This is a genomic window from Janthinobacterium sp. KBS0711 (assembly GCF_000988085.1).
Taxonomy (GTDB): Bacteria; Pseudomonadota; Gammaproteobacteria; order Burkholderiales; family Burkholderiaceae_D; genus Janthinobacterium; species Janthinobacterium lividum_E.
Genome location: NZ_LBCO01000007.1, coordinates 139,659 through 253,219, shown reverse-complemented (window position 1 = coordinate 253,219; position 113,561 = coordinate 139,659). Strand labels below are relative to the sequence as shown.

Annotated in this window: 114 protein-coding genes (2 of these 114 cut by a window edge); 66 read left to right on the top strand and 48 right to left on the bottom strand. The window is 61.9% G+C overall.

What is annotated here, in order from left to right; genetic code table 11:
* Positions 1–153 carry the 3' end of a LytR/AlgR family response regulator transcription factor gene (locus VM94_RS04975; protein ID WP_046682448.1) on the top strand. It extends 537 nt beyond the left edge of the window, so only the last 153 of its 690 coding nucleotides appear in the window; its start codon lies off the left edge, out of view; its stop codon occupies positions 151–153.
* A gap of 4 nt (positions 154–157) precedes the next feature.
* On the opposite strand, the gene VM94_RS04970 is transcribed toward VM94_RS04975, so the two are convergent.
* Together VM94_RS04970 and VM94_RS04965 are read right to left on the bottom strand one after the other, a co-directional pair.
* On the bottom strand, positions 158–1,030 hold the full coding sequence (locus tag VM94_RS04970; RefSeq protein WP_046682447.1) for a zinc-dependent peptidase: 873 nt from the start codon (positions 1,028–1,030) through the stop codon (positions 158–160).
* Between the two features lie 265 nt (positions 1,031–1,295).
* Positions 1,296–1,796, bottom strand: coding sequence for a winged helix-turn-helix domain-containing protein (locus VM94_RS04965; RefSeq protein WP_223278908.1), 501 nt, complete (start codon positions 1,794–1,796; stop codon positions 1,296–1,298).
* Positions 1,797–2,069: 273 nt separating this feature from the next.
* On the opposite strand from VM94_RS04965, the gene VM94_RS28465 reads away from it, so the two are divergent.
* The 13 genes from VM94_RS28465 (at position 2,070) to VM94_RS04900 (ending at position 15,330) form a co-directional block, all read left to right on the top strand.
* Positions 2,070–2,243, top strand: a complete 174-nt coding sequence (locus tag VM94_RS28465; protein WP_160309274.1) for a hypothetical protein — start codon at positions 2,070–2,072, stop codon at positions 2,241–2,243.
* 20 nt (positions 2,244–2,263) lie between these two features.
* A complete protein-coding gene (locus tag VM94_RS04960; RefSeq protein WP_046682446.1) occupies positions 2,264–2,500 on the top strand; it encodes a hypothetical protein in 237 nt (78 codons plus the stop codon).
* A 399-nt stretch (positions 2,501–2,899) separates the two neighbouring features.
* On the top strand, positions 2,900–3,901 hold the full coding sequence (locus tag VM94_RS04955) for an ABC transporter substrate-binding protein (protein WP_046682445.1): 1,002 nt from the start codon (positions 2,900–2,902) through the stop codon (positions 3,899–3,901).
* Between the two features lie 27 nt (positions 3,902–3,928).
* Positions 3,929–4,738 carry an ABC transporter permease gene (locus VM94_RS04950; protein ID WP_370385376.1) on the top strand — a complete coding sequence of 270 codons (810 nt, stop codon included), beginning with the start codon at positions 3,929–3,931 and terminating at the stop codon, positions 4,736–4,738.
* Between the two features lie 11 nt (positions 4,739–4,749).
* A complete protein-coding gene (locus tag VM94_RS04945; RefSeq protein WP_034786306.1) occupies positions 4,750–5,541 on the top strand; it encodes an ABC transporter ATP-binding protein in 792 nt (263 codons plus the stop codon).
* A 101-nt stretch (positions 5,542–5,642) separates the two neighbouring features.
* A complete protein-coding gene (locus VM94_RS04940) occupies positions 5,643–7,541 on the top strand; it encodes a sensor histidine kinase (protein ID WP_046682444.1) in 1,899 nt (632 codons plus the stop codon).
* Complete coding sequence (locus VM94_RS04935; RefSeq protein ID WP_046682443.1) at positions 7,528–8,874, top strand: sigma-54-dependent transcriptional regulator; 1,347 nt, start codon at positions 7,528–7,530, stop codon at positions 8,872–8,874. The genes VM94_RS04940 and VM94_RS04935 overlap by 14 nt, the downstream gene beginning before the upstream one ends.
* 116 nt (positions 8,875–8,990) lie before the next feature.
* Complete coding sequence (locus VM94_RS04930) at positions 8,991–9,464, top strand: hypothetical protein (protein WP_046682442.1); 474 nt, start codon at positions 8,991–8,993, stop codon at positions 9,462–9,464.
* Positions 9,465–9,491: 27 nt separating this feature from the next.
* Positions 9,492–10,004, top strand: a complete 513-nt coding sequence (locus VM94_RS04925; protein ID WP_052755521.1) for a hypothetical protein — start codon at positions 9,492–9,494, stop codon at positions 10,002–10,004.
* 114 nt (positions 10,005–10,118) lie between these two features.
* Positions 10,119–10,439 (top strand): hypothetical protein, encoded by a 321-nt coding sequence (locus VM94_RS04920; protein ID WP_138828868.1) that lies wholly within the window; start codon positions 10,119–10,121, stop codon positions 10,437–10,439.
* Positions 10,440–10,529: 90 nt separating this feature from the next.
* Positions 10,530–11,189, top strand: coding sequence for a hypothetical protein (locus VM94_RS04915; RefSeq protein WP_046682440.1), 660 nt, complete (start codon positions 10,530–10,532; stop codon positions 11,187–11,189).
* 92 nt (positions 11,190–11,281) lie between these two features.
* Complete coding sequence (locus VM94_RS04905; RefSeq protein ID WP_052755520.1) at positions 11,282–13,600, top strand: T6SS effector phospholipase Tle3 domain-containing protein; 2,319 nt, start codon at positions 11,282–11,284, stop codon at positions 13,598–13,600.
* Positions 13,597–15,330 (top strand): type VI lipase adapter Tla3 domain-containing protein, encoded by a 1,734-nt coding sequence (locus VM94_RS04900; protein ID WP_082127561.1) that lies wholly within the window; start codon positions 13,597–13,599, stop codon positions 15,328–15,330. The genes VM94_RS04905 and VM94_RS04900 overlap by 4 nt, the downstream gene beginning before the upstream one ends.
* Here the strand turns inward: VM94_RS04900 and pbpC are convergent, their stop codons facing one another.
* Both pbpC and VM94_RS04890 read right to left on the bottom strand, forming a co-directional pair.
* The gene (pbpC, locus tag VM94_RS04895) at positions 15,331–17,427 is read right to left on the bottom strand and encodes a penicillin-binding protein 1C (protein WP_046682436.1); all 2,097 of its coding nucleotides are present in this window, start codon (positions 17,425–17,427) and stop codon (positions 15,331–15,333) included.
* A gap of 17 nt (positions 17,428–17,444) precedes the next feature.
* Positions 17,445–23,186: an alpha-2-macroglobulin family protein gene (locus VM94_RS04890; protein ID WP_235432828.1), complete on the bottom strand. Its 5,742-nt coding sequence runs from the start codon at positions 23,184–23,186 to the stop codon at positions 17,445–17,447.
* A 471-nt stretch (positions 23,187–23,657) separates the two neighbouring features.
* Between VM94_RS04890 and VM94_RS04885 the strand changes: the two genes are divergently transcribed.
* Positions 23,658–24,686, top strand: coding sequence for an OmpA family protein (locus VM94_RS04885; RefSeq protein WP_046682435.1), 1,029 nt, complete (start codon positions 23,658–23,660; stop codon positions 24,684–24,686).
* 71 nt (positions 24,687–24,757) lie between these two features.
* Entirely contained in the window at positions 24,758–25,705 is a 948-nt protein-coding gene (locus VM94_RS04880; protein WP_046682434.1) for a YihY/virulence factor BrkB family protein, read from the top strand.
* A 57-nt stretch (positions 25,706–25,762) separates the two neighbouring features.
* On the opposite strand, the gene VM94_RS04875 is transcribed toward VM94_RS04880, so the two are convergent.
* From VM94_RS04875 to VM94_RS04865, 3 genes are all read right to left on the bottom strand, one after another.
* Complete coding sequence (locus tag VM94_RS04875; RefSeq protein ID WP_409929563.1) at positions 25,763–26,959, bottom strand: AI-2E family transporter; 1,197 nt, start codon at positions 26,957–26,959, stop codon at positions 25,763–25,765.
* 71 nt (positions 26,960–27,030) lie between these two features.
* Positions 27,031–27,342, bottom strand: coding sequence for a BON domain-containing protein (locus tag VM94_RS04870; RefSeq protein ID WP_046682432.1), 312 nt, complete (start codon positions 27,340–27,342; stop codon positions 27,031–27,033).
* An 82-nt stretch (positions 27,343–27,424) separates the two neighbouring features.
* Positions 27,425–27,979 (bottom strand): hypothetical protein, encoded by a 555-nt coding sequence (locus tag VM94_RS04865; RefSeq protein WP_046682431.1) that lies wholly within the window; start codon positions 27,977–27,979, stop codon positions 27,425–27,427.
* Positions 27,980–28,248: 269 nt separating this feature from the next.
* Here VM94_RS04865 and VM94_RS04860 point away from each other — a divergent pair, with 269 nt between their 5' ends.
* Genes VM94_RS04860 through VM94_RS04850 form a run of 3 tightly spaced genes read left to right on the top strand, consistent with a single transcriptional unit; the run spans position 28,249 to position 29,254 of the window.
* Positions 28,249–28,695, top strand: a complete 447-nt coding sequence (locus VM94_RS04860) for a glycine zipper 2TM domain-containing protein (protein ID WP_046682430.1) — start codon at positions 28,249–28,251, stop codon at positions 28,693–28,695.
* 59 nt (positions 28,696–28,754) lie between these two features.
* Positions 28,755–28,907, top strand: coding sequence for a DUF3309 family protein (locus tag VM94_RS27695; protein WP_010396415.1), 153 nt, complete (start codon positions 28,755–28,757; stop codon positions 28,905–28,907).
* A gap of 44 nt (positions 28,908–28,951) precedes the next feature.
* A complete protein-coding gene (locus tag VM94_RS04850) occupies positions 28,952–29,254 on the top strand; it encodes a hypothetical protein (protein WP_046682429.1) in 303 nt (100 codons plus the stop codon).
* 171 nt (positions 29,255–29,425) lie between these two features.
* On the opposite strand, the gene VM94_RS04845 is transcribed toward VM94_RS04850, so the two are convergent.
* From VM94_RS04845 to VM94_RS04815, 7 genes are all read right to left on the bottom strand, one after another.
* Complete coding sequence (locus VM94_RS04845) at positions 29,426–30,580, bottom strand: patatin-like phospholipase family protein (RefSeq protein ID WP_046682428.1); 1,155 nt, start codon at positions 30,578–30,580, stop codon at positions 29,426–29,428.
* Between the two features lie 136 nt (positions 30,581–30,716).
* Positions 30,717–31,055: a hypothetical protein gene (locus tag VM94_RS04840; protein WP_035826249.1), complete on the bottom strand. Its 339-nt coding sequence runs from the start codon at positions 31,053–31,055 to the stop codon at positions 30,717–30,719.
* A 20-nt stretch (positions 31,056–31,075) separates the two neighbouring features.
* Positions 31,076–31,462 (bottom strand): phage holin family protein, encoded by a 387-nt coding sequence (locus VM94_RS04835; RefSeq protein WP_046682427.1) that lies wholly within the window; start codon positions 31,460–31,462, stop codon positions 31,076–31,078.
* 18 nt (positions 31,463–31,480) lie between these two features.
* On the bottom strand, positions 31,481–31,783 hold the full coding sequence (locus VM94_RS04830) for a DUF883 family protein (protein ID WP_034758939.1): 303 nt from the start codon (positions 31,781–31,783) through the stop codon (positions 31,481–31,483).
* A 58-nt stretch (positions 31,784–31,841) separates the two neighbouring features.
* Positions 31,842–32,378, bottom strand: coding sequence for a ferritin-like domain-containing protein (locus VM94_RS04825; protein ID WP_046682426.1), 537 nt, complete (start codon positions 32,376–32,378; stop codon positions 31,842–31,844).
* Positions 32,379–32,462: 84 nt separating this feature from the next.
* Positions 32,463–33,362: an OmpA family protein gene (locus tag VM94_RS04820; protein ID WP_046682425.1), complete on the bottom strand. Its 900-nt coding sequence runs from the start codon at positions 33,360–33,362 to the stop codon at positions 32,463–32,465.
* A 25-nt stretch (positions 33,363–33,387) separates the two neighbouring features.
* Positions 33,388–33,792, bottom strand: a complete 405-nt coding sequence (locus VM94_RS04815; protein ID WP_046682424.1) for a DUF4398 domain-containing protein — start codon at positions 33,790–33,792, stop codon at positions 33,388–33,390.
* Between the two features lie 257 nt (positions 33,793–34,049).
* Between VM94_RS04815 and VM94_RS04810 the strand changes: the two genes are divergently transcribed.
* Together VM94_RS04810 and VM94_RS04805 are read left to right on the top strand one after the other, a co-directional pair.
* Positions 34,050–36,086, top strand: a complete 2,037-nt coding sequence (locus VM94_RS04810; RefSeq protein ID WP_046682423.1) for an AsmA family protein — start codon at positions 34,050–34,052, stop codon at positions 36,084–36,086.
* 169 nt (positions 36,087–36,255) lie between these two features.
* Positions 36,256–36,474: a glycine zipper 2TM domain-containing protein gene (locus VM94_RS04805; RefSeq protein ID WP_010396384.1), complete on the top strand. Its 219-nt coding sequence runs from the start codon at positions 36,256–36,258 to the stop codon at positions 36,472–36,474.
* Between the two features lie 103 nt (positions 36,475–36,577).
* Here VM94_RS04805 and VM94_RS04800 read toward each other — a convergent pair whose 3' ends face one another.
* Positions 36,578–37,354 carry a Crp/Fnr family transcriptional regulator gene (locus VM94_RS04800; RefSeq protein ID WP_082127560.1) on the bottom strand — a complete coding sequence of 259 codons (777 nt, stop codon included), beginning with the start codon at positions 37,352–37,354 and terminating at the stop codon, positions 36,578–36,580.
* A gap of 176 nt (positions 37,355–37,530) precedes the next feature.
* On the opposite strand from VM94_RS04800, the gene VM94_RS04795 reads away from it, so the two are divergent.
* The 4 genes from VM94_RS04795 (at position 37,531) to VM94_RS04785 (ending at position 39,814) form a co-directional block, all read left to right on the top strand.
* Complete coding sequence (locus VM94_RS04795; RefSeq protein ID WP_046682422.1) at positions 37,531–38,190, top strand: glycine zipper 2TM domain-containing protein; 660 nt, start codon at positions 37,531–37,533, stop codon at positions 38,188–38,190.
* Positions 38,191–38,355: 165 nt separating this feature from the next.
* The gene (locus VM94_RS04790; protein WP_046682421.1) at positions 38,356–38,622 is read left to right on the top strand and encodes a hypothetical protein; all 267 of its coding nucleotides are present in this window, start codon (positions 38,356–38,358) and stop codon (positions 38,620–38,622) included.
* A gap of 195 nt (positions 38,623–38,817) precedes the next feature.
* Entirely contained in the window at positions 38,818–38,964 is a 147-nt protein-coding gene (locus VM94_RS28105; protein WP_010396376.1) for a lmo0937 family membrane protein, read from the top strand.
* A 214-nt stretch (positions 38,965–39,178) separates the two neighbouring features.
* Positions 39,179–39,814 (top strand): OmpA family protein, encoded by a 636-nt coding sequence (locus tag VM94_RS04785; RefSeq protein WP_046682530.1) that lies wholly within the window; start codon positions 39,179–39,181, stop codon positions 39,812–39,814.
* Positions 39,815–39,883: 69 nt separating this feature from the next.
* Here the strand turns inward: VM94_RS04785 and VM94_RS04780 are convergent, their stop codons facing one another.
* Positions 39,884–42,730 (bottom strand): M16 family metallopeptidase, encoded by a 2,847-nt coding sequence (locus VM94_RS04780; protein ID WP_046682420.1) that lies wholly within the window; start codon positions 42,728–42,730, stop codon positions 39,884–39,886.
* 294 nt (positions 42,731–43,024) lie between these two features.
* Between VM94_RS04780 and VM94_RS04775 the strand changes: the two genes are divergently transcribed.
* The 3 genes from VM94_RS04775 to VM94_RS04765 all read left to right on the top strand — a co-directional run bounded on the left by VM94_RS04775 (position 43,025) and on the right by VM94_RS04765 (position 45,571).
* Entirely contained in the window at positions 43,025–43,294 is a 270-nt protein-coding gene (locus tag VM94_RS04775) for a hypothetical protein (protein ID WP_046682419.1), read from the top strand.
* An 83-nt stretch (positions 43,295–43,377) separates the two neighbouring features.
* A complete protein-coding gene (locus VM94_RS04770) occupies positions 43,378–44,925 on the top strand; it encodes a TerC family protein (protein WP_046682418.1) in 1,548 nt (515 codons plus the stop codon).
* Between the two features lie 67 nt (positions 44,926–44,992).
* Positions 44,993–45,571: a DUF3617 domain-containing protein gene (locus tag VM94_RS04765; protein WP_046682417.1), complete on the top strand. Its 579-nt coding sequence runs from the start codon at positions 44,993–44,995 to the stop codon at positions 45,569–45,571.
* Here VM94_RS04765 and VM94_RS04760 read toward each other — a convergent pair.
* Positions 45,559–46,668: a porin gene (locus VM94_RS04760; protein WP_046682416.1), complete on the bottom strand. Its 1,110-nt coding sequence runs from the start codon at positions 46,666–46,668 to the stop codon at positions 45,559–45,561. The two genes, VM94_RS04765 and VM94_RS04760, sit on opposite strands and share 13 nt — an antisense overlap.
* 318 nt (positions 46,669–46,986) lie before the next feature.
* Here VM94_RS04760 and VM94_RS04755 point away from each other — a divergent pair, with 318 nt between their 5' ends.
* Positions 46,987–49,098, top strand: a complete 2,112-nt coding sequence (locus tag VM94_RS04755) for a site-specific recombinase (RefSeq protein WP_046682529.1) — start codon at positions 46,987–46,989, stop codon at positions 49,096–49,098.
* A gap of 11 nt (positions 49,099–49,109) precedes the next feature.
* Entirely contained in the window at positions 49,110–50,486 is a 1,377-nt protein-coding gene (gene cls / locus VM94_RS04750; protein ID WP_409929562.1) for a cardiolipin synthase, read from the top strand.
* A gap of 106 nt (positions 50,487–50,592) precedes the next feature.
* On the opposite strand, the gene VM94_RS04745 is transcribed toward cls, so the two are convergent.
* Genes VM94_RS04745 through VM94_RS04735 form a run of 3 tightly spaced genes read right to left on the bottom strand, consistent with a single transcriptional unit; the run spans position 50,593 to position 53,089 of the window.
* Complete coding sequence (locus VM94_RS04745) at positions 50,593–51,411, bottom strand: metallophosphoesterase family protein (protein ID WP_046682414.1); 819 nt, start codon at positions 51,409–51,411, stop codon at positions 50,593–50,595.
* 4 nt (positions 51,412–51,415) lie between these two features.
* The gene (locus VM94_RS04740) at positions 51,416–52,324 is read right to left on the bottom strand and encodes a diacylglycerol/lipid kinase family protein (protein WP_138828869.1); all 909 of its coding nucleotides are present in this window, start codon (positions 52,322–52,324) and stop codon (positions 51,416–51,418) included.
* Between the two features lie 12 nt (positions 52,325–52,336).
* Positions 52,337–53,089, bottom strand: a complete 753-nt coding sequence (locus VM94_RS04735; protein ID WP_313902970.1) for a phosphatase PAP2 family protein — start codon at positions 53,087–53,089, stop codon at positions 52,337–52,339.
* Positions 53,090–53,235: 146 nt separating this feature from the next.
* Between VM94_RS04735 and VM94_RS04730 the strand changes: the two genes are divergently transcribed.
* Positions 53,236–53,460 (top strand): hypothetical protein, encoded by a 225-nt coding sequence (locus tag VM94_RS04730; RefSeq protein WP_010396348.1) that lies wholly within the window; start codon positions 53,236–53,238, stop codon positions 53,458–53,460.
* Between the two features lie 107 nt (positions 53,461–53,567).
* Here VM94_RS04730 and VM94_RS04725 read toward each other — a convergent pair whose 3' ends face one another.
* From VM94_RS04725 to VM94_RS04710, 4 genes are all read right to left on the bottom strand, one after another.
* Positions 53,568–54,668, bottom strand: a complete 1,101-nt coding sequence (locus tag VM94_RS04725) for an AI-2E family transporter (protein ID WP_046682412.1) — start codon at positions 54,666–54,668, stop codon at positions 53,568–53,570.
* Positions 54,669–54,884: 216 nt separating this feature from the next.
* Complete coding sequence (locus tag VM94_RS04720; protein WP_046682411.1) at positions 54,885–56,075, bottom strand: DUF1501 domain-containing protein; 1,191 nt, start codon at positions 56,073–56,075, stop codon at positions 54,885–54,887.
* 21 nt (positions 56,076–56,096) lie between these two features.
* On the bottom strand, positions 56,097–57,644 hold the full coding sequence (locus VM94_RS04715; RefSeq protein WP_046682410.1) for a DUF1800 domain-containing protein: 1,548 nt from the start codon (positions 57,642–57,644) through the stop codon (positions 56,097–56,099).
* Positions 57,645–57,740: 96 nt separating this feature from the next.
* Positions 57,741–58,646: a LysR family transcriptional regulator gene (locus VM94_RS04710; RefSeq protein ID WP_046682409.1), complete on the bottom strand. Its 906-nt coding sequence runs from the start codon at positions 58,644–58,646 to the stop codon at positions 57,741–57,743.
* A gap of 173 nt (positions 58,647–58,819) precedes the next feature.
* On the opposite strand from VM94_RS04710, the gene VM94_RS04705 reads away from it, so the two are divergent.
* A complete protein-coding gene (locus tag VM94_RS04705) occupies positions 58,820–59,836 on the top strand; it encodes a zinc-binding alcohol dehydrogenase family protein (RefSeq protein WP_046682408.1) in 1,017 nt (338 codons plus the stop codon).
* Here VM94_RS04705 and VM94_RS04700 read toward each other — a convergent pair whose 3' ends face one another.
* Both VM94_RS04700 and VM94_RS04695 read right to left on the bottom strand, forming a co-directional pair.
* Positions 59,837–61,105 carry a glycerate kinase type-2 family protein gene (locus VM94_RS04700; RefSeq protein WP_046682407.1) on the bottom strand — a complete coding sequence of 423 codons (1,269 nt, stop codon included), beginning with the start codon at positions 61,103–61,105 and terminating at the stop codon, positions 59,837–59,839.
* Between the two features lie 23 nt (positions 61,106–61,128).
* A complete protein-coding gene (locus tag VM94_RS04695) occupies positions 61,129–62,460 on the bottom strand; it encodes an MFS transporter (protein WP_046682406.1) in 1,332 nt (443 codons plus the stop codon).
* A gap of 139 nt (positions 62,461–62,599) precedes the next feature.
* On the opposite strand from VM94_RS04695, the gene VM94_RS04690 reads away from it, so the two are divergent.
* Positions 62,600–63,814, top strand: a complete 1,215-nt coding sequence (locus VM94_RS04690) for a sugar diacid recognition domain-containing protein (RefSeq protein WP_046682405.1) — start codon at positions 62,600–62,602, stop codon at positions 63,812–63,814.
* Positions 63,811–64,164 carry a YnfA family protein gene (locus tag VM94_RS04685; RefSeq protein WP_046682404.1) on the top strand — a complete coding sequence of 118 codons (354 nt, stop codon included), beginning with the start codon at positions 63,811–63,813 and terminating at the stop codon, positions 64,162–64,164. Before VM94_RS04690 ends, VM94_RS04685 begins: the two co-directional genes overlap by 4 nt.
* On the opposite strand, the gene VM94_RS04680 is transcribed toward VM94_RS04685, so the two are convergent.
* The gene (locus tag VM94_RS04680; RefSeq protein ID WP_046682403.1) at positions 64,165–64,566 is read right to left on the bottom strand and encodes a tellurite resistance TerB family protein; all 402 of its coding nucleotides are present in this window, start codon (positions 64,564–64,566) and stop codon (positions 64,165–64,167) included.
* Between the two features lie 64 nt (positions 64,567–64,630).
* Positions 64,631–65,593, bottom strand: a complete 963-nt coding sequence (locus VM94_RS04675; RefSeq protein WP_046682402.1) for a TerC family protein — start codon at positions 65,591–65,593, stop codon at positions 64,631–64,633.
* A gap of 159 nt (positions 65,594–65,752) precedes the next feature.
* Between VM94_RS04675 and nhaR the strand changes: the two genes are divergently transcribed.
* Positions 65,753–66,652: a transcriptional activator NhaR gene (gene nhaR / locus VM94_RS04670; RefSeq protein ID WP_046682401.1), complete on the top strand. Its 900-nt coding sequence runs from the start codon at positions 65,753–65,755 to the stop codon at positions 66,650–66,652.
* A gap of 3 nt (positions 66,653–66,655) precedes the next feature.
* On the opposite strand, the gene VM94_RS04665 is transcribed toward nhaR, so the two are convergent.
* Positions 66,656–67,669, bottom strand: coding sequence for a zinc-binding alcohol dehydrogenase family protein (locus tag VM94_RS04665; protein WP_046682400.1), 1,014 nt, complete (start codon positions 67,667–67,669; stop codon positions 66,656–66,658).
* A 98-nt stretch (positions 67,670–67,767) separates the two neighbouring features.
* Between VM94_RS04665 and VM94_RS04660 the strand changes: the two genes are divergently transcribed.
* Entirely contained in the window at positions 67,768–68,694 is a 927-nt protein-coding gene (locus VM94_RS04660; protein WP_313902969.1) for a LysR family transcriptional regulator, read from the top strand.
* Between the two features lie 77 nt (positions 68,695–68,771).
* Positions 68,772–70,106: a chloride channel protein gene (locus VM94_RS04655; RefSeq protein WP_046682399.1), complete on the top strand. Its 1,335-nt coding sequence runs from the start codon at positions 68,772–68,774 to the stop codon at positions 70,104–70,106.
* Here the strand turns inward: VM94_RS04655 and VM94_RS04650 are convergent.
* The 5 genes from VM94_RS04650 to VM94_RS04630 form a co-directional block, all read right to left on the bottom strand.
* The gene (locus tag VM94_RS04650; protein WP_235432825.1) at positions 70,096–70,545 is read right to left on the bottom strand and encodes a MarR family winged helix-turn-helix transcriptional regulator; all 450 of its coding nucleotides are present in this window, start codon (positions 70,543–70,545) and stop codon (positions 70,096–70,098) included. The genes VM94_RS04655 and VM94_RS04650 overlap by 11 nt on opposite strands.
* A gap of 124 nt (positions 70,546–70,669) precedes the next feature.
* Positions 70,670–71,800, bottom strand: a complete 1,131-nt coding sequence (locus VM94_RS04645; protein ID WP_046682398.1) for a toxin-antitoxin system YwqK family antitoxin — start codon at positions 71,798–71,800, stop codon at positions 70,670–70,672.
* A 144-nt stretch (positions 71,801–71,944) separates the two neighbouring features.
* Positions 71,945–73,780: a lipid A export permease/ATP-binding protein MsbA gene (gene msbA, locus VM94_RS04640; protein WP_046682397.1), complete on the bottom strand. Its 1,836-nt coding sequence runs from the start codon at positions 73,778–73,780 to the stop codon at positions 71,945–71,947.
* Between the two features lie 108 nt (positions 73,781–73,888).
* Positions 73,889–74,272, bottom strand: coding sequence for a hypothetical protein (locus VM94_RS04635; RefSeq protein WP_046682396.1), 384 nt, complete (start codon positions 74,270–74,272; stop codon positions 73,889–73,891).
* Positions 74,273–74,317: 45 nt separating this feature from the next.
* Entirely contained in the window at positions 74,318–75,280 is a 963-nt protein-coding gene (locus VM94_RS04630; RefSeq protein WP_160309272.1) for a Dyp-type peroxidase, read from the bottom strand.
* A 155-nt stretch (positions 75,281–75,435) separates the two neighbouring features.
* Between VM94_RS04630 and VM94_RS04625 the strand changes: the two genes are divergently transcribed.
* The gene (locus tag VM94_RS04625; protein ID WP_046682395.1) at positions 75,436–76,860 is read left to right on the top strand and encodes an aminotransferase-like domain-containing protein; all 1,425 of its coding nucleotides are present in this window, start codon (positions 75,436–75,438) and stop codon (positions 76,858–76,860) included.
* A 130-nt stretch (positions 76,861–76,990) separates the two neighbouring features.
* Here VM94_RS04625 and moaA read toward each other — a convergent pair whose 3' ends face one another.
* Entirely contained in the window at positions 76,991–78,073 is a 1,083-nt protein-coding gene (moaA, locus tag VM94_RS04620; RefSeq protein ID WP_046682394.1) for a GTP 3',8-cyclase MoaA, read from the bottom strand.
* 104 nt (positions 78,074–78,177) lie between these two features.
* On the bottom strand, positions 78,178–78,462 hold the full coding sequence (locus VM94_RS04615; protein WP_046682393.1) for a transcriptional regulator: 285 nt from the start codon (positions 78,460–78,462) through the stop codon (positions 78,178–78,180).
* Between the two features lie 167 nt (positions 78,463–78,629).
* Between VM94_RS04615 and VM94_RS04610 the strand changes: the two genes are divergently transcribed.
* Genes VM94_RS04610 through VM94_RS04585 form a run of 6 tightly spaced genes read left to right on the top strand, consistent with a single transcriptional unit; the run spans position 78,630 to position 86,125 of the window.
* On the top strand, positions 78,630–80,942 hold the full coding sequence (locus tag VM94_RS04610) for an FdhF/YdeP family oxidoreductase (protein WP_046682392.1): 2,313 nt from the start codon (positions 78,630–78,632) through the stop codon (positions 80,940–80,942).
* 13 nt (positions 80,943–80,955) lie between these two features.
* A complete protein-coding gene (locus tag VM94_RS04605; RefSeq protein WP_046682391.1) occupies positions 80,956–82,335 on the top strand; it encodes a cytochrome ubiquinol oxidase subunit I in 1,380 nt (459 codons plus the stop codon).
* A gap of 30 nt (positions 82,336–82,365) precedes the next feature.
* Positions 82,366–83,346: a cytochrome d ubiquinol oxidase subunit II gene (locus VM94_RS04600; RefSeq protein ID WP_046682390.1), complete on the top strand. Its 981-nt coding sequence runs from the start codon at positions 82,366–82,368 to the stop codon at positions 83,344–83,346.
* 12 nt (positions 83,347–83,358) lie between these two features.
* Complete coding sequence (locus VM94_RS04595; RefSeq protein ID WP_046682389.1) at positions 83,359–84,279, top strand: bestrophin family protein; 921 nt, start codon at positions 83,359–83,361, stop codon at positions 84,277–84,279.
* Between the two features lie 12 nt (positions 84,280–84,291).
* A complete protein-coding gene (gene fdhD, locus VM94_RS04590; protein ID WP_046682388.1) occupies positions 84,292–85,149 on the top strand; it encodes a formate dehydrogenase accessory sulfurtransferase FdhD in 858 nt (285 codons plus the stop codon).
* 7 nt (positions 85,150–85,156) lie between these two features.
* Complete coding sequence (locus VM94_RS04585; protein WP_046682524.1) at positions 85,157–86,125, top strand: ribonuclease Z; 969 nt, start codon at positions 85,157–85,159, stop codon at positions 86,123–86,125.
* Positions 86,126–86,249: 124 nt separating this feature from the next.
* On the opposite strand, the gene VM94_RS04580 is transcribed toward VM94_RS04585, so the two are convergent.
* The gene (locus VM94_RS04580) at positions 86,250–86,906 is read right to left on the bottom strand and encodes a tetratricopeptide repeat protein (RefSeq protein ID WP_046682387.1); all 657 of its coding nucleotides are present in this window, start codon (positions 86,904–86,906) and stop codon (positions 86,250–86,252) included.
* A 165-nt stretch (positions 86,907–87,071) separates the two neighbouring features.
* Here VM94_RS04580 and VM94_RS04575 point away from each other — a divergent pair, with 165 nt between their 5' ends.
* Together VM94_RS04575 and VM94_RS04570 are read left to right on the top strand one after the other, a co-directional pair.
* A complete protein-coding gene (locus VM94_RS04575) occupies positions 87,072–87,731 on the top strand; it encodes an XAC2610-related protein (protein WP_046682386.1) in 660 nt (219 codons plus the stop codon).
* A 33-nt stretch (positions 87,732–87,764) separates the two neighbouring features.
* Positions 87,765–88,235: a GNAT family N-acetyltransferase gene (locus VM94_RS04570; RefSeq protein WP_046682385.1), complete on the top strand. Its 471-nt coding sequence runs from the start codon at positions 87,765–87,767 to the stop codon at positions 88,233–88,235.
* Here VM94_RS04570 and VM94_RS04565 read toward each other — a convergent pair.
* Positions 88,232–88,792 carry a TetR/AcrR family transcriptional regulator gene (locus VM94_RS04565; RefSeq protein ID WP_235432824.1) on the bottom strand — a complete coding sequence of 187 codons (561 nt, stop codon included), beginning with the start codon at positions 88,790–88,792 and terminating at the stop codon, positions 88,232–88,234. The two genes, VM94_RS04570 and VM94_RS04565, sit on opposite strands and share 4 nt — an antisense overlap.
* A 213-nt stretch (positions 88,793–89,005) precedes the next feature.
* Between VM94_RS04565 and VM94_RS04560 the strand changes: the two genes are divergently transcribed.
* Entirely contained in the window at positions 89,006–90,241 is a 1,236-nt protein-coding gene (locus VM94_RS04560) for an MFS transporter (RefSeq protein ID WP_046682383.1), read from the top strand.
* Positions 90,242–90,251: 10 nt separating this feature from the next.
* Here the strand turns inward: VM94_RS04560 and VM94_RS04555 are convergent, their stop codons facing one another.
* The 4 genes from VM94_RS04555 to VM94_RS04540 all read right to left on the bottom strand — a co-directional run bounded on the left by VM94_RS04555 (position 90,252) and on the right by VM94_RS04540 (position 92,015).
* Positions 90,252–90,746 carry a prolyl-tRNA synthetase associated domain-containing protein gene (locus VM94_RS04555; RefSeq protein ID WP_046682382.1) on the bottom strand — a complete coding sequence of 165 codons (495 nt, stop codon included), beginning with the start codon at positions 90,744–90,746 and terminating at the stop codon, positions 90,252–90,254.
* A 65-nt stretch (positions 90,747–90,811) separates the two neighbouring features.
* Entirely contained in the window at positions 90,812–91,015 is a 204-nt protein-coding gene (locus VM94_RS04550) for a DUF3079 domain-containing protein (protein WP_034759072.1), read from the bottom strand.
* Between the two features lie 91 nt (positions 91,016–91,106).
* Positions 91,107–91,481, bottom strand: coding sequence for a hypothetical protein (locus VM94_RS04545; RefSeq protein WP_235432823.1), 375 nt, complete (start codon positions 91,479–91,481; stop codon positions 91,107–91,109).
* A gap of 126 nt (positions 91,482–91,607) precedes the next feature.
* Complete coding sequence (locus tag VM94_RS04540; protein ID WP_046682380.1) at positions 91,608–92,015, bottom strand: GNAT family N-acetyltransferase; 408 nt, start codon at positions 92,013–92,015, stop codon at positions 91,608–91,610.
* A 284-nt stretch (positions 92,016–92,299) separates the two neighbouring features.
* Between VM94_RS04540 and VM94_RS04535 the strand changes: the two genes are divergently transcribed.
* Both VM94_RS04535 and VM94_RS04530 read left to right on the top strand, forming a co-directional pair.
* On the top strand, positions 92,300–93,046 hold the full coding sequence (locus VM94_RS04535) for a hypothetical protein (RefSeq protein WP_138828871.1): 747 nt from the start codon (positions 92,300–92,302) through the stop codon (positions 93,044–93,046).
* A 17-nt stretch (positions 93,047–93,063) separates the two neighbouring features.
* Entirely contained in the window at positions 93,064–93,474 is a 411-nt protein-coding gene (locus VM94_RS04530) for a hypothetical protein (protein WP_138828872.1), read from the top strand.
* A 194-nt stretch (positions 93,475–93,668) separates the two neighbouring features.
* On the opposite strand, the gene VM94_RS04525 is transcribed toward VM94_RS04530, so the two are convergent.
* On the bottom strand, positions 93,669–93,941 hold the full coding sequence (locus VM94_RS04525) for a DUF4242 domain-containing protein (RefSeq protein WP_046682377.1): 273 nt from the start codon (positions 93,939–93,941) through the stop codon (positions 93,669–93,671).
* 1,280 nt (positions 93,942–95,221) lie between these two features.
* Between VM94_RS04525 and VM94_RS27690 the strand changes: the two genes are divergently transcribed.
* A complete protein-coding gene (locus VM94_RS27690; protein ID WP_082127556.1) occupies positions 95,222–95,527 on the top strand; it encodes a hypothetical protein in 306 nt (101 codons plus the stop codon).
* Between the two features lie 316 nt (positions 95,528–95,843).
* Here the strand turns inward: VM94_RS27690 and VM94_RS04520 are convergent, their stop codons facing one another.
* The 5 genes from VM94_RS04520 to VM94_RS04500 all read right to left on the bottom strand — a co-directional run bounded on the left by VM94_RS04520 (position 95,844) and on the right by VM94_RS04500 (position 100,372).
* Complete coding sequence (locus VM94_RS04520; protein ID WP_046682376.1) at positions 95,844–96,482, bottom strand: SOS response-associated peptidase; 639 nt, start codon at positions 96,480–96,482, stop codon at positions 95,844–95,846.
* Positions 96,483–96,492: 10 nt separating this feature from the next.
* Positions 96,493–96,951: a hypothetical protein gene (locus VM94_RS04515; RefSeq protein WP_138828873.1), complete on the bottom strand. Its 459-nt coding sequence runs from the start codon at positions 96,949–96,951 to the stop codon at positions 96,493–96,495.
* 384 nt (positions 96,952–97,335) lie between these two features.
* Positions 97,336–97,551, bottom strand: coding sequence for a hypothetical protein (locus VM94_RS04510; protein ID WP_046682374.1), 216 nt, complete (start codon positions 97,549–97,551; stop codon positions 97,336–97,338).
* Positions 97,548–98,606 (bottom strand): phage portal protein, encoded by a 1,059-nt coding sequence (locus tag VM94_RS04505; protein WP_046682373.1) that lies wholly within the window; start codon positions 98,604–98,606, stop codon positions 97,548–97,550. The genes VM94_RS04510 and VM94_RS04505 overlap by 4 nt, the downstream gene beginning before the upstream one ends.
* Before the next feature lie 14 nt (positions 98,607–98,620).
* On the bottom strand, positions 98,621–100,372 hold the full coding sequence (locus VM94_RS04500; RefSeq protein ID WP_235432839.1) for a terminase ATPase subunit family protein: 1,752 nt from the start codon (positions 100,370–100,372) through the stop codon (positions 98,621–98,623).
* Between the two features lie 196 nt (positions 100,373–100,568).
* On the opposite strand from VM94_RS04500, the gene VM94_RS04495 reads away from it, so the two are divergent.
* The 16 genes from VM94_RS04495 to VM94_RS04420 form a co-directional block, all read left to right on the top strand.
* The gene (locus VM94_RS04495) at positions 100,569–101,357 is read left to right on the top strand and encodes a GPO family capsid scaffolding protein (protein WP_046682372.1); all 789 of its coding nucleotides are present in this window, start codon (positions 100,569–100,571) and stop codon (positions 101,355–101,357) included.
* 49 nt (positions 101,358–101,406) lie between these two features.
* A complete protein-coding gene (locus VM94_RS04490; protein ID WP_046682371.1) occupies positions 101,407–102,426 on the top strand; it encodes a phage major capsid protein, P2 family in 1,020 nt (339 codons plus the stop codon).
* On the top strand, positions 102,426–103,142 hold the full coding sequence (gene gpM / locus VM94_RS04485; protein WP_046682370.1) for a phage terminase small subunit: 717 nt from the start codon (positions 102,426–102,428) through the stop codon (positions 103,140–103,142). The genes VM94_RS04490 and gpM overlap by 1 nt, the downstream gene beginning before the upstream one ends.
* Positions 103,143–103,237: 95 nt before the next feature.
* Positions 103,238–103,741, top strand: a complete 504-nt coding sequence (locus VM94_RS04480) for a head completion/stabilization protein (protein ID WP_046682369.1) — start codon at positions 103,238–103,240, stop codon at positions 103,739–103,741.
* The gene (locus VM94_RS04475) at positions 103,741–103,956 is read left to right on the top strand and encodes a tail protein X (protein ID WP_046682368.1); all 216 of its coding nucleotides are present in this window, start codon (positions 103,741–103,743) and stop codon (positions 103,954–103,956) included. Before VM94_RS04480 ends, VM94_RS04475 begins: the two co-directional genes overlap by 1 nt.
* Positions 103,957–104,020: 64 nt before the next feature.
* Positions 104,021–104,392 carry a hypothetical protein gene (locus tag VM94_RS04470; RefSeq protein ID WP_035820867.1) on the top strand — a complete coding sequence of 124 codons (372 nt, stop codon included), beginning with the start codon at positions 104,021–104,023 and terminating at the stop codon, positions 104,390–104,392.
* Positions 104,392–104,952: a glycoside hydrolase family 108 protein gene (locus tag VM94_RS04465; RefSeq protein ID WP_046682367.1), complete on the top strand. Its 561-nt coding sequence runs from the start codon at positions 104,392–104,394 to the stop codon at positions 104,950–104,952. The genes VM94_RS04470 and VM94_RS04465 overlap by 1 nt, the downstream gene beginning before the upstream one ends.
* Positions 104,949–105,461 (top strand): lysis system i-spanin subunit Rz, encoded by a 513-nt coding sequence (locus VM94_RS04460; RefSeq protein ID WP_046682366.1) that lies wholly within the window; start codon positions 104,949–104,951, stop codon positions 105,459–105,461. Before VM94_RS04465 ends, VM94_RS04460 begins: the two co-directional genes overlap by 4 nt.
* A complete protein-coding gene (locus VM94_RS04455) occupies positions 105,445–105,933 on the top strand; it encodes a phage tail protein (RefSeq protein WP_046682365.1) in 489 nt (162 codons plus the stop codon). The genes VM94_RS04460 and VM94_RS04455 overlap by 17 nt, the downstream gene beginning before the upstream one ends.
* On the top strand, positions 105,930–106,397 hold the full coding sequence (locus VM94_RS04450) for a phage virion morphogenesis protein (RefSeq protein ID WP_046682364.1): 468 nt from the start codon (positions 105,930–105,932) through the stop codon (positions 106,395–106,397). The genes VM94_RS04455 and VM94_RS04450 overlap by 4 nt, the downstream gene beginning before the upstream one ends.
* A 111-nt stretch (positions 106,398–106,508) precedes the next feature.
* Positions 106,509–110,669 carry an RHS repeat-associated core domain-containing protein gene (locus VM94_RS04440; RefSeq protein WP_138828876.1) on the top strand — a complete coding sequence of 1,387 codons (4,161 nt, stop codon included), beginning with the start codon at positions 106,509–106,511 and terminating at the stop codon, positions 110,667–110,669.
* Entirely contained in the window at positions 110,670–111,074 is a 405-nt protein-coding gene (locus VM94_RS28100; RefSeq protein ID WP_138828877.1) for a hypothetical protein, read from the top strand.
* Between the two features lie 133 nt (positions 111,075–111,207).
* A complete protein-coding gene (locus VM94_RS04435; RefSeq protein ID WP_235432822.1) occupies positions 111,208–111,879 on the top strand; it encodes a phage baseplate assembly protein V in 672 nt (223 codons plus the stop codon).
* Positions 111,876–112,220, top strand: coding sequence for a GPW/gp25 family protein (locus VM94_RS04430; protein ID WP_046682360.1), 345 nt, complete (start codon positions 111,876–111,878; stop codon positions 112,218–112,220). Before VM94_RS04435 ends, VM94_RS04430 begins: the two co-directional genes overlap by 4 nt.
* Positions 112,217–113,128 carry a baseplate assembly protein gene (locus tag VM94_RS04425; RefSeq protein ID WP_046682359.1) on the top strand — a complete coding sequence of 304 codons (912 nt, stop codon included), beginning with the start codon at positions 112,217–112,219 and terminating at the stop codon, positions 113,126–113,128. Before VM94_RS04430 ends, VM94_RS04425 begins: the two co-directional genes overlap by 4 nt.
* Positions 113,121–113,561, top strand: partial view of a phage tail protein I gene (locus tag VM94_RS04420; protein WP_046682358.1) — the 5' portion only. The gene runs 180 nt beyond the window's last position; only the first 441 of its 621 coding nucleotides appear in the window; its start codon is at positions 113,121–113,123; the stop codon falls past the right edge of the window. The genes VM94_RS04425 and VM94_RS04420 overlap by 8 nt, the downstream gene beginning before the upstream one ends.

The window sequence follows — 113,561 nt, the reverse complement described above, 5'->3', positions numbered from 1 at the left end:
CGCGTGCACCGCTCCTACATCGTCAACAGCCTGGGTTTCAAAAGGCTGCAGATCGCGGCGGGCGGCAAATACGCGCTCGACACGCAGACGAGCACGGGCATCCCCGTGTCGCGCAGCAGCTATCCCGCGCTGAAAGGGCGGCTGCTGGGCTGAACGCTTACCAATGTGCCGCGTAGTTGGGAAACGGCGAGGCCATGTGCTCGGGCTCCACGGGCGGCGCCATCCAGTCGCGCGGGTCGACCTTGTAATATTGCAAGAATTGCGCGTACAGCTCCTCGTGGTGCTCGGCCATCTGATATGGCTTTTCAAAGAAGGTTTCCGTGGCCACGGCAAAGAATTCGGCGGGATTCGTGGCGCCGTAATGGTCCATCACGCTGTGCTGCTGGTAGATGGCGTCGTGGCGCAGGTTGTCGAAGTCGCGCGACAGCACCGTGGCCCAGCTGCGGTAGCTCGACACGCTGGGCAAATACGGTGCGCCATTCGCGGCGCCCGATTCGCTGTCGAGCTGGTGGGCAAATTCATGCAGCACGACATTGTGGCCATCGGTCCAGTCGGCCGCACCGCGCTGCACGTGGTCCCAGGCCAGCACCACTCTGCCATCGCCCCAGGATTCGCCCAATAAACCATTGGCCGATGGCGTCACCACGCCGCCCGGTCCCACTTCATTGCGCGTGACGATGAATTCCGTGGGGTACACGAGGATGGTGTCGAGTTCCGGATACACCTGCGTCTGGCGGTTCAGCAGCAGCAAGCAAGCCTGGCCGGCGATCGTGTAGCGCATCTCGTCCGTGATCTCCAGCCCGCCGCAACCGACGAATTTCTTCTGGTACAGGAATTGCACGACGAGACGACGCAACTGCTCCTGCAGCGGGGCCGGCATGCGCGGATACACGGGGATATTCTTTTCCAGCACGGCCAGGCCTTCAGCCGGCAAGGGTTTCGCCAAGGCCCGCTTCAGGCGCCAGCGGGGAAACCACAGCGAAAACACGATGGCGGCCGTGACGAGGGCGATCCACAGAAGCGGATTCATGCGGCGGCCCGCTTCAGGATGAGGGCAAGGGGGCAGGAAAACACGGCGTAGGCAGACAAGGACAGCTCCTTCAAGTGAACCCGCGCGTCGCGGGCAGCAGTCCAGCCCACATGGGGATGCTTGCAGTCTTTTCAATCAGACAGCATGAAACGGCCTGCCCCAACGCCAAAAGCCGGGTTGCAACCCGGCTTTCGACATGCATCTGAGAATCAAAACCACAAGCATTCCGCCCGCCAGCCGCCAGGCGGCCGATCAGAAGCTGCTTTTACTCAGCCGATTTTTGCTGCGGCGCACCGAACAAGGCTGCCACCAACGGATCGCGCGTCACGGGACCGCGGTTGACGCGGATGGCGTAATGCGTGTCATCGGCCAGGATGTGGAAGTGGCGGCCGCTGCCTGCCATGCTTTGCTCGCGCAAGCCTGGACGGTCCTTGCGCGGTGGCGCGCCTTCGCGTTTCGGCTGTACGATGGCGGCCAGGAAGGCGCGCACGCGCTCAGGATCTGGCGTCAGCTGGTACACTGCCTTGCCCAGATAGGTGGCGGTGCCTTCGATGTAGCGGGCCAGTTCGATCACGCCCGCTTCGCGCAGGTCGCGGATATATTTGCGGGCGCCCGATGGCGAAAACTTGAGGAACCAGGCGATTTCGTCGGCCAGCATCTCGTGCAGCGACAATTCGCCGATCAGCTTTTGCATGTTTTCGATGCGGCGCAGGGTGGCCGACGTCGAACGCACGCGCTCGATCGGTGCCATGGAAATGGGATTCATGCGTTCCGGGGGGATCGGTGCTGCGCGTTCTACCATTTGCGAGCCTTTTTCGGGGCTACGAAGTTCCTGGTGCGCTGCCTTTAATTCGCTCTTCACGTGAGACTGAGTCATTGCATGCATTTGAATACTCCTTTTAAACGATTGCCGGTAGCCCGGATTGTTAAGTTCTTGGCAATTTTTATACCAGAACGCCACGAATCCTGAGCGTCTGGACACAGAATGCCATCCTGCTCCTCACTGGTCTGTGCGTTAACGAACATTAGAAGCAAGAAAGTGAAAAATATTGCCTTGCTGAATTATTTCTCTGACGACATCTATAAAAGACATCCAAAAACGCTGTGCCCCATTCGCGCACAAAGTGAAATAGCGAACAGAAGCGTCGGCATTCTTGCAATAAATTCAAGCTTCGCGCGCGGCACCCGCCGCCCGCATCGCGCCACTTCTTGATACTTTGCAAAGGAACCATCATGAACATGCCTAGTCTGCTGGCCGCCGCCGCCCTGATCACCTTGTCCGCCTGCAAAAAACCGGCCGAAGCGCCGCTGCCCGAAACGGCGCCCAACCCCGCTTCCGCGCCACAAGTAATGCCGCCGCCCGTCGCGCCAGCCACGCCGGAAGCGGGTCCCGGCAGCACGACGCCGCCTGCGCCGCTGACCGATCCGGCCACCGCACCGGCCCTGCCGCCCGCCACGACGCCAAAGTAAGCCCGGCACACCTCGAGCCGATCCATCAGGCGCCCGCGCGGCGCCGCCCCTACTCCACGGGGGAGTTACGCGTTGCCAGCCTGTTTGCAACGCGTTTTTTTACGATTGGAGTCGGCCACGCCATTTAGGTTCACCTGCTCCGAATGCGCAATCCAATACCGAACCCGCCTGCCAAAATGCGGCAATCCGCACAATCTTTCCCCTCGCCGTGCGGAAAGGCGGAATCTCGCCATTTCCCATTTTCAATAGATTCAAATTAAACCTTTATAAACAATCACTTGCAATAAACGTCAAAATGCGCTCCACTGGCACGGAAGATGCTTTTATATTTTCATAGCCGTCATCAGAGCGGCGGCCTCACCCAATATAAAAAACCATCTACCTTTTGGAGACAACAGCATGGCACGCACCTTCCGCATCTCGTCCTTCCTCAACACCAAAGCACTGGCCGTCGCCGTCGCCCTGGCCGCGCAATTTCCGCTGGCCGTCCACGCGGCCGATACCGTACGCCTGGGCAACCTGAAATTCGCCCATTACGGCGCCGTCGCCTACATGAAGGAAATCGCGCCGAAATACGACCTGAAGATCGAAGAGCGCATCTTCGCCAAGGGCCTCGACATCGTGCCAGCCATGATCGCCGGCGAAATCGACGTGTCCGCCAGCGCGCTGGAAGCGGCCATCACGGGCCGCGCCACGGGCTTGCCCGTGTATCTGGTGGGCGGCTTTGCCAAGGGCGGCGTGCAGATCGTCGGCCGTCCCGACCTGAACATCAAGGGCATCGCCGACCTGAAAGGCAAGAAAGTCGGCGTCACGCGCGGCGGCCCGCAGGAAATCCTGCTGTTCGCCGAGCTGACCAAGGCCAAGCTGACCTGGTCCGACAAACCGGGCAAGGACGTGCAGATCCTGTACATGGGCTACCCCGACTTGAACCAGGCGCTGCTGACCAAGGATATCGACGTCATGAGCCAGTCCGAGCCGTACTCGACCCAGGCCATCCACAAGAAATACGGCGCGGCCATCATCAAGCCCTACGACACGCCGCTGGGCGAGCCCGTGCGCGCGCTGGTGATGACGGAAAAAATGTACAAGGAAAAGCCGGCCGTGGCCCAGCGCTTCATGGATTGCTTCGTCGCTGCCACGCGCGCCTTCCTGGCCGACCCGAAACTGGCGGAAAAATACGTGCGCGAATCGATGTTCAAGAACCAGATCACCTCCGACGATTACCGCGACGCCATCGACAACGCCATCTTCACGGAAGACATCACGCAAAGCCACGTGCAGCTGACCACCGACTACATGGTGAAATTCGGCGTGGGCCGCATGGCCAAAGCGCCTGCAGCCCAGGATTGGGTCAAGCTGGATCTGCTGGAAAAAGCCAAGAAATCCTACGCGCCTCGCTAATCTGAAAGTGTCACGATGAATATTCAAATGATGAAACGCTTCGCGCACGGCGCCGCCGTGCCCGTCGCCGTGCTGCTGCTGTGGCAAGCCATGTCCACGTTCGGCTGGATCAACCCGCAAATCCTGCCCTCGCCCGTCGCCGTGGTCGTGAAGTGGTATGAATACCTGATCCCCATGGAAGCGTACACGCCCGAAGCGGGCAATTACCTGGTGTGGATGTTCTCCGGCGAACTGCCGCACGACGCCTGGGCCAGCCTGTCGCGCGTGCTGGGCGGCTTTGCCATCGGCGCCGGCCTGGCCTTGCCGCTGGGCTTGCTGATGGGTACCAACAAGACCATCTACAAACTGTTCGATCCGCTGGTGCAGGTGCTGCGCCCGATTCCGCCGATCGCCTATATTCCGCTGGCAATTTTGTGGTTCGGCCTGGGCAATCCGCCCGCCTTCTTCCTGATCAGCATCGGTTCCTTCTTCCCCGTGCTGATGAATACCATCGCCGGCGTGCGCCAGGTCGACGGCATCTATATCCGCGCCGCGCGCAACCTGGGCGCCAGCCAGATGACGATGTTCCGCCGCGTCATCCTGCCGGCCGCCACGCCGTATATTTTGGCCGGCGCGCGCATCGGCATGGGCACGGCCTTCATCGTCGTGATCGTGGCGGAGATGATCGCCGTCAACAGCGGCCTCGGTTTCCGCATCCTGGAAGCGCGCGAGTACTTCTGGTCCGACAAGATTATCGCCGGCATGTTTACCATCGGCCTGTTCGGCCTGGCCATCGATATCGCCATGAATGCCCTGAATAATCATTTGCTGCAGTGGCACCGCGGCCTGGAACACTGAGAGGAACGGCCATGACCACGATCAATATCAACGCAGTCAATAAAATCTTCACCACGGGCGGCGCGGACGTCATCGCCCTGAAGGACATCAACCTGGAAATCGCCAGCGGCGAGTTCATCTGTCTGCTGGGACCGTCCGGCTGCGGCAAGTCGACCTTGCTCAACGCCATCGCCGGCTTTTCGCAGCCGACGTCGGGCCAGATCCTGGCCGGCGGCAAGCTGATCACCGAACCCGGTCCCGACCGCGGCATGGTGTTCCAGGAATACGCGCTGTTCCCCTGGATGACCATTGAGAGCAATATCGCTTTCGGCCTGGAAATCGCCGGCAAGACGCCGGCCGAGATCAAGGAACGGGTCGACATGCTGCTGAGCATGCTGGGCTTGACGGAATTCCGTGCCCGCTACCCGAAAGACTTGTCGGGCGGCATGCGCCAGCGTGTGGCGATTGCCCGCGTGCTGGCCCTCGATTCGCCGATCATGCTGATGGATGAACCGTTCGGCGCGCTGGACGCCTTGACGCGGCGCAACCTGCAAGATGAATTGCTGAAAATCTGGAAAGTCTTCGGCACCACCATCGTATTCGTCACGCACTCGATCGAGGAATCGATCTACTTGGCCGACCGCACCATCGTCATGACCTACCGTCCCGGCACCATCAAGCGCGACGTGGCCATCGACCTGCCCCGCCCGCGCGACCCGAGCGACCCCGAGTTCAACCGCCTGAAACGCATGCTGGGCGAGATGGTGATGGAAGAGCAGCAGCGTCATCACAATGCGGAGACGATGGCAAGTACCGCTGATTAAATAATGGGGTCAGTCGCTTCGCGATCGGGATGTGGCCCATTGGGGCGCATCCCCCCGCCGGGTCTGACCCCAGATTGCCACAAACAAACACACGGAGCACCATGGCAGCCGGCAAATGGCCCCTGAGACAGCTACTCGCCCCCCTGCTGGCCGTGGGGTCGCTGGTCGTGCTGACGTGGGCGTCGTATGCCTGGGTCAAGCAGCGCCAGCTCGACGAATTGCACCGCACCCTCGATTCGCGCGCGGAACTGTATGCGGCGTCCATCGGCGGCGCCCTCAACAAGTACGAATTCCTGCCCCTGGCCGTGGCCCAGAGCGATGCGGTGGCGCAATTGCTGGAGCAGCCCAGCGCCGATAAAGTCACGCAAATCAACGCCTACCTGGTCGACATGAACCGCCGCGCGGGCGCCTTTGCCGTCTACGTGCTCGACGACAAGGGCACAACCCTGGCGTCGAGCAACTGGCAGGACCGCAGCTCGTATGTGGGTGTCAACTACGGTTTCCGCCCCTATTTCAAGAATGCGATCGCAGGCGGCATCGGCCGCTTCTACGGCATCGGCTTTTCCACCTTCGAGGCCGGCTATTTCATTTCGCAGCCCGTGCAGCGCGACGGACGCATCATCGGCATCGTCGCCGCCAAGGTCAACCTGGACTGGATCGAGCAATCGTGGCGCACGCCCGGCGCGGGCGAACAGATCTGGGTCAAGGATGCGAATGGCGTGATCATCCTGGCCACCACGCCGGCCTTCAAGTTCAAGACCCTGGCCCCGCTGTCGGCGGACGCAAAGAAAGACATCAGCGAACAGCGCCAGTTCCTGCAGGAAAATCTCCCCATCCTGCCGCACCGCGTCAGCCGCCAGTTCGCCGACGGCGCCAGCGTGATGACCCTGGAACGTCCGCAGACGGGTGACACCCCCGCCCTGTCCGGCAGCGCCGACTACCTGGCCGTGAACCGTGCGCTGGGCCCGCTGCAATGGCAGATCACGGTGCTGGCCGAACTCGACCAGGTGAATGAGGCGGCGCGCAACGCGGCCATCGCCGCCGCGCTGGGCTGGGCCTTGCTGCTGCTGGCCCTGATGTATGCGCGCCAGCGCCGGCGCCGCATCGCCGACAAGCTCAATGCGCAGCAAACCCTGGCGCGCGCCTATGAACAGCTGGAAATCAAGGTCGAGCAGCGCACGGCCGACCTCGTGCACGCGAACGGCCGCCTGCAAGCCGAGGTGATGGAACGCGAACGGGCCGAGCAAACCTTGCGCTATGCCCAGGCGGAACTGGTGCAAAGCGGCAAGCTGGCGGCCATCGGCCAGATGGCGGCTGGCGTCACGCACGAGCTGAACCAGCCGCTGGCCGCCCTGCAAACGTTTTCCGACAATGCCAAGGTGTTTCTGGCGCGGGGCCAGATCGACGATGCGCTCGACAACCTGTCGACCATTTCCGACCTCGTCAAGCGCCTCGGCTATGTGACGTCGCAACTGAAAGGCTTTGCGCGGCGCAGCGACGATGCCCGCAAGCCCGTCAGCGTGCGCCAGGCATTTGCGCAAACCATGCTGCAGATCCGCACGCGCAAGAACTCACAGCGTTTGACCCTGCATGAAAGCTGGCTGGAGGACGACATCATCGTGCTGTGCAACGCCATCGGCCTGGAACAGGTGTTTACCAATCTGATCACGAACGCCATGGATGCCGTGCCGGAAAGCGAGCCCGTGCAAATCTGGTTCCAGGTGCGCCGCGAAGGCAGCCTCGCCGTGCTGCATATCACCGATAATGGCCCCGGCATCCCGCTGGCCTCGCTCGACAAGATATTCGACCCCTTCTATACCACCAAGGAGCACGGCCTGGGCTTGGGTTTGTCGATCAGCGCAGGCATACTGCGGGCGGCCGGCAGCGCCCTGGCCGTGCGCAACCGCAGCGCGCAGGAAGGGGGCGGCGCACAATTTACCATCACCCTGAGCTGCGACCCGGGGGAGAGAGACAAGGAATCATCTGATGCACGAGAATAATTTTGAAGGCATGCAAGTGCTGCTGGTGGAAGACGACGCCGTCGTGCGCAAGGGCGCCCGGCAATCGCTGGAACTGGCGGGCTTGCAAGTGACGGCCGTCGCCACGGCCGAGGAAGCGCTGCCCTATCTGGTGCCCGAATTTGCGGGCATTTTATTGAGCGACATCAAGCTGCCCGGCATGGATGGCTTGAAACTGCTCGATATCGCCGTGGCGCAGGACGCCAGCCTGCCCGTCATCCTCGTCACGGGACATGGCGACGTGTCGATGGCCGTGGGCGCCATGCGCCGTGGCGCCTACGACTTCATCGAAAAACCGTTTTCCGCCGACTTGCTGGTGGAAGTGTGCCGCCGCGCGCTCGACAAGCGCCACCTGGTGCTGGAAAACATGAACTTGCGCCGCCAGCTCGAGCAGCGGGTCGGCATCGAAGCGCGCATCGTGGGCCGCAGCGCGGCCATGGCCAAGGTGCGCCAGCTGGTGCTGAACCTGGCGCCGAAATCGGCCGACATCATCATCCTCGGCGAAACGGGAACCGGCAAGGAACTGATCGCCCGCTGCCTGCACGACTTCAGCGAGCGGCGCGACCACCCGTTCGTCGCGATCAATTGCGGCGCCCTGCCCGAATCGATCTTCGAATCGGAACTGTTCGGCCACGAGGAAGGCGCGTTTACGGGCGCGCAGCGCCAGCGCATCGGCAAGATCGAGTACGCGAACGGCGGCACCCTGTTCCTCGATGAAATCGAAAGCATGCCGCTGGCCCTGCAAGTGAAACTGCTGCGCGTGCTGCAGGAGCGGCAAGTGGAGCGGCTCGGCTCGAACAAATTGATATCCGTGAATTTCCGCGTAATCGCCGCCGCCAAGGAAGATTTGAATGTGCTGGCGGAACAGGGGAAATTCCGTCCCGACCTGTATTACCGCCTGAACGTGGCCAGCCTGACCCTGCCCGCCCTGCGCAACCGGCGCGAGGATATCCCGCTGCTGTTCGAATTTTTCGTGCTGCAGGCAGCGCTGCGCTATAGCCAGCCGGCCGCCCTCGTCAGCGGCGAACTGATCGCGTCCCTGATGGCGCAGCGCTGGGCCGGCAATGTGCGCGAACTGCACAACGTGGCCGACCGCTTCGTGCTGGGCCTGCTTGACGACACGCTGAGCCCGGCCGGCTGCCGCGAAGCCTCGCTGGCCGAGCAAGTCGACACGTTCGAGATTTCCATCATCGAGGAAGCCTTGCGCCGCCACAATGGCAACGTCATCGATGCGGCAGCCAGCCTGAATATTCCCAAGAAAACCCTGTACGACAAGCTCAAGCGTTTCGATATTTCAACCGAGCAGTTCCGCTGACGCCTGCGCCACGGCCAGCCATGCACCCACAGCCGCGGGCGGCGCGCTCCTACTTGCCGGCCTGTCCGCGCGTGCCAGAATCGAGACTCCACTTCAAGCCACGAGAAGGAGTTCCCATGAAACCATCCGCATTGATGCTGGCCATCCTGCTGTTCGGTAGTGCAAGCGCCCTGGCACAGGCGCAATCGACGGGCACCGGCAATACCACAGGCAACACGGGCAACACGGGCACGGCGGCCCAGCAAGATACGCAGCAAAATACGCGACAGGACGACACGGCGCCGCGCAAGCATGACAAGAAGCAGAAGCAGAAATCCGGCAAGTCGCGCAATCACGATACGGGACAATCGACCAGCGCGGGGCAGTCCACCAGCGGCACCAACTCGGGCGGCGGCGCCTCGGGCAGCGCCGGCCAGTCCGCAGGCAACGCCGCGCGCAGCGGTACGCAAAACATGAATGGCAATACGGGCGGTACAGGCACATCGGGAACTTCGGGCACGTCAGGGACATCGGGGACTTCCGGCAATAGCGGCACCTCTGGCACGTCGGGCAACACGGGCGTGGTGCCGCCGCGCCAGCCCGGCCGCTAAGCGCTAGCAACGCGGCACGGGATAGCCATGACGGCGCTGCAGGCCGCGTTGCTGCTGCACGGCCTGCTGGGCGGGGCCGACGTCATCCTGAACCACGAGTTGCTCGTGCGGCTGCCGTCGCGCCCAGGCGCAGCCGCCGAGCAGCGCCTGCACAGCGCCCGCGAAGTCATCTTCGGCCTGCTGTTTCCCTCGCTGGGCCTGTTCAGCTGGCACGGCTGGCTGGCCTGGTGGCCCGTGGCACTGCTGCTGGCGGAGATATTCGTCTCGCTGCGCGACACCGTGGTCGAAGGCGATACGCGCCGCCTGCCCGTGCCCGAACGCATCTTGCACGTCCTGCTATTCATTAACCTGGGCGTGATCGCCACCCTGCTGCTGCAAACGCTGTCCGGCTGGCTGGTCCTGCCGACGGCCATGCAAGCCTTGCCGCCCGGCGGACCCGGCCAGTGGCTGGCCGCCATGGGCGCCATCTCGCTGGCATGGTCCGTGCGCGACGGCCTGAGCGCGCGGCGCCTGCGCTTGCGTGCGTGCCAACATGCGTGAACACTGGCAATATGCTCACACGCGCATGCGGCATATTCCTACTTGGATACAACGGCACGCATGTGACAATCCAGTCTCGACAGCAACTCCCAACTTTGATACAGGACACGCACCATGAAAACTCCCGCTCTCTTGCTGGCCGCCACCCTGATGACCGTTGGCGGCGCCTGGGTGCAAGCCCAGTCGACGACGAATCTGAACCAGACGGGCAACCACACCAACAATGCCAAGGACCCGGGCCAGCAATCGGATGCCTCCGACAAGCTCGACAACAAAGGCAAGCTGGTCCACGACGGCAAGACCAGCAAAACCCGCACGGACAAGCGCACGCGGCGCGGCAAACCCACGGTGGATAAACCGCACAGCGGCGCCCCCACCGAGCCGCCAGCATCCACGCCAGCGGCGCCCAGCATCCCCGTCGCCCCCGTGAAATAGGGCCAGCGCTGCGCCACGTTGCTTCCAGACACGCTATCATCGCGCCTTTACAAGATAGCCAGGAAGACAATGAAAGCAGCATGGTGTGGAATGATGGCGGCAGGCGTATTGGCGGCCGCGAGCGTACAGGCGGCCCCCACGGTGGGCGAGTGCATGGAACTGACGACGGGCATCAAGTTCAGCAAGAACAATGGCGATGCACAAGTCAACGTCGAGGAAACCTTCGAGGGCAAGAAACAAAAGGGCACGCAGCTGATCCTCAACGGCGGCGTGCTGCTGGCCACGTCCTACCAGGACATCCGCGATGGCCAGGTGTTCTTGACGGGCAACGTCCACTACAACGAAGACGGCACCGTGCGCAGCAAGAACGTCTACACGCCGCAGTCCGCCATCCCCGCCAACATGCGCCCCGGCCAGGAGGTGCGCGTGCAATTTTCGGACACGCAAACGAGCACCCACTACCCGCTTGCGGGCCTGTCCGACAAGATCACCACCTCGACCCGCACGGACGAGCGCAATTTCTCCATCACCTTCCTGGGCTGGGAACGCCTGGAACTGGGCGGCCGCCGCTTCCCCGATGCCTGCAAGTTCGAACTGCATGATGTGGGCGGAAAAAGCAAAGGCAAAAGCGGCGAATACGTGTGGTACGCGCAAGGCTATGGCGTGATCATGACGGACAAGCTGGACAACAATGGCGATGTGCAGCCGGCTTACCGCATTGCGCTGACGAAGATCCTCAGTGCGCCATAAGACGACCTTCTTTCCAGCAATGCTTGCGTAAACGCAATTAATCCGCCATCCCGCTCCTCTACACTGTCCTGTCTGGTCAGCATGGAGCGGCGATGGCGTATCCCAAACTTCCCTACACCAGCGGCAAGAGTAGCGCCCTGCTCCATTGCGGCCGCCTCAACGACGCCATCGTGCGCGTGCGTCCTGAACTGCCCGGCAACGTCATCGTCATCCATGGCGTCAACGACGTCGGCACTAGTTTCAGCGCCGTGGAAAAGGGACTCTGCCAGGGACTCGATGCGCGCATGTACGGCGGCGGCCACGTGTTCACCCCGGCCGCCTACCGCTTGCCACAGGAGGCCGACAAGCGTGAAATCATAGCCGATCCGGACGCCGTCTACTTCAAGCGCCAGCCTGATGACACCACGTACAGCCCCGTCATCCCGTTTTACTGGGGCTTTCGCGAACAAGGCAACGCCAGCAAAGTGGTCAACGGACAGCACACAGACCGCTACGGCAACCGCCTGGACAAGGATATGTCGAAGAACGGTGGCCCGTTCGGCAATGCCACCAATACCCTGCCCGACATGTGGAACAAGGGACTGTTTTCGCCCTACGACGTGGGCGGCGACCCCGTACGCCCGCTGATGACGGCGCCGGGCCGCATGTATATGGTGCTGGCCGCCAAGCGCCTGGCGGCCCTCATCGCGATGATCCGCGATTACGACAGCAACGACGTGGTCTCCATCGTCGCGCACAGTCAGGGCTGCCTCATCTCGCTGCTGGCGCAAGCCTTCCTGCTCGACGAAAACAAGCGGCCCGCCGACACGCTAATCCTCACGCATCCGCCCTACAGCCTGGTGGAAGACACGACGATGTTTTTCGGCGCGGCGGAATCGAGCCGCATCTTCGGCGGCGGCAGAGACGCGGCAATGGAAAGCCAGTACGACGCCATCGACAACCGCCAGACCCTGCATGCTCGTCTGCAAACCCTGGCGCAGATCGTGCAGGGCGTAGTGGCAAAAAAGCACGCCACACCCGCCTTTGCGCACATCAAGGATCACACCGTCTGCCATGGCATGGCGGGGGCTGCATGGCGCGCGGAAGCGGACCGCGACAACCGGGGCAAGGTCTACCTGTACTTTTGCCCCGAAGACATGACGGTGGCACTGGATAATATGCAGGGCATCGGCTGGCAGGGCATACCCGACCACATCGACGGTCATGGCCTGTCCAAAACCAAGGGCAAGACGGACAAAAGCATCTGGGGTGATGGCCCCACCTACTGGGACAAGGAATCCCAGCACCGCCAGCCGCTGGTAGAACTGGGCAAAGGGTTTTACCAGCGCGTGTTTACCAACAAACAGCGCCCCGATGCGGCCGGCAAAAACAGCGGGCCGGTGCTGGTGGGCCTGCCGCCGCACGACTTCGCCCTGCGCCTGGAAGGCGAGGACGATCATGCCCACGTGGCCGGCGCCAACCGGGGCCACCGCGGAAACCATGAAGAGGTACAGTGGCCGCCCGTCAAACCCGGCAAATGGAATATCTTTTCCACGGAAGCGCGTCGCCGCGAAGGCTTGCGCACGATCAATGGCGAAGCGCTGCGCGTGCCCATGAAAGCCGTGCTGGATGGCGGCGAGATCCGCCCTGGGCAACTCCCCAAGGATACCGACCAGGCCAAGCTGCCGCGCGACCAGCAGGGACCGTGCGAGGAAGTCGATCCGATCGACGCGGCCATCGCGGTGACCAGCAAGAAAGGTTTGCAGATGCGCAAGCAGGAAATCATTGCCGACCCACGTCCCTTGCAGCACCGCATCCCCGAATACGGCGCCGGCATGTTCGGCTCTGGCCAGCGCGATCAGGTGGAAAAGGCCTTGAACCTGGGCAAGGAAGTGGGCGACCAATGCAAAATCGACCGCGTCTCGCGCCATCCGGGTGGCGGCGACAAGCTGCTTGTGAACCGCGAAGAAACCCCGAACGAGGCGCGCAAGCGCTGGCAAAACGAGGTCAGCCCGAAATCCTTCCACGGCGCCATCATCGGCAACGCGGACAACCACCGCAACGTGACGGCGTATGACGTGGCCATCGGCAGCGGGAAGGCGAGCAGTGATCCGAAGTTTTACCGGTATTTGTGTGCGGTGGCGGATTGGCGGCTGCAAAACGACAAAAAAAATCCTATAAGAGAGTCCATCCTGAGATGGGAGGATTTCATGAAAAAATTTGCAATCTATTGGACGGCAGAACCTCTACAACGCAAGCAAATCATTGAAGGTAATGCCCATTATTACAGTTCGGGAGAGTTACCGGCCTTTGTGCCCGCATTGCAAGCAGGCCTGCCGTCTACCGTCGTTTGTGAAACAGTGAATGGCAGGCGTACCGAATCGGTCGTCACGCCGGTCGTTCACAAGCCAAGCGACGATATCCCAAAATGAAAAGCTCATTTCCACGCTTGCGATATCGACTCGGTGCAGCCCTCATCGTGTTGGCACTGCTCGGGTCTCTGTTGATCAGCCCATCACTTTTCTTATTGGAGTCCACGATGAGCAGCAAAATATGGAAGCACCTGCAATGGCTCTTGCTGATTCCACCCATTGTAGCGGCCACATTGCTCGGTTCTCGCTGGCTGCATTCGTCCAAGCCTGCGGCCGTCGCAAAGCTGCAAGTACAGCACGCGATACCCAGTGAACAGGAGAAACGGGAATATGTGCTGGAAGTTATCGGCCTCGGCGTCACCCTGGACAAGTATCGCCAGGGCAAGCTTTGGGAGGCGCTGCAAAAGGGAAATGCCTATGCCAGCATCCGCGAACAGGACAAGGAAAAATACACCTGGGATGCCATGCAAAGAGCTGGGATAGCAGGTGGCCGCGGTGGTGACACTCTGGAAAATGGGGCGAGGGATACTCCCATGTATTTCGGTGTTCCCGTCTTTAACGCGGAACCACCGATCTTTAATTCGCGCATGCTGGATCGCCCAGATTCGCCAGCCATAGGCCTGGCCGGTGGCGCCACGTCATCCGGTATGCACTGGCACTTGTTTGCCTCCGGCCCGCGCCGCCTCAGCGAACACCCAGACCGCATACTGGAAGACATATTCGCCTTTTTTGATGCCCATCCCGACGTGCCTTACATCGTGCTCAATTCAGAAGACAGCATGCCCACGCGCGATCTGTACAGCCCAGACAACTCGCCACCGCTCACAAGAGACGGCCGCTACATCCCCGAAATGCCCGACGCCTCCGCCCTGTTCGTCCTGGCCCGCCGTGATCGCATCGATGCTGTGCGGAAGTTTGCGTATGACGATGCCCCGCCCGAGGACAGCGTCGATGACTTGAATACCTACGGCGTAGCGCGGCGGCTGTATCTGGCGTACTACGATTTGATGGGAACCGTGCCGCAAGCACGCCTGGAAACCGATCCGACAGCCATCACCCGGCGCCAGCCCAGCATCGCCGAATGGCTCCCGGCCGCCGCGCAATTCGCGCAGCGCTCCGATATCCGCGGCACGGGCAGTTTCAGCATGGTCGACAGGCTCAAGCACAAAACGTATCACCCTCCAAAAGACTGGCAACCCACGCCCTGGTTTCCCGTGCCGTTCAACAAGGAGCAACTGGCGCAGCTGGACCGCCTGCCCACCTTCGGCTTCATCCACAGGCCCACGTTTGTCAGGATGAAAGATGAACACGGCAAGCCGCTCACGCGCCGCGACCAGCGCGAGCAAGCTTTGCAGGCGGGCTGGCAGCAAGCCTTGCACAGCTTGCCGGATGCCGATCGACCCGCCGCGCCGGCGCGCCTGGTCGCCGCCACGGGTGGCAATCAGGCGCAGCTGCTCGCATTGCACAAGACCTTGCTGAAACATGCAGAAAATGGCGGTACGGAACTCGACAGCGGCAATACCGCGCAATGGATCGATACGGATCAGCGCCTGGGCAACACGGGCGCGGCCACCCTGTTCGTGCAAATGGCCATCGGCGTGATGGGCAGCTACCGCGATGGCGGCGTCAGCGCGGTGGTGAACTTGCGCAACAACGAGGAAGCAACCATCGTGCTGGTCAGTCCGCCGTCGGATGAAAAGCGCCGCACGCAAAAGCATCCGCACGGCGGCGATGTATTGCGGCACTACGTCACGCCGGCCATCGACCCGGCGAATTATCCATCGAACTGATTATTTTCCCTGTGCGGCAAGTTGCCCCAGCGCATTCCCCCGCACCTGAAACGCCACCTTTGCCACCGTCCTGCCCGCATCATCGACCAGCGCCAGCGCATGCTTGCCAGGCACGGGGCGCCAGCTGATGCTGTCAAGCGCCGCACCCATATCCTTGCCGTCGAGCACCCAGCGCAAGGCGTGGCTGCCCTGGGCTTGGAAGAACACCCGCTGCAAGGCTGGCGGGATGTCGGGATCGATGGCGAGGATGCTGTCTTCGGCCGGATACACGATGGCAGGCGGCTTCACGGTGTCGCCCAAGACGGCGATGACGGGGCTTTCCGTGCCGGCGATAAACCATTCGCGGCGCGGCGCTTCCAGTGCGGGCTGGTACGCCACCATCTGCTGCAACACGCCTGATGGCGCTTTCGGGGCATGGCTGGGCACGTTCTTGTGCAGGTAATCCATGACGTCGCGCCACACGGGCGCGGCGCCCGTCACGCCCGACACGTCCCACATGGGCTTGCCGTCGAAATTGCCCACCCACACGCCCACCGTGTAGCGCGCCGAGTAGCCCATGCACCAGTTGTCGCGCATGTCCTTGCTCGTGCCCGTCTTGACGGCGCTCCAGAAATTTGTCCCCAGCTCGTTGCGCAAGCCAAACGTCATGCTGCGCGCGGCGCGGTCGGCCAGGATATCGCCGACGATGAAGGCGGCGCCCGGCTCCATCACACGGCGCCGGTCCTTGCCAGCTTGGCCAGGCTGCAGGCTGGCCGTGCTGTACAGACCGCCATTGGCCAGCGCGCGGTAGGCGTTGGCCAGTTCCAGCAAGGTCACTTCAGATGAACCCAGCGCCAGCGAGGGGCCGTAGTACTCGGCCGGTTCCGTCAGGCTGGACAAACCCACTTCCTTGAGACGGTTGTAAAAGCCGTCCTGGCCCGTCAGCAGCACCGTGCGCACGGCGGGAATGTTGAGGGAACTGGCAAGGCTGGTGCGGGCGCTGACATACCCCTTGAAGTTGCGGTCGTAGTTTTGCGGCGCATACATGCCCGACGCCGTGGCGACGTCGAGCGGCGAGTCATCCATGACGGACGCGGCCGTCATCAGCCGGCGCTCGATGGCCAGTTCATACAAGAACGGTTTTAATGTCGATCCCGCCTGGCGCAGGGCCGTCACGCCATCGACGTGGCTGCCGCCCGCATTGCCGACATAGGCGAGAATCTCGCCGCTGAGGTTGTCGAGCACGATGATGGCGCCATCGTTGACATTGCGCTCGCGCAAGGACGCCAGTTGCTGGCGCAGGTTTTCCTGCGCGAAACGCTGCAAGGGGCCATCGAGCGTGCTGGCGACCTGCGCGCCCGGCTGCTTCAGCAGTTGCTGCGCCACTTGCGGCGCCGGCGCCAGTTCCGCATACAACGCGTTGCGCTGCAAGGCCGTTTGCACGCGCTGGCCGATCAGCTGGCAACTGCTATCCATGCGCCACTCTTTCGCCAGCGTACAGGCGCGCCGCGTGACGGTGGCCGGCGGCGCGTTCGGCGCGCGCACGAGGCTGGCCAGGATGATGGCGTCCGTCTGGTTCAGGCCCGACGGCGCCTTGCCGAACAGGCTGTACGAGGCGGAGGCGATGCCTTGCAGCTCGCCGCGGAACGAGACCAGGTTCAAATACGCTTCGAAAATCTGCGCCTTGCTCCAGCTGTCTTCGATCGCCTGGGCGGCGCGCATCTGGTCCCATTTCTGGCGCAGGCTGCGTCCGCCCGAGGACGCCTGCAAGTCCGCGTCCAGCTGGCCGGCCAGCTGCATGGTGATGGTCGAGGCTCCCCGAGGTTTCTTGGAGAACAGATTGTCCCAGGCGGCCGTGGCCAGCGCGGACACGTCCACGCCGCCATGGCGCATGAAGCGCTGGTCTTCCGCCAGCAGCACGGCTTGCTGCACGGCGGGTGAAATATCGGCCAGCGGCACCCACGGCAAGCGCCGCACCTTCATGTCCACTCGCAAGGATTGCAGCGGCGCGCCGCTGCGATCCAGCAACTGCGCTTCCGAACTGCGGTAGGCGGCCTGCACCTGGGCGGGCGTCAGGACCGCCTCGGCAAAGACCGGGCCGGCCAGCAGGCAGCCCATCAGTAAAACCTTAACTTTCACTGCGCCACCTTAACGTTCGCGTTCGGCGACTCGCCAAACATCTCGGGCGAATACATGGCTTCAATGCGCGTGGCCGGCAGGCTGAAATCCCCGGCATTGTTCAGGCGCACCGTGTATTCCACGCTCCAGCTTCCTTTCGGCACGAACGCGTAATAGGCACGGAAGGCGTCGAAGGCCCGCTCCTCGAACGTGGGCCAGACCCAGCCAGTGGATTTTTCGCCGGCCGTCATCAGCTGCGAATCGCGACCCAGGCCATTGCCCAGCACGGTGGCGCTGGCGGGAATCGGGTCGTCGACCACCACCCAGCTCATGTCCGCCTGCGCCGACAAATCCAGGCGCACACGGTAGACGTCGCCGCGCGACCACTGGCCTGTCGCCTTCTGTTCCACTGGCGTAATCGTTTTCTTGATCGTGTAGCCGCTGGAAACAGGCGCCTTGAGCGGGATGGCCGCCAGGCTTTGCACGGTGGCCCAAGGCTTGCCCGTGCCGCTGTGTGCCAGGCCCAGGGTGTCCGTGCCTTTCGGCCATGCTTGCAGCACGGGCCCCACTTTCGCCGCGCCATTCCATACGAGCGCTTGCGTATCGCCGCCCAGCTTGACGGCGCTGGCGCCCGTCACTGGCATGGATTCGAACTTGGCGGAGAATTTATTGATGGCCAGGGTGCCCCAGGCGTTGGCTACCGTCGTATCCCAGCGGCCCTTTTTCTGGCGGCCCATGCTGCCGCGCACGAGGCGGCCGATGTCGTCTTTCCACGCCGGGTTGTCCATCACGGCCAGCAACAGGCGGTTGGCGTTGACGTCGCCGGACACCATCAGCCACCACCAGTTATCCTTGCGCTCGGTGGAAAAGCCCATGGTCGTGCCCTGGAAGTTCAGGCGTGAACGCAGTATCTGCTGCGCCTCGGCCAGCAGCGCATCGCGGCGCGCCAAGCCTGGCGTGCGTTGCAGCAACAGGCTCCAATCGATGACGGCGGAAGTCGGCCACAGGTTCGGGTTGATGCTGATGCTCTCCAGCGCATCGGGCGGCACTTTATTGGAACGCGACAGCGCTTCCAGGGCGGCGAGCTTGCGCACGGCCAGGTCCGTCGTATCCAGCGCGGAACGCCGCACGATGCGGCCCTGCACGAAAGCCGTCAAGGCTGCTTCCATGCGGTTTTTCGTCTGTTCCGGAATCGCATAGCCCGCTTCCCGGGTTGCCGACAGCACGTAGGCCGTCAAGCTGTCGCTGCCCTGCTCCATGATGGGGAAGTATTTCAGCATGCCGTCGCCATCCAGGTAGGCGGGCAGGCTGGCGGCCAGCTTGTTCCACGCCTCCTCGTCTTGCAGGGCGATGGCTTTCGACGTGTTTTGCTCGAAGCAGGTGTACGGGTAGGCGGCCATGTACTCGCGCACGCCAGGCAGCTCGCCGCCGAGCTTGGCGACAAAGCTGGTCTGGATACCGCCCCGGCCCGGCAAGGCGCCGGCCGGCATCTGCACGGACATATTGATGGGTTTGTCGATCTGCTGCAAGGTAGCCTGGTAGGTGCGCACGGGCGTGGCCTGGCCCACCTTTTGCGTGATTTTCAGTTTATCGGTATGACTACCCGCCTTGGCGCCGATCTCCCACACAATCTGCTGCGCGCCGAGCGGCACCTGGTAATCCCATCCCACCTCGCGCGCTTCGCCCGCCGCCAACGTTAAACTCTGGCGCGGCAACGCCTTGCCGGCCGCGCTGGCGTTCAGTTCCACGCTCAAGGAGGCGGCCGAGGTGTTGCGCACGGTGAAGCCTGCGCGCAACTGGTCGCCTTCACGCACGAGAGTCGGCAAGCCCGACATCAGTATCAAGTCTTGCGAGCTGCGGATGTCCGTGCTGCCCGTGCCGAACAACTCCTTGCCGGCGCTGGCGATGGCGACGATGCGGAACGCCGTCAGCGAGTCATTGAGCGGCACTTGCACCGTCGCTTCGCCCTTGGCGTCAAGCTTGACGGTTCCCTTCCAGAACAGCAGGGTGTCGAACAGTTCGCGGCTGGCGCCCTTGCCGCCGCCACCGCCTGCCGGGAAAGCCTTGCGGCCGAAGTGGCGCTTGCCGATCACCTGCATCTGCGCCGTCGCCGTTTCCACCTGCAAGCTGCGCTGCGCCATCATGGCATCGAGCAGCTTCCAGCTATCGTTGGGCATCAGCTCCAGCAAGCCCGTGTCGACGGCCGCCAGCGCCACTTCGGCGCCTGCCGGCAACGGCTTGCCATCGGCGCGGCGCACGCGCAGGGACACTTCCGCCTTGTCGCGTGTTTTATATACTTCCTTGTCGGACACCACCATGACGTTCAGTTCATGCGCCTGCCACCCCACGTTCAGCGGCGCAATGCCCATCTTGTAAGCCGGCTTGCCCAGGTCGACCAAGGCCGTCGGCTGCACGCCATCGACCCTGCCCCGCACGACAAACACGGACACATACACATTCGGCGCGTAATTCGGTTTGACAGGGATATTCACCACCGGTTCCCGGCCATTGAGCTGGCGCACATAGGTGTCGAGGATGCCTTCGCGCTCGACCGTGATCAGCGCCGTGCCTGAGCGGAACGGCATGCGCACCTGCAAGCTCGCTTCCTGGCCCGGTTCATAGCGTTTCTTTTCCGGCAGCACGTCGATGCGGTCATTGTCGCTGGCGTTGAACCACCAGTCGCCGCTGCCGGCCACCCAGGTTTCGCGGTTGGCGACGGCCGCGTTGCCGGATGCATCCTGCGTGCTGGCGCGCAAAATCAGGTTGCCGCTGGCGGGCGCCTTCACGTCGCAGATCAACAGGCCCTTGCCATCCGTCTTGCCCAAGCACGCAGGGCCCAGCTTGACCACTTCGCTGCTGTTTTCATACGCATAGAAGCCGCCGATCAGGCGCCGGCGGTGCGAATAACTGTTGCGCTGGAAGAAGTCGACGGCGACCGGTGCATTTGCCACGGGCTTGCCATTGGTGCCCAGCACGGCGACCGTGAACTTGAAGGCATCCTTGCTCAAGGCCCAGGCGTCTGGCTTGATGCCAATCACATAGTTCGATGGCCACAGCGGTACACGCGTGGCAACCGAGGCAGTCTCGCCATTCGCATCCTGGAACGCCATTTCCGCCACCAGGTCGCGCGGCGTGGACAGCTGCGGCAGCTGGTCGATGACGATGCGCGCGCCGCCCGCCTTGTCCAGGGTCAAGCTTTGCGTGCGCGCGGCAGCCGCACCGGCACCAGCCGCGCCATGGCCTTCATCCTGCCACTCCCCTTCATCGTCGTCGTAGCCGGTGCCCTGTTTCACAAGGCCTTCCTTCACGTCGCCATTGCTGAAGCTGTACTCGGGATAATCGGCAAACGTCACGCTCTTGTCTTGCAGCACCGTGCGCAGCTTGACGGGCGCGTTGGTGGCCGCGCCGCCGGCCAGATACGTGATTTGCGCATCAAGGGCCAGCTGCCTGGCCTGCACGGCGGGCGCTTTCGGGCCCTGCAGCACGGCTTTCATGGTGGGCACGCGGAACGCTTCCACGCGGAAACTGCCGGACGGGCGGCCCGCCATCGTCACGCTGTATTCGCCCTGCTTGGCGTCGGCGGGAATGAGCCAGTCGCTTTCCGCCGTGCCGCTGGCGGACCAGCGCAGCGGCAGCTGGTAGTTCTGGTCGCTGCCCTGGTGCGTGATGACGACGGAGGTGGCGCTGCCGGGGCCGTTGTTCTTGTCGACCAGGCTCATGCCTTCGCCCGTGTGCTTGCGGATGAAATGCTTCATGTGCACGGTTTCGCCGGCGCGCAGCAAGGTGCGGTCGAATACCGTGGCCAGCAGAGTGTTATCGGCGCGCGTGTCGTCCGTGGGCAAATTGAAACGCCAGGCTTCGATGCCGCCCACCCAGTCCGACAGCGTGAACGTCATGTCGCCGCCGCTGCGCGCACTGATAAAGTAGCGGCCATTGTTCTTGCAGCTGGAATTGGCCAGCTCGCCGGAAATGTGCGCCACGCCGTCCGCGCCCGTGGCGCCTTGCCACAGGAGCTTGCCGGTGCAGTCGCGCACGGCCACTTGCGCTTTCGCAACAGGCGCGCCCTTGTCGAGCGACGTCACCCACACAAGCGACGATTGCGCGCCATGCTTGAAGTGGGCCGCCAGATTCGTCACCAGCGCGGCCGTGCGGATGTAGGCCGTCGTCGGTTTGCCCAGCAGCACCTTGCCGAGGATGGGGCTGGCCAGCTCGACCACGTAAAAGCCCGGTTTCTGCAAGGGGATGCCGATCACTTCAAAGGTTTTCTTGCCATCGGGGCGCGGCAGGCTGATGGGGCGCGTGCCGGCCGCGCCCGCCAGCACGGATTTGCTCATGTTGCCCGCGTATTGCGCGTACGGCTGCCAGTATTCGCCCCCGTCGCCATTGCCGGCCAGGCGCCGCATCCACTCGATGACGAACTTGTCGTCATTGTCGGGCACGCGCAAGGTGGCGCCCGTGGCGGCAGCCGATGGCTGGGCGACTTCCTTGCCCGACAGCACGGGTTCGATATTGCGCACGGTGACGGGCAGCAAGCCGTCGCCCTTCGCCTCGATGATGCCGAACGGGGCCGGGAACTTCAGCAGTGGCGGCTGTTCGCCCGTGCGCACCGTCATGGGGAAGCGCGCGCGGTTGAGCAAGGCGCGGCCCGCGTCATCCGTCAGTTTCGGCGGCAGGCTCAAGACAAAACTCGATTGCACGGGAAAGGGGCCGTTGAAGGCGGCGCTGTACAGGAATTCGGCCTTTTCTTCCTCTTTTGAAATCGTCGGCGCATACGTCTTGCCGCCCCCCTTCAAGGTCATGGCGCGCACCTGCGCGGCGCTCACGGGCGCCGAAAACTGCACGCGCATGGGCAGGAAGGGAATGCATTGCTCCTTCGGATTGCTGCGCTCGCAGCTGAACTTGGCCGTGAAGTCGGGACGCGTCTTGAACTGCAGGGTCTGCGCCTTCTCCGTGGCGATGCCGCTGGCGCTGGCGATGCCCTCGCCCCACACCAGCGACACCTTGGCGTTGGCGGGGAAGCTGCGCTTGCATTGCAGCACGGTAACGGGCAGCGGCGGCGCGCCCTTGCTGGCCACGGGCATGCCCACTTTCCACACGACGCCCCGCTTCTTGAAATACACGCTCAGGTAGCGGTCGAGAAAGCTCTTGCGCAGGGTCAATACCTGCTCCAGTTCCTTGCCTTTGAGCAGGCGCACGGGAATCTTTTCATTGATGCCGTCGGCGCGGCAATACGCGTTCGCGGCCACGCTGGCCTCGTTCGGCGCGGCATCCAGGCCCAGCACGAAGATCTGGTTTTCATCGATGTAGGGCTGGCCGTCATACGGTACGGCCTCGACGATGGCCGGGCCGCCCGTGGAGAAGCGGTACGACGCCGTCCCCTGCAAGGCCTGGCCCGCCTGGTCCTTCAGGCCCGGCTTCAAGGTGAAACTGCAGGCCACGCCGGCCGGCAAGTCGCGCTCGAAATCGAAATTCCAGTTGCGCTCGTCGGCCCAGCGCCCCGCGCCCGCCACGGCGCCAGGCTCGGCCTTGCCGCAATCGATGGCGAACGGCGCGGGCAAGCCCATGTCGCCGAACGGCACCATCGGCGTGGCGAACTGGACCCGCACCTGACGCACGGCCTTGACCGTACCGCTCGGTGAAAACAGGGACACACCGCTATCGGCCCAGGCCGGCGATGCCAGGCCCAGCGACAGCAGCAGGCACAAAGTGCCCAGTTTGCCAAACGGCGGGAAAGAAAAAACACGGGGCAGGTCAGGCACGAGTGACTCCTTGATGAAAAGTGGCGGAGCTGGCTGCGGCGCGCAAAAGTTGCCTGGCAGAAGCCCGGAAAAGCAACAGAACGCGGCAGGAATACAACATCAATGTAATATTAGTTATCAAGCTCATCATTGTTGCTAATATACAGTGGCATGCAGGTGACAAGTCGTACGATTGCCTCTTGCCGCGGTGCCCGGAAGTGGCCGCGCGTGGAAAAGTTTCACCTAGCAAATTAGTTTTTTTCAACACCAAAGTCTTTGTCGTGAATCTGCAACACCATTGATATACCACAATGCTTTGTGCGCCAGCGCACCGACCAGGTGAACCTGCATCCGTATTCTCTAGTCCAACAGCAGTGCATTTATCGCAAGAAAACGCACCTGGAAGTGTGGTCGATCTCTAGCAATAGCATGTGCAGCAAGAAGTGTTTTGATGCCGTAGAGAAAATCTCTTATCAACGTTGGGAGTTACTTGTGAATAATCTAAAAAAAATCGCCGTTGCCGCCGCAGTCCTGTGCTCCGCCCTCGGCGCACAGGCCCAGGAAATCAATCCCTCCTGGTATATTCAACCTAGCATCAACGCACTCAAGCCAGATTCCGACTTCGCCACGGATAAAACCGGTTATGGCGCAGGCTTGCGTTTCGGTAAGCCTGTTTCCCAGGACTGGGATATCCAGCTGGGCACCACGTATGCCCGTTCCAAGGATGGCGGTCAGCGCTACCAGCAAAATACGCTGGGCGTAGACGGCTTGTACATGTTCTCGCGTAAAGCCTTCCGTCCTTTCCTGCTGGTCGGTGCCGGCATGCAGCGCGACAAGGACACCAGCTTCGCCTTCGGTGAACGCAGCAAGAGCTCGCCATACGCCAGCGTCGGCCTGGGTTTCCAGTCCAGCATCACCGAGCAACTGTCCCTCCAGGCTGACGTGCGGAACGTGCACGGTTTCCTGCGCGGCAATACCTTCGACCCGAGCAGCAAGTCCAATAACTACTACGTCACCGTGGGCCTGAACTACGCGTTCGACAAACCGCCTGCACCGCCGCCGCCACCGCCACCGCCGCCAGTGCGTGAAGAAGTCGTCGTGGTCGTGCCGCCGCCACCACCGCCACCGCCGCCTGCACGTTTTGAAAAAGTGACGATGTCGGCAACGGAACTGTTCGCGTTCGACAGCGCCAAGCTGGGTCCGACACAGACCAAGCTCGACGAAATCGCCCGCGTGCTGACCGCAGCGCCAGACGTCAACAACGTCGTCATCAGTGGTTATGCCGACCGCATCGGTTCGCCCAAGTACAATCTGAAACTGTCGCAGCAGCGCGCTGATGCAGTCAAGGAATACCTGGTCGCCCACGGTGTCGCCGCCAACCGCCTGACGGCCGAAGGCAAGGGCTCCACGAATCCTGTCGTCACCTGCGACAACAAGAAACGTGCCGACCTGATCAAGTGCCTGGAACCAAACCGCCGCGTTGAAGTGGAACAAATCACCATCGAACGCCGCGTGCAATAAGCTGAACAGTGGTACGCCACTTGTGAATTAAAAAAAGGGGCTCGCGCCCCTTTTTTGCATTGAAAGCCACCATGAATTTCTCTACCCGCTATCCCAAACTGGCCGGCCTGGCGCCGTTCAGCAAGCAGATGCGCAGTGTCATCGTCTGTTCCGTCACCGAATGGCTGGAACACCGCGCCTCGAGCAAGGGCGCCGCCCTCGCCTATTACACCCTGTTTTCCATCGCCCCCATCCTCGTGCTGGTGATCGCCATCGCCGGCTTTTTCTATGGCCCGGCCGCCGCGCGCGGCGAGCTGATGGGGCAACTGCAGGGCTTGCTGGGCACGCAGGGCGCCGAAGCCATCCAGCTCGTACTGGCCGGCGCGAAGAACCATGAACAGGGGCGCATCGCCACCCTCATCGCGAGCGCCCTGCTGCTGTTTGGCGCCACCAGCGTCTTTGCCGAACTGAAAGCGAGTCTCGATGAAATCTGGCAAGTACCGCCCCTGAAGGAAGCGGGCGCCTGGGACATGCTGCGCACGCGCCTGCTGTCCTTCGGCCTGGTGCTGGTGCTGGCCTTCCTGCTGATGGTGTCGCTGGTGGTCAATGCGGCCATGGCCATCCTCGCCAACTTCTGGGAAGGCGTGTGGAAGGACACGGCCGTGCTGTTTACCATCCTGTCGAACCTGATCGGCTTTGCCGTCATCGCCAGCCTGTTTGCCGTCATCTATAAAATGCTGCCGCGCGTGCGCCTGTCCTGGCGCGACGTGCTGATCGGGGCCATCGGCACAGCCTTCATGTTTTCACTGGGGAAATATGCGATTGGCGTGTATATCGGCAATAGCGGCGTGGCCAGCAGCTATGGCGCGGCCGGTTCCCTGGTGGCCCTGCTGCTGTGGGTGTACTACTCGGCGCAAATCTTCTTCCTGGGCGCCGAATTCACGCGTCAGTTCGCCCTGCAGCTTGGCAGCATGAAGGATATGCCGAAGACGGAAGACGGGGATGTGCAAGTCAAGATACTCAAACGCCACCAGTCGTAAGCAGTCTGCACGCAACAACGGCGCCCGCGGGCGCCGTTTTTCTTATTGAGCTTCAACTTACTCGCCCAGCAGCTCGGCTACCACTTCCATGCCCTGCACGCGTTCGGCCACGACCTTCACGATGACGATGATGGGTACGCCCAGCAGCAAGCCCCAGACGCCCCACAGCCAGCCCCAGAACAGCAGGCTGATGAACACGGCCGTGGGATTCATGCGGGCGATGCGCCCCGTCATCCAGGTGGTGACAAAGGTGCCGACCAGGGTGGCGATGGCCATCGACGTACCCGTCACCAGCAAGACCATTTCCAGCGATTCGAATTGCAGGAAGGCGACGAGGCCCGTGGCGATGGTGATGAGCAAGGGGCCGAAATACGGCATGATGTGCAGCAAGCCGGCCACGATGGCCCAGGCGCCCGCATTTTCCAGGCCGATCACGCGCAAGGCGATCCACATCAGGACGGCCAGCAAGACATTCGTGACGAGCAGCATGAACATATAGTTCTGGATCGACGTGTTGATGTCTTCCAGGATGTGCACGGTGACCTTCTTGCGGCTCAGCGACGGCCCCGTCAGCTTGACGAGCTTGCGCTTGAAGGTATCGCCCGACAGCAGCAAGAAAAACACGAGGAAGATGACCATGGTGGCCTGGCTGAGGAAGCCCACCAGGCCCAGCGAACCGGCCCAGACCCAGTCCATGATCTTGAAGTTGGGCGCCTCGGCGGCAGCGGCGCGGCGGTTGTTGCGGCGCGCTTCGGCGCCGGCGGCTACTTGCTCGATTTCATTGGCCACGGCCTGCATCTTCTGGAAGGTGCTGTTCTTGCCGCCCGTATTGGCGGCGATCAGGCGCGACAGTTTATGCGTGGCGGCCGGCAACTCTTCAACGATGGATTCGAATTCGCCCTGCACGCGCTCGACCACGACGATGGAGCCGAACAGGATCAGGGCCGTGACGGCCGTGGCGCCGATGGCGCGCGGCAGGCGCAGCTTTTCCAGCCAGGCGACGACGGGATTGAGTGTATAGGCAATGAAAATGCCGAAAATGACGGGAATGAGGAATTTCTGTGCCCACTGCAGCGCATAAATGAAGCTGACGGTGGCGATGATGCCCAGAGCCATGCCACGCGCATTGACATGCAGCGGCAAACGCAAGGGTGAGTCTGGCTGCTCCACGGGCGCGCCGGGAGGTGGCCCGGCAGGCTCGGTGGAGGCAGCCGCCACCGGCTCGGGCGGGGTATCTGTAGGCTGGATATGCATGCGATTCCCGCGACGGTCGGTGGTGGGCCGCAGCATCAGCCATGGGCTGGCCGCTGCGGCAGGTCAGGCCATTACTTGACGCGGATGTCGTTTTTCACCGACTTCACGCCCTTGACGCCACGGGCAACTTCGCCCGCTTTGGCGGCATCCGATGGCTGGGCCACGAAACCGCTCAGCTGAACCACGCCCTTGAAGGTTTCAACGTTGATTTCCGTCGATTTCAGGGTAGGCTCGTTGAAGATGCTGGCTTTCACTTTGGTGGTGATCGCGGCATCGTCGATGTACTCGCCCGTGCCTTCCTTGGTTGGGGTCGAAGCGCAGCCTGCAACGGCGAACAGGGAAGCGACGAAAAGGCCAGTAGCGATAGATTTAGTGAATTTCATGGTTTTTTCCTTAGGAGTGGTCAATCAATGTGCTCACAATGAGCTTCTTATACCAACTTGATTACATTGCGCCCTGGGGCGCTCAGTAGCCAAACTGGGTTTTTGCAGCCTTGATACAGTCATCCTTGGCTGCGCCGGCTAATGCATCGCATTTTTCTGTCGCGACCTTGTACTCGGCTTTTCTTTTTGCTTCACGCGCATCGCTGCGCGCTTCGATGACTTTCTTGTCCGCCTTGGCGTCGGCCAGGGCCGCCACCTTGGTGGACTTGGCCAGCTTGACGCAGACATCCTTGTCGTTGCCCGTCAGCGCATTGCAGCGCGCCAGGTCGACGTCGTAATTGGCATCGGCAATCTTGATGCGCGCCTTGGTGTAGGCGCGCAGGGTATTCGTGTATTGCGCCTGGGCCACGGCTTCATCGTAGGTGCGCACGGCCTTCGCTTCGGCGATGCAGACATCCTTCGGGTTGCCCGTGATTTTTTCGCACTCGGCATGCGCCAGCTTGTAATTCAGGCCAGCCTGTTCATTGGCCGCCTTGTAGGCCGCTTTCGCTTCCGGCGTGGCGGCCACTGCCTGGCCGCCCCAGGCGGCGCACGCCAGGCTGACGACGATGGCGGTGAAAAGCTTATTCTTGTTCATATTGTATTTCTCCCTGGTGGTACCAAGCATGTCTGCTTGGCATGACTACCGTTTTACGTGGATCGCCGCCTCTCTTCTGTACGCTGCCGTACACAAGTAATTTATTTTGAAAGCGGAAGGCGGATAGGGAGAAATAACAACGTTTTAGTGGATCATCCCGGCCAACAATAGCATTTTCGACCGCAAATAAGTACGTGCGGCAGCGTACAGACCGGGAACGGGGGCATGACTAAGATGGCACTACACCCTCACCTCGTCAGGAGAATAAAATGAAAACCAACGCCACTTTGGCTGCACTGATGCTTGCCGCCACCGCCGTACTCAGCGGTTGCGCCACCGGCCCTTCCCAGTCACAACAATATTACCCGGCCAACCAGCCTGAGTCCGCCATGTACGGCACCGTCGACTCCATCCAGATCGTGCAAGGTAGCGGCCAAACGAGCGGCGCCGGCGCCGTGGTCGGCGGCATCGCCGGCGCCCTGCTGGGCAACACCATCGGTTCGGGCAGCGGACGCACGGCCGCCACCGTGGCCGGCGCTGTCGCCGGCGGCGTCGTGGGCAACCAGGTCGAAGGCCGCAAACAGCAGGCACAGGCTTACCAGATCAGCGTACGCCTCGACAACGGCGAATACCGTACCGTGGTGCAGGACAACGCCAATGATTTGCGCCCGGGCAACCGCGTGCGCGTCGTTGACGGCCGCGTCTACCGCTATTAATCCCCTGGCCGGGCTTGCCAGCAAGCCTGCGCCGGACCATGCACCAACAAGGAGATACCATGGGCACCATCATTCTGATCATCTTGATCCTGGCCCTGGTCGGCGTCCTGCCCACCTGGCCGCATAGCCGCAACTGGGGTTACGGCCCCAGCGGCATCGCCGGCCTGGTCGTAGTGATACTGATCCTGCTATTACTGACGGGCAGGTTGTAAAAAAAGGCGCTACGGCGCCTTTTTTATTTCAAGGAGGAAATATCATGACTATCCACAACACACTCTTGGCGACCCTGTTCGCCTGCAGCCTGGCGCCGCTGGCATTGGCGCAGACAACCACGCCGCAACCGGGCGACCCGCAACGCTGGTACCAGGAAGACAGCACGGCGCAAGCCCAGTTGCGCACCCTGCGCAAGGAAATCGCCGCCGCCCTGGCCGAGGCCAAGAAAGCTTGCCGCCTCGAACCGTCCGCCGCGCGTGCCACCTGCCTGAAGGATGCGCAAGACACGTACCGGCAAGATATGGCGAACGCGGAAAAACTGCGTGTAGCGGCGCATCCGCAGTGATGCAGCGATACGCCGTACTCTTGCTCTTTACTCTTGCAACGCCTGGCAAAACCGTCGCGAGCGGAAGGGAGAGGTGGCCAAGAAGCGCAACCGTACTTTGTACGGGGGCGCCGAGCCGGTGAGCATCGCAGGCCGCCTATACCGACGCGCAGCAGGTTTTGACAGGCGTCACTAAGCGGCGTCGCGCTCGTAAGGCGGCAATTCGTGCACCACGAGCGGCGTATCCTCCGTGACAAAGGCCAGCCAGCCGGCCGCCTTGATCGCGCGCAAGCCATCCTGGTAGCCCTGCTCCCAGCGCCATTCGATCGAGCCCTTGGAGAAATTGATATCCTTGGCCGCCATGTGCCAGTCGCGCCCCGCATACGGCAAGCGCACGATGTGCATGGTGCTGTCGCAACCGAGCGCCACCAGCTCTTGCGTCTGCTGGCGGTTGTGCTTTGTGTCGGGCAGACCGGCGTACAGTTCGCGCAATTTGCGCTGCAAGGTGTGCGTGTTGACATAATCGGCAATATGCCGCTTCGAGCGCGACGCGAAGGTGACGTCCTTTTGCCGCGTCTGCACCTCATCCAGGGTGGTCGGTTCCGGCCCTTCCGAACTCCACAGGTCCACCATGAAGACCAGGGTGTCAACGTGGGGCGTGTCGTCGAGCACGGTTTCCAGCGGCGTGTTCGAGTACAGGCCGCCATCCCAATATAAATCGCCATCGACGCGCACGCCCGCAAAGCCGGGCGGCAAGGCGCCGCTGGCGCGGATATGATCGGCCGTCAGGGGCTGCTGCTGGCTGTCGAAACTGGTGAGGCTGCCGCATTTGACGCGCAAGGCGTTGACCGTCAGGCGCATGCCGCCGGGCTCGTTCAGGTAATCGAAATCGACCAGTTCCTCGAGGGTGCTGGCCAGTTCGCTGGTGTCATAAAAACTCGCCTCTTCCGGCTTGACGGCGATTCCAGCGGGAAACAAGCTGAAAGTGCGCGGCTTGAAAAAGCCGGGCACGCCGCGCAATACCGTATCGAGCGTGGCCAGCCAGATGTTCGAGCGGCGCTGCTGGTCCGATACCAGGTTCATGTCGATGCTGTCGCGGTGCGCCACGCGCTGCCAGAATTCCTTCAAACGCACGAGCCGGTCTTCATGCTTGTTACCAGCCAGAATGGCGGCATTGATGGCGCCGATCGAGGTGCCCACCACCCAGTCGGGCGCCAGGCCATGTTCGTGCAGCGCATGGTAGACGCCAGCCTGGTAGGCGCCCAGTGCGCCGCCGCCCTGCAGCACCAGCACGATGCGCAGGCGCGAGGGATTTAACTGATTGATCGGTGTCTTCGAATGCGTCATCAAGATGGCCCCTCTGTCCGCCGCGCGAAATACGGCGTGAATCATTGTAAGGGATTGCGTCAGTACGCGCCGGACCTTGAGTGCAGGCAAAAAAAACGCCGTCGATGACGGCGTTCCTGTGCAACACGGCTGGCGTTCAGCGCTTGCGGCGCAGCCAGCTGGCGGCTACGGCGGCCACGGCCACGAGGACCAGCGCCGGCTTGACGAGCTTCTTGCGTCCGATAAACGATAGCGCCGTCAGCACATACGGCATGGCGCCTTGCAGCCGCATGCCGCCCGGCGCCAGCAGGGACTCGACGCGGTGGCCGGCAAAGCCGACCGCCGTCTCGACCACGCCCTGCAGCATGGACTCGGGCCGCAATGCATAGCCCACGTTGGCGCGCGCATGCACGATGCCCACGCGGTACATTTCGCCCTGGGCGATCAGCAGGCGCTTGCGGGCGGCTTGCGCCGCCAGTTTGTCGTTTTCCGACATGAATTCTCCTCGTAAGGCACTTACATCAGCATGTCGCGGTCGGCCTTCAATTCCGCCATCGTGGCGGGCATGGACAGCTTTCCTTGACGCAGCATGGCGCGCGCATACATGACCAGCGCGATGGCCAGCATTATGAACACGACCGTCATGATCGCCAGGATCTTCCAGCCCAGGCTATCCCAGGCGAGGAAAACGATCAGCACGCTGCCGTAAGCGATGGCAAACAAGCCCGCCACCGTCGCCAGCGCGAAAATGACAACCAGCTGCAGCATGTGATTGCGCACTTCCGACAGTTCGATGGTGGCCAGTTCCAGCCGCGACAACATCAGTCCGACGGCGTTTTTGGCCAGGCCGGCGACTGAGCCGATCAATCCCGGCCCCTGGTGAGACGAAGCAGACTTGTCCATATCGCTCCTGACAGTGGATTACTTGCGGCCCAGGATGAAGCCAACCAGCACGCCGACGCCAGCGGCGACGGCCACCGTGCGCCATGGGTTTTCCTTGACATAACCATCTGCCTGGGCAGCCATCTGCTTGGTGGCAACGATGGCCGACGCTTGCGCTTCATGCGCCTTGGCCAGGGCGGCGTCCAAGGTTTTCATGCCCTTGATGCGCACTTCATCGGCTTTTTCGCCGGTCAGGGCGGCAGCGGCGCTGAACAGGGCTTGCGCATCCTTGACGAGGGTTTTGACATCGTTATTAACGGTGGTGATATTGTTTTCCAACATGGTTTAGCTCCTTAGCTGTGGATGAATGTAGTTACTATACCTACTTTACTCAAAAACACTATTCCATTAGATCGCGCATATCATCGGCGTGCTCTTCTTCAACAGCCATGATTTTGATCAACAAATGGCGTGTGGTCGGGTCTTTGTCGCCGATTTTTATGATCATCTGGCGATACGACTCGATCGCTACCCGTTCCGCGATCAGATTGGCACGCACCATGCTCTGCACGTCTTCGGAGTCATCATACTCGGCATGGCTACGCGCAAGCAATGTTGCAGGATTAAAATCTGGCTTGCCATTCAATTGCACGATGCGTTCGGCCAGCCAGTCGGCGTGCTCCTGCTCCTGCTGCGCATGCTCAAGGAACTCGGCCTTGATGCTGCCATTGTCGCGTCCGCTAACGGTGTAGTAATGGCGTTTATAGCGTGCAATACACACCAGCTCGGTGGCCAGCGCCCCATTCAGCAGGGTAATTAACTCCTCGCGGTCGGCCTGGTAGCCGGCCGTCACGGCGCCGTCGTCCAAATTTTTCGCGGCGGCGCGGATGGCCGCCGTATCGATGCCAGCTGGAATCTCAACAGATGTTGGTGTCATGATGCTTCCTTTCAATACTTGCGTGGGTATCCACCGGCCAAGGTTCGGCCGGTGCTGCCTTTGGCTTACAACGCCCCAAGGCGTTTAACGGCGGGCGGGAATCGCGGTGTTATCTTCCGACAAGACGATTTCCACCCGGCGATTCAGCTGGCGGTTTGCCGCCGTATCGTTGCCGGCGGCCGGATAAGCGGCGCCATAGCCTTTGGTGGCGATGCGGTCACGGCTGATGCCTTGCTCCAGCAGCGCATTGCGCACGGATTCGGCGCGGCGTTGCGACAATTCCAGGTTGTGCGCGGAACCGCCCGTGCTATCCGTAAAGCCTTCGATCAGCACGGTGCGCTGCGGGTTGTTTTTCAGTACGTCGGCCAGCTTGCGGGCCGTATTCGCGCCATCGGCCGTCAGGTTCGCCTTGTCCGTGCCAAACAACACGTCGCCCAAGGTAATGACCATGCCGCGCTCGGTTTTCTTGGCGGCCAGGTCGGCCAATTGCGCCTCGAGTCCGGCGGCGCGGGCTTGCGCATCGCGGGCCGACGCTTCGGCAGCTTGCGCCTGGGCCTTGGCCGCTTCCGCATCCGCTTGCGCCGACTGGGCGCGGGCCGTGGCCTGGTCAGCCTGCTGCGTGCGCGCATCGAGACGCAATTGATCGCGCTGCTTGCCGGCGTTGGCGATATCGGCTTCCGCAGCCTTCTGCTTGGCGACTTCTTGCGCCGTGGCTATCTTTTGCTTGGCCAGGTAAGCCAGCTTGTCGACTTTTTCGCTATCTTCCTGGCGCGTGGCGGCCGCGTTTGCCGCTTCCAGCGCAGCGCTCGCTTCGCGGAATTCGCGTGGCGCATAAGTCGACACCATCGGGTTCGATTGCGCCGCCATGTAGTCGCCGCGGGTCTGGTCGAGCAGGCTGGTGGTGGTCGGTGCGGAGCTGCAGGCGGCAACCAAAGCGGCCATGGCCAGCAGGCCGGGAATGGTGGTGTAGGTAGCTTTTTTCATGATGGAATCCTGTTCTTATTGTTGCTTATTGTTTTGGGGCTTGCTGATTGGCGCGGTCGAGCTCTTCGCGCATGACGCGGATGTTCTCGTTGATTTCATCGGCGGCGCTGGTGGCCTTGGCCGAATTGGCCTTGCTTTGCGCCAGCTTGGCATCGGCTTGCGCCTGGTCGGCCAGCTCGCGCGCCGTCTTGTAGTCGCGGTCTTTCAGGGCTTGGTTGGCCATGCGCATTTTTTCGCGGGCCGAACGCATTTCATCGGGGGCCAGGTCGGCGGCGCCGGCACTGGCGGCGTTATCGACGGCGGCGCGCGACACGGCAACGTCAGCCGTGGCTGGCGTTTTCAGGCTGGAACAGCCCGTCATCAGGACAACGGCGGTGGCGCAAGCGGCCAAGGCGGCCAATGGGGATATTTTGAAATCTCGGTTTGTCATTTTTCTTCTCCTGGAGAATGTTAAGCGTTAGGGTTCATACGTCGGTGCCTCTGGAATCAGGAACGGCGTTTGATGTAGACGTTATAGGCTCCGGCTCCCCGCATATCCGTTCGGTGCCGCACATAGAGTAGGAAATCGACAATACTTGCATGGGCAACGTGCGCTAGCGCACATGTCGGCCAGCAAAACCTGAAACGGCCCCGGCCTCAGGATGATTCCTGTAGCATCATGACTACTTGTCCAGAAAGAACCTGCTTATGCCGCTCTCCCGTCGCCAGAAAATCGCCCTCGCCAGCACCGCCGTGTTGATCGCCCTGCCCGTCACCGCTGCCATCGTCCTCATGAACATGGACTGGAACCGCGCCAAGCCCTGGCTCAATGCGCGCGCCAGCGAAGCGCTGGGTCGGCCGTTTGCCATCGAGGGCGACCTGGCGCTGACATGGCAGCAGCCAACGGCTGGGGGGCAACAAGGCTGGCGCGACTATTTGCCATGGCCGCATTTGCAGGCCAAGGATGTGCGCCTGGGCAACCCGAGCGCCATGGCAGGAACGGATGACGAAGCGCAGCTGGCCAGCGTCAGCCAGCTGGCGTTCTCGCTCAATCCGCTAGCCCTGCTGGACAAGAAAATCATCATCCCGCAATTGCGTTTCGACACGCCGCAGGTGCGCTTGCTGCGCAATAAGGATGGCAAGAACAACTGGACCTTCGACAAGCAGGACCAGCCGTCGCCATGGCAGCTGGAATTGCAAAGCGTGGTGTTCAGCAAGGGCACCGTGACCTTGGACGATGGCGTCAGCAAAACGGCCATGCGCGCCGATGTCGACACCATCGCGGGCGACGCGCGCTACGGCATCGCCTGGACGCTGTCGGGCCAATATCATGGCGAAACCGTCAAGGGCGGCGGCAAGGCGGGCGGCGTGCTGTCGCTGCAGCAACAAGGCACGCCCTTCCCCATCCAGGCCGACATGCGCGCGGGCGGCAACAACATGGCCATCGAAGGCACATTGACGCGCCCGGCCAATCTGGCAGCGCTCGACGTGCGCCTGAAGCTATCCGGGCCCAGCATGGCGCGCCTGTATCCATTGACGGGCGTGCTGCTGCCGGAAACGCCGCACTTCAGCACGGAAGGCCATTTGACGGGTACCCTGGCGCCGCGCGGCGGCGAGTGGGTGTACGACAAGTTCAGCGGCAAGGTGGGTTCCAGCGACATCAGTGGCAAGCTGGCTTTTTCCGCCAGCACGCCGCGCAAGCGCCTGACGGGTGAAGTGCACTCGCGCCTGCTGCAGTTTTCCGATCTGGGTCCGCTGGTGGGCGCCGATTCCAGCGCCAGCAAGAAGGAACGGGGCGTGGCCTCGACGCAGCCGGCCGGCCGCGTGCTGCCGGTGGAAACGTTCAAGACGGAGCGCTGGACCAGCCTGGACGCCGACGTGCGCTACACGGCCGACAAGATCACGCGCGACGCCGAGCTGCCGATCAGCAAGCTCGACACGCATGTGGTGCTGACGGACGGCGTGCTGTCATTGACGCCGCTCAACTTCAACGTGGCGGGCGGCACCCTGACGTCGCAGATCAAGCTCGACGGTAGTGGCAAGGTCATCACCAACGGCATCGCCGCCGAACTCAAGGCCAGCGCCCGCCATCTGCACATCCAGCAGCTGTTTCCCCGCCTGCCCGCCTTGCAGGCCAGCGTGGGCGAAATCAATGGCGACGCGTCGCTGTCGGCCACGGGCAATTCCGTCGCCACCCTGCTGGGCAGCTCGAATGGCGAAGTGCGCGCGCTGATCAACCGGGGCAGCATCAGCAAGCTGTTGCTGGAAGAAATGGGCTTGAATATCGGCAGTGTCGTGCTGGCCAAACTGTCTGGCGACAAGCAGGTCAAGCTGAACTGCATGGCCGCCGATTTCGCCGTCACCAAGGGGCTGATGCGCACGCGCCAGTTCATTGTCGACACGGATGACGCCGTCCTGAATATCGATGGCACGGTGAACCTGGCCGATGAACGGCTGGACCTGACCTTGCGGCCGGACAGCAAGGGCTTGCGCGTCTTTTCGCTGCGCTCGCCCCTGTATGTGCATGGCACTTTCAGCAAGCCCGACGTGAGCGTCGACAAGGGCGTGCTGGCCCTGCGCGCCGGCGGCGCCCTGGCGCTGGCCGTGGTGGCGCCCGTGGCGGCGCTGCTGCCGCTGGTCAATGCCGGCCCCGTCGAGGATAGCGAATGCGCGGCACTGCTGGCCCAGGCGCGCGTCAAGCCGGTGGCCCCCAAGCCGGGGAAAGCCGTACGCAAGGTGCGCTGAACGCGGCGTGTGTGCCTTTACAATTGTTACACACCTATGTGCGTTGCCGAACAGACCCTGCCTTGTCGCAATCCTATCCTGTGATCGTGCCTGAAACACACGGCGTCACGAAGTCATCCGGCCCATACCATGCCGGCGCCACGAGGTCCGAATTCATAGGAGAACTATCATGCAAATCATTAAAAAAATCGCCGCTACCACTTCCGTTGCCGCCCTGCTGCTGAGCCTGACGGCTTGCGCCAACATGTCCGGCCAGGATAAAAACACGGCCATCGGCGCTGGTATCGGCGCCGTTGCCGGCTCCGTGCTGACGGGCGGCAGCGCTGTCGGCGCAGTCGGCGGCGCCGCAGTCGGCGGCGTGATCGGTAATCAGGTCAAGCCGAAGTAATCGTTGATCAAGAAAGCGGGGTGGGTGCCCAGGCACCTGCCCCGCTTTTTTGCGTCTGCTGCAGAAGGTTAACAACAAGCAGGATGAAAGCCAGCGAAGAAAATCAGACGAAGACGTTGGCCATGCCGATGGTGCCGCTATCCTTGACCAGCTCGTAGCAGCGGCAGGAAACGGCTTCCAGGCCGGCCGAATCGAGGATTTCGATATTGCCGCGGCTGTAAGTGATGAGTTTTTGCTGTTGCAGCGCGCTGGCCGCCTTGGTCACGCCGACCCGCCGCACGCCCAGGGTATGGGCGAGGAATTCATGCGTGAGGTGAAATTTTTCGGACTGCAGGCGGTCGCGCGTGATCAGCAGCGAACGGGCCAGGCGCGCTTCGAGCACGTGGAAACGGCTGCACACGGCAATCTGGATGGCTTGCGCCAGCAGGGTGTCCGTGTAGCGGTACAGCAAGCGCTGCAGGGACTCGAGCTGGGCGAACTCGGCGCAGAAATCGGCCCGTGCGATGCGGCTGGCCGTGCCGGAACGCTGCACCACGGCACGCACTTGCGCCAGGTCATGACCGAGCGCGACGGAAGCGCCCAGGACGCCTTCGCGGCCGACGGAGCCCACTTCCAGGGTCATGCGGCCTTCCGCCACGGCCAGCAGCGAGATCAGGCAGTCGCCGGGAAAGTAGATGTGGCCGATAGGCTGGCCAGGTTCGTACAGCACCTCGCCGACTTCGACCGTGACGGTATCGAACAGCGCCGTCAGGTGCCGCAAATCGTGCTCGGGCAGGCTGGCCAGCAAGCGGTTGCCGGCGTCAGGCGCACCCACGGGCGACCCCAGGCCGGATCGGCCTGTATCGCGGGACAGGGTCATGCTGGCGTTCGTTGGTGGCATTGCTTTTCCTTGGTGTCGTTACAACTCGACATAATTTTTACCTAGCCTACGGTGCAGTACCGTCCCTGTATGTACGGTGACGCACGGAAGCGGGGCAAGCGGTACAGCACACTGGCTGCATGCACGGATAACACGCACTACCCATTTCATTATTTAAAAAAACCAAGGAGCTCTCCATGACTACCACCACCAAATCCCTCCATCCGCTGGTACTTGCCGCCGCCGTCGCCGTCCTGCTGTTTTGCGGCGTGGGCACGGCGGCCCTGATGGGCTGGCTGCCCTCGTCCCAGGGCGATAGCCAGCCGCTGGCGGCCAGCACGTCGGCGGAGCAGATGGCCAACCTGCAGGCGAACCAGCCGTCAACGAACTTGCAGCCTGCCGGCGCGCAGCCGCTGGCCGCCCTGCCGCCGCAACAACAGCAGCAACCACAGCAACAACCCCTGCGCCAGCCGCAACAGCAGCCACAGCAACAGTACGCGGCAGCCCCGGCGCCGCAAGTGTGCGGCAATTGCGGCGTGATCGAAGCCATCCATGAAGTCAATACGCGCGCTGAAGGCAGCGGCGTGGGCGCGGCCGGCGGCGCCGTCGTCGGCGGCTTGCTGGGCAACCAGGTAGGCGGCGGCCACGGCAAGCAGCTGGCCACCGTGCTGGGCGCCGTCGGCGGCGCCGTGGCCGGCAACCAGATCGAAGGCAGCGTGCGCGCCACGCGCAGCTACAACATCGTCGTGCGCCTCGATAACGGCAAGACGCGCACCGTGCACCAGAGCGCCGCGCCGAACTGGCGCCAGGGCGACCGCGTGCGCGTCGTCAACGGCGGCTTGCGCGCCATGGGCTAAGCAAACCGCGGCGGCGCCGCTGCCGCGATTAGTTGCAAATTCAACACACGCCCGGCCTGTCCGGGCGTTTTCTTTTTAACAATGTTCGTTGGCGTACAGATGAGCTTGCCCTCCCGCGAGATGATGCATTCAAGAAAGTTCAACGGATGTCTTCAAGGAGATGCGATGGAAAACGACAAGACAGGCAGTCGCCGGATCTGGCTCGGCTTTATCGGCGGCGGCATATTGGCCACCGCGCTGGGCTTCTGCGCGCTGGACCTGGCGCCCGTGCAAGCGAGCGCGCCCGTGTTTGGCGTCATGCTGCTGTTGACGGGCGGCATGGTCAGCTGCCTGGCCGGCGCCGTCGGCATGGCCGGCATGCTGGCCTGGATACCGAGCATGGATGCCGAACAGGAACGGCCGCCGCTGCGCGAGCGGAATTTGGCGAAATAAAAAACAAGTTGGGTAAAGAAGGCAGGTAAATAAGGCTTGTGTACGGCACCGTACAGAAAATTTCAGAAACAAAGTAGACAATAAGTCATGGCATCAGCGTTCAGCGACCCAGTCGCCGCGCAATGACAAAAACCGATGACAGCGCAAGGCCAAGGCAGCCGCCGTCATCCACACATTACTCTCGGAGGACACATCATGCTGTATACAATCGCCGTCGTACTCATTATTCTTTGGCTGCTGGGCCTGGTAACTTCCTATACCATTGGCGGCTTCATTCATATTCTGCTGGTGGTCGCCGTGATCATGGTGCTGCTGCGTTTGATCAGCGGGCGCGGTTTATAGAGGCCAATTGACTGGCCAGACAGGGGGCGGCGCGCGTGCAAACGGGCGCCGCCCTTTTGCCGCCTTTTGCATGCAGTGCGCGCGCACTGGCACGTCGCCGCATTTTGCAGTAACGTGTGCAGGTAATTCTTGGGTATGTCCCAATAACAAAACAAGGAGAAAATCCATGAAAGAAACATTCAAAAAAGGCCCTGGCGCCAAATCCCTGATCGGCATGCTGGTGATCGCACTGGCCGCCACCGGCTGCGCGGACATGTCTTCGACGCAGCGTGGCACGGCCACGGGCGCCGGCATCGGCGCGGGCCTCGGTGCCTTGATCGGCGGCACCACCGGTGGCGGCAGCAGTGGCCGCACGGCTGGCGGCGCCCTGCTGGGTGCGGCAGCTGGCGCCGTGGTCGGCAATATCTGGTCGAACCGCATGGAAAACCAGAAGCGCGCGATGGAACAAGCGACACAGGGTACTGGTGTGCAAGTCTCGCAAACGGCCGATAACCGCCTGAAAATGGAAATCCCGAGCGACATTTCCTTCGACACCAACCGCGCCGACATCAAGGGCAACTTCCGCCCCATCCTCGACCGCTTTGCCGCCACCCTGAATGAAAACCCGAACACGACGGTCAGCATCATCGGCCATACGGACAGCACGGGCAGCGATTCCATCAACGAGCCGCTGTCGGTGGAACGCGCGGCCCACACGCGCGACTACCTGTCCATGCGCGGCGTCTCGCCGACCCGCGTCGTCACGGAAGGCCGCGGCGCCCGCGAGCCGATCGCCTCGAATGCCGATGCATCGGGACGCGCACGCAACCGCCGCGTGGAGATTTACGTCGCGGAATTAGCTCCGCGCTAAGCTGACACGCATCAATAAAAAACCCGCCGGCAAGCTAACTTGCCGGCGGGTTTTTTTAGTTGAAACAGCTTATTTCGACGTCGTTGCCTTGGCGCCGCTTTCGCCCTCTTTCGCCACCTTGGCAAAGTCGCCTGCCGTCACCACCGAGACGGCCGTTGGCTTCAGGTATTCGCGCAGGCCCTGGTTCACTTGCGCCAGGGTCAAGGCGGCCACTTTCGTTTCCAGGTCCTTGTCGTACGCCATGGTGCGGTCCTGTGCCAGGTAGCCGGCCAGTTCGCGCGCCAGGCCCGCGTCTTGCGTGCGGCCCACTTCTTCCGATTGCAGCCAGCCTTTCTTCGCTTCGACCAGTTCGGCTTCCGTGAAGCCATCGGCCAGCACCTTGGCGATTTCCTCGCGCAGGGCCGCTTCCACCTTGACCGTGTTTTGCGGCGCGCTGATGGCGTAGGCCATCCAGTAGCCGGCCGGCTCGCGCGACGGGATGCTCACTTGCGAACCGACGCCGTACGACAGGCCTTCCTTCTGGCGGATGCGGTCGGCCAGGCGGCTGCGCAAGGCGCCGCCACCGAGCATGTGGTTGGCGATCAGCAGGGCCGGATAGCTGGCGGCGTCATCCTTGAGGGGAATCGGCTGGATGGCGAACAGCACGCTGTTGGCCTTGTCCGGCGTTTCCAGCGTGACTTTCTCGCCGCTGACCGGCTTGACGGCATCCAGAATGCGCACGTACGGCTGCTGCGCCTTCCAGCCGCCGTACAGGCTGGCCACTTGCGCCTTCAGCGCGGCCGGGTCAAAGTCGCCCACGGCGGCAAAGGTGGCGTTCGACGCGCCATAGTAAGCGCCGTGGAAGGCTTTCACATCGGTAACCTTGATGGCTTTCCATTGCGCCAGTTCGGCTGGCAAGGTGGCCACGTGGCGCACATGGCCTTCCGGCGTCGCGTCGAGCAGGCGGCGGAAGGCGTTCACGGCCAGCGGCTGGGGCTCAGGCAATTCCTGCTCCGCGCGGCCGACTCTTTCGCGCTGCAACTCCAAAAATTCCGTTTCGTTCAAGGCCGGCTTTTGCAGCACTTGCGCCAGCAAGTCCATGGCGGCCGGCAAGTTCTCGCGCTTGCCCGTCAGCATCGCGGTGACGCCCTCGGCGCCGCCCGTGATGGCCACTTGCGTGCCCAGCTGGTCGAACTTGTCCTTCACTTCCTGGCGCGACAGCTTATCCGTGCCGCGCGACAACAGATTGGCCGTGTAGCTGCCCACTTGCGCCTTGCCGCGCAAGCTCTCTTCGCTGCCGATCTGCAATTTCAACACGACGCTGACAGTATTGCCCTTGGTTTTCTTCGGCAGCAAGGCACCCTTCAAGCCGTTCGGCAAGGTGAAGCGCGTCGTGCGCGCTTCGATATTGTCAGGGCTCGGGTCGAATGCCTCGCCCTGCGCCACGACGGCGCGGCCCGTGTAGCCGGCCAGTTGCGGCGCCACGTCGGCGTAGGCCGGCACGACGGTGCGATCCGGTGCATCGGTGGGGATGAAACGACCCAAGGTGCGGTTCGAGCTCTTCAGGTATTTCTCGGCCGCCGCCTGCACCTGCGCCGTCGTCAGCTTGTCGAGCTGGTCGCGCTGCAGGAAGAACAAGCGCCAGTCGCCGGCCGCCAGCGATTCCGTCAGGGCAATCGTCATGCGCGCCGTGTTCGACGTGATCAGTTCGACCTGCTTGTTCAGCTGCTGTTTCACGCGCGCCACTTCCGCGTCCGTGACAGGTTGCGATTTCAAGTCCTCCAGCACTTTCAGCATGGCCGCTTGCGCCGCGTCGAGGTTGCCATCGACGGGCACCAGCGCGCCAAACAGGTTATAGCCAGGCTCCAGGTTGCTCACCGCGTTGTATTCAATCTTGCTGGCCAGCTTGGTTTCCACCAGCGCCTTGTGCAGGCGGCCAGCCGGTGCGTCCGTCAGCACGTGGCCCAGCACCTCGATGGCGACGGCGTCCGGGTTGCCGGACGGCGCCACGTGGTAGCCGGCGCCGACGAACTGCGTGCCGCCGCTGCGGCGCACCGTCACGGCGCGCTCGCCATCCTGCACGGGTTCGGCCGTGTAGGTCGGCTCGATCACGCGCGTCGGTTTCGGGATCTTGCCGAACAGCTCATTAATCTGCTTCAAGACCTTGGCTTCGTCGAAGCGGCCCGCCACCATCAGCACGGCGTTATCGGGCTGATAATATTTATGATAAAACGCGCGCAGGCGGGGAATGTTCACCTGCTCGATGTCGGAACGGGCGCCGATGGTCGACTTGCCGTAGTTGTGCCAGTCGTAGGCGATGGCCTGGATGCGTTCGCTCGTCACGCCGATCGGGTCGCTCTCGCCCATCTCGAACTCGTTGCGCACGACGGTCATTTCGCCCTTCTGCGTCTTTGGATTCCACAGGTCGTTCTGGTCGATGGCCGCGTTGACCATGCGGTCCGCTTCCATGGCCAGCATCTGGCGCAGGTTGTCATCGTTGGCGGGGAAAGTGGCGTAGTAATTGGTGCGGTCGTACCACGTGGTACCGTTGAAATCGGCCCCCGTCGAGTTCAGGATCTCGACCGGGGTTTTGCTGCCCTTCTTGATGCCGAAGTTGGCGCTGGGCTTGAACAGCAAGTGCTCGAGCAAGTGGGCCATGCCCGTTTCGCCATAGTTTTCATGGCGCGAACCGACCAGGTAGACGATGTTGGTGGTCAATGTCGGCTTGCTGGCGTCCGGGAACAGCAGCACGCGCAAGCCATTGGCCAGCCGGTATTCGGTAATGCCTTCGACGGACGTGACCTTGACGGCGGCGGCGCGGTTCGGCGCAGCCTTGCCGGCTTTCTGGGTCGGCGCGGCTTCCAACGGAGTGGCGGCCAGGATGAACGACGGCGACAGGATGCCGGCGGCAAGCAGGAGGGCGGTAATTGGTTTCAAGGCAAGGTCCTGGTAACACTACATGATTAGGCAAGGCGCAACGGCAAGCGCCATGGAATACATACTGAGTGCAAGAATGATCACGGAGCTCGCGCTGCGTCTTCGCCGCCACGTGAAATTATTGCCATTTCATAATTTACGTCATGCTTGTCAGTTACGCAAGCCCCTGTCATCAAGCTGTTATGTGCGCGTGCTATACTCCACGGTTCCAGAACTATCTGCCTGTATATGAGACGAGCTCTCGTCCTGCTCTGCCTTTTTGTTTTCATCGCGTTACCCCAGGCGTTCGCCAGCATGGCCTACGCCAGCCCTTCCCCATTCCAGCACCTTGATGTGGCCGGCGTTGCCGCCACGCCTGCCGCAGATTGCATTGACCCCAGCGCCCATGCCGGATTGCCCGGCGACAGCTGCGCCGCCGACGAATGCGACAACGACCCCATCACGCTGTACCCGACCTCGCGCCAGGCCGTGCCGTTTTACGCCATCATTTGGCAAGCGGGACCGGGCGCACTTTCCGAAGCGGACGTGCGGCTGGCCACCCGGCCGCCGCGCGTCCGCCACTGAAACGAACACAGCAGCACCCATCACGCCCGGGGCACTAGCCGCCAGGCAAGCTTGATACTTACTGACTTTACAAGGTTACACACATGGAATGGTTATTTGACCCGACAATCTGGGTCGGCCTGCTGACGCTGGTCGTACTGGAAATCGTACTGGGTATCGACAACCTGATCTTCATCGCCATCCTGGCCGAAAAGCTGCCGCCGCACCAGCGCGACAAGGCACGCGTGCTGGGCCTGACCCTGGCCCTCGTCATGCGCCTGGGCCTGCTCTCGCTGATTTCCTGGCTGGTCACCCTGACGACGCCATTGTTTTCCATACTGACATTCTCGTTTTCGGGGCGCGACCTGATCCTGCTCGTCGGCGGCCTGTTCCTGCTGTTCAAGGCCACCAGCGAGCTGCACGAGCGCCTCGAAGGCGTCACGCACGCCCAGACGGGCCCGAAAGTCTACGCCGGCTTCGGCCTCGTGGTGGCGCAGATCGTCGTGCTCGACGCCGTCTTTTCGCTCGACGCCGTCATCACGGCCGTCGGCATGGTGGAAAACCTGTACGTGATGATGGCGGCCGTCGTCATTTCCATCGTCGTCATGATGCTGGCCTCGAAGGTGCTGACGCGCTTCGTCAACGCCCACCCCACCGTCGTCGTGCTGTGCCTGAGCTTTTTGCTGATGATCGGCCTGTCCCTGGTGGCCGAAGGCCTGGGCTTCCACATTCCGAAAGGCTATCTGTACGCGGCCATCGGTTTCTCCATCGTCATCGAGTTCTTCAACCAGCTGGCGCGCCGCAACTTCCTCAAGCTGCAATCGAACGCCCCGCTGCGCGACCGCACGGCGCAAGCCGTCCTGAGCCTGCTGGGCGGGCGCAAGGGCCGCGAAACCGTCGAAGAGCACGAAGTCAAGGAATTGCCCGACGTCTCCGCCTTCGGCGTGGAAGAGCGCAACATGGTCAGCGGCGTGCTGACCCTGGCCGAACGCTCGATCCGCTCGGTGATGACGCCGCGCGGCGACGTGTCGTGGGTCAACCTGAACGACAGCAGCGACAAGATGCTGCAACTGCTGCGTGAAACGCCGCACAGCATGATTCCCGTCTGCAATGACGACCTCGACAATGTGGTCGGCATCGCGCGCAGCAAGGACCTGATCGAGGACCTGGTGTCGCACGGCAAGATCGACCCGGCCAGCATGCGCGAAGCCGTCGTCGTGCCGGAAGCGGCCGGCGTGCTGAAAGCCATGGAAACGCTGAAGCGCTCGCGCGGCCAGCTGGTGCTGGTGGTCGACGAGTTCGGCACCGTGCAAGGCGTGCTCACGCCGATCGACATCCTGGAAGCCATCGCCGGCGAATTCCCCGACGAGGACGAGCAGCCCGACGTGGAAGTGCTGGGCCCCGGCCACTGGCGCATCGACGGCGCGACGGACCTGCACTACCTGGAGCAAGTGTTCGAAACGGAAACCCTGGTCAGCGAAGACGGCGAGTACAACTCGCTGGCCGGCTTCCTGCTGGCGCATTTCGAAAACATGCCGGCCGTGGGCGAAGTACTGGAACTCGACGATTTGCGCTATGAAATCGTCGAGGCGGACGAGCGCCGCATCGCCTGCGTGGACGTGCGCCGCATCGAGCCTGATCACAGTTTGTAACACAATGGCAAGCGTGCCCCGCTTGCCATGCCGTATGCTGGGGTCTGCCTTTTCTGGAGACGCCAACATGAAACATTCTTTGCTAAGCCTCAGTTTACTGGCTTGCGCCGCCTTGGGCAGCCAGGCCAGCGCCCAGGCCGCCTCGTCGTCCCCCACCATCAAACCGGGCCTGTGGCAGGTCGACAGCAAGATGGCGTCGCCGGACGCCGCCACCGACAACGCCATGTCCATGGTGCTGCAGCAGCTGGGCAACCTTCCTCCCGATCAACGCAAGCAGCTGGAAAGCATGGCGGCCAGCCGCGGCATGGCCATGCCCACCGTGGACGCCAGCGGCGCCGTGCGCGTGACGGCTTGCGTGACGCCTGAAATGGCCGCGCGCAAGCAGATTCCCACGGGCCAGCCCGGCGATTGCACCTCGAAGAACAAGGACATCGCGGGCGGCATGCAGGTGTCATTCACGTGCGCGAATCCGAAATCGAGCGGCGAAGGCAAGGTGATATTCAGCGGCGAGCAGGCGTTCAACATGCAGCTGGCGGTGACGACCAGCGCGCGCGGCACGCCGGAACAGGTGAATGTGACGAGCAACGGCAAGTGGCTGGGAGCAACGTGTCCTGCGCCATCAAGCGCTGCTGGTCAGAAACCGTGACGGAAGCCCATGTTGAAGGCGGCGTCGCCACGGCCCGCGTCGCTGGCATTGCCCACCGTGTAGCGGGCGCCATTCTTGTTGTGGATCTTCGCGTAAGAGGCATAGAAATCGCTGCGCTTTGACAGGGAATACGTGAGGCCGACGGCCACCTGCTTGGCGTCGCGGTCGGCCAGGTCGCGGTCGTCCTTGCGCACGTACGAGGCCAGCAGCTTGAAGCCGCCCACGGGCACGGACACGCCCAGCAAGGTGTCGCGGCTGTCCGACGACGACATCGACAGGGCCAGCGAGCTGTAGGCATTGTTCGGGTCCCACGGCGAACTGCCATAGCCCTTGTTGACGCCCACGGCGGCAAAGGCGGTGGCCACTTTCAGGTCAATGTTCGCCGCGATGAGGGTGTTGCGGGCCGACATGTCGATGGCGGGCAAGGTGCCGGAGGCGAGGATGAAGTTGTTCTTGCGCTGGTGCGACACGCTGACATTCACTGCGCCGGACGAATAGCCGAGGGTGGCGCCATAGGCGCGGTTGTTGGCGCTGCTGTACGGCGACTCGCCAAAGCTGTAGATGGCGCTGGCGGTCACGCCGCGCAAGGCCGGTGTCACGTATTTGACGGTATTGTCGTAGCGTTTCACGCTGTAGCCGGCCAGGTTGCTGGCGCTGCCGGCCATGCCGCCCTTGAACGGGTCGGCCACGTCGGTCAGGGTCAGGTATTGCAGGTTGTACTGGCGCCCCAGGGTCAGCGCGCCCAGGCGGCTGTCCAGGCCCACGTAGGCCTGGCGGCCGAACAAGCGGCCCTCTTCCGACTGGCCCGTGTCGTTCTGGATGCCCGCTTCCAGGGTAAATACGGCCGATACGTCATTGCCCAGCGCTTCGCGGCCCTGCACGCCCAGGCGCGAACCGGAGGCGACACCGCCGGACACCTTGGCGCCGGCGCAATTGGCGGCGCAGCCCCGTTCGGCCACGATGCCCGCGTCGAGCACGCCGTACACGGCAACGTTACTGGATGCGGCACTGCCTGCGCCATCGGCAGCCTGGGCCGTCGCGCCCAGCGCGAAAGGCCCCATCCCTATCACAGCAAGCGCAAAATACGAGGTCTTCATGATAAATATCTCGGTAACGTGAATGAAACTTCCCGGTATTGATCAGGACATGCGCTGTGTGTCTGATCTCAGTGTTACCTTATCCCCGCTTTTTGTCCAGCCATCCGTGCGTTGTACAACAGAAACTTCAGTTTAGTCCCGGGAAATGCGTCGTACCCTGACAACACGCAAGATTGACCATGATTGTGGCAATTTGCGGCAAAATGGCGGTAATTGCAGGCCCTGCCGTAAAGCAATGTTCGGTGGCGAACGTTGCGCGATCTGACGCAGGCGGTACACTACTGGTTTTACCGACAGCGGCTCGCCCGTTTTTTCTGCATGCTAGCTATCCTCGAACGCATTGACCCCAACTCCAGCAATATCGACTTGCTGGTGGAATTGTTCAACTCACTGCGTCCCAAGCGCTCCCACGACAGCGCTACCGCGATTGCCAACGTGCGCACCCTGCGCCAGCTTCTCAAAGGTAACCCCGCGCAAGCGCGCGCCCTGCACGAATACGTGCTGCGCGTGCTGGCAGCGCGCCGCCACGCCAGCCTGTACACCGATATCGGCGTGCTGTCGAACAGCGGTTTTTTCACGGAATTGAAACGCCGCATCGCCTACCGCATGCTGCCGCCCGCCTTGGGCGACGAATACCTGAACGACGCGCTCGACCAGGTGCTGTACCTGAAGACCGATTATTTATGGATCAGCAACGTGCCCGCCACGGACTGGCTGGAACTGTTCGACGTGCTGACCAGCGACGAGATCGAACTGGCCGTCGGCGATGGCAACATCATGCTGCCTGGCATGCTCGACGCCATCCGCACCCTGTCCTACCGCGTCTGCGCCATGGGCCTGGAACCGGAACTGACGCGTTTTCACAATGAAATCGAAGTGTTCCAGTCGCCGTTCATGGTGCAGAATACGGAAGTAAACGCCTACCTGGACGCCTACACGAGCCTGCTACAAGGCGATATCGAACACATCGAGGACGCGCGCCATTTGCTGGTGATGCTGGACCAGTGCGACGCCGTCATCGCCAAGATCCGCAAGAAGGCGCTGTACCAGGGCACCAGCATTCCTCTCACGTATTTATTGGTGGCGCTGGCGCAAAGCATCGAGCGCCTGCGCAAGCTGCTGTTCCTCGTCGACACGAGCGGCGAGCTGCCCGCATCGAACAACGTGGACATCGCCGCCATCACCGTCGACGCCACGCAGGACTTGCTGCACCCGCAGCCCGTCAGCCGCCGCCGCGCGGGCGCCGTCGGATTGGCGCTGGAACTGATACGCGCGCATAACCACAAGTACAAGGTCAGCGACCTGTTTTCCGACAATATCAACTTGCTGGCGCGCAATGTGACGGAAAACGCCAGCCGTACGGGCGAGCACTACATCGCGGAAAACCGCCGCGAAATGGGCGCCATGTTCCTCTCGTCCGCCGGCGCGGGCGTGATCATCGGCTTCATGGCCCTGTTCAAGATATTGATGTCCTACCTGCGCTCGGCGCCGCTGGTCGAAGCGTTCATGTTCAGCATGAATTACTCGATCGGCTTCATGTTCATCCACTTGCTGCACTTCACGGTGGCCACCAAGCAACCGGCCATGACAGCCTCGCGCATCGCCGCAGGCCTGCACAGCAAGGACGGCCGGAACATCGACCTCGACAGCATGGCCGAACTGATCAACAAGGTCTTCCGCACGCAAAACATGGCCGTGCTGGGCAACCTGGCCACCGCCATTCCTACGGCCTGGCTGATCGCCCTCGGCTACAAGGCGATCACGGGGCACAATCTGGTGACGCCCGAAAAAGCCATGCACTTGCTGCACGATATCGACCCCATCGGCAGCCCCGCCATCTTCTACGCCATGATCGCCGGCGTGTGCCTGTTCGTGGCCGGCCTGATTTCCGGCTACTATGACAACCAGGCCCTGTACACGCGCTGGGCGCAGCGCATCGCGCAACTGCGCGGCCTGGGCCGGGTAATCGGCCAGGAACGCCTGCAACGCCTGGGCCTGTACCTGGAAAACAACCTGGGCGGACTGATGGGTAACTTCTATTTTGGTATCCTGCTGGGCTCCATCGGCACCCTGGGCTTTTTGATCGGCTTGCCGATCGATATCCGCCACATCACCTTCTCGGCCGCCAACTTTGCGACAGCCCTCGTGGGCCTCGACCACAACATGAGCTGGCAACTGGCCGTCAAGTCGCTGTCGGGCATCTTCGCCATCGGCACGGCCAACCTGCTGGTCAGCTTCGGCCTGGCCCTGTGGGTGGCCCTGCGTTCACGCCAGGTGCGCTTCAAGCACGGCATGCAATTATTGAAGATTCTGGGCAAGCGCTTCCTGCGCTCGCCCATCGTCTTCTTCTTCGGCTCGAAAAACCCGCCACCCCTGGCACTGATTGACGAGTCGGCAACCCTGTCACTGACGAACAAGGCTCAAAAATGACCGCTCGGCGCATGCAACCCTGTCTCACCGCCCTACTGCTGTGCTGGACCCTGGCTGCATGCGCCTCGCTGCCCAATGTCAAGAATCTCAATACCACCCTGGAGCCGGTGGCCAAGCCCAAAGTGATCACGGGCAAGGGCGCCGTGCTCAACGTCAACAGCCGCGCCGCCCTGCTCAACAAGCGCTGGGCCAAGTCCGGCATGGACTTGAAGACCCAGGCCGCGCTGGAAGAGGCGGCCACGGGCGTGCCTTTAATCAAGGGCAACAAGGTGACCCTGCTGTTTGACGGCCCGCAAACCATGGCCGCCATGTTCCAGGCCATCAGCGAAGCGAAGACCAGCATCAACCTGGAAACGTATATCTTCGACCAGGACCCGCTGGGCCTGAAATTTGCCGACATGCTCATCGAAAAGCAGCAGGCGGGCGTGACGGTCAACGTCATCTACGACAGCGTGGGCACCATCGGCGTGCCGCAGGCGTTCTTCGACCGCATGCGCGCGGCCGGCATCCACCTGGTGGCGTTCAACCCCGTCAACCCCGCCAAGCTCAAGGGCGACGACTGGAAGATCAACAACCGCGACCACCGCAAGGTGTTGATCGTCGACGGCAAGATGGCGTTTACGGGCGGCATCAATATCAGCGATACCTATGCGAAAAGCTCGCTGTTCCGCTCGAAATCGAAACCCACGGACAAGAAAGACGTGGGCTGGCGCGATACCCACGTGAAAGTGGAAGGCCCGGCCGTGGCCGCCTTCCAGTGGCTGTTCATCCGCACCTGGGCACAACAAGACCAGGCCGACTTGCCTGATGCCAGTTACTTCCCGACCCTGTCGGAAGTGGGCGACAAGCTGGTGCGCGTGGTGGCCAGCGAGCCGGAGGGTGGCTTCGAAATCTACAAGGCGTACATCCTGGCCATCCAGGAAGCAAAGAAATCGATCCACATCACGTCCGCCTATTTCGTGCCCGACCAGCAGACGGTCGACGCACTTGTAGCCGCCGCGAAACGGGGCGTGGACGTCACCGTGGTGCTTCCCGGCGTGTCCGACAGCGGCCTCGTGTTCCATGCGGGACACGCGCTGTACGACCAGCTGCTGGCTGGCGGCATCCGCATCTTTCATTTGAAACTGGCCGTGCTGCACGCCAAGACGGCCGTCATCGACGGCGCCTGGTCGACCGTGGGCTCGACCAACATCGACATGCGCAGCTTCCTGCACAACAGCGAACTGAACGTGATCGTGCTCGGTGACAGCTTCGGCCGTGAAATGGAAAACGCCTTCCAGGAAGACTTGCGCGACTCGGAAGAGATCACCAAGGCGAAATGGGAAACGCGGCCGCTCTCCGACCGCATGAAGGAGTGGGCGGCGCGTTTCATGAACTACTGGCTGTAGGTCGGATTAGCGGAGCGTAATCCGACATCACCACAGCCATTACCAAAGCCAACAATCTTGTCGGATTAGGCCCGGCTTCGCCGCGCCAATCCGACCTACGGGAAACCTACAGCGGCCGCAAGCTGGCCCACACGCCGCCCTGGCGCTCGAATGCTTCCGTGCTGACTTTTTCAAAGTCGGCGCTGTCCTCATTCCAGCTGTAGCGCTCGACCCGGATGCAGCTGTTTTCCACGCGCAGCACATTGAAGGAGTTCGACTCGCCCCTGCCCCGCGTGGACGTGGCCGTGCCCGCCTGCACCATCAGCGCAGCATAGCCGGCGATCTTGTAGCGCTCGGCCGTATTGCCCGCCACGCTCGCATGCAAGTGTCCCGCCAGCAGCAAATCCACGCCGCATTCGGAAAACATTTGCAGCGCCTGCGGCGCGCGGTCGACCAGGTCATCCTTGTCGAAGTTTTCCGGCAAGTCGAATGGATGGTGCGTGACGATGATGCGCGTCAAACCGGGCGGCAAACTGCCCAGGCGTTCACGCAGGAAATCGATCTGCTCGTGGCTGATGCGCCCATCCTTGAACGTCAGGGAACGGGCCGTGTTGATGCCCAGCACGGCGATTTCCTCGTCCACATATTCGGGCGACAAATCGTCCGTCACATGGCGCCGGTACTTCACCAACGGCGTGAGGAAGCGGGAAAAGACGTTGTACAGCGGCACGTCATGGTTGCCCGGCACTACGATCTGCGGCCCCGGCAAACTGTCGAGAAAGTGCCGCGCCTGCTGGAACTGGGCGCTGCGGGCGCGTTGCGTCAGGTCGCCCGAGACCACCACCACGTCAGGCTCCAGGCGCTCGACCAGTGCGCGCAAGGGCGCCAGCAGGTCCGCATCGACCCTGCCAAAATGCAAGTCGGACAAATGCACGATGGTACGCATGGTCTTACTCCCCAGAAAGTGCCGGCGCCGGCACGAGCACGGCCAGCGCGGCCGTGCGGATGCGGTACTGCAGCGGCGTATTCATGATGGTCACTTCGCCATCGGTGGCCACGCGCAGGCGGCGGTGATGCGTGGCGATTTCCAGGTCGGTGGCCGTCAACACATCAAAATCCTTGGCCTGCGACAACTTGCCGAACAGCGCGTGCAATGCCAGCTTCAACAAGCCCAGGCGGCCCGGACGCTGCGCCACGTACAGGCTCAGCTGGCCGCCATCAAGCCGCTCGCGCTCGCCGATATTCAAGCCTTCCATCAAGTATTCATTATTACCGATGAAGACGAAAGGCGTGCGCCGCGCATGCACGGCGTCGTTGAGTGTCAATTGCACGCTGAGGAACGGATAGCGGCGCAAGGCGGCCAGCAGGGCCCAGCTGAAGGCGAGCCACTTGCCCCGTCCCAGCCGGCGCTGCTGCTTTTCGCGGTCGCGCACGATATCGGGATACAGGCCCAGGCTGGAATTGTTCAGGAAGATGCGGCCATTGACTTCGCCCACGTCGACCTGGTGCGGCACGCCCTGCGCCACGTTGGCAATCGCCGCATCAAGCTCGAGCGGAATATTCAAATCCTTGGCGAAATGGTTCAATGTGCCCAGCGGCAAGACGCCGAACGGCGTGCCGCTGCCGACAACGACGGAGGCGACGGCATTGATGGTGCCGTCGCCTCCCCCGGCCACGACGATGGGCGCGCCATCGCGCAGTGCTTGCTCGGCCGTGGCAATCATCTCGGCGCCGCTTTGCGCCAAGGTAATGTCGGCATCGAGCCCCACGGCGGCGAATTTCGCTTCGAGCTGCTGCGCCCAGTCGGGCGCATAGCCGCAGCCGGCGCCCCCGTTGATGATGACTGCAATCTTGCTCAGGATCGTTTCCCCTTATTTGGTTTGCCGGATGTGCCGGCGCCGGCGCAGGGTCGACACGCCAGCGATACAGATGGCCAGCCAGCCATAGCTTTCCGCCATGGCCGCCAGCACATCGCTCAGGTAATGCGCGCCCAGGTAGATGCGGCTGAAGCCCACGAGTGACGCCATCAGGAAAGCACCCAGCGCGATGGCGATGCGCTTGCCCCAGGCACCCGGCGCCGTCTGGCAAATCAGGTAGGCGGCCAGCAAGCCGTACAGGGCAGTCGAGGTGGCAGTATGGCCACTCGGAAAGCTGTACGTGCTCAAGGCCGTCTGCAGGATGGGCTCGTCAAAACTGGGCCGCGCGCGGACAAAAATGTACTTTAGCAGCAGGTTCAAAAACATGACGCCCGGCATGGTGATGACCAGGGTAAAGAGCCAATAGTCGGCCCCCTTGCGGCGCAGATACCAGCCCAGCAAGACAGCCAGGGTGATGGCGCCGATCACGCCATGCATGTGCGTGACGACCAGCAGGAAACTGGTGATCCACGGCACGGCATGCTGGTTGAACCAGTGCGCCACCTGCAAGTCGATCACGGTGATTTGCTGCATGCCCATCACGGCTTCGGCGATCTCGTGGAAGACCACGATGGCCACCAGCATCAGCGCCACGCCCACCGTCATATGCAAGCCCAGTTCGCCCTCGGGCGACAGACGCGCCTCGACGAAGCGGCGCAGTTTCGTGGTCCAGCCCGTGGTCATGCCCAGGTCATTTTTCTCTTGCAAACTACTTACTCCTCAAATTAAGCGTGGTGATCAAAAAAACCACACCAGTAAAAAAATACTGTTTATTCATACAGTAACTGTGTATTCATACAGTAGTTATGCTATTCTGATGACTCGTTCAACACATCTCCCTCAAAGGAATTGTCATGGCAACATTGAATAGCGGTTTTGGCTCACGGTTCGGCCTGGAATACGCCCCAAGCTCTTTCCTCGTCCGCATGGGCAAGCGCGAAATCCTCGTCTGCCGCGACTTCCGCAAGCGCTACTACACCGTCAATCCCCTGATCGAGTGCGGTACGGGCATCGAGCCGGGCTATGTTGAAGTGCTGCTGATGCGTCGTTGGTTGCTCATTCTATCCAAGGCACATTAAGAATGACTTTAAAACAAGGTGCTCGCACCCTGTTGTAAAGTCAGCTCCGTCCGGCCACGCCGGGAGCGCGCCAGTACTGGCCAGCGGCAACGCTGGCCAACCCCTCATTACTGTATGCGTTCCGGCGCGGCCGGGCTGGCAGGTGTTTGCACTGGCAGCGCCTTGTCGGACACGTTCGCTTCGTACCAAAGCGTGACGAACAGCACCATCACGACAGGGCCGATGAACAGGCCCACAAGGCCCAGGGTTTCCACGCCGCCCAGAATGCCGAACAACACGGCCAGGAAGGGCAAGCGGGTGGCGTTGCCGATCATTCCGGGGCGCACGAAGTGGTCTGCGACGAACAGCACCACGGTGCCCCAGACGGCCACGCCGATGGCGGCGCCCACATTACCCTGGAAGACCAGCAAGGCGGCCGCGCACAGGTAAGCGAGCGGCGCGCCGAACGGGATGATGGCCAGGATGCCCGTGGCGAACGCCCACAGGGCCGGCGACGGCAAGCCGGCGATGGCGTAGGCGATGCCGATCAGCACTCCTTCGGCCAGGCCCACCAGCACCAGGCCGTTGACGGTCGCGCGGATGGCGGTCGGGATCTTTTGCGCATAGCGGCCCCACCGTTCTGGACGCAGGAAATGGCTGCCGACGACCGTGATCTGGCGCGTCAGCGCTTCGCCATCCTTGTAGAAGAAAAACAGGCACAAGAAAGCCAGGCCAAAGTCGACCAGGCGGTGGAACACGTCCGCGCCCAGCACCTTGAGCATGTCGCGCGCGGAATGAAAGCCGCCCACGGCGCTGCCAGCAAAGAAGTGACCGAGGCCATGGGGCTGGCTCAGGGTGGCTTGCCACCAGTCGCCGATGGCGCTGCCGGCCAGCGGGATATGCGCCACCCAGTCCGGCACGGGCAAGCCGTCCGTATTCGCATGCACGACGAAATTGGCCAGCGCTGGCACTTCGCGCGCCGCCTGCGCCACGCCGAACAGCACGGGAATGATGAAGATGCAGGCGAACGCCAGGGTCAGCACGGCCGCCGCCACGATGGGGCGCTGGCCCAGCGCCGCGCGCACGTGCAGGTACAGTGGCCAAGTGGCTACGCACAGGATGCCGGCCCACACGAGCGGCAAGAAGAAACGCTGCATGACGAAGGCCGTCACGGCAATCAGAGCCAGGGAAAAACCTGCGCTGACAATATCGCGCTGGGTATCGTTCATGCCACTCCATTCGTGCCCCGCACACTGTAAAGGTGTGCAGGCTTATAGCGCCTAACAAAACCGTAGCGAGCGGAAGGAAGTTGTGGCTGAGAAGCGCAACTGTACGAAGGTACAGTGAGCATCGCAGGCCGCAAATTACGACGCGCAGTAGGTTTTGATAGGTGCTAGGCTACGCGCCAGTTGCGCAGGCATAGCGTAACACGGCGGTTCGCTGCATCACACGAGACCCAGCTCCACCGGCTTGACGCCGGCAAACACGTGATCGAGCTGCACCGACGTCAAACCGAAGGTGCGGCGCAGCAAGCCGCCCAGCACGGCCCGGTATTCGTTGAGCACGGGCATGTCGCGGTTCTGGAACAGCGTCGCCTGCGAAATCGCCACCTGCTCGCCCGCCACCTGTTTCCCATGGATAGCCCCGCCCAGCACCCAGAACACGCTGCCATGGCCGTGGTCCGTGCCGCGGTTGCCGTTTTCGCGGAAGGTGCGGCCAAATTCGCTGACCACGACGACGACGGTATTGCGCCACTCGCTACCCATTTCCTGCGAGAACGCAGCCAGGCCACGCCCCAGCTCATCGAAACGCCCCGCCAGGTAGCCGTTGGCGCCGCCCTGTCCCACGTGCGTATCCCAGCCGCCCACGTCAACGAAGCCAAGATTGTATTTGTCCTTCATCAGGCGGGCGATGCGCTGCGCTTCCAGTTCAAAGCCCTTGGTACTGATGGCGTTGCGGTTGGCCGCCTGCATCTCGCCCGTCAATTCCTTCGTCACATCGTCGCGCACGGCAAATCCCGCGCTGACCGGCTGCTGCAGGGGCGTACCCTTGTACATGGCCGCGATGACCTGGCTTTGACGCGCATCAATGCCCGACTTGCCCACGGAACGCAACGCCATGTTCGGCACCTGCACGCCGCCCTGGAAGATCAGCGGCAGCTGGTCCGTGAAGGAAATGGCGTGGTTGCCTTGCTTGGCATTCAAGCTTTGCGCCAGCCGGTTCAAAAAGCCCGAGCGGAAATCGCGGCGCCCGCCCAGTTCCTGTCCCAGCTCGATGCTGTCCTGCGTCTCGAAATGGCTGCGCGTCAGATCCGTCGTGCCCGCAAACGGAATGAAAGCCGCCTCACCGCCCGTAAACATGGGATAGATGGTTTCGCGCAAAGCCGGATGCAGGGCCCAGTCGGCGTTCAAGGCCAGCGCGCCGTTTTCTTCGCCCGGTTTCGCGATGGCGATATTCGGCCGCGATGCATAGTAAAAATCGCTGCCGATGGGCACCAGCAAGTTGTTCGCGTCATAGCCGCCGCGCAAAAAGACGAACAATAGCTTCGCATTCGTGGCGGGCGCGGCCAGCAAGCTGCCCACGTGCGACAACAGGGGCGCGGCGGCCAGGGCTTTTAACAAATCACGACGATTCATGGCGATTCCTTCAGTTTCAACTTAGCGGTGCATCATTTCAGGGGATGACAGCAAAAAGGTATTCCACTCCTGCGGCGAAGCGGCCTGTTCCAGAGCCTGGCGCGTCGCCGGACTCAAGGTTGGCTGCAGCGACTGGAAGTACAAGGCGCTGGCCAGCTGAGGAAACGCCACCTTTTCCTGCGGCTGCGGGCCATCCGTCTTGAACAGGCCGGCGCTGCCCGAACCGATGGTGCGGGCGATATCGAAACGCGTCGTCATCTGGCCGGGGCTGGCCCAGGAGGCGTCCGTCAGAGGATAGCCGTCCGGCGTCTGGCGTCCGTACAAAGGCTGGCCCATGCGCGAGAGCCAGCTCAGCATGGGACCTGCGTTCAGGATGGGCTTGTCGTCATAGCTGAGGCGCACGGCCGACACCACATAATGCATGGGGTCCTTGAATTTCTTGCCCAGCGACTGCTTGAATTCCGGGCTGTTGAACATGGTCTGCAGCACGTCGGCAATCATGCCGTCGCTTTGCTGGAAGGTGGCCGCCATGCGCGCCACCAGCGGCGCGGGCGGATTGTCGCCAACGAAATACTGGGCCAGCTTGCCGCTGATAAAGTGCGCGGTGGCGGGACTGCGGCTCAGGCGGTCCAGCGCTTCATCGAGCTCGGCCAGGCCCGTGCCCTTCACCGTTTGCCCGAGGAATTGCTTATCGCCATAATCGTGGCGGTTCGGGTTGAACTCGAACAAGCCCCGGCGCACGTATTGCGACTGCAGCGCCGGTTTCACCTTCGGCGTGTCCGCGCCCAGGTTGACGCCCACGCCCGTCAGGATGCGCGCCAGCTCCTGCACGTCCGTCTGGCTGTAGCCGCCGTTCACACCCAGCGTGTGCAGTTCCATCAACTCGCGCGCATAGTTTTCATTGATGCGCTTGACGGCGTTGGCTTCATTGTCCAGGTAGCGCAGCATGGCCGGATGGTGGACGGTCGCGCCCAGCAAGTCGCGGAATTTCCCCAGCGCATGCGGCGCGATGGCGTTCGCTTCGTAATCGCCGACCATGGCGCGCAAGTTGTGCTTGCCCTGGTGCACGCTGAAATGGTTGAGCCAGAACCAGCTCAGCTGCTGCTGCAGCTGGTTCGGCGAATACACGTCCAGCAACAGCGAACGCGTGGCCGCTTCGCGCGCCAGGCGGTTGAGTTCTTGCTGGTAATCCTTTTGCGCCTGCTGCTTCGCCACGTCGTCCATGACGGCAGCCGCCTCCTTGCGTTTTTGCTCCACGGACATGACGAGCTGATCGAGCGGCACCTGGCTGATCGTCATGGCGTCGATCTGCGCCTGCACGGCGGGCGGCAGACTGGCTTTACCCGGATGCAATTGCGCCTGCAGGTAAGCGCTCCAGCCTTCCTTTTGCAACTGGCGCGCACTGCCCCCGTTCACGCCCCAGCTGACACGTTCAAGCATCGCGATGCCTTGCGCGGCATTGTCGGGCGCGACGACGGCATGCTGCGCGGCCGGCGGCGCCGTCGCGGCGCAGCCGGCCAGCAACAGCAGGGAAATCAAGGTCGTCGGCAATAGTCGGTGAGGGGTCATGGCAGTCCTTCAAGCGGTTTCAACCAGAATGCCTGAGGGTACGCCCAGGTTGACCTGCGCATGATTGCCATTTGCAACGAGTTGTAATCAACAATGCTATTTTTGCAATTCCGCGCACTTATCGCGCAGGAAATCGCGCAGCTGCAGCACCAGCGGCGTCACTTGCGCCCGGTGCGTGCAGACCAGGTGCAAGGGCGTAGCCTCGCCCGCCACCTGGGGCAACAGTGCCTGCAGGCGGCCGGCGGCCAGGTCGCCAGCCACATCGAGCCGCGATTTATAGGCGATGCCCAGGCCCGCCACGGCCCAGCGGCGCACCAGGTCGGCGTCGTCGGCGCTGCGGTTGCCGCTTACGGCTATCGTCACTTGCTCGCGCTGGGGCAGGCGGTAAAAGGTCCAGCGGTCGTGCAAGCCGTCTTCCAGCGCGAAGCGCAGGCAATTGCGCTGCGCCAAGTCTTCCAGCGCCAGCAGGGGTCCATGTTCGCGCAGGTAGGCGGGCGACGCCACCAGCACCCGGTCGTTGGCGGGCGCGACCGGCATGGCAACCATGCTCGAATCGTCCTGCTGCCCATAGCGGATGGCCACGTCGACTTGCTGGCGCACCATGTCGGCCACCCGGTCGCTGACGCTGAGCTGGTAGTGCAGTTTCGGATGGCGCGACTGGAACTCGTCCAACCAGCCCAGCATCAGGTTGCGACCCAAATCCGAGGGCATGGCAATTTTCAAGGTTCCGCCGAAACTGTCCTTGCCAGCCAGCAGCGCATCGTGGCCGGCGCGCAGCAGGCGCAAGGCTTCGCGCGCGTGTTCCAGGTATTGCGTGCCTTCCGCCGTCAGGCTCAGCGAACGGGTCGTGCGGGCCAGCAGGCGCAAGCCCAGCTCCCCTTCCAGGCGCTTGACGGCGGCGCTGGCCAGCGCGGGCGAAATGCCGATCTCGCGCGCGGCCGCCGACAAACTGCCGCGGTCGGCCGTGCGCACAAACACCTGCAAGTCATCGAGTCGCAGCAATTTTCAGCATTCCTTTGAAAGTGTTTCGGTATGCGCCCCCTGTTTCCAAGGCGAGAAAATGTTCATGATACGTCATCAAGCCTGTATGGCGTAGGTCGGATTAGCGGGGCACAGCCCCGCGCAATCCGACACCGCCATCGGCCGCGCCATCACTCTTTACCGAAGGAACACCCATGAAAGCCATCGCCTACCACCACAGCCTGCCCATCACGGATGACAACGCCCTGCTCGACATCGAGCTGCCCGTTCCCGTCGCCACGGGACGCGACCTGCTCGTCGCCGTCAAGGCCATTTCCGTCAACCCCGTCGACACCAAGGTGCGCAAGAACCGCGCGCCGAAAGACGGCCAGCCGGAAGTGCTGGGCTGGGATGCGGCCGGCGTCGTCACCGCCGTCGGCCCCGACGTGAGCCTGTTCCAGGTGGGAGACAAGGTCTGGTACGCGGGCGCCATCAACCGCGCCGGCAGCAACAGCGAATTCCAGCTGGTCGACGAGCGCATCGTCGGCCACATGCCGGCCAGCCTGGACTTTGCTCCGGCCGCCGCCCTGCCTTTAACCGCCATTACTGCCTGGGAATTGCTGTTCGACCGCCTGCAGATCAGCCGCGACAAAAATCTCACCGGCAAGTCCCTGCTGGTGATCGGTGCGGCCGGCGGCGTCGGCTCCGTGCTGGTGCAACTGGCGCGGCAGTTGACGGGTGTCACCATCATCAGCACGGCGTCGCGCGCGGAAACGGCGGACTGGGTCAGGGAACTGGGCGCCCACCACGTGATCGACCACAGCCTGCCCCTGGCGCAGGAAATTACGCGCCTCGGTTTGCCGCCCGTCGATTATGTAATCAGCCTGAACCAGACGGACGAGCATTTCGAGCAAATCGTGGAACTGATCGCGCCGCAAGGCAAGTTCGCCCTGATCGACGACCCCGAGCACATCGACGTGCGCAAGTTCAAGGGCAAGAGCGTGTCGCTGCACTGGGAACTGATGTTTACCCGTTCGCTGTTCCAGACGGCCGACATGGTCCAGCAGCATGAACTGCTCGAAGAGCTGGCGCAGCTGGTGGACGCAGGTGTCATCAAGACGACCCTGGCCGAGCGCTTCGGCACGATCAACGCGGCAAACCTGAAACGCGCGCATGCCCTGCTGGAAAGCAATACCGCGAAAGGGAAAATCGTCCTGGAAAATTTTAACTAATCAGGTAATCAAAATAGCCCGGAAATCATTGACGTTCGTCAATGTCGGACCCGTGATCACGCTATCTCCCAGCGCCTGGAAGAAGCCGTGTCCATCGTTGTTGTCCAGGCTGTCGCGCGGCTTGATGCCTTGCGCCCAGGCCCGTTGCAGGGTGTCGGGCGCCAGGACCGCACCGGCGATGTCTTCCTGGCCGTCGACGCCATCCGTGTCGCCGGCCAGCGCGTGAATGCCCTCGTGGCCGTCCAGCGCGATGCCCAGCGCCAGCAGGAATTCCACGTTGCGCCCGCCGCGGCCTTTGCCGCGCACGGTGACCGTCGTTTCGCCGCCCGACAGCAGTACGCACGGGGCGGGAAACGGCTGGCCCCGTACGGCCGTCTGCAGCGCGATGCCGGCCATGACCTTGCCCACGTCGCGCGCCTCGCCTTCCAGGCTGTCGCCTAATATATACGGCGTGACGCCGGCCGCGCGCGCCACGGCAGCGGCCGCTTCCAGCGCCATCTGCGGCGTGGCGATCAGGGTCGTGCGCGTGCGCGCCAGGCGCGGATCATCGGGTTTCACGGATTCGCCGCGCCCGCTTTCCAAGGTCTTTCTTATGCTGTCCGGCAAATCCATGCCATAGCGGCGCACGATGGCCAGCGCATCGTCGCACGTCGTCGCGTCGCCCACCGTGGGGCCGGAAGCGATGTCGCCGAGCTTGTCACCGGGCACGTCTGAAATGGCTAACGTCACCACTTGCGCCGGATGGCAGGCAGCCGCCAGCCTGCCGCCCTTGATGGAGGACAAATGGCGGCGCACGCAATTCATTTCGCCGATGGTGGCGCCCGACGCCAGCAGCGCGCGGTTCAAGGCTTGCTTGTCGGCCAAAGTGATGCCATCCAAAGGCAAGGCCAGCAAGGACGAGCCGCCGCCCGAGATCAGGCACAGCACCGTGTCGTCCGCCTGCAAGTTGCCCACCAGGTCGAGCATGCGCCGCGCGGCCTGCATGCCGGCCGCATCCGGCACAGGATGCGACGCTTCCACGATCTCGATGCGTTCGCACGGTACGGCATAGCCGTAGCGCGTCACCACCAATCCCGACAGCGGCCCCGGCCAATGCCGTTCCACGGCTTGCGCCATGGCGGCCGACGCCTTGCCGGCGCCGATGACGATCAGCCGGCCCTTGGGCGCGGGCGGCAGATGGGGCGGGATGCAGTGCGACGGCTGGGCCGCGGCGATGGCGGCCTGGAACATGGCTTGCAGCAAGGCGCGCGGCGCCGCAGTGGTCGTCATTCTCAATTCCTCCTTCGATGACATCAGCGATTCACAATGCGCGCGGGAACGCGCAGCACCAGTATGGCGCCCAGCAGCATCACTGCGGAAAGAATATACAGGGCCACGTCGGTGCCGCCCGTCGCATCCTTGATCCAGCCGACGAGGAAGGGGCTGACGAAACCCGCCACCTGGCCCAGCGAATTGATCAGCGCCAGGCCGCCGGCCGCCGCCGCGCTGCCGAGAAACGCCGTCGGCAAGGGCCAGAACATGGGCAGGCCGGACAACGCGCCCATGGTCGCCAGCGACAGGCCGATCAGGGCGATAACCACGTTGCCGTGCGCCTGGGTCGCCAGCAGCAAGCCGCACAGCGCCATCAGCAGGGGGCCGCTCAAATGCCAGCGGCGCTCCTTGTGCTTGTCGGCCGATCGGCCCACCCAGATCATGAAGATGCTGGCGCACAGATAGGGAATGGCGCTGATCCAGCCCACGGCGACGGGGCTGGCGAAACCCAGCGACTTGACGATGGTGGGCAGCCAGAAGTTGATCGCGTACACGCCCATCTGGATACAGAAATACACGAGGCCCAGCATCCACACATGCTTGTTGCGCAGCACGCTGGCAAAGGTGTCGGCCGTATTCGCGCTGTTGCGACGCTGGCGTTCATCCTCGTCGAGGTCGGCGCGCAGCAGCTGCTTTTCTTCGGTATTGAGCCACTTCGCCTGGGCGATGCCATCATTGAGCAGTACGTACACGAGAAAGCCCAGCAGCACGGTAGGAATGCCTTGCAGCAGGAACATCCATTGCCAGCCGGCCAGGCCGCCGTGGCCCGCGAACGATTGCATCATCCAGCCCGACAAGGGGCTGCCCAGCAAGCCGGAAATGGGGATGGCCGACATGAACAGGCCCATGATGCGGCCCCGGCGCGACGCGGGATACCAGTTCGTAAAGTACAGCACGATGCCGGGGAAGAAGCCCGCCTCGAACACGCCGGTGATAAAGCGCAGCGAATAGAACGCGGCCGGCGTGGTGACAAACATCAGGCAGGCCGAGGCGATGCCCCAGGCAATCATCAGGGTGCCGATGACCTTGCGCGCGCCCAGGCGGTGCAGCAGCAGATTGCTGGGCACGCCGCTGGCCACGTAGCCGATGAAGAAAATGCCCGCGCCCAGGCCGTACACGCTTTCGCTCCATTGCAGCGCATCGAGCATTTGCAGCTTGGCAAAGCCGACATTCACGCGATCCAGGTAATTGAACAGGTAGCAGATGAAGATAAAGGGGATCAGATGCAAGGTCACCTTGCGGTAGGCGCCTTCGCGCACGCGGTCCTGCGCGGACGCGCCGGCGGACAGGCTGGCGCCTGGTTGGGTGGTCATGGGTGTCTCCTGACTATTTTTTATGGGATACGGCCTGCCCATCGTACAATCGCCCACAGAAACAGTCATCGTGCGGATGCATGAAGAAATTGAGCGCCCAATACGATGATTCCATGCAGATGCACAAGACGGACACCACATGCCGAATATTGACCTCCCCCTGGCGCAGGACATCGTCCAGCGCACCATGCACATCATTCCCTTCAGCGTGAATGTCATCGATGCGCACGGCGTGATCCTGGCCAGCGGCGACCCGCAGCGCGTGGGCGACCTGCATCCGGGCGCGCAACTGGCACTGGCCCGGCGCGCCAGCGTGGAAATCGGCGCGGCCGACATGGCCCGGCTGCCGGGCACGCGGGCCGGCATCAACCTGCCCCTGACGGTGCGCGGCGAGATTTGCGGCGTGCTGGGCTTGACGGGCGAGCCGGACGCCGTGCGCCAGTTCGGCGAACTGGTGCGGGCCATGGCGGAAATGATGCTGGAGCAGGCGCGGCTGGTCAGCGAGTTGCAGCACGAAAAGCGCTACCGCGAGGAATTCGTGTTCCAGCTCGTGTACCGCACGGGCATTTCGGACGCCAGCATGCAGGCATGGGCGGCGCGCCTGGCCGTCGATTTGCGCGTGCCGCGCGCCATGTTCGTGCTGGAAATACCGGATGCGGGCGAAGGCCCGGGCGAGCGGCTCGACCAGGTGCTGACGCAGCTGCAACAAGTGCAGTCCGACCTGTCGGCCCGCTGGCCATCCCTGCTGATGGCCGTCGTCTCGCCGGGCGAACTGGTGCTGCTCGACGCCTTTCCCGCCAGCGGCCCGCAGCAGGCGCGCGCGGCGCAAGCCAGGCAGCGCCTGCTGGAACTGCACCAGGTGGCGCAGCAGGCGCTCACGCCGAACGCCACCCTGGCCATGGGCGTGGCCTTACCGGGCCTCGATGGCGCGACGGCATCGTATGAGTCGGCGAAGCAGACGGCGCGCGTGGGCCGCGCCCGCGATGGCGAACAAACCACTTTTTCCTATCTGGAACTGAGCCTGCCCGTGCTGCTGTCCGGCCTGCAAGCCGGTTGGCAGGCGGAGCAATTGCGCCAGACCCTGGCGCGCCTGCAGGCGCACGACCGCAAGTCGGGCACCCTGATGCGCACCTTGGCCGCCTGGTTCCGCCACCACAGCCACCCGATGGCCACGGCCAGGGCCTTGCACATCCACCGCAACACGCTCGATTACCGGCTGCAAAAGATCGCCGAACTGACGGGGCTGGACCTGGACGACACGGATGACCGCCTGCTGCTGTATGTTGCCCTGCAGCTCAATGAAGGCTCACCCGTCTACAATGGCGGCTCGACTGAAAAAACAGGAATGCAATGAACGACGCCATCGAATGGACCAGCCTTGCCCGCACTTTCGGGCTGTTTACTGTCACGGCCGTGGCCGAACTGCTGGGCTGCTACCTGCCTATGCTGTGGCTGAGCAACAAGGGCAGCGCCTGGCTGCTGTTGCCGGCCGCCCTCAGCCTGTTGATCTTCGTGTGGCTGCTGACCTTGCATCCGGCCGCCAGCGGCCGCGTGTACGCCACGTATGGCGCCATCTATATCGCCACGGCGCTGGGATGGCTGTGGCTGGTGGACGGCGTCACGCCCGCCTGGACCGACGTCGCCGGCGTGGGCCTGGCCTTGGCCGGCGCCGCCGTCATTGCCATGGGGCACAAGGCGCAGTAATTACGCCGCATGCCGGCGGAAGTTGGTTTCCGCCGACCATGCCGCGCTGGCGCGGGCCAGCAACACGGCTTCGCCATCGGCCAGCCAGTCGTCCGCATCGGCGATCTTCCACATGGCTTGCAGCAGCTTGCGGCGCAAGTCCGGGTCGGTGATTTCATCGAGCAAGCTGTCGATCACGCCATTGGCCAGTTGCACGGCGCCATGCACGGTCGATGTCAGCATGTCATCGCACAGGTCTTGCAGCAGTTGCTGGAAGGCGGCCGGCTCCAGGTCGATGTGATCAAGGATCTTGCTGCGGTGCATCGCTTGCAGCTCGGCGCTGGCCAGGTTGCCATCGACCACCATCATCAGGGCCAGAATACGTCCCGCTGCCTGGGGACTGTTCATTGCATAGGTACGCATAGTTCCTCTTTCCATTCTTGGTTAAAAAGCGCGCCCCGCCATTGCAGGGCGCGCGGTACGGCATTTACTTCTTGTCGCTGCGGGTGATGAACACGCTCGCCACGCAGCTAGCCACGATCAGGACCGCCACCACCAGCAAGGACGCTTCGACGGGCACGTGATACCACGGCATGATCAGCATCTTTGCGCCAATGAACACCAGCACCATCGCCAGGCCATACTTGAGCATGTGGAAGCGGTCGGCCACGTCCACCAGCAGGAAGTACAGGGCGCGCAATCCCATGATGGCGAACAGGTTCGACGTGAAGACGATGAACGGGTCCGTCGTGATGGCGAAAATCGCCGGGATCGAATCGACCGCAAAGACCAGATCCGTCACCTCGATCAGGATCAGCACGAGGAACAAGGGCGTGACATAGCGCAAGCCATTCTTTGCGACGAAGAAACGTTCGCCATGGTCGCCGTCGGCCACCCGCAAGTGGCGGCGGGCAAAGCGCAGCACGGGGTTGTTCGCCACGTCCGGTTCCGCATCGGCCGCCACCAGCATGCGTATACCTGTAATCAACAGGAAAGCGCCGAACAGGTACAGCACCCAGCTGAACTCGCTCACCACCCACGCGCCGGCCATGATCATCACGGCGCGCATGACGATCGCGCCCAGCACGCCATAAATCAACACGCGGCGCTGGTACTGGATCGGCACCTGGAAGGCGCTGAAGATCAGCAGGAAGACGAACACGTTATCGACCGACAGGGCTTTCTCGATCAGGTAGCCGGAGAAAAATTCCAGTGCCTTCTGGTTGGCGATCTCGGGACCGGCCGTGCCGTTCAGATACCACCACAGACCGCCGTTGAACAGCAGGGCCAGGCTGACCCACACGAGCGACCACGTGGCCGCTTCCTTGACGCTGACCTTGTGCGCTTTGTTGCCGCCAAAGACGAACAAGTCCAGCGCCAGCATCACCAGGACAAAGGCGATGAAGCCGGCCCACATGGGTGCCGTAGCAATACTTTCCAGGCCATTCATCGGCGGCCTCCGCGACCATCTGTCTGTATTCTGAAGTCCATGACACTCTCCTTGCATGAATTGAGCAGCCATCATAGTCCGAATACAAACATCGAACAAATCGAATATAATTTAATAATACATCGGAAAAATCGATGTATTAACCTGCCGGGAAACACCATGTCGACACTCAATTTCAAGCACTTGCGCTATTTCTGGATGGTGGCCAAGACGGGCAGCATCGCCCGCGCGGCCGAGCAGCTGCACCTGACGCCGCAATCGATTTCCGGGCAGCTCAGCGAATTTGCCGACACCCTGGGCGTGGAACTGTTCCGCCGCAGCGGGCGCCAGCTGGAATTGACGGACACGGGCAGGCGCATCCTCAGCCATGCCGAAAGCATTTTCAGCACGGGCGATGAATTGCTGGAAATCGTGCGCGACCAGTCGCGCACCACGACGACGACGTTTCGCGTGGGGTGCGCCGATTCCGTGTCGAAACTGATCGCCTGCCGCCTCGTGGAACCGGCGCTGGGCCTGGCCGAACCGCTGCGCATCATTTGCCGCGAAGGCCGGCTGGCCAGCCTGCTGGCGGACCTGGCCGTGCACCGGCTCGACCTGATCATGGCGGACCGTCCCATGCCGGCCCACTTGAGCGTGCGCGGCTTTAACCATCTACTGGGCGAAAGCGGCATGACCCTGTTCGGCACGCCAGCCCTGGCCGCCACCCTGACGGGCGGCTTCCCGCAATGCCTCGACGGCGCGCCGCTGCTGCTGCCCGGCGAAGACTTCGCCATCTACGGGCGCTTGCTGCAGTGGCTGGGCGATAACAACCTGCACCCGCGCATCGTCGGCGAGTTCGACGACAGCGCCATGATGAAAGCCTTCGGCCAGTCGGGCGCCGGCCTGTTCTTTGCCCCCACCGTCATCGCGCCCCAGGTGTGCGAGCAATACGCCGTGGTGGCGCTGGGCAGGGTCGACAGCCTCGTCGAACAAGTCTACGCGATCACCACGGAACGGCGCTTGCGCCACCCGGCCACCGTGGCCATCAGCCAGAGCGCGCGGCGCGAGCTGTTCGTCTAGGCGTTACACCGCGCTGACGACGATCTTGCCCGGCTGCCCGCCCCGCTCGAGCAACGCATGCGCGCGCCGCAAGGTGGCCGCGTTCATCGGCGACAAGCGCTGCCGCAGCGTGTGGCGCAGCACGCCCTCGTCCAGCAGCCGCGCCACGCGATTCAGTATCCGGTGCTGCTCGATCATGTCTTCGGTGACAAACAGAGGCCGTGTAAACACCATTTCCCAGTGCAGCGAGATGCTCTTGCCCTTCAGCGGCACCGCATCAAAAACATCATGGTCGTCGATGACGGCCAGCTTGCCGTGCGGCGCGATGAGCTGCACCAGTTCCGCGACGTGCTGCGCCGTGTGCGACAGCGCGGCGATATGGCTCACGGGCGCTACCTTCAATGCCGCCACCTGCGCCGGCAAGGGTTGTGTATGGTCGATCACGTGGTGCGCACCCATGGCCCGGCACCAGTGGGCGCTGTCGCCGCGCGAGGCCGTGGCGATCACCGTCAAGCCCGTCAACTGGCGCACCAGCTGGATCAGCATGGAACCGACGCCGCCCGCGCCGCCCAGCACCAGCAGGCTGCCCCGTGGCTGCCCGTCGCCCGGCGCGATGGCAAAACGCTCGAACAGCAATTGCCACGCCGTCAGCGCCGCCAGCGGCACGCTGGCCGCCTGCGCAAAATCCACGCTCGCCGGCATGCGCCCCGCGATACGCTCATCGACCAGATGATATGCGGCATTCGCCCCCGCGCGGTCGAACGAGCCCGCGTAATACACGGCTTGCCCCGGCGCGAACAGGGTCACTTCGCTGCCCACCGCATGCACGACGCCGGCCGCATCCCAGCCCAGAGTCGTGACGGCATCGGGTACCGTCACCAGCCCTGCGCGCACCTTGGTGTCGAGCGGGTTCACTCCCACGGCGCGCACTTGCACCAGCACGTCGCGCGGGCCGGGCACGGGCATCGGGCCTTCCATGTCGAACAGGCCGCCTTGTTCGCCCACACTGCTCGCTTTTTTGAAACCGATCATCTTCATTGCATGCTCCTGCAGGTCAAAACACAATGGTAAGCAGCCACACGAGAAAGAAAAATATGCTTCAATGCGTTTCACACCTGACCAAACTGTCATGAATCATGCAAGACATCGATAATCTCTCCGGCGTGGCCCTGTTCGTGCAACTGGCGCAGGCGGGCAGCTTTGTCGCCGCCGCGCGCCAGGCCGGCATTTCGCCCTCGGCCGTCAGCAAGAGCCTGGCCCGGCTCGAGCAGCGGCTGGGCGCACGCCTGTTCCAGCGCAGCACGCGCCAGCTGAGCCTGACGACGGAAGGCAAGCTGTTCCTCGCGCGCAGCGAACGCATCCTGGCGGAAATGCAGGCGGCGCAGGAGGAGCTGGCGGGCACGCTGGCGCCGCGCGGCCGCCTGCGCCTGGGCTTGCCGGAACTGGGTGGCCTGTTCCTGCCCGCGCTGGCCGATTTTGCCGCGCAGCACCCCGCCATCGAGCTCGACCTGGACTTTTCCGACGCGCTGGCCGATGTCGTCGGCGACGGTTTCGACGCCGTCATCCGCATCGGCGCACCGCGCGATTCGCGCCTGGCCGCCCGCAAGCTGGGCCAGTTCCGCTCCTGCCTCGTGGCCTCCTCCGCCTACCTGGCGCGCCACGGCACGCCCAGCCATCCCCTTGAACTGCAACAACATGCTTGCCTGCACTACCGCTTCCGCCACAGCGGCAAGGTGGAACAGTGGCAGCTGCGCCAGCAAGCCGAGGCGCCGGTGCCGGAATTGCCACTGTCCATGCTCTGCAACAACGTCGAGGCACGGCTGCACTTCGCGCGGAAAGGCCTGGGTATCGCCTGGCTGCCCGACTTTTACGTGCGCTCCGCCATCGATGACGGCAGCCTGGTCGAAGTGCTGAGGGACTACGCAATCACCGGCCATCCGGCCCACAGTTGCTGGCTGCTGTGGCCATCCGGGCCGCACCTGGCGCCGAAAGTGCGGGCGCTCGTCGATTTCCTGGCCGGAGCGGATCTTCTGTTGCCAGCCGCCTACGGATCAGGCCGATAAAATACATTCGGACAAATACACATATATAATGGCAAGTCTCCCCGACGCCCTGCGCGCCCCTTCCTGGACTTGCCGCAATGAAGCATTTGCACGATATTCCCTCTGCCTTCAAGCATGAATTTGCCAACCCGCGCCTGTGGTGGTCGCGCGCCGTCGTCGTCGGCATGGCCGCTATCGCGGGGCTCGTCGTCGTGGGATTTACATGGCTGGCGGAGGAAGCGCTGGACCTGTTTCTCTTTTTTAACGGCAAGGCCTGGTGGTTCGCCCTGCTGTGGACGCCGGCCTGCGCCGCCCTGCTCGTCTGGCTGACGCGCCGCTATGCGATGGGTGCGGCCGGCTCCGGCATCCCGCAAGTGATGGCGACACTGGATCCGGCCGTGGCGCCCGAGCAGCGCTCGCTATTTGTCTCATTGAAACTCAGTGCCGCGAAGATCGTCCTGACGGCGGGCGGCTTGCTGGGCGGATTGTCGCTGGGGCGCGAAGGGCCGTCCGTGCAGATCGCCGCCGGCGTGATGCTGTCCGCGCGCCGCTGGCTGCCCCGTCACTCGCAGGTCAGCGCCCATTCGCTGCTCGTGGCGGGCGGCGCGGCCGGCATCGCGGCCGCCTTCAACACGCCGCTGGCCGGCGTCATGTTTGCCATCGAGGAACTGTCGCGCTCGCCGGAACAGCGCAACAGCGGCCTCATCGTCGCAGGCATCGTGCTGGCCGGCATGATGGCCGTGTCGATCCACGGCAACGCCACCCACTTCGGCATCATCCATCCTGGCCCTATCGGCCTGGCGTTGGCCTTGCCGGGCTTGCTCGTGACCCTGGTCGCGGGCGTGGCGGGCGGCTTGTTTGCGCGGCTGCTGCTGGCCTCCGCCCGGGGCAATCCGCTGGGGAAATTGTCCGCCTGGCGGAAAGGCCGGCCCGTGCTGTTCGCCGCCGTGTGTGGCCTGCTGGTGGCGGCCATCGGCATCGCCAGCCACGGCGCCACGTTCGGCAGCGGCACCGTGGCCACGCGCGCCATGCTGGAAGGCTCGTCCGACGTGGCGCCCGCCTTTGTCGCCTTCAAATACGTGGCCACGTGGCTGACCGTCTGGTCGGGCGTGCCGGCCGGCATTTTCGCGCCGTCCCTGGCCATCGGCGCCGGTATCGGCCACGATATCGCCGTGCTGCTGCACTACCCGCACGCACCGGCCCTGATCGCGCTGGGCATGGTGGGTTTCCTGGCCGCAGCCACGCAGGCGCCGCTGACGGCGTTTATCATTGTCATGGAAATGGTCGACGGCCACGGCATGGTGCTGAGCCTGATGGCCTGCGCCGTCGTGGCCAGCACGGTCTCGCGCGTCCTGAGCGAACCGCTGTACGGGGCGCTGGCGCAGCTGCAGTTGCAACGGCTGCCGCAGGCCAGTCGCGACACTACATCGTAAACGGAAACGGCTGCATGCCGGCCTGCCTGTCATCGGGAGCGATGACGGCCAGCAAGGCGCTCAAGCCCTGGTTCAGGCGCGCCAGGCTGGCGGCGTCCAGCTGGCTCAGGGCGCTGGGCAGCAAGCCGCGCGCCGGCTGCGGCGCGCCGGCGATCACGGCCTGGCCTTCCAGCGTCAGGGTCAATGTCACCACGCGCTGGTCGGGCTGGTCGCGCGCCTTGCGCACATAGGATTTTTTCACCAGCGCGTCGACCAGGTTGCTGGCCGTCGTCTGATGGATCGACATCTTGCCGGCCAGCTCGCCCATGCGCAGGCCCGGCCGCTCCAGCAATTCCTGCATCACCCACAATTGCGCGCCCGACACGCCGCACTGCTTCTCGATCTGCGCCGAGTGCCGCTGCGCCGCGCGCATGACAACGCGCATGTTTTGCAAGGCCATGCCCTGCGCCCTGGCTATCGCCGATACTTCCGCTTCCGCCACCATTGCCTCCAGTTATCCCGCCGGCTTCGCGCCTGCTGGCGGGCCGGAATACATACATGATACCTGCAATGGCGGCGCGGAACTAACTGCCTGTCACCGGCTGGTCATCACGCCAAGCCTGTTCCAGCACCAGTTTGCCGGCCTTGTCCCACTGGCGCTCGATGCCGTGCTTCTTGCCGTGCTCATACGGCACGATCTGCCGCAGGCTGCCATCGCTGTACCAGGTCTGCAGCAAGCCGTGGCGCTGGCCTTCGACAAACGGGGTCACGCTGGCGCGCACGCCGTTGGCATGCCAGTCGGTCGTGTCGCCATGGTCGCGCCCCTGCGCGTCTTTCTGCCACGCAAACTTGGGCTGGCCATTCGGCCCCCACGTTTGCAAGCTGAGCACGGTGCCTTTCCGGTACAGTGTCTTGTTCGAGACGACGCCATTGCCATGGCTTTCAAACGACCAGCCATCGGGCTGGCCGTGCACCCAGACGGTCCTGGCCAGCACCTTGCCATCCTCGGCATACATGACAAACTCGCCCTCGCGCTGGCCATCGATGTACTGCCCCTTGCGGTGCAGCTTGCCATCCGGATAAAACGATTCCTCCACGCCATCCATCTGGCCATTGCGGCGATACGAGCGGTTGCTGACGGCCCCGTTCGCCCCATACGACACTTGCTCGCCATCGGCCATCTCGTCGCCGTGGTACAGCGTGCGGCTCATCAGCTGGCCGTTCTCGTGATACGTTTCCGAGATGCTGTCGCGCCCGTTCGGCAACGGCGTGACCTTCTGCTTGACCTGGCCATTCTCGAAGTACACGCAGCCGCCCAGCAGCTCCTCGCCCTGGGCATTGAAGTAGGTTTCCCGTAACAGCTGGCCATTTTCGTAGTAGTACTTGCGAAAACGCACGAATTTGATCTGGCTCAGGTCCAGGTCGGTAGCATAGGTTTCAAAGGCCAGCACGCCGGGCGTGTCGGGAAATTCGAGCCGCACATGCCAGGCGCCCAGCGCCTCGTCGCGCTCCGGCGGCGTGCGCAGCGCATACACGGCGCGGCGCTGATTGCTGGGCATGAAATTTTCATCCAGATACATGGTGTGGTCCTTGCTCTCGTCCATTGCCTGCGCCGTCTGCCGTAGCGGCTCCGCTTCCTGCGCCGCCAGCGGCATGGCCGCGCTCATGCCCAGTGCGGCGGCCAGCAGCCAGCGCTTCGCCTGTTGATTCGTCATGTTGCTCCATTGTTCATGTTGCCTTACGGCCAGCATCATAAAGGCAAGCGCCGCGCGCCGTGGGCACGATTGCCGCGCCACCATAAAAAAAGGCCGGACCTGCTGGTCCGGCCCCGGCGTGGGCGCATGCGGCGGCGCCTGGCCTTAGCCCGCGCCATCCTTGACGGGCGACAGCTGGCTCGCATGCAGCCGTGCATACGCGCCGCCCTGCTGCAGCAAGGCGGCATGGCTGCCTGACTCGACCAGGCGGCCGCCCTGCATGACGACGATGCGGTCGGCGCTTTCGATGGTGGATAATCTGTGGGCGATGACGATGGTGGTGCGGTTGCGCATCAGCACTTCCAGCGCCGCCTGCACGGAGCGCTCCGACTCCGTGTCCAGCGCGCTGGTCGCTTCATCGAGCAGCAGGATCGGCGCATCCTTGTACAGCGCGCGCGCGATGGCCAGGCGCTGGCGTTGTCCGCCCGACAGGCGCGAGCCGTTCTGGCCCGCCTGGGTCGCATAGCCTTGCGGCAGCTGCATGATGAAATCGTGGGCGTAGGCGGCGCGCGCCGACGCTTCGATGCGGGCCATGTCCGGGGCCGGGTCGCCATACGCGATATTCGCCGCCATCGTGTCGTTGAACAGGATCACATCCTGGCTGACGAGGGCGAACTGGCGCCGCAGGGCCAGCAAGGCGTAGTCGCGCACGTCGACGCCGTCGAGCAGGATCCGGCCGCCGCTGACGTCATAGAAGCGCGGCAGCAAGCCCAGCAAGGTCGTCTTGCCGCCGCCCGAGCCGCCCACCAGGGCCACCGTTTCGCCGACGCGGATGTCGAGCGTGATATCGCTCAAGGCCGTGGGCGCATCGGGATCGTCGCTGTTGTAGCGGAAGTGCACGTTCTGCAGGGACAGATTGCCCTGCACGGTGGCCGGGGCGATGGTGCCCGGGTCCGGTTCCAGCGGCGTGTCGATCAGGCCGAAGACGGATTCGGCCGCCGCCAGGCCCCGCTGCAGCGGCTCATTGATCTTCGTTAAATTCTTGATCGGCGACTGCATGGCCATCAGCGCGCCCATGAAGGCAACGAAGGCGCCCGGCGTGATGGCGCCGCTTTGCGCGCGCAGCATGGCAAAATAAATCACGGACGACAAGGTGATACCGACGAGCATCATGATGAAGCCGGAATTCATGGCCGAGGTAGCCGCATGCTTGACGGCCAGCTGGCGGTTGCGCTTGACGACGTCGACGAAGCGCGCCTGTTCATAGTCTTGCCCGCCGAAGATTTTCACCACGCGCTGGCCGCCGATGCTTTCGTCCAGCACGGACGTCAGTTCGCCCACCGCTTGCTGCGAACTCTTGCTCAGGTGGCGCATGCGCCGGCCCGCCAGGGTCACGACGATGGCGACGATGGGCATCGAGGCCATGCAGAACAGGGCCAGTTTCACGTCGATGCTGAACAGCAGGATCAGGTAGCCGACGGTGGCGACGGAATCGCGCACCATCACGTTGAGCACGTTCAAGCCCGCCTGCGACACCTGGCTGGCGTCGAAGGCCACGCGCGACTGCGTCAGGCTGGTGGTGGTGGTATCGAAAAAGCGGCTGGGCAGGCGCATGATGGTGGCGAACATCTTTTCGCGCAAATCGGCCTGCACGCGGCTCGATAGCCAGACGGAACCGTAATCGCCGGCAAAACTGGACACCATGCGCAGCACGGCCAGGCCCAGGATGGTGGCGGGAATCACCCACAAGTCCACCTGCCCTGCCTGTGCCGGCAAGAAACGGTCGACCCAGCCCTGCAGCATGCCCATCACGCCGGACACGGGCGCGACCTGCGTGCTGGCCGTCGTGCGCATGGCGTCGACGACGTTTTGCAACTGGCGGATTAACAACACATCGGTGGCGGACGCCACGCCGACGGCCAGCAAGGTGGCGGCAACGATGGCGCCATAGCGGCGAAACTGGCCGGCCAGGCGGAAGAACAGGAGGCGACTTTGCTGCATGCAGGTGACAAAAGTGAGGGTAAAGCGTGATTCTAACCGCTGCCAGACTTAGCTATGAGAAAGTCGTCACCTTGCCGGCGCAGGACCGGCAAGGGAAAGCACGGGCGATCAGCTCTTCGCCACTTTCCACGCGGCCGTGCCGGCCTTGCAGACTTTCAGCTTAAGCGTCTGTTCCTGGCCCTTGGCGCTCAAGCCCACCTGCACCTTGCGGCAGGTTTGCGCATCCGTCTTTTCCGTGTCGCTGGCCGTGATTTCAGCGGCGATGCGCACGGAATTGCGCAAGCCTTCATTGCTCCATTGCACGGTTTCGCCATCCTTCTTGTCATTGAGCACGTCGGTGACGGCCTTGACGAAGACGGGCTTGTCGTTCTTGTTCAGGTAAGCCATCGGCGTATCGGCCAGGAAACCCAGGCCGACGGCGGAAGCGGAAGCGCTGAAGACGACGCTGCCGAAGATCAGGGCGGACAGCAATGTGGCGGGACGAATACGCATGGAAAACTCCTAGTTAAGTAAAAATAGGGACCGCCGGGGCGGCCCTTAGCCGGGATCCGCCGGCGAAATACCCACGGCCAGCAAGGCGTCGATGCTGGGCACGAAATAGATCGCCGACGACAGCGCCGTGGAAAAATCCAGCAGCCTGTCCGTCTGAGTGACGCCATCATAGCCTACGCCGTACATTTGCCGCAGCATGCCCATTGTCACCGTGATGTCCTTGCAGAAACCGACAAACATGACGCCCGCCTCGGTCGCATTGGCGTAATTGGCATTGCGGCGCACGATGTCGACTTCCTCGCCGTCGCGGATGAACTGGTTGCGGCCCACGTGGGAATCGACGGGCAACGGCGACAATTCATGGCTGCCGGCCTTGGTGCGGCCCCACACCTGCTCCGCCGCGTGCACGGGCAAGGCGCGCAGGCGCTCCACGTCCATGCGCCATTTCTGCAGCAGCACGGTGGAGCCGCCCGCACCCGCCTCGCCATCGGGAATGATGGCCACGCCATTCGCGCGGAACGGATTCGGGTTGGCGACGCCGTCGGCAAAGCCGTCGAAGGTCACGTTATTGTGATACGGAAAACACACCTGCTCGCTGGCCAGCTCGGCGTAAGGGCTCAGCAAGGTGAGCGTCGTGCGCATGCTGTCGTACAGGGTGGCCGCATTCGACTGCGTGATCCAGACCCAGAAATCGTGCTGGGTGGCCGGCGCCGTCTTGCCGTTGGCGCCCACGAGGTCCTGCGCGAACGATGCCATGTTGTCCGGCACGCAGCCGGGACAGGTCGCGCGCCACAGCTCGGGCTTGAATCCCAGCACCACATTGGCCGTACCGCCCGTCAACTGGTGGTGACGGTTCAGGGTGGGATCCAGGATGCCCGTGACCCCGGATTCCCACAGTTTGCCCAGCAGCTTGAACAACTGCCGCATATCGACGCCGGCCTTCACATTGAACTGCAAATGCACTTCGTCGCGCGCGACGACAGACAGCATGCTTTGTGGAATTGCCATGACAGATGTTCCTTTTTTAGTTTTCTCTATGGATATTAAACCAGAAGTGCAGGTTGGCAGTTTCATTTAGGCAACATGCGATATTTGTAACTATAGGTGTTCATGAATTGAACGATAATGCAATGACGTAGAGCAAGAATCAAGAATGGATACCAATGAAATTGTATGAAAAGCTCGTCGGCGACATCGAGCAACTGGTCGCCCAAGGCGTGCTCTTGCCCGGGGAACGCATCCCGTCCGTGCGCCAGACCAGCCAGCAGCACAAGCTGAGCATCACCACGGTGCTGCGCGCCTACGTCAAGCTGGAAAGCATGGGCGTGATCGAAAGTAGGCCCCAGTCCGGCTACTTCGTGCGGCCCCGCGCCGACGGCGATGCGCAACCGGCCGACCTGTGCATGCAGGCCTCCCAGCCGAGTACCGTACCGGCCGAAGTGCACGTCAGCCGCCTGGTGCTGTCGACCCTGCGCTCGATCGGCTTGCACGACGCCATCCCGCTGGGCTCGCCCTACCCCGATCCCGCGCTGTTTCCGTGGGAACGCATCAACCAGTACGCGAGCGCCGTGGCGCGCCGCAACCGCGACTGGAGCGTGACGGACGACCTGCCGCCGGGCAACCCGCAACTGATACGCGAAATCGCCCGCCGCTACCTGGAGAACGGCCTGGCCGTCGATCCCGACGAAATCATCGTCACCGTGGGCGCCACGGAAGCCATCAATCTGTGCCTGCAAGCCGTGGCCAAACCGGGCGACACCATCGCCGTCGAATCGCCCACCTTCTATGCCATGCTGCTGGCCGTCGAACGGCTGGGCATGAAGGTGGTGGAAGTGTCCACCGATCCGTATGACGGCATCCGCATCGAAGCGCTGGCCGACATCATGGCCCGGCAACCGATCGCCGCCGTCATGGTGATGCCGAACTTCCAGAATCCGCTGGGCTTCCAGATGTCGGACCAGCGCAAGCGCGCCCTGGTCCAGCTGCTGGAGCAGCACGACGTGCCCGCCATCGAAAACGGCGTCTACAACGAACTGTATTACGGCGACGCCCACCCGTCCTCGCTCAAGTCCTACGACCGCAAGGGCCTGGTGCTGCACTGCTCCTCGTTTTCCAAGAGCCTCAGCGCCGCGCAGCGCGTGGGCTGGGCCTTGGCCGGACGCTACCGCAGCAAGGTGGAGGAACTCAAATTCCTCAACACGCTCACCACGTCGTCGTTCCCGCAGCTGGCCATCGCCGAATACCTGCAGAACGATGGCTACGAACAGCATCTGCGCCGCACCCGCAAGGCCTATGCCCAGCAGGCGCGCATCATGGCCGCCGCCGTGCTGCGCTTCTTTCCTGCTGGCACCAAAGTCTCGCAACCGCAAGGCGGCTACGTGCTGTGGGTGGAGTTGCCCGGCAACGTGGACTCCATGCAGCTGTACCGGCGCGCGCTGGAATGCAAGATCACGGTGGGGCCGGGGCGCATGTTTTCCGTCAGCCAGGCCTACAGGCATTGCATCCGCCTCAACTACAGCTATCCGTGGAGCGTGGACGTCGAGCAAGCGATCATTCTGCTCGGTAAACTCATCACCGAATTCTTGTAATAACACCGATCAAAACCTACTGCGCGTCGTAATTTGCGGTCTGCGATGCTCACTGTACCTTCGTACAGTTGCGCTTCTCAACCACAACTTACTTCCGCTCGCTACGGTTTTGCTAGGCGTTGCAAACCAGTTATCCGCCCACCAGCGACATGCGCACGGTGGGATACTGCTTGCGCCCGCCCACCTGGGCCAGCGCGCCGCGCACTTCCGAGTAGCGGTCGCCACGGCGTTGCCAGTGCTGGCGCAGCACGGTTTCCAGGCCTTGCTCGGAATCCAGCTGGGGCCGCAGGTCGAGGCCGTCGTGGGCGAACAGGCAGGTAAACAGCTTGCCGTCCGACGAGACGCGCACCCTGCTGCAGTCGCCGCAGAACGGCTGCGACACGCTGGAAATGAAACCCACTTCGCCGCCGCCATCGAGGTAACCATAACGGCTGGCCGTCTCGTGCGAAATCGGCTTGCCTTCGCCCAGCGACACGAGAGGAAATTCTGCCGCGATCAGCGCGCGCGCCGCGTCCGACGTGACGACGTGCGTGCGCGACCAGGCGCCGATGCCGCCCACGTCCATGAATTCGATCAGGCGCAGGATCACGCCCGTGTGGCGGAAATGGCGCGCCAGCGGCACGATCTGGCTATCGTTGACACCTTTCTGCACGACCATGTTGACCTTCACGGGGTTCAAACCGACGGCTTGCGCTACCTCTATGCCGTGCAGCACTTTCTCGACGGGAAAGTCGACACCATTCATGCGCTGGAAGATGCCGTTATCCAGACTGTCGAGGCTGACGGTGACGCGGTCCAGGCCCGCCTCCTTCAGCGAACGCGCCTTGGCCGCCAGCAAGCTGCCATTCGTCGTCAGCGCGATGCTCACGGCGCGCCCATCCGGCGTGGTGAGCCGCGCCAGGCGCTCGATCAGCTGTTCCAGATTCTTGCGCAGCAGCGGCTCGCCGCCCGTGATGCGGATCTTGTCGACGCCGAGGCGCACGAAGGCGCGCGCCATCGTTTCGATCTGATCGAAGGACAGGCGCTCGCTCGATGGCAGAAACGGGTAATCGCTGGGGTACAGCTCGGCCGGCATGCAATAGGTGCAGCGGAAGTTGCACTGGTCAATGACGGAAATGCGCAAGTCCGTCAGGGGGCGGCCCAGCATGTCCACGCAGGGCGCGATATGGTCTGGCTGCCGGAGCGCCGGCTGCGGATACAGGATGGTGTTCATTGTGCTTCCCCCTTGATGTGCATTCGTCAGGGTCCAGCATAAGCCCGAAGGCAGGTCGCAAGGAGGTACAGTCCGGTGCCGGGCGATAGAGTACAGATGCGGTTTTACTGTGCCGGCGGCGGCGCGAACATGCTGGCGCACAGCTCGGCGCCCGCCGCGCTCAAGGATGCACTGCCGCCGCCGCTCTCCGCCGTCGTCACGCTCACCAGTTGCGCGCTGGACAGCGCATTGAGCTGGCGCAGCAATGTACTCATCTGTACCCCTGCCCGCTTGGCCAGCTTGGCCAGCGACCACGGTTTATCGGACGCCTCCTGGCGCGCCTCCCACAGCAGCCCCAGCAGCGCTATCAATGCCGCGTCGATGCCGTCTTCCTTGTCTTCCTTATGCATGTTTTTTTCTCCTTGTCCACATCATAAATCAGCGCCGGCGCCGGCGCGACCGGCATCGTCATCTTGCCATCTGTACTCTGTTTTTTTGTCCGGAACTGTGCGCCTACGGGACAGTCCGCCGCCCCTACCATGTGATTGTCCCATCGCATATCACCAGGAGAGTCATCATGAGCAAGCCAAAGTCCGACGCGCGCATCGCGCCCTACACCCATGCCGCGGCCGGTTGGGGAGCCCTCAAGTATGTGGCCATCAACCTGTTCAAGGAGAAAGTCAGCGCGGGCAATTACCGTTCGCTGTTCGAGCAAAACCAGCCCGACGGTTTCGACTGTCCCGGCTGCGCCTGGCCCGACCGCGAACACGCGTCGACCTTCGAATTCTGCGAAAACGGCGTCAAGGCCGTGGCCGCCGAATCGACGAGCAAGCGCGTGCGTCCCGAGTTTTTCCAGGAACACACGGTCACGGAACTGATGGAGCAGTCGGACTATGATCTGGAACAACATGGCCGCTTGACGGACCCCATGGTCTACGACGCGGCCAGCGACAAATACCAGGCGATAGCCTGGGACGATGCGTTCGCCCTGGTGGCGCACCATTTGCACGCGCTGGACGACCCGAACCAGGCCGCCTTCTACACGTCGGGCCGCGCCAGCAACGAGGCAGCTTTCCTGTACCAGCTGTTCGTGCGCGCCTATGGCACCAACAACTTCCCCGACTGTTCCAATCTGTGCCACGAAGCGACGAGCCGCGGCTTGCCGGAAACGGTGGGCATCGGCAAGGGCACGGTGCTGCTGGACGACTTCGAGCATGCGGATACCCTGCTGCTGTTCGGCCAGAACCCCGCCACCAACCACCCGCGCATGCTCGGTGAATTGCGCGAAGCGTCGCGCCGCGGCGCCACCATCGTCTCCATCAACCCGCTGCACGAACGGGGCCTGGAACGCTTCACCAGCCCGCAGCATCCGCTGGAAATGCTGACGGGCGGCAGCACGAATATCTGCTCGCTGTTCATCTGCCCCACCCTGGGCGGCGACTTCGCGCTGATCAAGGCCATGGCCAAGCGCGTCGTCGAGCTCGATGATAACGCCGTCGCCCACGGCCAGGAGCGCGTGCTCGACTGTGCCTTCATCGCCGAACACACGAGCGGCTTCGACGCCTTCGCCGCCGACCTGCGCGCGGAAAGCTGGGACTTGCTGATCGCCGAATCGGGCGTCGCACGCGACAAGATCGAGGAACTCACGCAGATCTATATCAAAGGCAAGGCCGTCATCGCGACCTGGGGCATGGGCGTGACGCAGCACAAGAATTCGCTGGCCACGGTGCAGATCCTGTCGAACTTGATGATGATGCGCGGCAATATCGGCAAGCGCGGCGCGGGCCTGTGTCCCGTGCGCGGCCACTCGAACGTGCAGGGCGACCGCACCATGGGCATCGAGGAACAGCCGACCAAGGAATTCCTCGACCGCCTGGGCCTGGTCTTCAACTTCGAGCCGCCGCGCCACCACGGCTACGACGCCGTCGGCACCATCGAAGCCATGCTGGAGAAAAAAGTGAAAGTGTTTGTCGCGCTCGGTGGCAATTTCTCGATGGCCACACCGGACACGCCGCGCACCTGGGACGCGCTGCGCTCGTGCGACCTGACGGTGCACATCGCCACCAAGCTCAACCGCAGCCACCTCGTGCACGGCAAGGATGCGCTGATCTTGCCTACGCTGGGCCGCACGGAAATCGACGTGCAGGGCGGCGTGGCGCAAGGCGTGACGGTGGAAGACTCGATGAGCATGGTGCACATCTCGTTCGGCATGAACCAGCCCGCCTCGCCCAATCTGCGCTCGGAAATCGCCATCGTGGCCGGCATGGCGCAGGCGACCGTGGGCAGCGAGAAGATCGACTGGCTGCGCTATTCCGGCAACTATGCGCTGCTGCGCGACTCCATCGAGCAAGTATTCGACGACTTTTTCGACTACAACTTGCGCATAGCCAAGCCGGGCGGTTTCCACCTGAAAATCGCCTCGCGCGAACGGGTGTGGAAGACGGCAAGCGGCAAGGCGCAATTCCTCGTCAACGCCGTCGAGCTCGACACACCGATCCACCGCGCTCGCCAGCAATACGGCGAGCGCCTGATGGTGCTGATGACGACGCGTTCGCACGACCAGTACAACACGACGATCTACGCCATGGACGACCGCTACCGCGGCGTGTTCGGCCAGCGCCGGGTCGTCTTCATCAACAAGGACGACCTGGCCATGCTGGGCTTTGCGGCCGGCGACTGGGTCGACCTGATCGGCGTGTGGCATGACGGCATCGAACGCCGCGCCGACCGCTTCCTGCTGGTCGAGTACGACATTCCGCGCGGCTGCATCGGCGCCTACTACCCGGAAACCAATCCGCTGGTGCCGCTGGACAGCGTGGGCGAAGGCTCGCGCACGCCGACCTTCAAATCCATCCCCGTGCTGCTGGCGCCTTCGGCCGCCCTCAGCTGAACAGGAGAACGCCATGTTCGGTTTCGATACCCTGGATCTGTCGCGCATGCAATTTGCGATGACGGCCATCTTCCACATCCTGTGGCCCATCTTGACGATCAGCCTGTCGCTGTTCCTGTTCGTCGTCGAGGCGCTGTGGCTGCGCACCAGCGACCCCGTCTACTACCGCCACGCGCGCTTCTGGAGCAAGCTGCTGGTGCTGAACTTCGCCGTCGGCGTCGTCAGCGGGATTCCCCTGGAATTCCAGTTCGGCACCAACTGGGCACCGTTCTCGCACCATTCGGGCCAGTTCATCGGCAACATCCTCGGCTTCGAGGGCGCCATGGCCTTCATGCTGGAAGCGGGTTTCATCGGCGTCATGATGTTCGGCTGGGGCCGCGTACCGAAGGGCGTGCACCTGTTTGCCACCGGCATGGTGGCGCTGGGGTCCAGTATTTCCTCGTTCTGGATCATGGTCGCCAATTCCTGGATGCAGACTCCGGCCGGCGTGCGCGTGCTTGATGGCAAGATCATCGTCACCGATTACGTGGCCGCCATCTTCAATCCCGACATGGCCTGGGCCGTGGGCCACATGTGGGTGGCCGCCGTGGAAACGGGCTTGATCGTCATTGCCGGCATTTCCGCCTGGTATATGTTCAAGCGCCGCGAGCCAGCCTTCTTCGCCCGCTCGTTCAAGCTGGCGCTGATGCTGCTGCTGGTCATCGCACCGTTGCAAGTGTGGCTCGGCGACTCCAGCGGCGTCGATGTCTTCAAGACCCAGCCCGCCAAGGGCGCGGCCATCGAAGGCCACTGGCACACGAATCGCGATGGCGAGGGGGCGGCCTGGTCCTTGCTGGCCTGGCCCAACCAGGCCGAGCAGAAGAACGACTGGTCGCTGGAAGTGCCCGGCATGCTCAGCGTGATCGCCACGCATAGCGCCACGGGCAAGATCACGGGCCTGGCCGACATCGCCCGCGCAGACCAGCCGCCCATGCTGCCGCTGCTGTACTACGCGTTCCGTGCCATGGCCGGCATCGGCATGTGGTTCGTGCTGCTGGCGTTCTGGACCTTCGTCGCCTGGCGCAAGGTGGGCGGCCGGGCACAGGAATTCGTGCGCAACCGCAAGCTGCTGCTGGCCTGGGTGCTGACGATACCGCTGCCCTACATCGCCGTCGAGTGCGGCTGGATCGTGCGCGAGGTGGGACGCCAGCCGTGGGTCGTGTACGGCCTGCTGCGCACGCGCGACGCCGTTTCCGACGTGGCGGCCCATGCCGTGGCCGGCAGCATGCTGATGTTCTTCGTGTTTTACATCGTGCTGTTCCTCACGTTCTTCGTGTTCGCCAAGAAATGGCTGCAACAAGGCCCGGACCTGGCGCTGCCCCTGCCGGACGCCGCACATGCCACGGGGTATTGAGATGCGCCCCCATCAATCAAGGAGTTTGTAATGGATATCAATTCGCATGCCATGCTGGGCAACGCCTGGTTCGGCCTGATCGGCCTGATGCTGGTGTTTTACGTGGTCACGGACGGCTTCGACCTGGGCGTGGGCATCCTCAGCCTGTTCACGCGCCGCGAGCAGGAACGCAACCTGATCTTCCAGTCGATCGAACACGTGTGGGACGCCAATGAAACCTGGCTCGTGGTGGTGGGCGGCGCCCTGTTCGGCGCCTTTCCCAGCGCCTACGCCACCCTGCTGGAAGGGCTGTACATTCCCATCATGCTGCTGATCGCCAGCCTGATCATGCGCGGCGCGTCGATCGAGTTCCGCCATGCGGCCGGCAACAAGCGCCTGTGGGACCTGATCTTCGGCGTGGGCAGCCTCTTGGCCGCCGTGGCGCAGGGCGTGGTGCTGGGCGAGGTCATCACGGGCTTGCAGCCGGGTTGGCTGAGCGGCACCTTCACGGCGTGCACGGCGCTGGGCGTGGTGGCTGGTTATTGCCTGCTGGGCAGCACTTATCTGATCAAGAAGACGGGCGGCCAACTGGAAGCGGCGGCGCGCCGCTACGCCACGGCCAGCGTGCTTGCGACGGTCGCGGCCGCCATCGTGCTGTCGGCCGGCACCATGGTCTTCAGCGCCATCGGCCACGACCGCTGGGCGCAGCCGGGCGTGTTCGGCGTGCTGCTGGCCCTGGCCGCCATCGCCGCCAGCGCCTTCATCTACATCCTGTGGGCCGTGCACGTGAATGGCGTGCGCGGACCGTTCCGCGGCGCCATCGTGCTGTTCCTGGCGTCGTTCGCGGGCCTGGCCATCAGCTTCTTCCCGGACTTGGTGCCTGGCAAGCTGAGCATCGCGGCGGCCGCCTCCGATGAGCCGACGTTGATCTTCATGCTGATCGGCATGGGTTCCATGCTGCCGATCATGATCGGCTACAACCTGTTCCAGTACTACGTCTTCGAGGGCAAAGTCGTGCCCCGCAAGCATTGAGCGGCATCCAATATGATCATTCGGCCTACCACCAACTGGTTCCGCATGCTGTTCGTCTGGAACGGCTCGGTGCTGCAAGCCATCATTCCGCAATTGCTGCTGATGCTGGTCGTCAGTTCGCTGGCCTTGCTGACGGACGGCCGCATCTTCGGCGTCAAGATTCCGCTCGATACGGCGCCGTTTCCCATGGTCGGCATCAGCCTGGCGATCTTTCTCGGCTTTCGCAACAATGCCAGCTATGCGCGCTTCGTCGAGGCGCGGCATATCTGGGGGCAATTGCTGATCGCCGCGCGGGCCCTCGCTTCGCAGGCGCTCACGTATTTGCCGCAGCAGACGAGCGGCCTGGACCACCAGTTGCTGCTGCGCCGCCTGATCGCCTTCGTCTACGCGCTCAAGCACCAGCTGCGCCAGACGGACCCGCAAGAAGACCTGGCGCGCTACCTGCCGGCCGACGACATGCAGCGCTTGCAGGGCGTCAACTTCAAGCCCGTCGCCGTGCTCCATTCGGTGCGCGCCATGCTGTACGAGGCCGTGCAGCGCCAGCCGGGCCAGATGCAGCTGCTGTGGATGCTCGACACCCAGCTCAACGACCTGGCCGCCACGGTGGCCGGCTGCGAGCGCATCAAGAACACGCCGATTCCGTATCCGTACGGCGTGCTGGTGCACCGCACCGTCTACATGTACTGTTTTTTACTGCCGCTGGGCCTGGTGGACGCCATCGGCGTGGCCACGCCCCTCATTTCCGTCTTTGTCGCCTATACCCTGTTCGCGCTGGAAGCCATCGCGCAGCAGATCGCCGAACCGTTCGGCCTGGCGCCCAATTGCCTGGCCCTCAACGCCATGACGCGCGAAACGGAACGCTCGCTGCTGGAATTGAATGGCGACCCGCTGCCGCCCTCGATACGGCCCTGCCCGTGCTATCAAATCAATTAACGGGAGAACAGCATGGACTTTGATACCACTACCACCGAACGCGACGGTTTCCTGGAAGTTCCCATGGTGCGCCACCAGGCCGGTGTGGCCACGGCGGGCCACGACCTGGTGGCCGAGGAGTATCCCGTGGCCCTCGTCTACAACGGCATCGCCCACGCGGTGATGATGGCCACGCCGCGCGACCTCGAGGAATTCGCCGTCGGCTTTACCTTGACGGAAGGCATCGTCGGCAGCGTGCGCGACATCTACGACCTCGACGTATGCTGCGGCGCGGACAGCGCGGAAGTGCGGCTGACCATCGCGCAGCCTGATTTGATCAAGCTCAAAGCCCGCCGCCGCGCGCTGACGGGGCGTACGGGCTGCGGCGTGTGCGGCATCGAAAGCCTGGCCTTGCTGGACCTGGTGCCGGAAAAGATCACGCGTCCCCTGCCGCCGCTGGTCGCCAGCAGCGCCATTCTCGAGCGCGCTGCGCGCGAACTGCTGCCGTACCAGGAACTGATGCACAAGACGGGCGGCGTGCACGCGGCCGCCTGGTGCACGGCCGAGGGCGCCATCGTGAAAGTGTTCGAGGATGTGGGTCGGCATAACGGCCTTGATAAACTGATCGGCTACCTGGCGCTGCACCGCATCGCCATGCACGACGGCTTCGTCTTCCTGTCCAGCCGCGCCAGCTATGAACTGGTGCGCAAGTCGGCGCGCATGCATATCGGGCTCGTCGCCACCATCTCGGCGCCCACTTCGCTGGCCATCCGCATCGCACGCCAGGCCGGCATGCAGCTGGCCAGCTTTTGCCGCCGCGACGGCTTTGTCGACTACACGACGCAGGCAAGTTTCCTTGATACTGCACAAATCCGCCGCCCTGCCGCATAATGCGCCCATGTTCAAACTGACTTTTCTCGGCACGTCTTCCGGCGTGCCCACACGCCACCGCAACGTCACGTCGCTGGCCCTGCAAACCACGCACAACCGCGACTGGTGGATGATCGATTGCGGCGAAGCGACGCAGCACCGGCTGCAGCGTATCCCCCTGTCCGTGCACGACCTGGTGGGCATCTGCATCACCCACGTGCATGGCGACCACAGCTATGGGCTGCCGGGCCTGCTGGCCAGCGCCTCGATGACGGGGCGCAAGAAGCCCTTGCTGCTGATCGCCCCGGCCGCCATCAAGGCCTGGATCGACGCAACCTTGCTGCACACGGAACTGTTCCTGACGTACCCGCTGATCCACATCGACGTGGACAACGCGCCAGTCGTGCATGAGGCTGCGGGTTTGACCATCGAGCGCCACGCGCTGTCGCACCGGGCGCCCAGCGTGGGCTACCGTTTTGCGCTGGAAACGAGCAGATGGAAGCTGGACAAACCGGCCCTGCTGGCCGCCGGCGTGCCGCCTGGCCCCGCCTGGGGCCTGTTGCAGGCGGGCCAGGATGCGATCCTGGACGATGGCACGGTACTAGCGGCCGGCGCTTTCCGCCAGACGGAAACACAGCGCGCCACGGTGGTAATCGGCGGCGACAACGACACGCCGTCGTTGCTGGCGGACGCCTGTGCCGGCGCGCAACTGCTCGTACATGAAGCCACCTACACGGAAGCCATGCTGCAGAAAGTGGGCCCCGGCCCCACGCACAGTTCCGTGCAGCGCGTGGCGCAGTTCGCCGAAGCGGTCCGCTTGCCAAACCTGATCCTCACCCACTTCAGCGCCCGCTATCACAATGCGGACGGCATGGCCGAACTGGAAGAGGAAGCGCGGCTGCACTATTCAGGCAAGCTGTTCCTGGCACGCGATTTCGACAGCTATGAACTCGATGCGGCAGGTGTGCTAAGCAAGCTGCCTGGGAAATCCCAATAACAACGCCTAACAAAACCGTAGCGAGCGGAAGGAAGTTGTGGTTGAGAAGCGCAACTGTACGAAGGTACAGTGAGCATCGCAGACCGCAAATTACGACGCGCAGTAGGTTTTGTTAGGTGTTACTTTAGTGGGGATTGACGCCATACTGCGCCGCATACTCGGCCGCCAGCGCACGCGCCGCCTGCTGCTGTGAGGGCGTCAGAATTTCCAGCAACTGGTCGCGGTTCTTGATCGATTGCATACTGCCCGCCTCGGCCGGCATGGCGATCCACGCGTAGGCCTGCACGTAATCGAGCTCCACGCCCTGCCCTTGCGCGTACAGCAAGCCGTATTCATTCTGCGCCGACAGGGAACCGGCCTCGGCCGCCTGCTTGTACCAGAACGCCGCCTCGGCATAGTCTTGCGGTACGCCATCGCCCTTGCGGTACGCCTGCGCCAGGTTGAATTGCGACTGGCCATCGCCCGCCTCGGCCGCCTGGCGGCCATACGCGAGCGCTTGCGCCGTATCTTGCGCGACGCCATCACCGCTCGCATACATCAGGGCCAGGTTGGCCAGCGATGGCGGAAAACCCGCTTGCGCGGCGGCCGTGAACAATTCCACCGCTTTCGCCAAGTCTTGCGTCACGCCATGTCCCTGGTAATACAGGCTGGCCAATAAATGCTGGCCGGCAGGATCGCCGGTGCGCGCGGCCGCGTCGAATTGCCTGAACGCCTCGGCATGATTATTATCGTTATAAGCGAGGATGCCCGCTTCATTCAACGATTCGGGAGAGGATGTCATCAGAATTCCTTGTTCGGAGATTTTTTGGCATTGTACACAGCACTGTTCCGCGCAGAATGCACGATAGGAAACGGTGTGGCGCATTAACGGAATCATGCAGTATGATCACTCTCCGCCTGATGCAATCGGGGCATTGCTTCCCAATACCCGCCCAAGAATATCGCCATGAAACTGATTGCTCTGCTTTTATCCCTGATTTCCACCACGGCTTATTGCGGCACCTTGCATCTGGAGAAATCCGCGACAGGCAAAGTACGGCAAGCGGCCGATATTCGTTATGTGAATCACGATGAAAAACAGACCTACCAGCTGAAAGTCGGCAAGCAGTGGATCAATGGCAGTTGCAGCAGCAGCGGCACGGGCAATTTGCACGCGCTGCTGGTCGACATGAATTTCGACGGCCACGCCGACCTGTGGGTGACCGGCTACACGGATAGCCAGGGGCGCATCCGCTGCTCCGATGTGTGGCTGTGGGATGCGCCGGCGAAGCAATATCGTTTCAACAAGCCATTATCGGCCATTCCGAATCTGGATATCAGCATCACCGGTCAAGGAATCGAAGGCGGCATCCCCAATTGCGGCTGCGCGGCGCAATGTTTTTATGAAGACAGCTATCAATGGCAGGCGAACAAGTTAATCACCATTGCCCGGCGCGAACAGGATTGCGAGCGCTATCGGGAATATCGCTTGAATGAAAAAAACGATTTGATCATCGTCAAGGATGAAATCATCGATAGCGGCAATCCCGGCCAGCAGGCCATCGAAAAGAAAAATGTAGTTGACTGGCAGCGCCAAGCGCAAACCATGCGCAAATCCTGGGAATAATCTTATCCACTATCCGACACCATCGAACAACACATGACGACACACCCGGCATCGATTACTTTCCATGCAGCCAAGGCGGAAGATACCCCGGCCTTCATCGCATTGCGCGGCAAGACGCGGCAAAACGCCATCCCCGAGGAACGCCTGGCGGAAGTGGGTATCACGGCCGACACCTGGGCGGAAATGATGCATTCGGGCAGCCTGCCTGGCCAAGTCTGCCATCACGACGGCCAGCTGGTCGGCTACTGCTTTGGCGAGCGCGACACGGGCGAAATCATCGTCCTGGCCCTGCTACCGGAATTCGAAGGCTTAGGGTTAGGCAAGACCTTGCTGGAATTGGTGATGACGGAGTTGCGCGCACAAGGCCACCAACGGCTGTTCCTCGGCTGCTCCAGCGATCCCGCCTCGCGCTCCTACGGTTTTTACCGCTACCTGGGCTGGACGGCGACGGGCGAAACGGACAAGTATGGCGACGACGTGCTGGAGTTTCGCTTTACAGTCTAGGCAGTCAAGCGGTTGGCATCCCACACGCGCATCACCTGCGTAATGGCAGAGCCAAACACGGCGTAGCCAACGCCATCGCGGGCCTGGATCGCCACGCCCGATAAAAAGCTGTCGAAGACGGACGCCAGCGCCACTGCATCCGTATCTGCTGGTAATTCGCCGCTCGCCATGCCCCGCTTGACGCAGTGCACGAAGCCGGCGCGCGTGCGGGCGCGCGAAGCCGTCAGCGGTGCGGCCACGGCCGCATGCTCGGCCGTCGGCGCGCTCATGCAGCCGAGCGCCACCATGCAGCCGGGCGGGTGGCCCGGCTCGGACTGCATGCTGGCCGACTGGCGCAAGGCCTGCTCAATGGCCGCGCGCGGCGCCAGGCTATCGTCCCACAGGCATTCCGTCACGCGGGCAAACGTGTCCAGATAGCATTGCGCCGCCTCGCGGAACAGCGCTTCCTTCGAACCGAACGCCGCATAAAAGCTGGGCGCGGAAATGCCGCCGCCCAGGCTCGCCTTGAGCTGGCTCAAGGACGTCGATTCATACCCCTGTTGCCAGAATAAAAACATGGCCTGTTCCATCGCTGCCTGCCGGTCGAACGTGCGCGGCCGTCCCATTTGCGCCATCCATCGCTCCTTCTCATCTGCTTATACGCTACTTACATACTACTCGATACAGAAGTCGTTGACAACGCGGCGCGCCATCACCTATATTTATACCGATCGATACATATATACCGCTATAACGGTCGTGGGGTTCCTGCGCCCGATTACTTTACAAGGATGTTTGCCGTGAATCACGCCACTATCACTACCGGAGCGAGCCCAGTGCTGGCCGACCGCCTCCCCGTTGCCGGCCTGCTGGCCCTGGCCATGACGGGCTTTATCTGCATCGTCACGGAAACCTTGCCCGCCGGCTTGCTACCGCAGATCAGCGCGGGGCTCGGCGTCAGCGCCGCGCTGGCCGGGCAAATGGTCACGGCCTACGCGCTCGGCTCCCTGCTGGCGGCCATTCCGCTCACCATCGCCACGCGCGGCTGGCGCCGTCGCAACGTGCTGCTGCTGACCATCATCGGCTTTCTCATGTTCAATACCGTCACGGCCCTATCGTCGCACTACTGGCTGACCCTGGCGGCCCGCTTCTTTGCTGGCATGGCGGCCGGGCTGGCGTGGAGCTTGCTCGCCGGCTACGCGCGTCGCATGGTGGCGCCGCATCAGCAAGGCCGCGCCCTGGCGCTGGCCATGGTGGGCGCCCCCGTCGCCCTGTCCCTGGGGGTGCCGCTGGGTACCTTGCTCGGCTCGCTCGTCGGCTGGCGCGCCGCGTTCTGGATCATTTCTGCACTGACATTGATCCTGATCGCCTGGGTGCTGGCGAAGGTGCCCGACTACCCGGGCCAGTCCGCCCATGAACGCCTGCCCCTGCGCCGCGTCTTCACGACGCCGGGCGTGCGCCCCGTGCTGGCCGTCGTCATCGCCTGGATGCTGGCGCACAACATTCTCTACACCTACATCGCCCCGTTCGTCGCGCCGGCCGGATTGACGCGGCGAATCGACCTGGTGCTGCTCGTCTTCGGCGCCGCCGCCATGGCCGGCATCTGGATCACGGGCAAGCTGGTCGAGCGCCACCTGCGCGCCACCGTGCTGGCCAGCCTGGCCGTGTTCGCCGCGACAGCCCTCGTGCTGGGTGTCGCGTCGCACATCCCCTTTGCGATCTACCTGGGCATGGCCGTCTGGGGTCTGAGCTTTGGTGGCGCGGCCACCCTGCTGCAAACGGCGCTGGCCGACACGGCCGGCAGCGGCGCCGACGTGGCCTTGTCGATAAATGTCGTGGCGTGGAATGGCGCGATTGCGGCCGCGGGCGTGGTGGGCGGCGCCCTGCTGGAAACCTGGGGCGCGGACGCTTTCCCATGGGCGATGGTGAGCTTGCTGCTGCTGGGGTTCCTTGTCGCCTGGTCGGCCCGCGAACACGGTTTCCGGCCGGGACGGCGCAGCGGTGGCGCGCCCGTGACCGGGCATTGAAACGGTGCTTTCAACTCGCCGCCGGCACGTCCAGAATGCGGGGCACGTGGCCCGTATGCGCGAGAAAACGGAGCAAAGTGGCATGCGACAGCGCCACCGTGGCCGTGTTGCGCAGCGGGTGGGCTTGCACTGAGTCAGCATCCCACACGGCCTCGTCCAGCACCAGTTCCACCGCCTGCACGCTGTCGTGGATCAGCGCAAACAGGCTGACGGACCCGGGCTTAATGCCCAGGTGCTGCAGCAGGCGTTCGGGCGAGGCCATGCTCAGTTTGCTGGCGGGCAGCAAGCGCCCCAGCGCCGCCAGGTCGACACGCTTGTCGAAAGGCACGATGACGAGAAAATGCCGGCGCCCCTTCTCATCGCGCACGAACAGATTCTTCACCATCAGGCCAGGCATGGCTGGCACATGGATGAGCGCTTCTGCGATCGTGTGCACGACCGGGTGTTCGACCAATTGGACATCGGCGGCGCTGCTTTCCAGCCAGCGGGACAGTATCTCTTGCATGGGTATTTCCTCGGCGCGGATGCGATGAGGAATTGTAGCGGGTCAATGCGTGGCGGGGGTTGCCATCACGGCTTATTCTCCTGCTCCTTGTCGGCCTTGTCGGCCGCCGCCAGCCCCCAGTCATTCCAGCCTTCCCCAAACAGTTCGATCGGATGTTGCGTGCGCTCGGAACCATTGCCACAACGCATGGCATCCGGCGGGCAATACTTGTCGCAGCCCCAGCAGATGCGTTCGGGGTTCTTGGGATTCAGGGGAAAGGGCTTGGCCATGGGGGACGCAGTCGGTTGAAGTGTCCTTGTTGACTCTAGACCTGGTGCGGGGGGGCGGTCAAACGAATTCCAGTGCAGAATTTGTCCGAGGTCAACTCTGTGCAGATAGCGGGTGTGGCGGCAAGACGCTGTACCCTTCCAGCACGATACGCGCCACGTTGACACTGCCGTCGGCGGCTGGCTGCGCCTTGAGTTCGTCCAGCGCATACACCATCGTCACCATGGCGCCGGGCACGAACAACTTGATGTCGTGCTTGCTGTGCGTGTAGATGCTCTCGTCGACTGCCGAGCCATCGTCCAGGCGCAAGGTAAAACTGTTGACTTGATCGCCGCGCCGGCTATCCTGGCCCGCGAAATACGTGCGCTCGATCCTGCCCGTCACCGTTTGCGTCTGGATGCGGCCGGCCTTGATGCTTTCCCACCACTCGTCAGAGGCGAACAGGCCGTAGCTGCCTTTCAAGCCCATGTGGGGCCTGGCGTTATCAAGGGTGAGGGATTGGGTTTTGGCGATGCGAGCGGGGTCTTTTATTAAGGCTTCGGCGAGAGTGTATACAAGTTTCATAACTGTGCAGGAATTCCTCGAAACACTCACTCAATGTTTGCGCCGAATGACGAAAGCATTGCCGGCAGGCTCAAAACCAAGCGTCGGATAGTAGGACATGGCATCGGGGGCGGAGAGCAATATCAGGGATACTTCGTCACCGATGATGGCCTGGGTGCGCTTGACAAGCTCTTTGCCGATACCCAGGCCCTGGTATTGCTTGTCTACCGCTAGATCCGAGAGATAGCAGCAATACGCATGGTCGGTGAGCGACCTGGCCAGCCCCACAAGTTCGCCATCCACCCAGGCCGACAGCACCAGGCAAGGCGCGGCAAACATGCGCGCGATTCTCGGAAGGTCGCTGGTGGGCCGCTTGATGCCGGAGTGATCGAACACGCGAACAACGTCCAGCGGATCAAGGGGGAAGTTATGACGATATTCGACAGTGGTGTTTTTCATTGGTTCACGGATGTAAGGAGATGGCGCATGGGAAGCCTCTTCATGGACATAGTATAACCAGCGATGATCGCGGCATGGGGATGATACGGCATCTGTGAAACGTGCCCCTTGCGCCGATGCTTGACCGCTGGCGTCGCGAGTGGGCGCCATCAGGCCAGCGGGCACATCGCCGGCATGCCCTTTCAGTTATTTGGGCGCCTCCAGTCTGTTAAAATAGTTGAAAATTTTAATGATCAGATCATGTATCACCTGGATTTCTCAAACACAAGGAATGTGCGTAACAAATGAAAGCCATTATATTCTGCACCAGCTTTATAAAAGATGCCCCGTCATGGGAAAGCCGGTATCAACGGTGGCTCGATTACTACGAAGATATTCCAATCAATGCAGTAAAGAAGATAATGATCGATGATGCATCACCATTTCTCCCACCTGCCGACATTATCAATACAGTTTCCCATAATGCTCCACTGGCATCGAATGACGACAAAAACCTCATCATTCGCTTCGACAACAATTTGGGACGGCAAAGCGGGGCCGACTACCCGGGCTGGTGGCGCAGTTTTCTCCACTCCGTCAAAGTGGCAAATGAATTAGGCGTGGATAAAATCATCCATATCGAATCGGACGCCTATATCATGACGCCGCGCCTGGTAAATTTTATCAATGAAATCGAATCAGGCTGGAATGTCCTGTGGTCGCCGCGCTATCGCTTCCCGGAAACGGCCATTCAGGTTATCTGCAGAGATCAATTTGAAATTTTCGAGAAACTCAAGGATAACCATCCGGATTATTCTTTCCCGGATATTGCGGAAAGACTGCTTCCTTTCACCACCGTACACAAGCAATTCAAAGGCGACCGCTACAGCGATTTCACGAAAAACAGATGGATATTCCGTTCGAAAAAATTCAACAAAATTCCCATCTTTAAACATGTATATTTCTGGGAAACGATACCGCCGGATGCGGATTTTGTTACGCAGGGTATTGGCCGTCAGAAATTTGTGTATCGACGGGGTGAAGTGGCTTGATTTTGTGAGGGTGGGGAATGCCGATCTGGATTGTAAATATGTTGCTACCGTCACGATGGAATAAGCACGTGTGCACCGCCCTTGTCGGCTTTCTTGTCGCCGGTGTCGCATCGGCACGCGCCACCACGCTTGACAAGGATCGGACACGCGGCGACATACATGGCTTGTTCGAGATCAGGGATGCAGCAGTAAAATTCATGGCTGCCGAGAATTCCAAAAATGGAACAAGCTGGCAGGTATTGGAGCCGAACCGGAAGATTCTGGTGGCGAAATGTGCTGTAGCTTTGCGGGTGAAATGGGTTCCGAAGAGCCATGGCCTGTCTGGGCCGAATGTTGCGGTAAGTTGCGACAAGACCGTAACGCCCACGATACAACCTAAATGGGAAGTGTTTGTGCCGGTCGACAAGGGGGCGGTCGCGCGTAAATGATCAGGTCAAGCTCGGAGGGACGGACCGATGCGTTGGGTGCTGTAAAAGCTGGCTCAGCCGAAATCTGATTAGAACCTCGAACGCGCACCCACGGCGCGCGAAGTTGCCGCGCGGCGGCAACGGCCTGGCCACGTTCAGCACTATCAGAGCGAAGCTCCGCCAGGAACGAAGCTACAGTACTTTGTTGGGCGGCACTACTCCGCCGTAGTCGGGTCAATTACTGATATGACTTCCGACACCCGGTTTGCAGGGAAGCCGCCTTGCTGGGCATGTTCGCGAACGAGCCCTTCATTTTCGGCGATGTAAATACAGTAGATTTTATCGCCGGTAACATAACTTTGAACCCATTGAATTTGCGGTCCCATCTTGTTTAAGACACCGCATGACTTCTGCGAAATGGCTTGAAGTTCTTGCTCTGACAACTTCCCAGCCCCGGGAATATCACGCTCAATAACGTACTTTGGCATAGCAGTCTCCTTTGAGGTTTTCGGGCGAGCACAGGGCTCGCTGGTTCTGTGCGTCACATGCAGTGGCATCTATTAGTTATATACCATGCTGACTGGTTAGTATTGCTTCAATTGCCATAAATTTCGATATGGACTCGAGGCTCAATTGCGTCATTCAGACACTGACTGATGCATTGGGTGCTGTGAAAGCTGGCTCAGTCGAAAAACTGATTAGAACCACGAACGCGCGCCTGCGGGGCGGGGCTGCCGCGCAGCGGCAGCGAATGGAGGATTCGGGGCGGGCTGGGCCGGTAGGCCCAGCCCTTCGAATCTCACACGCAGGGCGCGAAGGCGCCCTGCTCGCTTCCGCCAGGCAATAAAAAACCGCCCGAAGGCGGTTTCTTTATTTCTTGGCGGAAGCGGTGTAATGCGAATAGTTAAGTTTCATGAGGCTTGTACGCTCCCCTACAACCACCGTACCTACCAAACTACCTACACACTGACAAAGGCACAAGTCGTTTTAGGGTACAAGACATGAGGGGAGAAAAAAGGCAGACAGGCGAATAAGCATAGAACCACATGTTCACTCTTCCTAAGTGCCGAGGGCGCCGAGTACGATCCTGTCAAACGAAAATCAGTGACACTCGCTTGTGGATTGCCAAGTCAACCGACACTGGTCAAAAACACAGTAAAAATGTTGCATATTTGAGACACCCATTGTCCATTTTACCTTTTTTCGTCGCAAAAATACTTCCATAAAAACAATTCCCCAAAGCATCTTTCTCACCTAAAAAGGAAAAGGAAAAGTGATGTGCCTGCTAAAAAAACATAAAATAAGGCTATCTACGGGTAAAAAACCAGCAAAAACGGTGTTTTCACTGAAAAAGAATAACTTTCCATTTCTATAATATAGAATTTATAAATTCCGATAAATTTAGAAATGTCAATACGGGCCATCGACATTATTTGCAGAAAGAGTGGGTGAATAAGCCCACTAGTTGGGGATACAATGTGCCCATCAGTTGCAGAAAGGATGGCTACTGGAGGGGAAGTCGTAGAGCTGGCAGGCTCTACGACTTCAGGTTTAAACCCGCCGCTAGGACGCGGAAACATACCCAGTAATGAAGAGCTGGGAAGGCAGGGAGTAAATATGGCTAAAACCCATACGATCAGAAGAGCGTAGCAGGATGGAGCCCTGAGGTTAGACCTCAGAGCTCCATTCTATGACAAACAAAACGAATTTAGAACGCCTGTTACATATGAGGCGAACATTGTCATAAGTGCAATAAGGAGCAATTTTTATGTCTGATCATCGTCAAGGCCCGCTTACGAAAAGCGATATGGCTACGCAGTACAAATATCCACCTGGTGCTGCGGGAGGAGACAATCCTCATTTGCGTGGCATTCCTGACAGCCTTCTGCTGAATCGCTCGGAGTGGTATGAAATGTTGTATTTTTGCAATAAAATTACAAACGTAAACGGCAGCGGGACAAAAGCGGAGGCTCAAAAGGCTGAGCGATTAATCCAAACGCATCTTCCCAGCAATTTGCGTAGTCACGAACATGTGACGAAATGGCTTGTGGATAATTGGAATAAGTACAACTAAAAGGGCCGCACTTAGCATGGCCCGTCAGCCATGCTAAGTGTTGAATGACTACTTTCAGATTCATCTCTGCTAAGCCTCTCGCACAAATCAGCCCCTTAAGAGGAAATAATTTTCTCCACACTGTGGCTTTACATTGCGTATTTTTTCGTCGCTAGGGGGAATACTCCTACTAAGATGACAAGGCTAAAAACTCCCCGGATTCCCCACTGAAAATCCAAGCAAATCTCTGGAAAAGAGTTCCGACTCCCAAGACTACAACCGCAGAAAAAGTATTTAGCGTATGTGCTACCTGGCGCCCAAACGCCCGGCTTCGTATTCATTTTTTCACACGCGGCGGAAGTGGATCGGCTACAGCCACTAAGCGTTCTGCAGGATACTGGCGGAACAAATCCTCTTCGGTTACTAGGGAACCATCGAGCCAGCCGTGATACTGGTCCGGGTCAAGGATCATCACCATCCGTTTTTCATCATCCGGCTTGTGAAAACGCTGCATGAGCGGGTGGCCATCGGCGTTTATCGTCAGCATCGAGAACGACAACAATAAGTCTTGCGGCCGGAATTCCCATATCCCGGCGATGGCGGCCGGCATGCCATCGGCGCGCTCGATGCGCCAGCGGACCGGCTTCCCTGTTTCGTAGCAGGGTTCAAAGAAGTTATCGGCAGGGATAATGCAGAACTGTTTGCGCTTCCAGGCATTGCGGAAGGACGGCTTCTGCGCCACGGTTTCGGTGCGGGCGTTGTAGGTCTGGCGCGCCAGCTTCATATCGGCCCAGTGGGGCACCATCCCGAAACATGCCGGCGCGACTTCCAGTTCGCCGGGCACCTCGTGCGACGCGCGAATGATCGGCGCCATGTATCCTGGCCAGGCTTCCGGCGGCAGGTCAAATTGAGGGGAGCGGACAGCAAAATGCTGTTCGATTTGATCGCTACGGCTGGGGGTATAGTCGGCGCACATGCAAATTATTCTACCTGCCTTCCGGCATTGGCGGCGGCTCCGTCCCGACAAAACACAGCCAGGACTGCGCGTAGTCGCAAAATTGCATATCTTTCTTGCTGCGCTCAAACCCTGACAGCACCATGCGCCCATCCCGATACCAGAGCAAATTCACATCGAAAAGTGTGTCAACGTATTTGCCGCTATCTCCGTAAGTGAAGCGGGCCAGCTTTACCAAACGGTGCAAGCCCTGGTCTGTCGTTTCAACGACTTCCAATGCGCCAGACCGGGCCGAGTGATAGCGATCATTCAGCCTTCGCTTGGGCACCTCCACCCCATCAAGGCGCATCTTTAACATTTTGACAATCATCGTGACACCCAAATAAAATACTGTATATCCATACAGTATATCAAGAGTTCTTGAGGCCGCAATACCCGGCAATGATGCAAGTGTGTGAAGGTGAATGATCCTCAGAGTAGAGACGCCCATACATAGCCCAGAACCGTGCCAGGACGCCGCGCAGCGCGAAAACAACACTGTCCCCACGTCGCAACACCACCAGCACGAAAAACCGCTCAAAGTGCGTCAAAATGCGTCAAATCGCGCGCCCCCTCTTCACCCCGCCGCGCCAGTCCTCATGCGCCGTCGGCCAAGGCGCAAATTTGAGTCAAAAGACCCCTAACTAGCGGGCAGGTGTGGAGGGGGGACAACTGCGCGCGCCGGGCCGAAACGGGCCTTTTTCTTGCCGCAAGAGCAATATCATTCGTCGGGACGTGAAAAAGCCGCCTCGTGGGCGGCTTGTGCGGTGGCTGGGGCGCTCTGGCGCGGCGAGACTGTCGCGGCCCTGCCCCTCCGGCTATCGCGGCGTGGCGGTCATCCTGGGCGGCCGGCGCGTGTCCTCGCCCCCTGCTCCTTGTCGTAATCGTCGCGGCAGTCCACGTTGCAAAACAGCAGCGCGGGCGCCAGCGGCTCGTCGCAGTAGTGGCAGCAGCCATGCGCCACCAGGCCCGGCCGACTGCGCACAGCGGCCAGGCCGCGCGCCACCTCCGCGAAGATGATCTTGTCGGTATTGTCCACGTGGTCGCTCATTGCGCGCTCTCCTTGCCCAGCCCCAGGTCATACGGGGCGAAGCGCACCACTTCCACGCCCGCCCACTCGTTGATCGCCATGAACTGCGCCTGCAGCGGCACCAGCTCATTGCGGGCGAAGACGCGCGCGGCCGGTTCGACGGCGCCGAAGCCGCCAGCATTGTTCGGCAGGATGCCCATCAGCTGCGGCGGCACGCGGTGCGCGGCAAGCTGGTCGTCGCGCGTCACGCTCTTGATGTTGAAAAACTCGTCCTTGGCGGCCACGTCCGACACCGGCAGAATCTGGATACCATCCTTCTTGCCGTTGGGCGCGTACATGAACAGGTTGCGAAAGTTGCCCGGCCCCTTGCTGTCGCGCATGGCCTGGCGCAGGTTGTCCACGTCTTGAGTGTTGGCGGCGGCGTCCGTCATATAGAACACGAAACCGGCGTGCGAACCATTCTTGTAATACTTGCGGCGGAACAAGGTGGCCGCCTCGTTGAGCCAGGCCGATTGCAGCGCGCTCAGGTACTGCGGCACGCCGTACAGCTCTTGATTGACGTCCGGTTCCATCAAGTGGAACACGCGGCCCTTGTCGAACTGGTGCACGGCCTGGTAGCCGTTCACAAAATAATAGGTATCCAGATCAACGCCGCGCCGCATGTATTTGGCCAACGCATGCTGGTACGCCAGCGCCTTGCCGCTGCGGCTGGGCCGGTCTTCCAGATAGGCATTGCCGAAGGTCAGATAGTCCAGGGCCATGCGCTTGAAGCCATCGCGCGACAGGTACTTCGTTGGCATCAAGGTCGACGTCAGCACGTTGGCCTTGAAGTGGATCGCGCTGCTGTGGTGTACGCCGGCATTGAAGGACTTAGCCAGGCCGGCCAAGTTGACGGGCGGCTCATACCAATGCCCGTTCTTCCAGCATTCGAAGCAATCGAGGATATCGGCGTGCTCGAGCACGGGCGTGGGGTCGCCAAAGGAAAACGCCTCGATGCCGGCGGCGGCCGGCGCCGTGGCCGTGGCCGTGGCCGCTGTTGATGGTGCGCTCCCGGCCTGGCGGCCGCGCGCGCGCATGTGTCGTGTTTTGCTCAAGAATAAATCTCCATGAAAGAGTGGTGGTTGTCGGTGGTGCCTTCGAATGGCTCGTGATCGAGGGCGTGCATGCAGGCCCATGCCAGATCGGCGTGGCCGGTTTCATCGCTGCGGCCGGCGACATAGGTCACGTGCCGCCCGCTGGGGGTGAGGGTCTTGTGGATGGCCATGAACGATTGCGCGATGTCCGTCCAGCCGGCATCGAATTCCAGCCGGCCCTTGCTGATGATGTTTTTGGCCTTCAAGACCATGCGGGTTTTGACTTCGGGCGAGTAATTCAGGGCCGTAACAGCCGGGAAGAAGCCCCGTACGATCGGCAGCACGCCGATGCCCATGCCCGTGGTGTCGATGCCGATGTATTCGACGTTGTAACGCTGGGTCATCTGGCGGATGGCGTCGGCGTGGTCTTCGAAGCTCTGCCCGCGCCACTGGTGGCGCTCCAGGATGCGGAACTTGCCGCCGGCCGTCATGGGCGGCGCCAGCACGACGCAACCGGCGCTGTCGCCGTTCAAGGCCGGGTCGTAGCCGATCCATACGGGCCGGTTGCCGAACGGGCGCAGGCCCAGCAAGGGCTTGTAGTCGTCCCATTCGACCCAGGAATCGACCATGCAGCGCTGCAGCTCGGCCAGCGGGAAGACCGAGGCCGAGTCGTCAATAAAATTGCACATCAGCAGGTTGTCGAACTGGTCGGGGCTGTATTCGAAGTTGCGCAGCTCGTCGATGTCGAACAGGTTGCAGCCGCCGCGCTCGGCGTCCAGAATGGTGACGATCTGGCGCCAGATTTTGTCCTCGCCCGTGAAGCCCGACGACAAGCGGCCATGGCTCACGTCGATGTTGACCTGGTCCGCCTTGGCGCGGCGCTTGTTGAACAGCTCGCCCGTCCAGAACGGATAGGCCTGGTGCGTGGTCGAGGATGGCGTTGAAAAATACGTCTTGCGCCACTTCTTGTGGATGGCCATGCCCGAGGCCACCTTGTTCAACTCCTGGAAATTCTGCGTCCAGAAAAATTCATCGAAGTAAAAATTGCCGTGGTAACCCTGCGCCGTGCGCGCATTGGTGCCCAGGAAATACAGGTGGGCGCCGTTCGGCAGCACGATGGGGTCGCCCGTCAGCTCAATGCCGGCCGCCTCGCGCGCAAACTGCACGATGTATTGCTTGAAGACGTGCGCCTGGCTCTTGGACGCCGACAGGAAGATTTGATTGCGGCCCGTCGCCATCGCATCGGCCAGCGCCTCGCGGGCGAAATACCAGGTAGCACCGATCTGGCGGCTCTTGAGGATGGCGCGCGTGCGCTGGTCGCCGTTGCGATACCAGACCTTTTGATAGTCGAAGAGCGAATCCTGGAAGGCGTCGAGCAGCTGGATTTTCTGTTCTTCGCTGAAGTCGTTGCGGGTCGGCTTTTTCTTCGGGCCAGCATTGCGGTTCGCCAGCCTGGGGTTGAGATCGACCTCGTTGCCGCCCGGCTGCTCATAGCGGCGCACGCGCGCCATCTGCACGATGGTGCGCGCCAGCAGATCAATTTCCTTGTAATCGCTGCCGCTCTTGACCTCTTTTTCGATCAGTTTCACCAGGCGCAGCTCGGCCGACGCCTCGACGTGCTCGATGGCCTGCGCCTTGTCCCATTCGTCGCGCTCTTTCCAGCTATTGATGGTGCTGCGCTTGATTCCCAGGTGGCGGGCGATGGACGAAATGCGCCAGCCCTTCCAGTAAAGGGCGCGCGCGGCGCGACGTGGCTCGGATTCGGGCATGGCCAGTTCGGCGATTTTTTCGTCGGCCGTTTGTTCGCTTGTTTTCTCGATTGTCAGCATGCCGCCAGCGTAGGCCGCGCGCGCGCGGAGCGGGGAAAGGCAAAAGTCGCTATGGCCCATAGCAACCCGCACCGCATTGAATCGCGGCGCCAAGACGTTGACCATGGCGTTATCCGATCAACCGAGAACGCCCACCATGTCCAAATCGAAATTTTTCCGCGTCGCCACCGAAGGCGCCACCACGGACGGCCGCAACATCGACCGCGCCACCATCGAACAGATCGCCGCCACCTACAACCCGAAAACCTACGGCGCGCGCATCTGGCTGGAACACATTCGCGGCATCCTGCCCGACAGCCAGTTCAAAGCCTACGGCGACGTGATCGCCGTGAAAGCCGAAGAGGTGGACACGGACAGCGGCAAGAAACTGGCCTTGTTCGCGCAGATCGAACCCACGCCGGAGCTGGTGGCCATCAACAAGGCGAAACAAAAGCTGTACACCAGCCTCGAAATTCAGCCCGACTTTGCCGACTCGGCGCAGCCCTACCTGGTCGGCCTGGGCGTCACCGACAGCCCGGCCAGCCTGGGCACCGAGGCGCTGCAATTCTCCGCCAGCCGCAAGCAGCAAAGCGCCAACCTGTTTACGTCCGCAGTCGAGGTGACGCTGGAATTTGAAGAGCCGCAGGGCATCAAGCTGGCCGACGCCGTGAAAAACCTGCTGTCGCGCTTCTCCAATAAATCCGGCGCCGACGCCGCGCAATTTGCCGACATCAGCGAAGCCGTGCAGGAGCTGGCCGGCCACATCGTCACCGCCAACGACAACTACACGGGCACCCTGGCGCGCCTGGAAAAAACCGAAACGGCATTGAAGGCCACGCAGGACGAGCTGGCCGCCTTCAAGGCGCAAATGGACGAAGCACCCGGCAACGGCCCGCGCCGCCCGGCCGCCACCGGCAACGACGGCGCCGTGCAGACCGAGTTTTAAGCGCCCGCGCCATCCACCAACACCCCATTCAACAACGGAGCACCAATACATGAAAAAGCAAACGCGCCAGGTCTTTGGCCAGTATGAAACCCGCCTGGGCCAACTGAACGACACGGACAACGTGGCCAAGACCTTCAGCGTCACGCCCAGCGTGCAGCAAAAGCTGGAAACGAAGATGCAGGAATCGAGCGAGTTCCTGTCGAAAGTGAACATCATCGGCGTGACCGAGCAGGAAGGCGAAAAACTGGGTCTGGGCGTATCCGGCCCGATTGCCGGCCGCACCAACACCAAGGACAAGGAACGCAAGACGCGCGATCTGTCCACCTTGGACGGCACCAAATACCGCTGCGAGCAAACCAACTTCGACACGCATCTGAACTATGCCAAGCTCGACGCCTGGGCCAAGTTCCCCGATTTTCAATCGCGCGTCGCCAATGCCATTTTGACGCGCCAGGCGCTCGACCGCATCGTCATCGGCTTCAATGGCGTCAAAGCCATGGCCGACACCGATCTGGATGCCAATCCGCTGCTGCAGGACGTCAATAAAGGCTGGCTGCAGCACCTGCGCGAGCTGGCGCCCGAGCGCGTGCTGGGCTTGGTGGCTGCCGGCATGCCGGGCAAGGTCATCATCGGTGACGTGGACGGCGCCGACTATGCCAACCTGGATGCGGCCGTCACGGATGCCGTCAACCTGCTGGACCCGTGGTATCAGGAAGACACCAATCTGGTGGCCATCGTCGGGCGCAAGCTGTTGAACGACAAGTATTTTCCATTGGTCAACACCAAACAGGCGCCCACGGAAACCCTGGCGGCGGACATCATCATCAGCCAGAAACGCATCGGCGGCTTGCCGGCGGCACGCGTGCCCTTCTTCCCCGATAACGCCATTCTCATCACGCGTTTCGACAATCTGTCGATCTACTTCCAGGAAGGCGCGCGCCGCCGCCGCGTGGAGGACGTACCCAAGCGCGACCGCATCGAGAACTACGAGTCGTCCAACGACGCCTACGTGATCGAAGACCTGGGCCTGGCCGCGCTGGTGGAAAACATCGAGTTGAAAGACAAGTGATGGCCAACCAGTCCCCCGCCCTGCGCCACCGCGCGCGCATGCTGGCCGAGCGCACGGCCGGCGCAGCCGCGCCGCAGGGCGTCACCACCGGCACGGCCTACGAAATGATGCTCTACAAGCTGGCCGACGACCGGCGCCGGCTGAAATCCATCCAGTCGGTGGAGCGCAAGATCGAGGTCAAGGCGACCTTGCTGCCGGATTACGCGCAATGGATCGACGGCGTGCTGGCTGGCGGCAAGGGCGCCCAGGATGACGTGTTTGCCACGCTGCTGGTGTGGCACATCGACACGGGCGAGTACGAGCGCGCCCTGGTCATGGCCGAGTACGCCCTGGCGCACAAGTTCACCCTGCCCGACACCTACAGCCGCGACATCGCCACCCTGATGCTGGACGAATTTGCCGAGGGCTATCTGCACGGCAAGCTGGCCAGCGATCCGCAGCACGCCGCGCAGGTGCTGGGCCAGGTGGAACAGTTGACGGCCGCCAGCGACGCGCCCGACCAGGCGCGCGCCAAGCTGCACAAGGCGATTGGCCTCGCCATGATCGCCGTGCTCGATCAGGCGGACGAAGCCGACATCGCCCCGGCGCTGGTGGCGCAGGCGGAAACGGCCATGGCCCAGCTGAAACGCGCGCGCGCCCTGTCCGAGTCGTGCGGCGTCAAGAAAGATATGGAACGGCTGGAGCGGCGCCTCAAGCGCACGGCCGGTTCCACGTAAAGAGCATCCCCCGCAGCACGGCGGCACGGGGGGATTCTGGCCAACCCTTTGACCTGATGAACCCCGTCCACCGCCCCATTTTGAAAGCGCCCCGTATGTCCTTCATGGCCCTGCCCCCGTCCACCCCGCCTGGCACCACCCCGGCGCCGCCAGCACCGGCCGCCGGCGTCATCGAGAACGACGGCTGGTTTCCCGACGTCAATCTGGCCGAAATGCGCGACGCGATGCGCCTGGACGGCACCGTCACCGACGCGCGCCTGGTGCAAGCCGTGGTCGATGCCATCCTGCAGGTCAACCGCGAGCTGGCCGACTGGCAGGCCACGTATGCGCAAGCCGGTATTGCCGCCCTAGTGGACGTGCCGGCCGCGCGCATCAACCGCGAATCCCGCCTGCTGGCGCAGTACCGGCGCGCCGTCTACAGCACGGCGAAAGCCGATCTGATCGAGCGTTACCGCGATTACGACAGCACGGCCACGTCCGTCAGCGACAAGAAAAGCATGGAATGGCTGGACGAGGCACCCGGCGCGCAGCGGCGCAATGCGCAATGGGCGATTGCCGATATGGTCGGCCGCACGCACCTCACCGTGGAACTGATCTGATGCAGGTACGCACGCAGCAGCACGACACGGTGGACGCCCTGGTGTGGCGCTACCTGGGCGACGGCGCGGGATACGTCGAGCAAACCCTGGAAATGAATCCCGCGCTGGCGCGCCACGGCGCCGTACTGCCGGCCGGCCTGGTCGTCACCCTGCCCGAGCCGGCGCCCAGCACGGGCCAGGTGGCCGCAGCCGATCTTGTGCAGCTATGGGATTAACGCAGCAATCCACCTTTTTACCCTCATGAAAAATCTATCTACCCTCTCACCGGAGAATCAAGCAATGTCCGCAGAATCGTTTGGTGGTTTCGCCACCCTGGTCAAACTGTACGGCTTCAAGGCGGCGCTGGGCATGGTCGGCGCCGCCATGCTCTACATCGTGCTGCCGCCGCTGAACAGCGACGGCACCTTCAACAAGGGTGAGTTCGTCGCCCGCCTGGCCTGCGCGGGCGTCTTCTCGTGCCTGCTGGGCGGCACCGTGTACCAGCTGCTGTGCGCCCAGCTCCCGGCCATCGGCGCCATGGTCAACGCCTCCGCCATCGACCTGATCGTGGGCGCGCCCGGCTGGTGGGTATCGCGCGCCGTGGCCCTGTGGTTTCAGCGCCGCAGCGACAAGGACATCGCCGAGCTGGTCAAAGACGCGAAGGAACACTGATGGCCACCACGGAAAATCCCCTGATCGCGCGCGTGATCGACGCCATCCTGCGCGCCGAAGGCGGCTATGTGAACGACCCGCAAGACAAGGGCGGCGAAACCAACTACGGCATCACCGTGGCCGTGGCGCGTGCCAACGGCTACGCGGGGCCGATGCGTGAGCTGCCCGTGGCTGTGGCGCGCGCCATCTACACGGCGCGCTACATCACGGCACCCAAGTTCGACCAAGTGCTGGCCCTGCATGCCGGCATCGGCGCCGAAGTGATCGACACGGGCGTGAACATGGGGCCGCATCGTGCGGCCGAGTTCCTGCAGCGCTGGCTGAACGGTTTCAACGACACGGGCGCCCGCTATCCGGCCCTATTCGTCGATGGCCGCCTGGGCGCGCAGTCGCTGGGCGCTCTTGAGTCCTTCCTGAAATGGCGCGGCCAGGACGGCGCCGCCGTGCTGCTGCGCGCCCTGAACGGCCTGCAGGCGGCGCGCTACCTGGAAATCACCGAGGCCAACAAGACCCAACGCCGTTTTCTGTTCGGCTGGATCAAGGAACGGGTGGCCATGTGACCGCGACCACTTGGCGCCCGCTGGCCGCCTGCCTGCTGTGCGGCACCATCGCTGGCTGGACGGCGCAGGGCTGGCGCAAGGATGCCAGCATCGCCGAACTGCAGCGGGCAGCCGCCACCAGCAAGAGTACCGCCGCCACCGCACTGGCCCAGGCCACGGCCCGCGTGCTCACCTTGGAGCGCGCCGCAGGCGCCGCCCTGGCACAGCGCGCCGACCACCTCACCCAGGAGCAAACTCATGCGAAAACTGAACGTGACCGTTTTTACGATGACGTGCGCAGCGGCGCTGTGCGCCTGTCAATCCCCGTTGCCAGTAGCCAGTGCGCCACCTCTGCAGATACCACCGCTGCCGCAGGCAATCGGAACCAAGCGCGCGCCGAACTTGACCCAACGACTGCGGCAGCTCTTGACGCCATTGCCGGCGACGGCGACGACGCCACCCGCCAGCTGAACGCCTGCATTGACGCCTACAACCTAGTACGAGACACCTACCATGTACAAACCGAATAGCCTGCGCCAGCACCTGGCCGCCGCCATCCCCGACCTGCAGCGCGACCCCGACCGCCTGCTGGTCTTCGCCGACGAGGGCAACGTGGTGGCCAGTGCCACCGCCTCGCTCTCCTTCGAATACCGCTACAAGCTCAACCTGATCGTCACCGACTACGCGGGCGACGCCGACGCCATCATGGTGGCCCTGATCGCCTGGCTCAAAGTCCACCAGCTCGACCTGATGGCCAACGAGGAAACGCGCAAGCACGGCATCGCCTTCGAGGTCGATTTCAACAACCATGAAACGGTCGACATTTCCATCAAGCTAGACCTGACCGAGCGCGTGGCCGTCAAGGCCGGCGAGGCCGGGCGCCTGGACATCAAGCACCTGGCCGAGATACAGCACATGCCGGCTTACGCGGATGAGTTCTGGAAGCTGTATGACGGCGACACCCTGCTGGCCGAATGGCGCACGCCCGAGGCCACGGCATGAGCGAAGATCTGCACGCTTTGGCAACCTGGGCTGGCGCCCTGCTGGCCAAGCTGCAACCGCCCCAGCGCCGCGCCATCAATCACAAGGTGGCCATTGACCTGCGCCGCAGCCAGGCGCAGCGCATCAAGGCGCAACAGGGGCCGGATGGCGCGGCCTATCCCGCGCGCAAGCGGCGCAAGGAATTCAAGGGAAAGAACGGGCGCATCAAGCGGCAGAAGGCGGCCATGTTCGCCAAGATTCGCACTGCAAAACACCTGAAGGTGAAGGCGACCGGCGACCAGATCGAGGTGGGTTTCTTTGGCTGGGTGGCGCGCGTGGCGCATGTGCATCAGTTTGGTCAGCAAGACCGAGTTTCAAAAAAAGGACACACATACAAGTATCCGGAGCGGCCGCTGCTGGGCTTGAACGAACCGGATCGGACGTTGATACGCGAGTCGCTATTACATCACATAGCCTCGGACTGAAAAAGCTATGAATAGGCTCAAGCCGACATCGAAAATATTGTTACTAAAAAAATTCACAATGGTAATATTGCTTTTATTGGTATATTTTATGCAAACCTCCAGGGAGTGATAGTGAAATTATACTTCGTAAGCAGTCTCATCTTTTTCATAGCCAGTTCTCTTTCTATAGCACCTACGCCAGCTAAAGCTAATGGCCAAACTGTTGATATAAGAGCATGCCTCCCCGGCAAAGAAAGGGTCTATTATTCAGACACCTATTCCCAATGCGAATATCCAGCGATACCTAATCTAGAAATCAACAATGGAATTGGTGGTGCAAATCCTGGAGACGGAGGACAAGGCGGTTCCCCGAAGGCCTCGCCCATATATGAAAATAACTCAAATATAGACGAAGACTGCCCGAACACTGCTCCGAAGAAGACTAAGCATCCAGTTGTCATCGCTACAGGTGAAAAATACAAGTCAGAAACTGATTTTTTTTCTCAAGGAGAATACGGTCTTGGCCTAGAACGGACCTATCGCAGTCGCCAAGTAACTGGTACATTTTTCGGGAAAAATTGGCTGTCTAAATATGATGTCCCGAGGATTATCGCCAGCACTGCGGGTTGCATCAGGATGGATTCGATGTGCATTCCGCAGTCAGCGACGGTCATTGACTCGAGCGGAAAACAGTTTACGCATCGTTACAAGCGTGATGTCGGAGAGGAAGGTACCTATATCTACACGCCAGGTGGCACCGATACGGTAGGTGAATTGCAATATACATCGGATGGCTGGACTCTGTTCAAAGGAAAACTCATTTACTCCTATGATACGGGTGGACGCATTCTTAGCATTGTCAATTTCGTCGGCGTAGGTATTTTTTATGAGTATAACGGCGTTAATCGCGTCAGCAAAATATCCAATCACGTAGGCCAAAATATCCAATTCACCTATGGAAATAATGGCTTAGTTGCCACAGTGCGCGACTCGGCAGGCAGCCTATGGAGCTACGAATATAATGCTTCGGGTCTTCTGACAAAAGTGACATCGCCGGGTAGTTCGCCAGACATTCGACAGTACCACTATGAAAATGCCGATCCAACCTTGCTCACTGGCATTTCGATCAATGGAGAGCGCTATAGCACCTATAGCTACTATCCCGACAAACGGGTGCAGCAAAGCGGTTTGGCCGGCGGTGAGGAAGTCGATACCTTCGTTTACGATGCGTCGGGAACCACAGTCACTACCGCCAAGGGCGACGTGACACACCATGCTTTTTCCAACATAAACGGTGAACTCAAAAATACCAGCATTTCCCGGGCAGGAAGCACTACCTGCAGCGCCGCAGCTGCTGCCAGCAGCTATGACGCCAACGGATATTTAAGTACCACGACAGACTGGAATGGCGTAGTGACATCCTATAGCTACAGTGCTGATGGAAAGCTGTTGCAAAAGACTACTGCCACGGGCACCTCCGCTGCATCGACCACTCGCAATAGCTGGGGTGGCGACAATATCAACCAAACCGAGTTTCTCGATTCGACCAACCAAGTCTATGCACGCATTCAATACACCTATGTAAATTCAGGACTGGCGACGGGCAAGCTTGAAAGTACGACGTTCTCGGATGTTCTCAGCGGCAGCCAACGTGTGACGCAATATGCTTATAGTTTCCATGGCAACGAAGCTATTGCCAGTCGCACAGCCAGCGAGTCGCTGCCCTCAGGCGCAGCAACCTATACTTCAATTTACGATTTGTTGGGGAACTTGACTTCTCGCACTAACCCCCTAAGCCAAATAGAAAGCTGGGCAAATTACAACGGCCTCGGCTTGCCGATGACCTATGTCGACCTGAATGGCGTCACCACCAGTTACACCTACGATCCACGGGGCAATCTACTATCAGCCACCACGAATGGCCGCACCACTGTTTATACGTACACCCATGATCGCCAGATCAGCACGATCAGCAGGCCGGACGGAGGCGTAATGCGTTACAAATACAATGCAGCAGGCCGGCTGGAATCTGTCGGCAATGCGCTCAATGAATTCGCAAACTTGGCTGTCGACGTACCAGGCAACAGCGTGCGCGCCAGTTCGCCCCGCCAATATGCCGACATCAATGGCACAGTGCCGGTCGCCGTTGGTACGACGGAATTTAGCACAGCCACTGTCCTTGATTCTTTGGGCCGCCCCTATACTCAACTAGGCAATAACGGCCAACGGGTCGAAAAACGGTATGACAACAATGGTAATCTGACGAGCAGCACGGACGCTCAAGGCCGCGCTACAACTTATCAATATGACGCGGCGAACCGTCTTGTGAGCAGCAGAGCTGCTGACGGCGGTACGACGAGCATGACTTATGATGCCCAAGGCAACCTGATATCGGTAACCGATCCGCGCCCGCTGCAAACACGGTATACCTATAATGGCTTTGGCCAGGTGACCAGCATCACCAGTCCGGATACGGGGACAAGCACGTTTGGCTACGATAGTGCGGGCCGGCTCAGCTCTGAAGTCAAGGCGGATGGCAAGACTATTTCGTATCAATGGGATAGTTTGGGCCGCAAGCGGGCACGTATCAGTGGGGTCATCACTGAAACTTTTAACTATGACGAGGGGCCGTATGGCATAGGACGGCTGACCAGCTTTACGGATGGGACTGGTGAAACCAGGTATACCTACAATGCCAGTGGCGATTTGCTGAGCCAGTTCAATAATATGTGGGGCAATTTGTACACGACGAACTGGGGCTACGATGCGGCTGGCCGCTTGACCAGCATGGCGTACCCCAGAGGCTTGACGCTGTATTATCAGTACGACGGCATCGGCCGCCTGTCCGGAGTGACGAGTAATCTTGGCGCCCCATGGAACAACTTGGCCGACACCCTACTTTATCAGCCGGCGGGCGGCGCCCTGTATGCCTGGCGCTTCGGCAATAACGTTCCACGGACCATCAAATTAGATGCCGATGGGCAAGTTACGCAAGTCGCTGGAGGAAGCCAAAATACCGTCTATGCCTATAACACGACCGGTCAGATGAATGCCATGACCGATCATGCTAATCCAGCAATGTCCCAGACAGTAGACTATGATTTGTCGGATCGCATAGCCGGAGCAACCCGTAGTACTGATTTACAAGCATTTGAATGGGATCAGGCGGGTAACCGAACATGGCAGGGACGGCATGGATTTATTTATAATTATGTAAATGATGTGCAAAACAACCGCCTGTTGTCCTGGAGCGGCAAAGGCCAGTGGCGTAACTTCGGCTACGATGCGGTTGGCAATGTGGCGAGCGAAACGCGCCATGACGGCACGCGAACATACACCTATGATGCTATGAACCGGATGGAGACTGTGAGCGCCAATGGCGCGTTCATAGGCTACTATTACTACAATGCGCTGAATCAGCGGCTGTATAAAAACACCCAATCAGGCGGCGTGGTGAGCATCTTTGGCCCCGACGGCCAATTGCTGCTCGAAGAAGGCATGCTGAACACCAGCTATATCTGGTTGGGCAGTGAATTGCTTGGAGTGTTGCGCGGGGGCTGGTTCTACGCCAGCCATAACGATAAACTGGGCCGGCCAGAAGTGCTGACCAACAGTACCGGAGGCGTCGCCTGGCGCGCAGCCAACGCGGCATTCGACCGCACCGTCATCGTCGACAATATCGGCGGCATGCATGTCGGTTTCCCGGGGCAGTATTACGACACTGAATCAGGATTGTGGTACAACTGGAACCGCTACTATGATGCCTCGCTGGGGCGGTACTTGCAGAGTGACCCGATTGGATTAAACGGTGGGACAAATACTTACACATATGTTGGCGGAAATCCACTTAAATACTCGGACAAAACTGGACTTCATAAATGGTCTGGAAAAATTGAGAGTTTAGGAGTATCTAATATAGCTGGAGCAGGAGGACAGATAATTGGATTTAATATGGAATCACAATGCGTTAGAGGACAGCGTTGGACTGTTAATGGAACGGCCATGATGGGATCTGCCGGTCTTGGAAAATCTCCAATATCTCAAATTAACACCGCCGCGATTTTTGATGATGGACTAGATTATGTTAATCCATACGTTTTTCAAGGTTCCGCATCCACATACTCAATAATTAGTGGCTCCCTCGGATCTGGGTGGTCGGCATTCGGCAGACTTCAGCTTGGAGGGGCAATAGCCGACACAAGTGGTTATCAAACAGGAATCGATCTCACATTAATTCAAGCAGCAATGGGATCTTCAAAAATAGGCGATGTAAAATCATGCGAGTGCAAATAAATGTCAAATTCGAAAAAATTATTCTTCTTTATTGCTTTTATTTTCATGGCAATTATTAACATTAACTCATTAATTGGATGTGGTGAATTGAGCCCAAAATTCTCGTGGCCATGGACGATTTTTGGTTTCGCTTTGCAGGCAACTGGGCTTATTGGCTTATGTAAAATACTAAAAAAATCATCAGAAAACAATGATGATTTAATTCCAAATGACTACATTAGATATGGTTTCTTTCGATCAAAATGGTTTTATTTAATTATTTTAATTTCCCTAGGCTGCATGGTTTTTTCTTACGGAGTAAGCCACCCAAACTCAAGAGGAAATTTCAAAATAGGAAAAAAGATAACAAGCTGTTCAAATGACGAATCGCCGGAATTTTCAAAAATACAAAACATGGGAAATTAAATTAATATTAATATTAATATTGCAATAAAATTTATTTGCATGGAATTATAAAATTAAAAGTCGAATACCGCCATAGTTACTACTCGCCTTATCAACCCGCCCCCGCGTGCATCCGCACGCGGACTTCGGCAACATGCACTGCATGAACGCCGACCTGTCCGACCTCCTTCGCTTGCTGCAAAACCTGATCCGCCTTGGCACCATCGCCGAGGTCAAAGGGGCCAAGGCGCGCGTGCGGCTGGGGCCGACACTCACCACCGAATGGCTGAACTGGGCGACACGGCGCGCCGGTAGCACCCGCACCTGGTCGGCGCCCACCGTGGGCGAACAGGTGATCGTCTTTTCCCCAGGCGGCGACCTGACGCGCGGCATCATCCTGCCGGCGCTGTACTCGCAGGCGTTTGATACGCCAGAAAGCAGCGACAGCATCCACACCACGCACTACCCCGATGGCGCCGTGGTGCAGTACGATCATGCGGCCCATGCCCTAACGGCCAATTTACCCGGCGGCACCGCCACCATCACCGCCGACAAGGTGACATCGAACGCGCCGAGCACTATCTGCACGGGCGACCTGACCGTCATGAAAAACCTGATCGTCATGCAGTCCACCACTGTGAACGGCACTACCACCCTGAACGGCGGCGTAAACGCCAAGGCTGGCGCCGCTGGCGGCGTGGCCATGGCCGTGCAAGGCACTGTCAAAGCGAGCGAGGATGTACTGGCCGGCGCCATCAGCCTGGCCAAGCATCCGCACGGCGGCGTCAAGGCCGGCGGTGACCAGTCGGGCGGGCCGCAAGCATGATGGGCATGCACGCCGCCACCGGGCGCAGCCTGACGGGCCTGGGCCACCTGCGCCAGTCCGTGGCCGACATTCTGACGACGCCCATCGGCTCACGCATCCGGCGCCGCCGCTATGGTTCCGAAGTACCCGAGCTGATCGACCAGCCCTTAAATAGCGCCACGCAGTTGCGCATCTACGCCGCCACCGCCTTTGCCCTGCGCCGCTGGGAGCCGCGTTTGCAACTGTCCAGCGTGCAGCTCACACGCGACACGGACGGCGCCATCACGCTGCTGCTCGATGGCACGGCGAATGGCCAAGGCATCACCTTGTCCGTGCCTGTCAAACAAGGCGGCATCGTATGAGCACGCCCATCGACCTGACCCAATTGCCCGCGCCCAGCGTGGTCGAAGTGCTGGACTTCGAAGCCATCCTCGCCACGCGCAAAGCTCATCTGGTCAGCTTGCTGCCGGAAACCGAGCGCGCAGCCGTCACGGCCCTCCTGGAGCTGGAATCGGAGCCGGCCACCAAGCTGCTGGAAGAGAACGCGTATCAGGAAACCATCCTGCGCAACCGCGTCAACGAAGCGGGCAAGGCCGTCATGCTGGCGTTTGCGCTCGACGGCGACCTGGACCAGCTGGGCGCCAACGTCAACGTGGCGCGCCTGACCATCACGCCCGCCAATCCGAACGCCCTGCCGCCCGTGGCTGCCGTGATGGAAAACAACGACGCCTACCGCCTGCGCATCCAGGAAGCGCCGGACGGCCTGTCCGTGGCCGGCCCGAAAGCCTCCTATGAATTCCACGCCCGCAGCAGCGACGGCCGCGTCAAGGACGCGAGCGCCACCAGTCCGGCGCCGGCCAGCGTCACCGTCACGGTGCTGGCCAACGATGCCAGCGGCATTCCCAACGCCGAACTGCTGGCCACCGTGGCGCGCGCGCTCAATGCCGAGGAAGTGCGCCCCCTGGGCGACCGCCTGACGGTGCAGGCCGCCCAGGTCATCGACTATCAGATCGAGGCCACCTTGTTTATCGGCGTCGGCCCGGAAGTGCCGATTCTGCTGGACGCGGCGCGCGCCAACGCCGTGCGCGTGTCGCAGCCGCGCCGCCCGCTGGGCCACAGCATTTATCGATCCGCCTGCAGCGCCGCCGTCCACGTCGAAGGCGTGCGCAAGGTCGTCATGAGCAGCCCGGCAGCGGACATCGAACTGAACGCCACCCAAGCCGCGCGCTGCACGGCCATCAAGCTCAATGTCGTGGTATTCGATGAATAAGCACGTACCCACCCTGCCGCCCAACAGCACGGCGCTGGAGCGCGCCATTGCCGTGGCCTGCGCCGAGCTGGTCAACGTGCCCGTGCCGCTGCGCGACCTGTGGAATGCCGACCGCTGCCCCGTCAATCTGCTGCCGTTCCTGGCCTGGGCCTGTTCGGTCGACCGCTGGGACGACGCCTGGCCCGAGTCGATCAAGCGCGGCACGATCAAGGCGTCCTACTTCATCCACAAGCACAAGGGCACGATTGCCGCCGTGCGCCGCGTGGTGGAGTCCTTAGGCTACCTGATCCGCATCACCGAATGGTGGCAGACCACGCCAGCCGGCGTGCCGGGCACCTTCCGCCTCGACGTGGGCGTGCTGGACTCGGGCATCACGGACGCTATGTTCCAGGAAATGGAACGTCTGATTGCCGACGCCAAGCCCGTCAGTCGT

Coding starts and splice junctions, on each gene's coding strand:
- VM94_RS04970 (WP_046682447.1), bottom strand. CDS start 1,030: ATGAATCCGCTTCTGTGGATCGCCCTCGTCACGGCCGCCATCGTGTTT.
- VM94_RS04965 (WP_223278908.1), bottom strand. CDS start 1,796: ATGAATCCCATTTCCATGGCACCGATCGAGCGCGTGCGTTCGACGTCG.
- VM94_RS04960 (WP_046682446.1), top strand. CDS start 2,264: ATGAACATGCCTAGTCTGCTGGCCGCCGCCGCCCTGATCACCTTGTCC.
- VM94_RS04955 (WP_046682445.1), top strand. CDS start 2,900: ATGGCACGCACCTTCCGCATCTCGTCCTTCCTCAACACCAAAGCACTG.
- VM94_RS04950 (WP_370385376.1), top strand. CDS start 3,929: ATGATGAAACGCTTCGCGCACGGCGCCGCCGTGCCCGTCGCCGTGCTG.
- VM94_RS04945 (WP_034786306.1), top strand. CDS start 4,750: ATGACCACGATCAATATCAACGCAGTCAATAAAATCTTCACCACGGGC.
- VM94_RS04940 (WP_046682444.1), top strand. CDS start 5,643: ATGGCAGCCGGCAAATGGCCCCTGAGACAGCTACTCGCCCCCCTGCTG.
- VM94_RS04935 (WP_046682443.1), top strand. CDS start 7,528: ATGCACGAGAATAATTTTGAAGGCATGCAAGTGCTGCTGGTGGAAGAC.
- VM94_RS04930 (WP_046682442.1), top strand. CDS start 8,991: ATGAAACCATCCGCATTGATGCTGGCCATCCTGCTGTTCGGTAGTGCA.
- VM94_RS04925 (WP_052755521.1), top strand. CDS start 9,492: ATGACGGCGCTGCAGGCCGCGTTGCTGCTGCACGGCCTGCTGGGCGGG.
- VM94_RS04920 (WP_138828868.1), top strand. CDS start 10,119: ATGAAAACTCCCGCTCTCTTGCTGGCCGCCACCCTGATGACCGTTGGC.
- VM94_RS04915 (WP_046682440.1), top strand. CDS start 10,530: ATGATGGCGGCAGGCGTATTGGCGGCCGCGAGCGTACAGGCGGCCCCC.
- VM94_RS04905 (WP_052755520.1), top strand. CDS start 11,282: ATGGCGTATCCCAAACTTCCCTACACCAGCGGCAAGAGTAGCGCCCTG.
- VM94_RS04900 (WP_082127561.1), top strand. CDS start 13,597: ATGAAAAGCTCATTTCCACGCTTGCGATATCGACTCGGTGCAGCCCTC.
- pbpC (WP_046682436.1), bottom strand. CDS start 17,427: ATGGGCTGCCTGCTGGCCGGCCCGGTCTTTGCCGAGGCGGTCCTGACG.
- VM94_RS04880 (WP_046682434.1), top strand. CDS start 24,758: ATGAATTTCTCTACCCGCTATCCCAAACTGGCCGGCCTGGCGCCGTTC.
- VM94_RS04875 (WP_409929563.1), bottom strand. CDS start 26,959: ATGCATATCCAGCCTACAGATACCCCGCCCGAGCCGGTGGCGGCTGCC.
- VM94_RS04870 (WP_046682432.1), bottom strand. CDS start 27,342: ATGAAATTCACTAAATCTATCGCTACTGGCCTTTTCGTCGCTTCCCTG.
- VM94_RS04865 (WP_046682431.1), bottom strand. CDS start 27,979: ATGAACAAGAATAAGCTTTTCACCGCCATCGTCGTCAGCCTGGCGTGC.
- VM94_RS04860 (WP_046682430.1), top strand. CDS start 28,249: ATGAAAACCAACGCCACTTTGGCTGCACTGATGCTTGCCGCCACCGCC.
- VM94_RS27695 (WP_010396415.1), top strand. CDS start 28,755: ATGGGCACCATCATTCTGATCATCTTGATCCTGGCCCTGGTCGGCGTC.
- VM94_RS04850 (WP_046682429.1), top strand. CDS start 28,952: ATGACTATCCACAACACACTCTTGGCGACCCTGTTCGCCTGCAGCCTG.
- VM94_RS04845 (WP_046682428.1), bottom strand. CDS start 30,580: ATGACGCATTCGAAGACACCGATCAATCAGTTAAATCCCTCGCGCCTG.
- VM94_RS04840 (WP_035826249.1), bottom strand. CDS start 31,055: ATGTCGGAAAACGACAAACTGGCGGCGCAAGCCGCCCGCAAGCGCCTG.
- VM94_RS04835 (WP_046682427.1), bottom strand. CDS start 31,462: ATGGACAAGTCTGCTTCGTCTCACCAGGGGCCGGGATTGATCGGCTCA.
- VM94_RS04830 (WP_034758939.1), bottom strand. CDS start 31,783: ATGTTGGAAAACAATATCACCACCGTTAATAACGATGTCAAAACCCTC.
- VM94_RS04825 (WP_046682426.1), bottom strand. CDS start 32,378: ATGACACCAACATCTGTTGAGATTCCAGCTGGCATCGATACGGCGGCC.
- VM94_RS04820 (WP_046682425.1), bottom strand. CDS start 33,362: ATGAAAAAAGCTACCTACACCACCATTCCCGGCCTGCTGGCCATGGCC.
- VM94_RS04815 (WP_046682424.1), bottom strand. CDS start 33,792: ATGACAAACCGAGATTTCAAAATATCCCCATTGGCCGCCTTGGCCGCT.
- VM94_RS04810 (WP_046682423.1), top strand. CDS start 34,050: ATGCCGCTCTCCCGTCGCCAGAAAATCGCCCTCGCCAGCACCGCCGTG.
- VM94_RS04805 (WP_010396384.1), top strand. CDS start 36,256: ATGCAAATCATTAAAAAAATCGCCGCTACCACTTCCGTTGCCGCCCTG.
- VM94_RS04800 (WP_082127560.1), bottom strand. CDS start 37,354: ATGCCACCAACGAACGCCAGCATGACCCTGTCCCGCGATACAGGCCGA.
- VM94_RS04795 (WP_046682422.1), top strand. CDS start 37,531: ATGACTACCACCACCAAATCCCTCCATCCGCTGGTACTTGCCGCCGCC.
- VM94_RS04790 (WP_046682421.1), top strand. CDS start 38,356: ATGGAAAACGACAAGACAGGCAGTCGCCGGATCTGGCTCGGCTTTATC.
- VM94_RS28105 (WP_010396376.1), top strand. CDS start 38,818: ATGCTGTATACAATCGCCGTCGTACTCATTATTCTTTGGCTGCTGGGC.
- VM94_RS04785 (WP_046682530.1), top strand. CDS start 39,179: ATGCTGGTGATCGCACTGGCCGCCACCGGCTGCGCGGACATGTCTTCG.
- VM94_RS04775 (WP_046682419.1), top strand. CDS start 43,025: ATGGCCTACGCCAGCCCTTCCCCATTCCAGCACCTTGATGTGGCCGGC.
- VM94_RS04770 (WP_046682418.1), top strand. CDS start 43,378: ATGGAATGGTTATTTGACCCGACAATCTGGGTCGGCCTGCTGACGCTG.
- VM94_RS04765 (WP_046682417.1), top strand. CDS start 44,993: ATGAAACATTCTTTGCTAAGCCTCAGTTTACTGGCTTGCGCCGCCTTG.
- VM94_RS04760 (WP_046682416.1), bottom strand. CDS start 46,668: ATGAAGACCTCGTATTTTGCGCTTGCTGTGATAGGGATGGGGCCTTTC.
- VM94_RS04755 (WP_046682529.1), top strand. CDS start 46,987: ATGCTAGCTATCCTCGAACGCATTGACCCCAACTCCAGCAATATCGAC.
- cls (WP_409929562.1), top strand. CDS start 49,110: ATGCAACCCTGTCTCACCGCCCTACTGCTGTGCTGGACCCTGGCTGCA.
- VM94_RS04745 (WP_046682414.1), bottom strand. CDS start 51,411: ATGCGTACCATCGTGCATTTGTCCGACTTGCATTTTGGCAGGGTCGAT.
- VM94_RS04730 (WP_010396348.1), top strand. CDS start 53,236: ATGGCAACATTGAATAGCGGTTTTGGCTCACGGTTCGGCCTGGAATAC.
- VM94_RS04725 (WP_046682412.1), bottom strand. CDS start 54,668: ATGAACGATACCCAGCGCGATATTGTCAGCGCAGGTTTTTCCCTGGCT.
- VM94_RS04720 (WP_046682411.1), bottom strand. CDS start 56,075: ATGAATCGTCGTGATTTGTTAAAAGCCCTGGCCGCCGCGCCCCTGTTG.
- VM94_RS04715 (WP_046682410.1), bottom strand. CDS start 57,644: ATGACCCCTCACCGACTATTGCCGACGACCTTGATTTCCCTGCTGTTG.
- VM94_RS04705 (WP_046682408.1), top strand. CDS start 58,820: ATGAAAGCCATCGCCTACCACCACAGCCTGCCCATCACGGATGACAAC.
- VM94_RS04700 (WP_046682407.1), bottom strand. CDS start 61,105: ATGACGACCACTGCGGCGCCGCGCGCCTTGCTGCAAGCCATGTTCCAG.
- VM94_RS04695 (WP_046682406.1), bottom strand. CDS start 62,460: ATGACCACCCAACCAGGCGCCAGCCTGTCCGCCGGCGCGTCCGCGCAG.
- VM94_RS04690 (WP_046682405.1), top strand. CDS start 62,600: ATGCCGAATATTGACCTCCCCCTGGCGCAGGACATCGTCCAGCGCACC.
- VM94_RS04685 (WP_046682404.1), top strand. CDS start 63,811: ATGAACGACGCCATCGAATGGACCAGCCTTGCCCGCACTTTCGGGCTG.
- VM94_RS04680 (WP_046682403.1), bottom strand. CDS start 64,566: ATGCGTACCTATGCAATGAACAGTCCCCAGGCAGCGGGACGTATTCTG.
- VM94_RS04675 (WP_046682402.1), bottom strand. CDS start 65,593: ATGAATGGCCTGGAAAGTATTGCTACGGCACCCATGTGGGCCGGCTTC.
- nhaR (WP_046682401.1), top strand. CDS start 65,753: ATGTCGACACTCAATTTCAAGCACTTGCGCTATTTCTGGATGGTGGCC.
- VM94_RS04665 (WP_046682400.1), bottom strand. CDS start 67,669: ATGAAGATGATCGGTTTCAAAAAAGCGAGCAGTGTGGGCGAACAAGGC.
- VM94_RS04660 (WP_313902969.1), top strand. CDS start 67,768: ATGCAAGACATCGATAATCTCTCCGGCGTGGCCCTGTTCGTGCAACTG.
- VM94_RS04655 (WP_046682399.1), top strand. CDS start 68,772: ATGAAGCATTTGCACGATATTCCCTCTGCCTTCAAGCATGAATTTGCC.
- VM94_RS04650 (WP_235432825.1), bottom strand. CDS start 70,545: ATGGCCTTGCAAAACATGCGCGTTGTCATGCGCGCGGCGCAGCGGCAC.
- VM94_RS04645 (WP_046682398.1), bottom strand. CDS start 71,800: ATGACGAATCAACAGGCGAAGCGCTGGCTGCTGGCCGCCGCACTGGGC.
- msbA (WP_046682397.1), bottom strand. CDS start 73,780: ATGCAGCAAAGTCGCCTCCTGTTCTTCCGCCTGGCCGGCCAGTTTCGC.
- VM94_RS04635 (WP_046682396.1), bottom strand. CDS start 74,272: ATGCGTATTCGTCCCGCCACATTGCTGTCCGCCCTGATCTTCGGCAGC.
- VM94_RS04630 (WP_160309272.1), bottom strand. CDS start 75,280: ATGGCAATTCCACAAAGCATGCTGTCTGTCGTCGCGCGCGACGAAGTG.
- VM94_RS04625 (WP_046682395.1), top strand. CDS start 75,436: ATGAAATTGTATGAAAAGCTCGTCGGCGACATCGAGCAACTGGTCGCC.
- moaA (WP_046682394.1), bottom strand. CDS start 78,073: ATGAACACCATCCTGTATCCGCAGCCGGCGCTCCGGCAGCCAGACCAT.
- VM94_RS04615 (WP_046682393.1), bottom strand. CDS start 78,462: ATGCATAAGGAAGACAAGGAAGACGGCATCGACGCGGCATTGATAGCG.
- VM94_RS04610 (WP_046682392.1), top strand. CDS start 78,630: ATGAGCAAGCCAAAGTCCGACGCGCGCATCGCGCCCTACACCCATGCC.
- VM94_RS04605 (WP_046682391.1), top strand. CDS start 80,956: ATGTTCGGTTTCGATACCCTGGATCTGTCGCGCATGCAATTTGCGATG.
- VM94_RS04600 (WP_046682390.1), top strand. CDS start 82,366: ATGGATATCAATTCGCATGCCATGCTGGGCAACGCCTGGTTCGGCCTG.
- VM94_RS04595 (WP_046682389.1), top strand. CDS start 83,359: ATGATCATTCGGCCTACCACCAACTGGTTCCGCATGCTGTTCGTCTGG.
- fdhD (WP_046682388.1), top strand. CDS start 84,292: ATGGACTTTGATACCACTACCACCGAACGCGACGGTTTCCTGGAAGTT.
- VM94_RS04585 (WP_046682524.1), top strand. CDS start 85,157: ATGTTCAAACTGACTTTTCTCGGCACGTCTTCCGGCGTGCCCACACGC.
- VM94_RS04580 (WP_046682387.1), bottom strand. CDS start 86,906: ATGACATCCTCTCCCGAATCGTTGAATGAAGCGGGCATCCTCGCTTAT.
- VM94_RS04575 (WP_046682386.1), top strand. CDS start 87,072: ATGAAACTGATTGCTCTGCTTTTATCCCTGATTTCCACCACGGCTTAT.
- VM94_RS04570 (WP_046682385.1), top strand. CDS start 87,765: ATGACGACACACCCGGCATCGATTACTTTCCATGCAGCCAAGGCGGAA.
- VM94_RS04565 (WP_235432824.1), bottom strand. CDS start 88,792: ATGTTTTTATTCTGGCAACAGGGGTATGAATCGACGTCCTTGAGCCAG.
- VM94_RS04560 (WP_046682383.1), top strand. CDS start 89,006: ATGTTTGCCGTGAATCACGCCACTATCACTACCGGAGCGAGCCCAGTG.
- VM94_RS04555 (WP_046682382.1), bottom strand. CDS start 90,746: ATGCAAGAGATACTGTCCCGCTGGCTGGAAAGCAGCGCCGCCGATGTC.
- VM94_RS04550 (WP_034759072.1), bottom strand. CDS start 91,015: ATGGCCAAGCCCTTTCCCCTGAATCCCAAGAACCCCGAACGCATCTGC.
- VM94_RS04545 (WP_235432823.1), bottom strand. CDS start 91,481: ATGGGCTTGAAAGGCAGCTACGGCCTGTTCGCCTCTGACGAGTGGTGG.
- VM94_RS04540 (WP_046682380.1), bottom strand. CDS start 92,015: ATGAAAAACACCACTGTCGAATATCGTCATAACTTCCCCCTTGATCCG.
- VM94_RS04535 (WP_138828871.1), top strand. CDS start 92,300: ATGAAAGCCATTATATTCTGCACCAGCTTTATAAAAGATGCCCCGTCA.
- VM94_RS04530 (WP_138828872.1), top strand. CDS start 93,064: ATGCCGATCTGGATTGTAAATATGTTGCTACCGTCACGATGGAATAAG.
- VM94_RS04525 (WP_046682377.1), bottom strand. CDS start 93,941: ATGCCAAAGTACGTTATTGAGCGTGATATTCCCGGGGCTGGGAAGTTG.
- VM94_RS27690 (WP_082127556.1), top strand. CDS start 95,222: ATGTCTGATCATCGTCAAGGCCCGCTTACGAAAAGCGATATGGCTACG.
- VM94_RS04520 (WP_046682376.1), bottom strand. CDS start 96,482: ATGTGCGCCGACTATACCCCCAGCCGTAGCGATCAAATCGAACAGCAT.
- VM94_RS04515 (WP_138828873.1), bottom strand. CDS start 96,951: ATGGGCGTCTCTACTCTGAGGATCATTCACCTTCACACACTTGCATCA.
- VM94_RS04510 (WP_046682374.1), bottom strand. CDS start 97,551: ATGAGCGACCACGTGGACAATACCGACAAGATCATCTTCGCGGAGGTG.
- VM94_RS04505 (WP_046682373.1), bottom strand. CDS start 98,606: ATGCGCGCGCGCGGCCGCCAGGCCGGGAGCGCACCATCAACAGCGGCC.
- VM94_RS04500 (WP_235432839.1), bottom strand. CDS start 100,372: ATGCCCGAATCCGAGCCACGTCGCGCCGCGCGCGCCCTTTACTGGAAG.
- VM94_RS04495 (WP_046682372.1), top strand. CDS start 100,569: ATGTCCAAATCGAAATTTTTCCGCGTCGCCACCGAAGGCGCCACCACG.
- VM94_RS04490 (WP_046682371.1), top strand. CDS start 101,407: ATGAAAAAGCAAACGCGCCAGGTCTTTGGCCAGTATGAAACCCGCCTG.
- gpM (WP_046682370.1), top strand. CDS start 102,426: ATGGCCAACCAGTCCCCCGCCCTGCGCCACCGCGCGCGCATGCTGGCC.
- VM94_RS04480 (WP_046682369.1), top strand. CDS start 103,238: ATGTCCTTCATGGCCCTGCCCCCGTCCACCCCGCCTGGCACCACCCCG.
- VM94_RS04475 (WP_046682368.1), top strand. CDS start 103,741: ATGCAGGTACGCACGCAGCAGCACGACACGGTGGACGCCCTGGTGTGG.
- VM94_RS04470 (WP_035820867.1), top strand. CDS start 104,021: ATGTCCGCAGAATCGTTTGGTGGTTTCGCCACCCTGGTCAAACTGTAC.
- VM94_RS04465 (WP_046682367.1), top strand. CDS start 104,392: ATGGCCACCACGGAAAATCCCCTGATCGCGCGCGTGATCGACGCCATC.
- VM94_RS04455 (WP_046682365.1), top strand. CDS start 105,445: ATGTACAAACCGAATAGCCTGCGCCAGCACCTGGCCGCCGCCATCCCC.
- VM94_RS04450 (WP_046682364.1), top strand. CDS start 105,930: ATGAGCGAAGATCTGCACGCTTTGGCAACCTGGGCTGGCGCCCTGCTG.
- VM94_RS28100 (WP_138828877.1), top strand. CDS start 110,670: ATGTCAAATTCGAAAAAATTATTCTTCTTTATTGCTTTTATTTTCATG.
- VM94_RS04435 (WP_235432822.1), top strand. CDS start 111,208: ATGCACTGCATGAACGCCGACCTGTCCGACCTCCTTCGCTTGCTGCAA.
- VM94_RS04430 (WP_046682360.1), top strand. CDS start 111,876: ATGATGGGCATGCACGCCGCCACCGGGCGCAGCCTGACGGGCCTGGGC.
- VM94_RS04425 (WP_046682359.1), top strand. CDS start 112,217: ATGAGCACGCCCATCGACCTGACCCAATTGCCCGCGCCCAGCGTGGTC.